114 protein-coding genes and 1 riboswitch (1 of these 115 running past the window's edge) are annotated in these 112,709 nt (G+C 63.8%); of the genes, 55 read left to right on the plus strand and 59 right to left on the minus strand.

Annotated features, from left to right (window positions below):
- The first annotated feature begins 249 nt into the window (after positions 1-249).
- Positions 250-1,833 (plus strand): S41 family peptidase, encoded by a 1,584-nt coding sequence (locus tag AWB82_RS04700; protein ID WP_086966000.1) that lies wholly within the window; start codon positions 250-252, stop codon positions 1,831-1,833.
- Positions 1,834-1,935: 102 nt separating this feature from the next.
- Entirely contained in the window at positions 1,936-2,685 is a 750-nt protein-coding gene (locus AWB82_RS04705) for a HesA/MoeB/ThiF family protein (protein WP_086966154.1), read from the plus strand.
- A gap of 1 nt (position 2,686) precedes the next feature.
- Here the strand turns inward: AWB82_RS04705 and ptsP are convergent, their stop codons facing one another.
- The 7 genes from ptsP to AWB82_RS04740 form a co-directional block, all read right to left on the minus strand.
- Positions 2,687-4,447, minus strand: coding sequence for a phosphoenolpyruvate--protein phosphotransferase (gene ptsP / locus AWB82_RS04710; protein ID WP_086966001.1), 1,761 nt, complete (start codon positions 4,445-4,447; stop codon positions 2,687-2,689).
- A 222-nt stretch (positions 4,448-4,669) separates the two neighbouring features.
- Positions 4,670-4,939 (minus strand): HPr family phosphocarrier protein, encoded by a 270-nt coding sequence (locus AWB82_RS04715; RefSeq protein WP_086966002.1) that lies wholly within the window; start codon positions 4,937-4,939, stop codon positions 4,670-4,672.
- A 36-nt stretch (positions 4,940-4,975) separates the two neighbouring features.
- The gene (locus tag AWB82_RS04720) at positions 4,976-5,464 is read right to left on the minus strand and encodes a PTS sugar transporter subunit IIA (RefSeq protein ID WP_086966003.1); all 489 of its coding nucleotides are present in this window, start codon (positions 5,462-5,464) and stop codon (positions 4,976-4,978) included.
- Positions 5,465-5,750: 286 nt separating this feature from the next.
- Complete coding sequence (gene gshB / locus AWB82_RS04725; RefSeq protein ID WP_086966004.1) at positions 5,751-6,707, minus strand: glutathione synthase; 957 nt, start codon at positions 6,705-6,707, stop codon at positions 5,751-5,753.
- A gap of 52 nt (positions 6,708-6,759) precedes the next feature.
- Positions 6,760-8,049 (minus strand): glutamate--cysteine ligase, encoded by a 1,290-nt coding sequence (gene gshA / locus AWB82_RS04730; protein WP_086966005.1) that lies wholly within the window; start codon positions 8,047-8,049, stop codon positions 6,760-6,762.
- A 326-nt stretch (positions 8,050-8,375) separates the two neighbouring features.
- Positions 8,376-9,848: an ammonium transporter gene (locus AWB82_RS04735; protein ID WP_086966006.1), complete on the minus strand. Its 1,473-nt coding sequence runs from the start codon at positions 9,846-9,848 to the stop codon at positions 8,376-8,378.
- A 31-nt stretch (positions 9,849-9,879) separates the two neighbouring features.
- Positions 9,880-10,218, minus strand: coding sequence for a P-II family nitrogen regulator (locus AWB82_RS04740; protein WP_014190273.1), 339 nt, complete (start codon positions 10,216-10,218; stop codon positions 9,880-9,882).
- Between the two features lie 392 nt (positions 10,219-10,610).
- On the opposite strand from AWB82_RS04740, the gene AWB82_RS04745 reads away from it, so the two are divergent.
- Positions 10,611-10,877, plus strand: coding sequence for an accessory factor UbiK family protein (locus AWB82_RS04745; protein ID WP_086966007.1), 267 nt, complete (start codon positions 10,611-10,613; stop codon positions 10,875-10,877).
- Positions 10,878-10,973: 96 nt separating this feature from the next.
- Positions 10,974-12,518, plus strand: a complete 1,545-nt coding sequence (locus tag AWB82_RS04750) for a YifB family Mg chelatase-like AAA ATPase (protein ID WP_086966008.1) — start codon at positions 10,974-10,976, stop codon at positions 12,516-12,518.
- A 380-nt stretch (positions 12,519-12,898) separates the two neighbouring features.
- Here AWB82_RS04750 and AWB82_RS04755 read toward each other — a convergent pair whose 3' ends face one another.
- On the minus strand, positions 12,899-13,483 hold the full coding sequence (locus AWB82_RS04755) for a hypothetical protein (RefSeq protein WP_235023182.1): 585 nt from the start codon (positions 13,481-13,483) through the stop codon (positions 12,899-12,901).
- A gap of 170 nt (positions 13,484-13,653) precedes the next feature.
- Between AWB82_RS04755 and AWB82_RS04760 the strand changes: the two genes are divergently transcribed.
- Positions 13,654-14,190: a peroxiredoxin family protein gene (locus AWB82_RS04760; RefSeq protein WP_086966009.1), complete on the plus strand. Its 537-nt coding sequence runs from the start codon at positions 13,654-13,656 to the stop codon at positions 14,188-14,190.
- A 72-nt stretch (positions 14,191-14,262) separates the two neighbouring features.
- On the opposite strand, the gene AWB82_RS04765 is transcribed toward AWB82_RS04760, so the two are convergent.
- The 6 genes from AWB82_RS04765 to AWB82_RS04795 form a co-directional block, all read right to left on the minus strand.
- On the minus strand, positions 14,263-15,603 hold the full coding sequence (locus AWB82_RS04765) for a sigma-54-dependent transcriptional regulator (protein WP_086966010.1): 1,341 nt from the start codon (positions 15,601-15,603) through the stop codon (positions 14,263-14,265).
- Between the two features lie 32 nt (positions 15,604-15,635).
- Positions 15,636-17,618, minus strand: coding sequence for a sensor histidine kinase (locus AWB82_RS04770; protein WP_407642976.1), 1,983 nt, complete (start codon positions 17,616-17,618; stop codon positions 15,636-15,638).
- Between the two features lie 33 nt (positions 17,619-17,651).
- Positions 17,652-18,941 (minus strand): dicarboxylate/amino acid:cation symporter, encoded by a 1,290-nt coding sequence (locus tag AWB82_RS04775; RefSeq protein WP_086966012.1) that lies wholly within the window; start codon positions 18,939-18,941, stop codon positions 17,652-17,654.
- Positions 18,942-19,368: 427 nt separating this feature from the next.
- Entirely contained in the window at positions 19,369-20,370 is a 1,002-nt protein-coding gene (lipA, locus tag AWB82_RS04785; protein WP_086966014.1) for a lipoyl synthase, read from the minus strand.
- A complete protein-coding gene (gene lipB, locus AWB82_RS04790) occupies positions 20,367-21,149 on the minus strand; it encodes a lipoyl(octanoyl) transferase LipB (protein WP_235023184.1) in 783 nt (260 codons plus the stop codon). Before lipB ends, lipA begins: the two co-directional genes overlap by 4 nt.
- Positions 21,150-21,233: 84 nt before the next feature.
- Positions 21,234-21,560 (minus strand): DUF2917 domain-containing protein, encoded by a 327-nt coding sequence (locus AWB82_RS04795; protein ID WP_086966157.1) that lies wholly within the window; start codon positions 21,558-21,560, stop codon positions 21,234-21,236.
- 123 nt (positions 21,561-21,683) lie between these two features.
- On the opposite strand from AWB82_RS04795, the gene AWB82_RS04800 reads away from it, so the two are divergent.
- Positions 21,684-22,637 carry a transcriptional regulator GcvA gene (locus AWB82_RS04800; protein ID WP_086966015.1) on the plus strand — a complete coding sequence of 318 codons (954 nt, stop codon included), beginning with the start codon at positions 21,684-21,686 and terminating at the stop codon, positions 22,635-22,637.
- Here the strand turns inward: AWB82_RS04800 and AWB82_RS04805 are convergent.
- From AWB82_RS04805 to AWB82_RS04815, 3 genes are read right to left on the minus strand one after another with little or no spacing between them, the layout of a single operon-like run.
- Entirely contained in the window at positions 22,621-22,932 is a 312-nt protein-coding gene (locus tag AWB82_RS04805) for a DUF493 family protein (RefSeq protein WP_086966016.1), read from the minus strand. The two genes, AWB82_RS04800 and AWB82_RS04805, sit on opposite strands and share 17 nt — an antisense overlap.
- Positions 22,933-22,943: 11 nt before the next feature.
- Positions 22,944-23,855, minus strand: a complete 912-nt coding sequence (locus AWB82_RS04810; RefSeq protein WP_086966017.1) for a D-amino acid aminotransferase — start codon at positions 23,853-23,855, stop codon at positions 22,944-22,946.
- Positions 23,856-23,881: 26 nt separating this feature from the next.
- On the minus strand, positions 23,882-25,078 hold the full coding sequence (locus tag AWB82_RS04815; RefSeq protein ID WP_086966158.1) for a D-alanyl-D-alanine carboxypeptidase family protein: 1,197 nt from the start codon (positions 25,076-25,078) through the stop codon (positions 23,882-23,884).
- Between the two features lie 70 nt (positions 25,079-25,148).
- Here AWB82_RS04815 and AWB82_RS36955 point away from each other — a divergent pair, with 70 nt between their 5' ends.
- The gene (locus AWB82_RS36955) at positions 25,149-25,394 is read left to right on the plus strand and encodes a hypothetical protein (protein WP_143756679.1); all 246 of its coding nucleotides are present in this window, start codon (positions 25,149-25,151) and stop codon (positions 25,392-25,394) included.
- A 70-nt stretch (positions 25,395-25,464) separates the two neighbouring features.
- Here AWB82_RS36955 and AWB82_RS04820 read toward each other — a convergent pair whose 3' ends face one another.
- The 7 genes from AWB82_RS04820 to AWB82_RS04850 all read right to left on the minus strand — a co-directional run bounded on the left by AWB82_RS04820 (position 25,465) and on the right by AWB82_RS04850 (position 31,377).
- The gene (locus AWB82_RS04820; RefSeq protein ID WP_086966018.1) at positions 25,465-26,100 is read right to left on the minus strand and encodes an alpha/beta hydrolase; all 636 of its coding nucleotides are present in this window, start codon (positions 26,098-26,100) and stop codon (positions 25,465-25,467) included.
- Positions 26,097-26,426 carry a (2Fe-2S) ferredoxin domain-containing protein gene (locus AWB82_RS04825; protein ID WP_086966019.1) on the minus strand — a complete coding sequence of 110 codons (330 nt, stop codon included), beginning with the start codon at positions 26,424-26,426 and terminating at the stop codon, positions 26,097-26,099. Before AWB82_RS04825 ends, AWB82_RS04820 begins: the two co-directional genes overlap by 4 nt.
- A gap of 81 nt (positions 26,427-26,507) precedes the next feature.
- Positions 26,508-27,680: a VanZ family protein gene (locus AWB82_RS04830; protein WP_086966020.1), complete on the minus strand. Its 1,173-nt coding sequence runs from the start codon at positions 27,678-27,680 to the stop codon at positions 26,508-26,510.
- Between the two features lie 49 nt (positions 27,681-27,729).
- Complete coding sequence (locus AWB82_RS04835) at positions 27,730-28,356, minus strand: ABC-type transport auxiliary lipoprotein family protein (protein WP_086966021.1); 627 nt, start codon at positions 28,354-28,356, stop codon at positions 27,730-27,732.
- Between the two features lie 13 nt (positions 28,357-28,369).
- A complete protein-coding gene (locus tag AWB82_RS04840; RefSeq protein ID WP_086966022.1) occupies positions 28,370-29,329 on the minus strand; it encodes an MlaD family protein in 960 nt (319 codons plus the stop codon).
- A gap of 36 nt (positions 29,330-29,365) precedes the next feature.
- On the minus strand, positions 29,366-30,244 hold the full coding sequence (locus tag AWB82_RS04845; RefSeq protein ID WP_086966023.1) for an ABC transporter ATP-binding protein: 879 nt from the start codon (positions 30,242-30,244) through the stop codon (positions 29,366-29,368).
- A gap of 5 nt (positions 30,245-30,249) precedes the next feature.
- Entirely contained in the window at positions 30,250-31,377 is a 1,128-nt protein-coding gene (locus tag AWB82_RS04850; protein WP_086966024.1) for an MlaE family ABC transporter permease, read from the minus strand.
- Between the two features lie 191 nt (positions 31,378-31,568).
- Here AWB82_RS04850 and AWB82_RS04855 point away from each other — a divergent pair, with 191 nt between their 5' ends.
- The 3 genes from AWB82_RS04855 to AWB82_RS04865 are packed head-to-tail and all read left to right on the plus strand — an operon-like array spanning position 31,569 to position 33,548.
- On the plus strand, positions 31,569-32,456 hold the full coding sequence (locus AWB82_RS04855; protein WP_086966025.1) for a biotin--[acetyl-CoA-carboxylase] ligase: 888 nt from the start codon (positions 31,569-31,571) through the stop codon (positions 32,454-32,456).
- Positions 32,453-33,274 (plus strand): type III pantothenate kinase, encoded by an 822-nt coding sequence (locus tag AWB82_RS04860; RefSeq protein ID WP_086966026.1) that lies wholly within the window; start codon positions 32,453-32,455, stop codon positions 33,272-33,274. The genes AWB82_RS04855 and AWB82_RS04860 overlap by 4 nt, the downstream gene beginning before the upstream one ends.
- 34 nt (positions 33,275-33,308) lie before the next feature.
- Complete coding sequence (locus AWB82_RS04865; protein ID WP_086966027.1) at positions 33,309-33,548, plus strand: hypothetical protein; 240 nt, start codon at positions 33,309-33,311, stop codon at positions 33,546-33,548.
- Between the two features lie 13 nt (positions 33,549-33,561).
- On the opposite strand, the gene rfaE2 is transcribed toward AWB82_RS04865, so the two are convergent.
- From rfaE2 to AWB82_RS04900, 7 genes are all read right to left on the minus strand, one after another.
- Positions 33,562-34,044, minus strand: coding sequence for a D-glycero-beta-D-manno-heptose 1-phosphate adenylyltransferase (gene rfaE2 / locus AWB82_RS04870; RefSeq protein WP_086966028.1), 483 nt, complete (start codon positions 34,042-34,044; stop codon positions 33,562-33,564).
- 122 nt (positions 34,045-34,166) lie between these two features.
- Positions 34,167-35,042, minus strand: a complete 876-nt coding sequence (locus AWB82_RS04875; protein ID WP_086966029.1) for a ferritin family protein — start codon at positions 35,040-35,042, stop codon at positions 34,167-34,169.
- Between the two features lie 392 nt (positions 35,043-35,434).
- Positions 35,435-36,436, minus strand: a complete 1,002-nt coding sequence (locus AWB82_RS04880; RefSeq protein WP_086966159.1) for a MerR family transcriptional regulator — start codon at positions 36,434-36,436, stop codon at positions 35,435-35,437.
- A gap of 271 nt (positions 36,437-36,707) precedes the next feature.
- Positions 36,708-37,478, minus strand: coding sequence for a PhaM family polyhydroxyalkanoate granule multifunctional regulatory protein (locus tag AWB82_RS04885; protein WP_086966030.1), 771 nt, complete (start codon positions 37,476-37,478; stop codon positions 36,708-36,710).
- A 36-nt stretch (positions 37,479-37,514) separates the two neighbouring features.
- Complete coding sequence (locus AWB82_RS04890) at positions 37,515-38,342, minus strand: enoyl-CoA hydratase/isomerase family protein (RefSeq protein WP_086966031.1); 828 nt, start codon at positions 38,340-38,342, stop codon at positions 37,515-37,517.
- 19 nt (positions 38,343-38,361) lie between these two features.
- The gene (locus tag AWB82_RS04895) at positions 38,362-39,531 is read right to left on the minus strand and encodes an ABC transporter substrate-binding protein (RefSeq protein WP_086966032.1); all 1,170 of its coding nucleotides are present in this window, start codon (positions 39,529-39,531) and stop codon (positions 38,362-38,364) included.
- A 111-nt stretch (positions 39,532-39,642) separates the two neighbouring features.
- Positions 39,643-40,629: a fumarylacetoacetate hydrolase family protein gene (locus AWB82_RS04900; protein ID WP_086966033.1), complete on the minus strand. Its 987-nt coding sequence runs from the start codon at positions 40,627-40,629 to the stop codon at positions 39,643-39,645.
- Between the two features lie 111 nt (positions 40,630-40,740).
- Between AWB82_RS04900 and AWB82_RS04905 the strand changes: the two genes are divergently transcribed.
- The 7 genes from AWB82_RS04905 to AWB82_RS04935 all read left to right on the plus strand — a co-directional run bounded on the left by AWB82_RS04905 (position 40,741) and on the right by AWB82_RS04935 (position 48,546).
- Entirely contained in the window at positions 40,741-41,562 is an 822-nt protein-coding gene (locus tag AWB82_RS04905) for an IclR family transcriptional regulator (RefSeq protein WP_086966034.1), read from the plus strand.
- A gap of 98 nt (positions 41,563-41,660) precedes the next feature.
- Entirely contained in the window at positions 41,661-42,872 is a 1,212-nt protein-coding gene (locus AWB82_RS04910; RefSeq protein ID WP_086966035.1) for a DUF3108 domain-containing protein, read from the plus strand.
- Between the two features lie 101 nt (positions 42,873-42,973).
- Positions 42,974-43,762: an alpha/beta fold hydrolase gene (locus tag AWB82_RS04915; RefSeq protein WP_086966036.1), complete on the plus strand. Its 789-nt coding sequence runs from the start codon at positions 42,974-42,976 to the stop codon at positions 43,760-43,762.
- A 137-nt stretch (positions 43,763-43,899) separates the two neighbouring features.
- The gene (locus AWB82_RS04920; protein WP_086966037.1) at positions 43,900-44,157 is read left to right on the plus strand and encodes a BTH_I0359 family protein; all 258 of its coding nucleotides are present in this window, start codon (positions 43,900-43,902) and stop codon (positions 44,155-44,157) included.
- 221 nt (positions 44,158-44,378) lie between these two features.
- Positions 44,379-45,440 carry a homocysteine S-methyltransferase family protein gene (locus tag AWB82_RS04925; protein WP_086966038.1) on the plus strand — a complete coding sequence of 354 codons (1,062 nt, stop codon included), beginning with the start codon at positions 44,379-44,381 and terminating at the stop codon, positions 45,438-45,440.
- A gap of 13 nt (positions 45,441-45,453) precedes the next feature.
- Positions 45,454-48,192 carry a methionine synthase gene (metH, locus tag AWB82_RS04930; RefSeq protein ID WP_268811018.1) on the plus strand — a complete coding sequence of 913 codons (2,739 nt, stop codon included), beginning with the start codon at positions 45,454-45,456 and terminating at the stop codon, positions 48,190-48,192.
- A 147-nt stretch (positions 48,193-48,339) separates the two neighbouring features.
- Positions 48,340-48,546 carry a hypothetical protein gene (locus tag AWB82_RS04935; protein ID WP_086966040.1) on the plus strand — a complete coding sequence of 69 codons (207 nt, stop codon included), beginning with the start codon at positions 48,340-48,342 and terminating at the stop codon, positions 48,544-48,546.
- Between the two features lie 116 nt (positions 48,547-48,662).
- On the opposite strand, the gene AWB82_RS04940 is transcribed toward AWB82_RS04935, so the two are convergent.
- Positions 48,663-48,989, minus strand: a complete 327-nt coding sequence (locus AWB82_RS04940) for a DUF1840 domain-containing protein (protein WP_086966041.1) — start codon at positions 48,987-48,989, stop codon at positions 48,663-48,665.
- Positions 48,990-49,255: 266 nt separating this feature from the next.
- On the opposite strand from AWB82_RS04940, the gene argS reads away from it, so the two are divergent.
- The 4 genes from argS to AWB82_RS04960 all read left to right on the plus strand — a co-directional run bounded on the left by argS (position 49,256) and on the right by AWB82_RS04960 (position 53,571).
- Entirely contained in the window at positions 49,256-51,040 is a 1,785-nt protein-coding gene (gene argS / locus AWB82_RS04945; protein ID WP_086966042.1) for an arginine--tRNA ligase, read from the plus strand.
- Positions 51,041-51,169: 129 nt separating this feature from the next.
- Positions 51,170-51,958 (plus strand): SPOR domain-containing protein, encoded by a 789-nt coding sequence (locus AWB82_RS04950; protein WP_086966043.1) that lies wholly within the window; start codon positions 51,170-51,172, stop codon positions 51,956-51,958.
- A gap of 174 nt (positions 51,959-52,132) precedes the next feature.
- Complete coding sequence (locus tag AWB82_RS04955; protein ID WP_086966044.1) at positions 52,133-52,780, plus strand: thiol:disulfide interchange protein DsbA/DsbL; 648 nt, start codon at positions 52,133-52,135, stop codon at positions 52,778-52,780.
- Positions 52,781-52,797: 17 nt separating this feature from the next.
- Positions 52,798-53,571 carry an SDR family oxidoreductase gene (locus tag AWB82_RS04960; RefSeq protein WP_086966045.1) on the plus strand — a complete coding sequence of 258 codons (774 nt, stop codon included), beginning with the start codon at positions 52,798-52,800 and terminating at the stop codon, positions 53,569-53,571.
- An 88-nt stretch (positions 53,572-53,659) separates the two neighbouring features.
- Here AWB82_RS04960 and AWB82_RS04965 read toward each other — a convergent pair whose 3' ends face one another.
- The 13 genes from AWB82_RS04965 to motA all read right to left on the minus strand — a co-directional run bounded on the left by AWB82_RS04965 (position 53,660) and on the right by motA (position 66,932).
- A complete protein-coding gene (locus AWB82_RS04965; protein WP_086966046.1) occupies positions 53,660-54,970 on the minus strand; it encodes a DUF3443 domain-containing protein in 1,311 nt (436 codons plus the stop codon).
- Positions 54,971-54,987: 17 nt separating this feature from the next.
- Positions 54,988-55,518 (minus strand): DUF2844 domain-containing protein, encoded by a 531-nt coding sequence (locus tag AWB82_RS04970; RefSeq protein ID WP_086966047.1) that lies wholly within the window; start codon positions 55,516-55,518, stop codon positions 54,988-54,990.
- Between the two features lie 250 nt (positions 55,519-55,768).
- Positions 55,769-56,488: a protein phosphatase CheZ gene (cheZ, locus tag AWB82_RS04975; protein WP_200818045.1), complete on the minus strand. Its 720-nt coding sequence runs from the start codon at positions 56,486-56,488 to the stop codon at positions 55,769-55,771.
- A 2-nt stretch (positions 56,489-56,490) separates the two neighbouring features.
- Positions 56,491-56,886 (minus strand): chemotaxis response regulator CheY, encoded by a 396-nt coding sequence (cheY, locus tag AWB82_RS04980; protein ID WP_086966048.1) that lies wholly within the window; start codon positions 56,884-56,886, stop codon positions 56,491-56,493.
- A gap of 50 nt (positions 56,887-56,936) precedes the next feature.
- On the minus strand, positions 56,937-58,025 hold the full coding sequence (locus tag AWB82_RS04985) for a protein-glutamate methylesterase/protein-glutamine glutaminase (protein WP_086966161.1): 1,089 nt from the start codon (positions 58,023-58,025) through the stop codon (positions 56,937-56,939).
- A gap of 14 nt (positions 58,026-58,039) precedes the next feature.
- Complete coding sequence (gene cheD / locus AWB82_RS04990; RefSeq protein WP_086966049.1) at positions 58,040-58,792, minus strand: chemoreceptor glutamine deamidase CheD; 753 nt, start codon at positions 58,790-58,792, stop codon at positions 58,040-58,042.
- Entirely contained in the window at positions 58,789-59,715 is a 927-nt protein-coding gene (locus AWB82_RS04995) for a CheR family methyltransferase (protein WP_096031417.1), read from the minus strand. Before AWB82_RS04995 ends, cheD begins: the two co-directional genes overlap by 4 nt.
- Before the next feature lie 158 nt (positions 59,716-59,873).
- The gene (locus AWB82_RS05000) at positions 59,874-61,697 is read right to left on the minus strand and encodes a methyl-accepting chemotaxis protein (protein WP_086966050.1); all 1,824 of its coding nucleotides are present in this window, start codon (positions 61,695-61,697) and stop codon (positions 59,874-59,876) included.
- Between the two features lie 22 nt (positions 61,698-61,719).
- Complete coding sequence (gene cheW / locus AWB82_RS05005; protein ID WP_086966051.1) at positions 61,720-62,238, minus strand: chemotaxis protein CheW; 519 nt, start codon at positions 62,236-62,238, stop codon at positions 61,720-61,722.
- Between the two features lie 17 nt (positions 62,239-62,255).
- A complete protein-coding gene (gene cheA, locus AWB82_RS05010; RefSeq protein ID WP_086966052.1) occupies positions 62,256-64,553 on the minus strand; it encodes a chemotaxis protein CheA in 2,298 nt (765 codons plus the stop codon).
- Between the two features lie 46 nt (positions 64,554-64,599).
- On the minus strand, positions 64,600-64,980 hold the full coding sequence (locus AWB82_RS05015; protein WP_086966053.1) for a response regulator: 381 nt from the start codon (positions 64,978-64,980) through the stop codon (positions 64,600-64,602).
- 67 nt (positions 64,981-65,047) lie between these two features.
- Complete coding sequence (motB, locus tag AWB82_RS05020) at positions 65,048-66,046, minus strand: flagellar motor protein MotB (protein WP_086966054.1); 999 nt, start codon at positions 66,044-66,046, stop codon at positions 65,048-65,050.
- Between the two features lie 25 nt (positions 66,047-66,071).
- Positions 66,072-66,932, minus strand: coding sequence for a flagellar motor stator protein MotA (motA, locus tag AWB82_RS05025; protein WP_086966055.1), 861 nt, complete (start codon positions 66,930-66,932; stop codon positions 66,072-66,074).
- A 299-nt stretch (positions 66,933-67,231) separates the two neighbouring features.
- On the opposite strand from motA, the gene AWB82_RS05030 reads away from it, so the two are divergent.
- Positions 67,232-67,654, plus strand: a complete 423-nt coding sequence (locus AWB82_RS05030) for a hypothetical protein (protein ID WP_086966056.1) — start codon at positions 67,232-67,234, stop codon at positions 67,652-67,654.
- A 26-nt stretch (positions 67,655-67,680) separates the two neighbouring features.
- Here the strand turns inward: AWB82_RS05030 and flhC are convergent, their stop codons facing one another.
- Both flhC and flhD read right to left on the minus strand, forming a co-directional pair.
- A complete protein-coding gene (gene flhC, locus AWB82_RS05035) occupies positions 67,681-68,250 on the minus strand; it encodes a flagellar transcriptional regulator FlhC (protein ID WP_086966057.1) in 570 nt (189 codons plus the stop codon).
- A gap of 17 nt (positions 68,251-68,267) precedes the next feature.
- Positions 68,268-68,585, minus strand: a complete 318-nt coding sequence (flhD, locus tag AWB82_RS05040; RefSeq protein ID WP_200818048.1) for a flagellar transcriptional regulator FlhD — start codon at positions 68,583-68,585, stop codon at positions 68,268-68,270.
- A 642-nt stretch (positions 68,586-69,227) separates the two neighbouring features.
- Here flhD and AWB82_RS05045 point away from each other — a divergent pair.
- The 3 genes from AWB82_RS05045 (at position 69,228) to AWB82_RS05055 (ending at position 71,890) form a co-directional block, all read left to right on the plus strand.
- A complete protein-coding gene (locus tag AWB82_RS05045; RefSeq protein ID WP_086966058.1) occupies positions 69,228-70,292 on the plus strand; it encodes a glycosyltransferase family 4 protein in 1,065 nt (354 codons plus the stop codon).
- Between the two features lie 275 nt (positions 70,293-70,567).
- Positions 70,568-71,266 carry an aquaporin Z gene (gene aqpZ, locus AWB82_RS05050; protein WP_086966059.1) on the plus strand — a complete coding sequence of 233 codons (699 nt, stop codon included), beginning with the start codon at positions 70,568-70,570 and terminating at the stop codon, positions 71,264-71,266.
- 339 nt (positions 71,267-71,605) lie between these two features.
- Positions 71,606-71,890, plus strand: coding sequence for a hypothetical protein (locus tag AWB82_RS05055; protein ID WP_086966060.1), 285 nt, complete (start codon positions 71,606-71,608; stop codon positions 71,888-71,890).
- Between the two features lie 48 nt (positions 71,891-71,938).
- Here the strand turns inward: AWB82_RS05055 and AWB82_RS05060 are convergent, their stop codons facing one another.
- On the minus strand, positions 71,939-72,775 hold the full coding sequence (locus tag AWB82_RS05060; protein ID WP_086966061.1) for a Cof-type HAD-IIB family hydrolase: 837 nt from the start codon (positions 72,773-72,775) through the stop codon (positions 71,939-71,941).
- Between the two features lie 33 nt (positions 72,776-72,808).
- Positions 72,809-73,726, minus strand: coding sequence for a BadF/BadG/BcrA/BcrD ATPase family protein (locus tag AWB82_RS05065; RefSeq protein WP_086966164.1), 918 nt, complete (start codon positions 73,724-73,726; stop codon positions 72,809-72,811).
- Positions 73,727-73,840: 114 nt separating this feature from the next.
- Between AWB82_RS05065 and AWB82_RS05070 the strand changes: the two genes are divergently transcribed.
- The 3 genes from AWB82_RS05070 to AWB82_RS05080 all read left to right on the plus strand — a co-directional run bounded on the left by AWB82_RS05070 (position 73,841) and on the right by AWB82_RS05080 (position 75,732).
- Positions 73,841-74,446, plus strand: a complete 606-nt coding sequence (locus AWB82_RS05070; RefSeq protein ID WP_086966062.1) for a DNA-3-methyladenine glycosylase I — start codon at positions 73,841-73,843, stop codon at positions 74,444-74,446.
- A 466-nt stretch (positions 74,447-74,912) separates the two neighbouring features.
- Positions 74,913-75,338 carry a hypothetical protein gene (locus AWB82_RS05075; protein ID WP_086966063.1) on the plus strand — a complete coding sequence of 142 codons (426 nt, stop codon included), beginning with the start codon at positions 74,913-74,915 and terminating at the stop codon, positions 75,336-75,338.
- A gap of 16 nt (positions 75,339-75,354) precedes the next feature.
- Entirely contained in the window at positions 75,355-75,732 is a 378-nt protein-coding gene (locus AWB82_RS05080) for a hypothetical protein (protein ID WP_235023185.1), read from the plus strand.
- A 111-nt stretch (positions 75,733-75,843) separates the two neighbouring features.
- Here AWB82_RS05080 and rpsU read toward each other — a convergent pair whose 3' ends face one another.
- A complete protein-coding gene (rpsU, locus tag AWB82_RS05085) occupies positions 75,844-76,056 on the minus strand; it encodes a 30S ribosomal protein S21 (RefSeq protein ID WP_086966065.1) in 213 nt (70 codons plus the stop codon).
- Positions 76,057-76,386: 330 nt separating this feature from the next.
- Complete coding sequence (locus AWB82_RS05090) at positions 76,387-77,355, minus strand: aldo/keto reductase (RefSeq protein ID WP_086966066.1); 969 nt, start codon at positions 77,353-77,355, stop codon at positions 76,387-76,389.
- Positions 77,356-77,600: 245 nt separating this feature from the next.
- Between AWB82_RS05090 and AWB82_RS05095 the strand changes: the two genes are divergently transcribed.
- From AWB82_RS05095 to AWB82_RS05105, 3 genes are all read left to right on the plus strand, one after another.
- Positions 77,601-79,109, plus strand: a complete 1,509-nt coding sequence (locus AWB82_RS05095; RefSeq protein ID WP_086966067.1) for a flagellin N-terminal helical domain-containing protein — start codon at positions 77,601-77,603, stop codon at positions 79,107-79,109.
- A gap of 185 nt (positions 79,110-79,294) precedes the next feature.
- Positions 79,295-80,821, plus strand: coding sequence for a flagellar filament capping protein FliD (gene fliD / locus AWB82_RS05100; RefSeq protein ID WP_086966068.1), 1,527 nt, complete (start codon positions 79,295-79,297; stop codon positions 80,819-80,821).
- Between the two features lie 15 nt (positions 80,822-80,836).
- Positions 80,837-81,136, plus strand: a complete 300-nt coding sequence (locus tag AWB82_RS05105) for a flagellar protein FliT (protein WP_086966069.1) — start codon at positions 80,837-80,839, stop codon at positions 81,134-81,136.
- Positions 81,137-81,267: 131 nt separating this feature from the next.
- On the opposite strand, the gene AWB82_RS05110 is transcribed toward AWB82_RS05105, so the two are convergent.
- On the minus strand, positions 81,268-82,278 hold the full coding sequence (locus tag AWB82_RS05110) for a sodium:calcium antiporter (protein WP_086966070.1): 1,011 nt from the start codon (positions 82,276-82,278) through the stop codon (positions 81,268-81,270).
- A 100-nt stretch (positions 82,279-82,378) separates the two neighbouring features.
- Positions 82,379-82,554, minus strand: a riboswitch (yybP-ykoY riboswitch).
- A 164-nt stretch (positions 82,555-82,718) separates the two neighbouring features.
- Between AWB82_RS05110 and AWB82_RS05115 the strand changes: the two genes are divergently transcribed.
- Positions 82,719-84,314, plus strand: a complete 1,596-nt coding sequence (locus AWB82_RS05115) for an ABC transporter substrate-binding protein (protein ID WP_086966165.1) — start codon at positions 82,719-82,721, stop codon at positions 84,312-84,314.
- A gap of 6 nt (positions 84,315-84,320) precedes the next feature.
- Here the strand turns inward: AWB82_RS05115 and AWB82_RS05120 are convergent, their stop codons facing one another.
- A complete protein-coding gene (locus tag AWB82_RS05120; protein ID WP_086966071.1) occupies positions 84,321-85,394 on the minus strand; it encodes an MBL fold metallo-hydrolase in 1,074 nt (357 codons plus the stop codon).
- Between the two features lie 105 nt (positions 85,395-85,499).
- On the opposite strand from AWB82_RS05120, the gene AWB82_RS05125 reads away from it, so the two are divergent.
- Genes AWB82_RS05125 through AWB82_RS05140 form a run of 4 tightly spaced genes read left to right on the plus strand, consistent with a single transcriptional unit; the run spans position 85,500 to position 89,755 of the window.
- Positions 85,500-85,922: a MerR family transcriptional regulator gene (locus tag AWB82_RS05125; RefSeq protein ID WP_086966072.1), complete on the plus strand. Its 423-nt coding sequence runs from the start codon at positions 85,500-85,502 to the stop codon at positions 85,920-85,922.
- 32 nt (positions 85,923-85,954) lie between these two features.
- Positions 85,955-87,757 (plus strand): bifunctional isocitrate dehydrogenase kinase/phosphatase, encoded by a 1,803-nt coding sequence (aceK, locus tag AWB82_RS05130; protein WP_086966073.1) that lies wholly within the window; start codon positions 85,955-85,957, stop codon positions 87,755-87,757.
- A gap of 29 nt (positions 87,758-87,786) precedes the next feature.
- Complete coding sequence (gene can / locus AWB82_RS05135; protein WP_086966074.1) at positions 87,787-88,569, plus strand: carbonate dehydratase; 783 nt, start codon at positions 87,787-87,789, stop codon at positions 88,567-88,569.
- Positions 88,562-89,755, plus strand: coding sequence for an acetyl-CoA C-acetyltransferase (locus tag AWB82_RS05140; protein WP_086966075.1), 1,194 nt, complete (start codon positions 88,562-88,564; stop codon positions 89,753-89,755). The genes can and AWB82_RS05140 overlap by 8 nt, the downstream gene beginning before the upstream one ends.
- 44 nt (positions 89,756-89,799) lie before the next feature.
- Here the strand turns inward: AWB82_RS05140 and AWB82_RS05145 are convergent, their stop codons facing one another.
- From AWB82_RS05145 to ubiM, 3 genes are all read right to left on the minus strand, one after another.
- Positions 89,800-90,216 (minus strand): type II toxin-antitoxin system VapC family toxin, encoded by a 417-nt coding sequence (locus AWB82_RS05145; protein ID WP_086966076.1) that lies wholly within the window; start codon positions 90,214-90,216, stop codon positions 89,800-89,802.
- The gene (locus AWB82_RS05150) at positions 90,203-90,445 is read right to left on the minus strand and encodes a hypothetical protein (RefSeq protein WP_086966077.1); all 243 of its coding nucleotides are present in this window, start codon (positions 90,443-90,445) and stop codon (positions 90,203-90,205) included. The genes AWB82_RS05145 and AWB82_RS05150 overlap by 14 nt, the downstream gene beginning before the upstream one ends.
- Before the next feature lie 103 nt (positions 90,446-90,548).
- Complete coding sequence (gene ubiM, locus AWB82_RS05155) at positions 90,549-91,748, minus strand: 5-demethoxyubiquinol-8 5-hydroxylase UbiM (RefSeq protein WP_086966166.1); 1,200 nt, start codon at positions 91,746-91,748, stop codon at positions 90,549-90,551.
- Positions 91,749-91,879: 131 nt separating this feature from the next.
- Between ubiM and AWB82_RS05160 the strand changes: the two genes are divergently transcribed.
- From AWB82_RS05160 to AWB82_RS05220, 13 genes are all read left to right on the plus strand, one after another.
- The gene (locus AWB82_RS05160; RefSeq protein ID WP_086966078.1) at positions 91,880-92,557 is read left to right on the plus strand and encodes an SDR family oxidoreductase; all 678 of its coding nucleotides are present in this window, start codon (positions 91,880-91,882) and stop codon (positions 92,555-92,557) included.
- Positions 92,558-92,570: 13 nt separating this feature from the next.
- The gene (locus tag AWB82_RS05165) at positions 92,571-93,179 is read left to right on the plus strand and encodes a glutathione S-transferase family protein (protein WP_086966079.1); all 609 of its coding nucleotides are present in this window, start codon (positions 92,571-92,573) and stop codon (positions 93,177-93,179) included.
- Positions 93,176-93,607: a YchJ family protein gene (locus AWB82_RS05170; protein ID WP_086966080.1), complete on the plus strand. Its 432-nt coding sequence runs from the start codon at positions 93,176-93,178 to the stop codon at positions 93,605-93,607. Before AWB82_RS05165 ends, AWB82_RS05170 begins: the two co-directional genes overlap by 4 nt.
- A gap of 315 nt (positions 93,608-93,922) precedes the next feature.
- Positions 93,923-95,179: a dienelactone hydrolase family protein gene (locus AWB82_RS05175; protein WP_086966081.1), complete on the plus strand. Its 1,257-nt coding sequence runs from the start codon at positions 93,923-93,925 to the stop codon at positions 95,177-95,179.
- A gap of 285 nt (positions 95,180-95,464) precedes the next feature.
- Positions 95,465-96,775, plus strand: a complete 1,311-nt coding sequence (locus AWB82_RS05180; protein ID WP_086966082.1) for an adenosylmethionine--8-amino-7-oxononanoate transaminase — start codon at positions 95,465-95,467, stop codon at positions 96,773-96,775.
- Positions 96,772-97,962 (plus strand): 8-amino-7-oxononanoate synthase, encoded by a 1,191-nt coding sequence (gene bioF / locus AWB82_RS05185; protein ID WP_086966083.1) that lies wholly within the window; start codon positions 96,772-96,774, stop codon positions 97,960-97,962. Before AWB82_RS05180 ends, bioF begins: the two co-directional genes overlap by 4 nt.
- Positions 97,959-98,660 (plus strand): dethiobiotin synthase, encoded by a 702-nt coding sequence (gene bioD, locus AWB82_RS05190; RefSeq protein ID WP_086966084.1) that lies wholly within the window; start codon positions 97,959-97,961, stop codon positions 98,658-98,660. Before bioF ends, bioD begins: the two co-directional genes overlap by 4 nt.
- Positions 98,661-98,664: 4 nt before the next feature.
- Positions 98,665-99,708, plus strand: coding sequence for a biotin synthase BioB (gene bioB / locus AWB82_RS05195; RefSeq protein WP_086966085.1), 1,044 nt, complete (start codon positions 98,665-98,667; stop codon positions 99,706-99,708).
- A gap of 12 nt (positions 99,709-99,720) precedes the next feature.
- Entirely contained in the window at positions 99,721-100,662 is a 942-nt protein-coding gene (locus AWB82_RS05200; RefSeq protein ID WP_086966086.1) for a 2-hydroxyacid dehydrogenase, read from the plus strand.
- Between the two features lie 32 nt (positions 100,663-100,694).
- Positions 100,695-101,618 (plus strand): hydroxymethylglutaryl-CoA lyase, encoded by a 924-nt coding sequence (locus AWB82_RS05205; RefSeq protein WP_086966087.1) that lies wholly within the window; start codon positions 100,695-100,697, stop codon positions 101,616-101,618.
- 15 nt (positions 101,619-101,633) lie between these two features.
- A complete protein-coding gene (locus AWB82_RS05210; RefSeq protein ID WP_086966088.1) occupies positions 101,634-102,131 on the plus strand; it encodes a YbaK/EbsC family protein in 498 nt (165 codons plus the stop codon).
- Positions 102,128-102,724 carry a DUF1289 domain-containing protein gene (locus AWB82_RS05215; protein WP_086966089.1) on the plus strand — a complete coding sequence of 199 codons (597 nt, stop codon included), beginning with the start codon at positions 102,128-102,130 and terminating at the stop codon, positions 102,722-102,724. The genes AWB82_RS05210 and AWB82_RS05215 overlap by 4 nt, the downstream gene beginning before the upstream one ends.
- The gene (locus AWB82_RS05220; RefSeq protein ID WP_086966090.1) at positions 102,721-103,632 is read left to right on the plus strand and encodes an MBL fold metallo-hydrolase; all 912 of its coding nucleotides are present in this window, start codon (positions 102,721-102,723) and stop codon (positions 103,630-103,632) included. The genes AWB82_RS05215 and AWB82_RS05220 overlap by 4 nt, the downstream gene beginning before the upstream one ends.
- Before the next feature lie 188 nt (positions 103,633-103,820).
- On the opposite strand, the gene AWB82_RS05225 is transcribed toward AWB82_RS05220, so the two are convergent.
- Positions 103,821-104,711: an alpha/beta fold hydrolase gene (locus AWB82_RS05225; RefSeq protein WP_086966091.1), complete on the minus strand. Its 891-nt coding sequence runs from the start codon at positions 104,709-104,711 to the stop codon at positions 103,821-103,823.
- 262 nt (positions 104,712-104,973) lie between these two features.
- On the opposite strand from AWB82_RS05225, the gene AWB82_RS05230 reads away from it, so the two are divergent.
- Positions 104,974-105,936, plus strand: coding sequence for an NAD(P)H-dependent flavin oxidoreductase (locus AWB82_RS05230; RefSeq protein ID WP_086966092.1), 963 nt, complete (start codon positions 104,974-104,976; stop codon positions 105,934-105,936).
- Positions 105,937-106,005: 69 nt separating this feature from the next.
- Here AWB82_RS05230 and AWB82_RS05235 read toward each other — a convergent pair whose 3' ends face one another.
- Both AWB82_RS05235 and AWB82_RS05240 read right to left on the minus strand, forming a co-directional pair.
- The gene (locus tag AWB82_RS05235; protein WP_086966093.1) at positions 106,006-107,112 is read right to left on the minus strand and encodes a porin; all 1,107 of its coding nucleotides are present in this window, start codon (positions 107,110-107,112) and stop codon (positions 106,006-106,008) included.
- 507 nt (positions 107,113-107,619) lie between these two features.
- Positions 107,620-107,988, minus strand: coding sequence for a hypothetical protein (locus tag AWB82_RS05240; protein WP_086966094.1), 369 nt, complete (start codon positions 107,986-107,988; stop codon positions 107,620-107,622).
- 513 nt (positions 107,989-108,501) lie between these two features.
- On the opposite strand from AWB82_RS05240, the gene AWB82_RS05245 reads away from it, so the two are divergent.
- The 5 genes from AWB82_RS05245 to AWB82_RS05265 all read left to right on the plus strand — a co-directional run.
- Entirely contained in the window at positions 108,502-109,521 is a 1,020-nt protein-coding gene (locus tag AWB82_RS05245) for a bile acid:sodium symporter family protein (RefSeq protein WP_086966095.1), read from the plus strand.
- Between the two features lie 319 nt (positions 109,522-109,840).
- Positions 109,841-110,878, plus strand: coding sequence for an acyl-CoA dehydrogenase (locus tag AWB82_RS05250; protein ID WP_086966096.1), 1,038 nt, complete (start codon positions 109,841-109,843; stop codon positions 110,876-110,878).
- Positions 110,866-111,657 carry a PIG-L deacetylase family protein gene (locus AWB82_RS05255; RefSeq protein WP_086966097.1) on the plus strand — a complete coding sequence of 264 codons (792 nt, stop codon included), beginning with the start codon at positions 110,866-110,868 and terminating at the stop codon, positions 111,655-111,657. The genes AWB82_RS05250 and AWB82_RS05255 overlap by 13 nt, the downstream gene beginning before the upstream one ends.
- Entirely contained in the window at positions 111,654-112,265 is a 612-nt protein-coding gene (locus tag AWB82_RS05260; RefSeq protein ID WP_086966098.1) for a class I SAM-dependent methyltransferase, read from the plus strand. The genes AWB82_RS05255 and AWB82_RS05260 overlap by 4 nt, the downstream gene beginning before the upstream one ends.
- Before the next feature lie 189 nt (positions 112,266-112,454).
- Positions 112,455-112,709: the 5' end (the start) of a LacI family DNA-binding transcriptional regulator gene (locus AWB82_RS05265; RefSeq protein ID WP_086966099.1), read on the plus strand. It continues 765 nt past the right edge of the window; 255 of the gene's 1,020 nt are visible here — the first part of the coding sequence; its start codon is at positions 112,455-112,457; the stop codon falls past the right edge of the window.

The following is a 112,709-nucleotide window of genomic DNA, read 5'->3' on the forward strand; positions in this document are numbered from 1 at the left end:
TTTCACAACCGGTCCGGCGGGCGTTTCCGCCTGACGAGGGCGCCGTGACAGGCGCCCTCGTCGTTCATGGCGCGCGGCTGACCAAGCGCGAGCGGCATCGACAGAATCCCGTCGAAACGTGCGCGAGCCTACGCTTCAAGGCGTGCGAGCTTCAGGCATTTAAGTTGCGTTTAACTCGTCGATCAAGGCGAGCGGGTATACTGGCCCGTCACACTTACGATGCAGCCCATCCGATTCCGACCGCACTCTATGCGAAAGAACCTGAAAAATTTCGGCCTGATAGCCGTCGGCGTTGCTGCCGGCGCACTCGCCACCTTGCAGATTTCCGCATCCGCAGAGCAAGCTGCTTCCTCGCCTCTGCCGCTCGAACAATTGCGGCTTTTCGCCGAAGTGTTCGGTCAGATCAAGCACGAATACGTCGAACCGGTCGACGATAAAAAGCTCCTCACCGCCGCCATCAAGGGCATGGTGTCGAGCCTCGACCCGCACTCGTCCTATCTCGACAAGACCGACTACGAAGAACTCCAGGAGCAGACCAAGGGCCGTTTCGCGGGCCTCGGCATCGAGATTTCTTCGGAAGACGGCCTGATCAAGGTCATTTCGCCGATCGAAGACACGCCCGCGTTCCGCGCCGGCATTCGTCCGGGCGACCTCATCACGCGCATCAACGACAAGCCGGTGCGCGGTATGACACTGGACAAGGCCGTGAAGCAGATGCGCGGCGAGCCGGGCACGAAGGTCACGCTCACGATCTTCCGCAAGAGCGACGACCGCACATTCCCGCTCACCGTGACGCGCGCCGTGATCCGCGTGCAGTCGGTGAAGATGAAAGTGCCCGAACCGGGCTACGGCTACATCCGCATCACGAGCTTCCAGGAGCGCACGGTGCCGGATCTCGCCGCGAAGCTGCAGGATCTCGCGCGCCAGCAACCGAATCTGAAGGGCCTCGTGCTCGATCTGCGCAACAACGGCGGCGGCTTGCTGCAAAGCGCGGTCGGCGTCGCGGGCGCGTTCCTGCCGGATAACGCGGTGGTCGTGTCGACCAATGGCCAGATCGCGGACGCGAAGCAAACCTTCCGCGACACCTACGACAACTATCGTCTGCCGTCCTTCGATTCCGATCCGTTGAAGAGCGTGCCGGAAATCTTCAAGAAGGTGCCGATGGTCGTGCTGACCAACGCTTACTCGGCATCGGCGTCAGAGATCGTCGCGGGCGCGCTGCAGGATCATCATCGCGCGCTGATCGTCGGCAAGACCACGTTCGGCAAGGGCTCGGTGCAAACCGTGCGTCCAATGACCGCCGACAGCGCCCTGCGCCTGACGACGGCCTACTACTACACGCCGAGCGGCAAGTCGATCCAGAACCAGGGCGTGCGCCCGGACGTGCCGGTCGATCAATACGCGGACGGCGATCCGGACGACGCGCTCGTCACGCGTGAAGTGGACTATTCGAACCACCTCGCGAACACGCAGGACCCGAACGAGAAGAAGGAGCAGGAACAGCGCGAGGCGGATCGCCTGGAGCAACTGCGCATTCTCGAAGAGCAGAACGACAAGAAGACGCCCGAGCAGCGCCGCAAGGATCGCGAACGCAAGCCGGTCGAATTCGGCAGCTCGGACGACTACATGCTCCAGCAAGCCTTGAACAAGCTCGAAGGCAAGCCGGTCGCCGAGTCGAAGTCGTACAGCGAACGCAAGCTCGCGCAGAACAAGCCGGCCCGTTCGGCTTCCGCGCCCGTTGTCGCGCCGCCCGCGCTGCCGGCCACGCCGGGTTCCGCGCCGGCGTCGGGCGCGCAACCGGCTTCGGCGCCGACCGCGCAGCAGTCGAAGTAATTTTCCCGTAGTCCTGCAAAGGCTTCGCAGCATGACGCTGCGAAGCCTTTTCTCTTTTGCGCGCTTAGAATGCTTCGTTCGAGCAAGCCGATTCTTTCCGCGATGAACGACGATCAACTCCTTCGCTATTCCCGCCATATCCTCGTCGATGAAATCGGCATCGAGGCGCAGCAGCGCTTTCTCGACGCGCACGCGATCATCATCGGCGCGGGCGGGCTCGGTGCGCCCGCCGCGATGTACCTTGCCGCCGCAGGTGTCGGCAAGATCACGCTGGTCGATGCCGATACCGTCGATCTCACGAATCTGCAGCGGCAGATCGTGCACATGACGCGCGCGGTCGGAACGCCCAAGGTGGAATCGGCGCGCGAGACTTTGAACGCGCTGAATCCGGGCGTCGAAGTCATCGCGGTGAACGCGCGCGCCGACGCCGCGTGGCTCGACATCAACGTGCCCGGCAAATCCGTGGTGCTCGATTGCAGCGACAATTTCTCGACGCGTCACGCGATCAACGCGGCTTGCGTCGCGCATCGCGTGCCGCTCGTGTCGGGCGCGGCGTTGCGTTTCGACGGGCAGATCAGCACTTTCGACTTTCGCTCGCCCGATTCGCCCTGCTACGCGTGCGTGTTCCCGCCGGATCAGCCGTTCGAGGAAGTCGCCTGTTCGACGATGGGCGTGTTCGCGCCGACGGTCGGCATCATCGGCGCGATGCAGGCGGCGGAGGCGCTGCGCGTGATCGGCGTCTTCGGCGAAACGCTCGCGGGCCGGCTAATGATGCTCGACTCGCTGCGCATGGAATGGAACACGATGAGGATCGCGCGGCAGCCGGATTGCCCGGTCTGCGGCGCGCGCTGAATCAGACCTTCTGCAACGCCGTGAGCGCCGCCTGCAACTCCGCGGGCTCGTAAGCGGCGAGCACATCCGCGACCGGCTTTTCGAGCGCCTTCAGATTCGAGCGCAGGATCTCCTGCTTCACGATCAGCAACTGGCTCGGATGCATCGAGAATTCGGTGAGTCCGAGCCCGAGCAGCAAGCGCGTAACGGAGGGATCGCCCGCCATTTCGCCGCACACCGAAACCGGCACGCCCGCGCGCTTCGCCTCGCGCAACGTGAACGCGATCAGATTCAGCACCGCCGGATGCAGCGGATCGTACAGATGCGCGACGGCGTTATCGGCGCGGTCGATCGCGAGCGTGTACTGAATCAGATCGTTCGTGCCGATCGAGAGAAAATCGAGCCGGCTCAGGAACAGCCGCACCGCGATGGCCGCGGCGGGAATTTCGATCATCGCGCCGACCTGAATCTGGTGATCGTATGCGACGCCTTCCTCGTCCAGTTGACGCTTCGCCTCACGAATCAGATCGAGCGTCTGGTCGATCTCCTGCGCGTGCGCGAGCATCGGGATGAGAATCTTGGTCGGGCCGAACGCCGATGCCCGCAAAATGGCGCGCAGTTGCGTGATGAACATCTGCGGCTCGGAGAGGCTCCAGCGGATCGCGCGCAGACCGAGCGCGGGATTCGGCGCGGTTTCGTAGCCATCGCCGCTACCCATCGAATCGAGCGGCTTGTCGGCGCCGACGTCGATCGTGCGAATCGTCACCGGCTTGCCGTTCATCAGCTCGACCGCGCGCTTGTACGCCTCGAACTGCTCCTCTTCCTCCGGCAACTGATCCTTGTGGTTCATGAAGAGGAATTCGGTGCGAAAAAGGCCGACGCCCATCGCGCCCGCTTCGACCGCCACTTGCGCGTCGTCCGGCAACTCGATGTTCGCGCACAACTCGATCTTCGTGCCGCAGACCGTTTGTGTCGGCGAGAACTTCAGGCGCTGGAGCTTGCGCTGCTCCAGCAATTTCTCGCTTTGGCGATACGAATACTCTTCGAGGACGATCGGCGCCGGATCGACGATCACGATGCCATGATCGCCGTCGACGATGATCAAATCGTTCTGGCGGATCAGCGCGCTCGCCTGTTGCACGCCGACGGACGCCGGAATGCCGAGGCTGCGCGCGACGATGGCCGTATGCGAGGTGCGGCCGCCGAGATCGGTCACGAAGCCCTTGAACGCCTGCGTCTTGAACTGGAGCATGTCCGCCGGCGCGATATCGTGCGCGACGACGATCATCTCGTTGTGCCCGTTGCTCGCGGCCGTGTGCACGACGAGCGACGCGGCCGTCGGCGCGCCCGCGAGCGCCTTCAGAAGACGCTCGACCACCTGCTCGACGTCCGCCTTGCGCTCGCGCAGATATTCGTCTTCGATCTCGTCGAAATAGCCGCCGAGAATTTCGAGTTGTTCGGTGAGCGCCCACTCGACGTTGTAGCGGCGTGTGCGAATCAGGTCGATGGTTTCCTGCACGAGCATGGCGTCGTTCAGGATCATGGTATGGACGTCGATGAACGCGCCCATTTCGCTGGGCGCGTCGGCGGAAAGATCGTCGCGCAGCGCTGCGAGCTCGCCGCAGACGCCCGCCTGCGCCACGTGAAATCGGGCGATTTCCGCGTCGATCTGATCGGGTTCGATCAGATAATGGTCTACGTCGAGCGCCGCCGGCGCGATCAGATACGCGCGCCCAATGGCGATGCCGCGCGATACGGGAATTCCATGCAGCGTGAAGGACACGCGCTCCTCCTCTCGTTTTTGATTGTCGCGGTCTGCCGGGAGCCCCCTCGACGGGCACAAACCGCGCGTCCATTATAAGTTCGAATGTGCCGACAAGTCCCTGAACACCCGGTCATGTCAGGGCCGGCACGGTTGCACGGCATTACGCGAACGCGTGATGCGGATACGAAAAAGCCGCGTCGATGCGCGGCTTTTCATTGAACGGGCACGGCGGCGAAGCGCTTACTGCCCTTCCCCGAATTTATCGGCGATCAGTGCGAGGATCGCCTGCATTGCTTCGGTTTCGTCGGCGCCTTCGGTTTCGATCGTCACCGTGCTGCCGATTCCCGCCGCCAGCATCATCACGCCCATGATGCTCTTCGCGTTGATCCGGCGCCCATTGCGGCTCATCCAGATCTCGCATTGGAAGTTGCCCGCCAGCTGTGTGAGCTTGGCCGAAGCGCGTGCGTGGAGCCCCAGCTTGTTCACGATTGTTGTTTCTTGTTGCAGCATGATGCTCCGAACGCTAGATGAATGAAATGAGCGGCGTCAGTGGCTCGCGGCTTTGGCGCTGATGAGATCGGCGCTCGCCGAGCATGCCGGATCGGGCGAGCCGGCGGCCTTCGTCGCGAGTGCGCAGGGATTGAGCGGCGTGGACGAATCCAGTTCCTGGATGCCCTTCGAGCCGCCCTGAAGAATTTTTTCGGCGAGCGTGTCGAGCGGCGTCGCGCGATAGCAGACGGCGCGCACGAGCATCGGCAGATTGCAGCCGGCAAGCACGCGCACGTCGGTATCGTGCAGACTCGCCGCGATGTTCGCGGGCGTCGCGCCGAATACGTCGGTGAGCACGATTGCGCCGTTGTCTTCCTTCAGACGATCGATTTCCGAGCGCGCGAACGCGCGGACCTCGACCGGATCGCAGTCGGGCATCACGTCGATGACGCCGATGCGCGCCGGCAGACCGCCGTAGATATGAGCCACACACTCGCGCAGCGCGGTGGCGAAAGGTGCGTGCGCGATGATCAGAATGCCAGCCATGTCAGGAAATTGCCTCAGCGACAGTTCAGCGACGAATAATCAGACGAATACGTCGGAGTTCGCTCGAAAGCGCGCGAGCGGCGCGGAACACAACGCTTAAATGGGCGCCGGTCTGGAGTAAATCAACCGCCTTCCAGCGCCATTACCCGTAGCCTGCGCCTCGATGCTTAATCGCACTTTGAGACGCGATTGCGCCCCAAAAAACAAGCGCCGGGACGACAATTCTAACAGTCCTGCCGAGCTGAGTTTGGCGCGATGTCCGCGCGCGTTCCGTGCGCGGGCGGACTCAGTGCACCGCGCGTTCGAGCGCATCGATGAACGTGCCCGCGACGTCGAAGCCGGTCTGATCCATGATCTCGCGGAAACACGTCGGGCTCGTAACGTTCACTTCGGTGAGATAGTCGCCGATCGCGTCCAGACCGGCGAGCAGCAGGCCGCGCGCCTGCAGCACCGGCCCGAGCGTTTCGGCGATTTCGCGATCGCGCGCCGACAGCGGCTGCGCGCGCCCGAGGCCGCCCGCCGCGAGATTGCCGCGCACTTCGCTGCCCTGCGGAATGCGTGCGAGCGAATACGGCACCGGCTGGCCGCCGATCACGAGAATGCGCTTGTCGCCGTCCGTGATTTCCGGGATGAACTTCTGCGCCATCACCGTGCGCGCGCCGTCCTCGGACAACATCTCGACGATCGAGCCGAGATTCATCCCGTCCGCCTTGACGCGGAACACGCCCATGCCGCCCATGCCGTCGAGCGGCTTCAGGATCACGTCGCCGTGTTCGGCATGGAAGGCGCGCAGGCGCGCGGCGTCGCGCGTGACGAGCGTCGGCGTGACGAACTGCGGCCATTCCGCGATGGCGAGCTTTTCGGAGTGATCGCGGATCGCCTGCGGCTTGTTGAAGATGCGGGCGCCGTTGCGCTCGGCAATCTCCAGCAGCCACGTGGCGTTCACGTACTCCAGGTCGAACGGCGGGTCTTTGCGCATCAGCACGGCATCGAAATGCGTAAGCGACAGATGCTCGGCCTGCTCGGCCGCATACCACGGCAAGCGGTCGCTGTTGGCCTCGTCGCCGACGATAGCGATGCGCCGCGCGCTCGCTTCGACCTTCGCGCCGTTCCACGCGAGATGCTGCGGCTCGCACGCGTAGAGCACGTGGCCGCGCCGCGCGGCTTCGGCCATCATCGCGTAGGTCGTGTCCTTGTAGATCTTGAAGCGATCGAGCGGGTCGGCGATAAAGAGGATGTTCATGTTAATTCGCTAGTACGGTGCGCGGCCTGCGAGCTTACCGCAAGCCGCTATTTCACACCTGAATCGCTTCCGGATCGGTCTTTTCGAGTTCGAGCGACGCCGCCAGCAGCCCGAGCCGCGCCACCACGCCGTACATGTAGAAACGGTTCGGCGGCGCCGCGCCCGGCTTGGCGTGCGTGTCGGGAAGAGCCGTGTGCTCGAAGCCGAGCGGCACGAAATGCATGCCCGGCGCGTTGAGGTTCTGATCGCGCTCGCGCGATTCGTGCACGCGATAGAAACCGCCGACGACATACCGGTCGATCATGTACACGACCGGCTCCGCGACCGCGTTTTCCACGCGCTCGAAGGTATGCACGCCTTCCTGCACGATCACGTCGTGGACTTGCAGGCCTTCCTTCGCGTCGTTCATCTTGCTGCGCTCGCGCTTGGTCAGCGCGGCGACTTCGCTCGCGTCGTGCACGGTCATCACGCCCTTGCCGTAGGTGCCGGCGTCCGCCTTGATGACGACATAGGGACGCTCGCTGATGCCGTACTCGCGATACTTCTTCGCGATCTTCTTGAGCACGCCGTCGATGGCCTCGGCGAGCGCTTGTTCGCCCGTGCGCGCTTCGTAATCGACGCCTTCCACGTGCGCGAAGTACGGATTCACCATCCACGGATCGATCTCGACGAGCTTTGAGAATTTCTTCGCGACATCGTCGTAGCAGGAGAAATGCGTCGACTTGCGGCGCACCGCCCAGCCGGCATGCAGCGGCGGCAGCAGATACTGCTCATGCAAATTTTCCAGCACGGGCGGAATGCCGGCCGAAAGATCGTTGTTGAGCAGGATCGAACAGGGATCGAAATTCTTCAGCCCGAGGCGGCGCGGCGTGCGTTCGAGCGGCTCCAGCACGATCTTCTGACCATCCGCGAGCGCGATGGTCACGGGACCGTGAATATTCTCGTCGAGCGTGCCGAAGCGGATATTGAGCCCGGCTTGCCGCATGATCAACGCGAGACGCGCAACGTTCTCCAGATAGAACGCGTTGCGCGTATGGCGCTCGGGAATGACGAGCAGATTCTTCGCGTCCGGGCAGATTTTTTCGATTGACGCCATCGCCGCCTGTACCGCGAGCGGCAACACTTCCTGCGGCAGATTGTTGAAACCGCCGGGAAAGAGATTCGTGTCGACGGGCGCGAGCTTGAACCCCGCGTTGCGCAGATCGACGGAACAGTAAAACGGCGGCGTGTGCTCCTGCCATTCGAGCCGGAACCAGCGCTCGATAGCAGGCATGGCCTCAAGGATCTTCCGTTCGAGATCGAGCAGCGGGCCACTTAACGCCGTAACAAGGTGCGGAACCATGTATTACTCGCGGTGCGTTGCATGAGACCGGAGCACGGCGCCAACGCGCCCACTCCGGTCGCACGAGGAGAAAAGATTGTAGAGCAATTGCTTTGCCTAACTGGGTATGAACCGCCAATTGACAAGGTTTCCCGGCCGTCTCCGTGCGGTTTCCGCGCTCGTTTGCGCCTGGCGATCCGATAGATTGCCCGCCTTCGTTCGACGAAACCCCGACACAAATCGCAGCCAAAAAAATGCCCGCCATGAAGGCGGGCGAAGTCGCTGCGCTCGTTCGTTGCCCGCAATCCGGCGCGCCCTCTCGCGGCGCGCCGGTTGCGGCGTAAAACTCACTCGACGTGCTCGCCGTGCAGCGTGACGTCGAGACCTTCGCGTTCCTGTTCTTCCGTGACGCGCAGGCCCATGGTCATGTCGATGACCTTCAGCAACACGAAACTGACGACGCCGCTGTAGAGGAGCGTGACGATCACGCCCTTCGCCTGCACGAGCACGCTGCCGTCGAAGCCGCCGATGTCCTTCACCGCGAAGACGCCGGTCAGCAATGCACCGATGATCCCGCCCACGCCGTGCACGCCGAACGCGTCGAGCGAGTCGTCGTAGTTGAACTTGTGCTTGAGCCACGTCGCCGACCAGAAGCAGACCACGCCCGCGACGATGCCGATCACGATCGCGCCCGTCACGCCGACGAAGCCCGAAGCCGGCGTCACTGCCACCAGACCCGCGACCGCGCCCGAGATGATGCCGAGCACCGACGGCTTGCCCTTCGTGATCCACTCCGCGAACATCCAGCCGAATGCGGCGAACGCGGTGGCGATCTGCGTCGTGAGCATCGCGAAGCCGGCACGGCCGTCAGCCGCGACCGCCGAACCCGCGTTGAAGCCGAACCAGCCCACCCACAGCATCGATGCGCCGATCAGCGAGAGCACGAGGTTGTGCGGCGCCATCACTTCGCGGCCGTAACCCACGCGCTTGCCGAGCACGAGACAGCACATCAGGCCCGCGATACCGGCGTTGATGTGAACCACCGTGCCGCCCGCGAAGTCGAGCACGCCCGATGCCGCCAGCCAGCCGGTCGGTTCCCAGACCATGTGCGCGACCGGCGAGTAGACGATCAGCGACCACAGCGTCATGAACACGAGCATCGCCGAGAACTTCATGCGGTCGGCGAACGCGCCGGTGATGAGCGCCGGCGTGATGATCGCGAAGGTCAACTGGAACGCGAAGTAGACCGACTCGGGGATCGTCGTGGCGAGGTGGCTCACGGTGAGCGTCGTCGCCTTGTCGCCCTTGATGTAGGCCATGCCGTGCAGGAACACGCGCGAGAAGCCGCCGATGAACGAGCCGCCCGGCGTGAACGCGATGCTATAGCCGACGACCGTCCACAGAATCGTCACGAGACAGCAGATCGCGAAGCTCTGCATGGCCGTGGCGAGCACGTTCTTCTTGCGGACCATACCCGCGTAGAACAGCGCGAGGCCCGGAACCGTCATGAACAGCACGAGCGCGGTGGAGGTCAGCATCCAGGCGGTGTCGCCCGAGCTGATCTTCGACGAATCGATCATGACCGGCTCGGTCGGCGCGGCCGGCGCGGCATCCGACGCGCCCGAAGCGGCGGCCGCAGCGGACGCGGCTTCAGCCGAAGACGCCATCGCCGTGTTGGCGCTGGCGGGTGCGCTTGCCGTGGCATCGGCCGCGGGCGCCGAGGCAGCGGCCGGAGCGGACGCATCCTGGGCGAGAGCGGTGCCGGCATTCGCGCCGATCAGCGCGCCCGCCACCAACAGGGACATCAAAAAGTTACGCATTCTTCTGGTTCCTCTTATCGCCAATTTCTTTTTAGAGCGCGTCGGCGCCGGTCTCGCCGGTGCGGATGCGGATGACCTGTTCGATCGCGGTGACGAAGATCTTTCCGTCGCCGATCTTTCCCGTGCGCGCGGCGCGTTCGACGGCTTCGATCGCCTGATCGACGATGTCGTCCGACACGGCCGCCTCGATCTTCACTTTCGGCAGAAAGTCGACGACGTACTCCGCGCCCCGATAAAGCTCGGTGTGACCCTTCTGTCGGCCGAAGCCTTTCACCTCGGTCACCGTGATGCCCGAGACGCCGATGGCCGACAGCGCTTCACGCGCTTCGTCCAGCTTGAACGGCTTGATGATTGCGGTAATGAGCTTCATGTATCCCTCGCTGTGGTGTGCTGATCCTTCGATGCCGTTCATTGAAGCGTGCAGAAAAGGTCGCGCCACTTATGCAACTCGTATGCCATGCGAGTATTCATGGGGCTTTGCGCGATTTCGCGAAACGATCGCGCGAGGGGTCGGCCGAACGGCTAACGCGCGCCGTGCGTGCTGGCGTCGGGGTGGGTTCGTTGCTAGAGTGGTCCCGAGGTCCCGCAAAAACGGGCATGGGCGGACAACGCGAGGGCGCGCAGCGCTAAAATCGCGGCGCCTAAAAGGTGCTTCGAGACGCGTCGGCTCACTCGGCGGCGCGCACCAATTTCGAACATTCGATAATTCGGGGCACTGACCTAACAACGGATGCACTTTTTTTGTGCAAGAAGGGAGAAACAATGAAGCAGCCCAACGACGTTTTCAACGATCTACAGCAGAAGATGAGCGACCTCTTCAAGAATTCGCCTGCGAAGGACGTCGAACGGAATATGAAGGCGATGCTTTCGCAAGGCTTTTCGAAGCTGGATCTCGTGACGCGCGAGGAATTCGACACGCAGACGCAGGTGCTCGTGCGCACCCGCGCGCGTCTCGAAGAACTCGAAAAGCGCGTCGCGCAACTGGAGCAACGTCTCGCCGGCGGCGGAAGCCCGGCCGCACAAGACTAAGGCGCCAGCACCGCGTCTATCGCATACCTCGGCTAGCGAGCCGTGAGTTTCTAGTTTTATTGCCGGCGCGGTCGTTGCGCCGTTTCAGGTGAAATCATGTCGCTTGCCGTGGTACGCAGCCGCGCGCCCGCTCCTGGGCGCGCGCCCGAAGTCGTCGTCGAAGTCCATCTCGCCAACGGGTTGCCGTCGTTTTCCATCGTCGGCCTGCCCGATCTCGAAGTTCGCGAAAGCCGCGAGCGCGTGCGCGCCGCGCTGCAGAATTGCGGCTTCGATTTCCCCGTCCGCAGAATCACCGTCAATCTCGCGCCCGCCGATCTGCCGAAGGAAACCGGCCGTTTCGATCTGCCGATCGCGCTCGGCATTCTGGCGGCGAGCGGTCAGATTCCGGCCGAATCGCTCGAACATCGCGAGTTCGCCGGAGAGCTTTCGCTGACGGGCGCGCTGCGTCCGATGCGCGGCGCGTTCGCGATGGTCTGCGGCGCGGCGCGCCACTACGCATCGATGGGCGACGCGTCCGCGCAAATTCCGGAAATCTACGTGCCGCTGGCGAGCGCGGCCGAAGCGGCGCTGGTTCCGGGCATCGAGGTCTTCGGCGCGGCGGACTTGCCCTCGCTCTGCGCCCATCTGAACAACGTCCCCGATGCGCGGCTGAGACCGGTGCAGGCCCCGCCGCTTTCCCCGACAGCCGCGCCCGCCGCCGATCTCGCCGACGTGATCGGCCATCCCGCCGCCCGCCGCGCGCTCGAAGTGGCGGCTGCGGGCGGACATCATCTGCTGATGGTCGGGCCGCCCGGCGCGGGCAAGTCGATGCTCGCCGCGCGCTTGCCCGGCCTGCTCCCGTCGATGAACGACGACGAAGCGCTCACCTCCGCCGCGATCCTCTCGGCGAGTTCGCTCGGCTTTACGCCCGGGCAATGGCGGCGACGGCCATTTCGCGCGCCGCATCATTCGTCGAGCGCGGCGGCGCTTGTCGGCGGGCGCAATCCGCCGCAACCGGGCGAGATCACACTCGCGCATCTCGGCGTCCTGTTTCTCGACGAGCTTCCCGAATTCGACCGAAAAGTGCTGGAAACCCTGCGCGAGCCGCTCGAAGCCGGACAGATCACCATTTCGCGCGCCGCGCAGCAGGCGGAATTTCCGGCGGCGTGCCAGCTCGTCGCCGCGATGAATCCGTGTCCGTGCGGCTGGCGCGGCGACCCGAGCGGGCGCTGCCGCTGCTCGCCCGATGTCGCCGCGCGCTATCTGCGCAAGTTGTCGGGTCCGCTGATGGACCGTATCGATATTCAGATCGAGTTGCCGGCGCTATCGCCCGCGGAACTGTCGGCGCGCGGCACGGAGCGCGGCGAGTCGAGCGCCATCGTGGCCGCGCGAGTCGCGGCGGCCCGCGACATACAGACGCAGCGCCAGGGCAAGATCAACCGCGATCTCGGCGGCCGCGAGGCCGATGCCGTGTGCCGCCCGGATTCCGCCGGCGAAGCATTGCTGCGCACCGCGAGCGAACGCTTCGGATGGTCCGCGCGGGCTTACTACCGCGTGCTCAAGGTCGTGCGGACGATCGCCGATCTCGCCGGCGCCGAGATGCCCGACACGTCCCATGTCGCCGAAGCCGTTCAGTACCGGCGAGCGCTGTCGATCGCGTGAAGCCAGTGTGGACGGGCACTGGCCCGCGCTCTGCTAAGCGGAAAATTGCTTGTCAAGACTTGACTTATTCACACTGAAGCGATCCGGGGCACTTTCTCGTCTGATCAAACCCTGGTTTTGAGCTAATTTCACAGACCATTGATTTTATTGAACTATTTAACTTGCCGCGAACGAAGGCAAACTAACGTAAACGGCTTGAAATGGGCTTTTGAGCGCTACCACACATTGTTTTCCACAAAGTTATCCACAGACATTGTGGATAGTGGAAAAAGTCCATATGAATCCGTGGATTAGCGCGTTAACTTATGAAGAACCTTCGGCTAATTCCGACTGACTAAAGCGCCTTTTAAATCAGCGCGTGCAGAATTCGAGGCCTTCCTCTAAAACAACTTGAAAGACGTAAAGAACTGTTCCGCTTGCTCCTTCGGCGGCGCCTTGTCTGACACGATCGCCAGTTGATAGACATGCGCGCCTCGCGCGACAAAGCGCGCCTGAATCGTCCGCGACTCGCGTTTTTCTCCGCCTTCCCCTTTCACTTCGATCTCGCTGCCGAGCACGCGCCCGCCCGCCGCGAGATCAATCTGCGTCGCGCGCGCTTGCGGCTTCGCGTTCACGTTGCGCGCCAGGCCTTGCTGAAGGAAATCGAGCGTCGCGCGCTGCAACTGCGGATCGGCGCTCGGCAGCACTACGGTGCCGACGGCGAACACGGCATCGCCGGCTTCGGCGGTCTGCATGCGCATCGTCATCGACTGGCCCGCGATGTTGATTTTCCGCTCGTCGGAATGTGGCTTCGCGGGCAAGGTGACTTCGTAGCCGTCGTCGTTATTCATCACGGTGCGCCAGTCGTATGAAGGCGTGCATGCGAGCAATGCGCCGCATGCGACAGATGCGCACACCAGTTCGCCGACCGAAAAAATGTTCGGAAGAAAGCGCTCAACCGCGCGATGCAAACGGGAAGGAAACACGGAGAAAACTCGTTTCATAGAGAACCACTGCGTGAAAACCATCATTATCGCGCTGCAATGCCGGGCTTATCGGCGCGTCACGAACTCATCCTGAAATTGGCGCTAAAATACGCAGCAGTCCCCATTGCGGCCGCGTCCGCCGTTCGCCGGAGAGCAATTCGAGGTTTCACATGTCCCAAGCCACGCAAGAAACATCCACGCGCGCCAAGAGTCCGCTGCGCTATATCGTGATGGCGCTCGTCGCGGGCGTGATCGCCTGCACAGGGTATTTCGCCTTCGGCGGCCAGCAGAAGGTGCCCGACGCGACCTTCACGCTGCTTTCGGGACAGAAGATTTCGACATCCGGCGACCTCAAGGGCAAGGTCTACCTCGTCAATTTCTGGGCGACGAGTTGCGAGACGTGCATGAAGGAAATGCCGCAGATGATCGACACGTACAACAAATTCAAGGGCCGCGGCCTGGAGTTCGTCGCGGTCGCGATGAATTACGACGCGCCGATGTACGTCAGCAACTACGCGCAGACGCGCAACCTGCCGTTCAAGGTCGCGATGGACGACGGCAGCGCCGCGAAGCAGTTCGGCAACGTGCAACTGACGCCGACGACCTTCGTTATCGACAAGAACGGGAAGATTTTGAAGCGCTATGTCGGCGAGCCGACGTTCGCGGAACTGGATCAACTGCTCGACAAGGCGCTCGGTTCGGCCTGATCGCGTTCGACACGAAAACCCAAAGCCCGCTGGCGAAAATCAGCGGGTTTTTTTTCGTCTATCGTTTATCGTTTATCGCTCGGACGACTCGCCTTTCACGGCGATTCCATACCGTTTGATCTTTTCGTACAGCGTCGCCTTGCCGAGTTGCAGCCGATCCGCCGCCACCGCGACCGCGCCGCCGCACTGCTCCAGCGCCTGCGCGATCACGGCCCGCTCGAACTGCTCGGTGCGTTCCTTGAGCGATTGCGTCGATGTGTCGAGCGAAGCCGCGCCGCCGTCATCGAGAATGCCGAGCACCATGCGATCCGCCGCGTTGCGCAGTTCGCGCACGTTGCCGGGCCAGTCGCGCTGCATCAGTTCGGCGCGCTGACGATCCGTGATGAGCGGCGCGGGCCGCTCGTAGCGCACGGCGGCGTCGAGCAGGAAATGCTCGAACAGCGGCACGATATCTTCGCGGCGCTCGTTGAGCGGCGGCAGCGTGATCGTCACCACGTTCAGGCGATACAGCAGGTCGCGGCGAAACGTGCCATCGGCGACGTGCTCGTTCATGTCGCCCTTCGCCGCCGCGACGACTCGCAGATTCGCGCGCACCGGCTGATTCGAGCCGAGCCGTTCCAGCACGCCGTCCTGCAGCACGCGCAGGAGCTTCACCTGCAAAGCCAGCGGCATGCTCTCGATTTCATCGAGAAAGAGCGTGCCGCCGGACGCATGCTCCAGCTTGCCGACGCGCCGCTTCTGCGCGCCCGTGAATGCGCCCGCCTCGTAGCCGAACATCTCGGATTCGAACATCTGCTCCGGCAGCGCGCCGCAATTCACCGCGATGAACGGCTTGTCGCGACGCGGCGACATATCGTGCAGGCTACGCGCGATGAGTTCCTTGCCCGCGCCCGTATCGCCGTTGATGAGCACGGAGGCGTCCGTCGGCGCGACGTTCGCGATCAGCCGGCGCACCTGTTCGATCGCGAGACTGCGCCCGATGATGCGGCTCTGCCCCGCGCCCGCCAGCTCGCGCCGCAACGCCTGATTCTCCAGCACGAGCTTGCGGCGCTCCAGAGCGCGCCGCACGGCTTCGATGAGTCGCTCGGACGCGAAGGGCTTTTCGATGAAGTCGTACGCGCCGTCGCGCATCGCCTGCACGGCCATCGAGATATCGCCGTGGCCGGTGACGAGAATCACCGGCACTTCGGGCGCGCGCTCGCGGCATTGCGCGAGCAGATCGAGACCGCTCGCGCCCGGCAAGCGAATATCGCTCACGATCACGCCCGGAAAACTCGCGTCGATCGCGCGCGCGGCGGCTTCGACGCTGCCGTGCCCGATCACGTCGAAGCCCGCGAGTTGCAGGCTCTGCACGCTCGCGCGACGCACGAGTTCGTCGTCCTCGATGAAGATCACCTGCAAACCGGCGGTCATGTCTTGCTCCAACTTTGTAATGCGCGCGATGGTCACGCGCGGCGCAGCGTCAGCACGAATTCCGCGCCGTGCGAGTGATCGGCGTCGGCCTGCGTGCCGCCTTCCGGACCGTCCGCGACGATCGGCGCCTCGCGATTGCGCGCGACGAGCGTGCCGCCGTAATCGCGCGCGATGGCCGATGAAATCGCGAGCCCGAGACCCAGGCCCTGCCCCATTTCCTTGGTCGTGAAGAACGGCTCGAAAAGACGCGGCAGCGCGTCGACGGGAACGCCCGGACCATTGTCGCGCACGATGAGTTCGATCGTGTCCGCGCGCGTCTCCAGTTCGATGACGATGCGCGGCTTGTCGCACGACGCGACCGCATCGAGCGCGTTGCCGATCAGGTTGATGAAGACCTGCTCCAGCCGCAAGTCCTCGCAGCGCACGAAGACGGGCGCGCTGCCCTCCGCGAGCGCCGGCGCGATATCGACGACGACGTTCTTCATGCGCGGACGCAGCATCGAGAAGACCTGGCGCAGCGCCCGCGCGATGTCCGCGCGCGCATTCTTCGGCCGCGCCTTCGTGACGAACAGCTTCAACTGGTTCGTGATGTTGCCCATGCGCTCGGTCAGCGACGCGATTGCTTCGAGATTCTCGCGCGCCGCCGCCTGATCGCCGCGATCGATCAGCACGCGCGTGTTGTCGGAGAAACTGCGCAACGCGGCAAGCGGCTGATTCAGTTCGTGCGTGATGCCCGCCGCCATCTGGCCGAGCGCGGCGAGCTTGCTCGCCTGGATGAGCTCGTCGTGCGCGGCGCGCAGATCCTGTTCGGCGCGCGTGCGCTCGTTCACTTCCTTCGTGAGTTGGGCGTTCGCCTCCGACAAGTCCGCCGTGCGCTCCGCGACGCGTTGATTCAATTCGGCATACGCCGTTTGCAGCATCTCGCGGCTGCGGATCATCTCGCGCACGCGCGCGCGGCGCATGCGCCAGTAGAACGCGAGCAGGCACAGCGAGACGAACACGAGCGCGGTGACGATGACCGCGTTCTGCGCGGCGCTCTCGACGGGATCGAGCGCGGCCATCGTGATCAGTTGCCAGTCGGGTTCGCCGATCGAACGATGCGTCGCGAGAAACGCCGGCGCATTGTGCCCGCCGCCGACGCGCACGATCTGCGCGCCGCCTTCGAGCGTCTTCACGATAGTCATCGGCAGCGGCGTGATCGCCTGCTGCGCGTACTGGCGCGTCGCGTAGACGGACGCCTCGATGTTCTGCGGCAGCGGCCGCACCGTGTGATATTTCCACGCCGGCACGGACGAAAGAAAAATCACGCCGTGATCGTCGGTGACGATGAGCGGCTCGGAGGCATCTGCGCCCTGGAGCCATTCGAGATTCAGCTTCACGACCGCCACGCCGATGATCTCTTTGGTGCCTTCGCGAAAGACAGGCTGAGAGATGTAGTAGCCGGGTTCGGTCGAAATCGTCCCGATGCCGAAGAACCGGCCGACGCCGCCTTTCATCGCGTCGATGAGATACGGCCGGAAGTTATAGTCCACGCCGACGAAACTGTCCGCCTCGTTCCAGTTGCTCGCGGCGACGCTGATGCCGTTCGCGCGAATCAGATACGTGACGGTGGCGTGCGCGCGCGCGTTGAGATCTTCGAGATAGCGGTTCGCGCGCTCGACGTTCGCCCGGTCCGGATGATCGAGCGCGTTCTGCACGACCGGATGCCGCGACAACAGATAAGGCAGATATTCGTAGCGGTCGAGCGTGCTCTTGAGCGTGTTGGTCGTGCGATCGACGCGGCTCGCGGCATTGAGCCGCAACTCGTCGATGCCGCTTCGCCACGCGATTTGCCACGTGAGCGCGCAGCACGCCACGAGCGCGGCGAAAAGCGCGAAAAACACGAGGATGCGGCGCGTCACGTGGGCAGAGTCCCGCGAAAGAGGATCTGCCATTGTGTCATAGGCCTCGCCCGGATCAGGCGCGGAAAACGGCCGCGGCGAAGCACTCGCTGACTGAGGCTTCGCCGCTTGCATGATCGCGTGTCCGGAAGTCGCCGCTGGACGCGCTTACACCGACTTCACTTCTTCGACGTCGGTCACATCGACTTCGCGCGACAACGCCGCCTTCAGCTTGCTGCGATCCAGCTCGTTCTCCCATGCCGACACGACGACCGTCGCCACGCCATTGCCCACGATATTCGTCAGCGCGCGGCATTCCGACATGAAGCGGTCGATGCCGAGAATCAGCACCATGCCGGCGAGCGGAATGGTCGGCACGACGGCCAGCGTCGCCGCCAGCGTGATGAAGCCCGCGCCGGTCACGCCGCTCGCGCCCTTCGACGTGAGCATGGTCACGGCGAGCAGCGTCAGTTGCTGGCCCCACGAGAGATCGGTGTTGGTCGCCTGCGCGATGAACAACACGGCCATCGTCATGTAGATGTTGGTGCCGTCGAGGTTGAACGAGTAGCCGGTCGGCACGACGAGACCCACGACCGAGCGCGAGCAGCCGAGCTTTTCGAGCTTGAGCATCAGTTGCGGGAGCGCCGCTTCCGACGACGACGTGCCGAGCACGATCAGCATCTCTTCCTTGATGTACGCGACGAACTTCAGGATGTTGAAGCCCACCATGCGCGCGATCGCGCCGAGCACCACGAGGACGAACACGATCGACGTGAGATAGAACGTGCCGACCAGCTTGAGCATCGGCAGCAGCGAGCCGATGCCGTATTTGCCGATGGTGAACGCCATCGCGCCGAACGCACCGATCGGCGCGAGCTTCGTGATGATGCCGACCATGCCGAACAGAATGCTCGACAGCCCTTCGATGAAGTTCGTGACGACCTTGCCGCGTTCGCCGATGTGCGCGAGCACCGAGCCGAACAGCAGGGCGATCAGCAGGATCTGCAGGATTTCACCCTGCGCGAAGGCCGAAACCAGCGTGTCCGGGATGAGGTGCATGAAGAAGTCGACCGTGCTCTGGCCGTGCGCCTTCGTCGCGAAGGAATCGACGGCCTTGTGGTCGAGCGTGGCCGGATCGACGTTGAAGCCGACGCCCGGCTTCAGAATGTGCGTCGCCGCGAGACCAAGGACCAGCGCGAACGTCGACACGACTTCGAAGTACAGCAGCGCCTTGCCGCCGACGCGACCCACTTTTTTCATGTCCTCCATGCCGGCGATACCGGTCACGACGGTACAGAAGATGATCGGCCCGATCACCATCTTGATGAGTTTGATGAACCCGTCACCGAGCGGCTTCATGTCGGTGGCGAGAGCGGGATAGAAGTGCCCGAGCGCGATGCCGATGATGATGGCCACGATCACCTGCACGTACAGGACTTTATGGATAGGTTTTTTCACGATGTTTCCAGGCAATTACAAGCTGTTGGCGGAGGTACGGCCAGCGGCGAGCGTTGACGCGCGGACGCTTTTTTCGGATGCGCGGGAGAATCTGTGGGATGCGCACGCCGAATCGCGTCGCGTAAGCGATAGCCGCTTCGTCGACGGATTCAGGGACGTTGGGATGCGAGAGGGGTCATCGGCTTGTCTCCTTGAATTTTATGGGCGGCTCATGGGCCGTGCCGCTTATATCGCAAGGGCGATGCCAGCTTTTAATTTAACCTAAGTCGATGATTTTGCGTGATTTTTTTGAAACGCTGGCAGCAACGAATCCGGCTTTCCGGAAATCCGGAATGCGTGTGTCCGGCGTTCTGGACGTCGCGCTGGTCCCGCAAAACAAAAAACCCACCGTCGCCAGTGGGTTTTTCTGTGCCGCGCGGGAAACGCGTTAAACCACGCCCGCCCCGTGCGCCTGCAAATCCGCGTGATAGCTCGAACGCACCATCGCGCCGACCGCCGCGTGCGTGAAGCCCATCTTGTACGCTTCCTCCTCGTACATCTTGAACGTATCCGGATGCACGTAAGCCCGCACCGGCAGATGATGCTCCGACGGTTGCAAATACTGTCCGATCGTCAGCATGTCGACGTCGTGTGCGCGCAAATCGCGCATCACCTGAAGAATTTCCTCTTCCGTCTCGCCGAGACCGACCATCAGACCCGATTTCGTCGCGACTTCCGGATGCAGCGCCTTGAAGTCCTTCAGCAGCTTCAGCGAATGGTGATAATCCGAACCCGGACGCGCTTCCTTGTAGAGACGCGGCACCGTTTCGAGATTGTGGTTCATCACATCGGGCGGAGCGGCGGTCAGGATGCCGATCGCGCGGTCCAGACGACCGCGGAAATCCGGCGTCAGAATCTCGATGCGCGTTTCCGGCGAATGCTCGCGCACGTTCCGGATGCACTCGACAAAGTGCGCCGCGCCGCCATCGCGCAGATCGTCGCGATCGACGGATGTGATCACCACGTATTTCAGCTTCAGCGCGCCGATGGTGCGCGCGAGATTCAGCGGTTCGTCCGCGTCGAGCGGATCGGGGCGGCCGTGCCCGACATCGCAGAACGGGCAACGGCGCGTGCACTTGTCGCCCATGATCATGAACGTCGCGGTGCCCTTGCCGAAACATTCGCCGATGTTCGGGCAGCTCGCCTCCTCGCACACCGTATGCAGGTTGTGCTCGCGCAGGATGTGCTTGATCTCGTTGAAGCGCGAGTTGCCCGTCGCGGTGCGCACGCGGATCCACTCCGGCTTCTTCAGTTTCTCGATCGGGATGACCTTGATCGGAATTCGCGACGTCTTCGCTTGCGCCTTCTGCTTGGCAGTGGCGTCGTAAGCGGTGGGCGACGAAGCAGCAGCGGCGGTATCGCCAGCCAGGTTTGCGGTTGCGTCAGTCATTCGGTCGATCCGGTTGTTCCAGCGGCAAGTGCGGGGAGGCCGCCGATTTGAAGCGCCAGCCGTTCGGCCAGCACGAGAGCTACGTCGCGCCAGTCGGCCGCGACGCCGAGCGTCGCCATGTCGACCGTTTCGAGTCCCGCGTAGCCGCACGGGTTGATTGCGAGGAACGGCTGCAAGTCCATGCGCACATTCAGGCTCACGCCGTGATAACTGCAGCCGTTGCGAATCTTGAGTCCGAGCGCGGCGATCTTCGCGCCCTCATGCTGTTCGTGCAGACGAACGTTCGCGTGATCTTCGGCCTGCCGCGCCGCCGGCCGCGCGACATAAATGCCGGGCGCGCCGGCCTTGCGGTCGGTCGCGAGATTATACGTCGCGAGGGTTTCGATCACGGCCTCTTCGATGCGCCGAACCAGCTCGCGCACCATCAGCTTGCGGCGGCGTAAATCGATCAGCAGATAAGCGACGATCTGTCCCGGCCCGTGATAGGTGATTTGCCCGCCGCGATCCACCTTGACGAGCGGGATGCCGCTTTCGGCGAGAAGCAGATGCGCGGGATCGCCCGCGAGACCGAGCGTGAAGACGGGCGGATGTTCGACGAGCCAGATTTCGTCCTGCGTCTCGGGCGTGCGGGCGTCGGTGAAGGCGCGCATCGCGTCGAAGCTCTGGCTGTATGGCTCGCGGCCGCGCCAGCGCAACGCGACCGGGAACTCACCGGAACTGAGCACGGTGACGGGCGCGTCGTGGTTTTCTTGTGGGATTGCGAGCGGTGTGGCGGACATGGTGCCGGTAGTTTACCGAAATAGCCCCATGCCCGCCGATGGTGAATTCGCATGCCTTCGATGGCAAATTCGAATAGTTGAGGGTCAGACGGTCCGCCATCCGGAGCGCAGCCGCTGCGCAAGACGCTCGATGCGTGTGGAGACCCAGTGCATCGCGCGCTCGTCGCAGCGCGGCAGAATCGTGAAGACGACATAAGCCGGACGGTCGCCCTCGACGGAAAGCCAGAGCCGCTCGCGTTCGCGCAGCTTGAGCTTGTCGCCCGGCGCGAGCCAGTAATCTTCGATATCGTTGCTGCGCGTCGCCCAGACGGGACTGCCCTGAACCATCAGGCGCGAGCCGCGCGCGATACGCATCGGCACGGTTTCGCCGGGCTTGATTTCGAAGGTGACGCTTGTTGATATTTCTCGCATGATCGACTCCGCCAAGGGAACGTTTCGATGACTACAATCCTAGGCGTGGCAAGGCATCAGGCAAAACGATCAATTTTCACTGCTATGTGAGCTGTATTGACAACGACACCGCCGACAATCCACATGGACCTCCGCCAGCTTCCCGCCCTGAACGCGCTGCGCGCCTTCGAGGCAGCCGCCCGTCACGAGAGCTTCTCCCGCGCCGCAGACGAGCTTTTCGTCACGCACGGCGCGGTCAGTCATCAGATTCGCGCGCTGGAGGCGGAACTCGGCGTGTCGCTGTTCGCGCGCGACGGCAAGCGTGTTCGTCTCACCGATCGCGGCAGGCAGTACGCGGCCGAAGTGCGCTCGGCGCTCGTCGCGCTGGCGGAATCGACCCGCCGCATCCGTTCCGGCGATCGCGACCGGCGGCTGATCGTGTCCACGATCCCGTCGTTTTCGGCGCGCTGGCTCACGCCGCGCGTCGGCAGATTCATCGAGCAGCATCCGGACGTCGATCTGGAACTGCTCACGACCAGCACGCTCATCGACTTCAATCGCGACGATGCGGACGTGGCGCTGCGCTTCGGCTATGGCAAATACGCGGGCCTGCACACGGAGGAATTGCTCGACGAAGTGTTTTTCCCGGCCTGCTCGCCGAATTTTCGCGGCGGCGCGCTGCCACGCGTGCCGGGCGATCTCGCGACGCTGCCGCTATTGCGCTCGGACGATGAACTCTGGCGCCCGTGGTTCGACGCCGCCGGACTCACCGATCTGCCCGAGCCGAAACGCGGCGTTTTGTATGAGGATTCATCGAACTTGCTGCAAGCGGCCATCGACGGTCAGGGCATTGCGCTCGTGCGTCGTTCGCTCGCGATGCAGGAGATCATCGCGGGACGGCTCGTGCGACTTTTCAACGTCGACGGCCCGAGTCCGTGGAAGTACTACTTCGTGTGCCCGGCGGCGCTTCTTCAGACGAAGCGCGTGCAGGCGTTCAGGGAATGGATTTTCGAGGAAGCGGAGCAGTTCAGGCTGCTCTACGAGCGCACGCCGGCCGTGTGCGACGCGCCCGCGCGCGCGATCAAAGCACTACCTTGACCATCGGATGACCGGTGAGCGCGCGATAGATATCGTCCAGATGCGCGCGATTCTGCGCACGCACGGTACACGTGAGGCCAGTGTAGTTGCCGCCGGAAGACGGACGCGCCTCGACCCGCGATGCGTCGAATTCCTGGTCGAATTCCTTGAGCACGCTAACGATCGTGTCGTGGAATTCCGGATGCGTCTTGCCCATCACCTTGATCGGGAAATCGCAGGGGAAATTGAACAGCTCGTCGGCGCTGTGCTTCGCGCTGTCGGTTGGATCGGTGGATTGCAGTTTCGAATCGGTCATGACTTTCTCCTTCACTTCGCGCGCTTGCGCTCTTCCTCGAACTCGCGCGCTTTGGCCCGCTGGTAGGCGTCGTACAGCGACGCATAGACCGGACCGGGACGGCCGTCGCCGACGCTCTCGCCGTCGAGCGTCGTGATCGGCATGACTTCCTTGGTCGCGGAGCTGATCATGATTTCGTCGGCCGAACGCAATTCGGCTTCGGTAATGTCGCGCTCCTCGAACGCAATGCCCGTCTCGCGCGCCAGTTCCTCGATCAGCCCGTAACGGATGCCTTCGAGAATGCGCGGTCCGCGCGGCGCGCCCAGCAGCGTGCCGCCCTTCACGATCCACACATTTGAGGACGATCCTTCGGTAAGCAAGCCGTCGCGCAACTGGATGGTTTCGAGCGCGTCGTTTTCGGCGGCGTGCTGCGCCATCAGCACGTTGCCTAGCAGCGAAACCGATTTGATGTCGCAATGCAGCCAGCGCTTGTCTTCGGCGGTGACGGCCACCGCGCCGCGGGCGCGATCCGCCGCGCTCGGGAACGCGAGCTGGCCGAGCATGACGAACACGGTCGGCGTGATGCCCGCCGGGAACGCATGTCCGCGCCGTTTCGCGACGCCGCGCGTCACCTGAATGTAGACGAGCGCATCGCCCGCGCCCGCGTTTTCGGCGATGACGCGATCGATCAGCGCGCACCAGCCTGCATCATCGAACGGATTGTCGATACGGATCTTGCCGAGACTGCGATTCAGCCGCGCGATATGCTGACTGAGCCGGAACGACAGGCGCGCGCCATCGGCCTGGGCGTAGAGCGGCACGACTTCATACACGCCGTCGCCGAAAATGAACCCGCGATCGAGAACGGGGATGCGCGCTTCGGACAGCGGCCCCCACTCGCCATTCAGATAAACCGTCGGATCGAATGCTTCGGCTTGGCTCATCGAGACCGCTCCCTTTCGACTTTCGATTACTTGCGTTTTTGCCACCAGAGCAGCGCCGTGTCCCACAGGCGCCCGAAGAGGCCCGCTTCCGGCACGTCCTGCAACGCGACGAGCGGGAACTGCGCGACTTCCTTGCCGTCCGCCATCATCTTGACGGTGCCGATCTGCTGGCCCTTTTTGATCGGCGCGACGAGCAGATTGTCGTGCGTGACGGTCGGCTTGACCTTCTCGCCCAGACCCTTCGGCACGGTGATGTACTGATCCGTCGCGACGCCCGCCTGCACGTTGTCGGCCGCGCCCTTGAACACGCGCGGCGAATCGATCACCTGATTCGCCTTGTACAGGCGCAGCGCGTCGTACGCGGTGTAGCCGTAGTTCAGCATCTTCAGGCTGTCCTGCACGCGGTTGTGCTCTTTCGGCTCGCCCATCATCACGGCCACGAGACGGCGGCTCGCGTCGGGCACGCCGACGAGCGAACGCTTGGCGGTCGCGATCAGGCAGTAACCGGCGGCCTTCGTGTGGCCGGTCTTGAGGCCATCGACGGTCGGATCGAGCCACAGCAGGCGGTTGCGGTTCGGCTGCTTGATCTTGTTGTACGTGAAATCCTTCACCGAGAAGATGCTGTAGTACTCGGGGAAGTCGCGAATCAGGCGCGTGGACAGCACGGCGAGGTCGCCGGCGGTCGTGTAGTGCTGCGGATCGGGCATGCCGTTCACATCGGCGAAATTCGTGTTCTTCATGCCGATGCGCTTCGCCGCCGCGTTCATCAACGTGACGAAGTTGCCTTCGCTGCCGCCGACGAGTTCCGCGAGCGCGATGGCCGCGTCGTTGCCCGACTGGATGATCATGCCGTACACGAGATCGTGCACCGTGACTGGCTTGTTCGCCTCGATGAACATGCGCGACTCGTCGGTGCGCACGCGGCGCACGGCCTCGCTCGGCATGACGGTCTGATCCATGTTGATTTTCTTCGACTTCAACGCGTCGAAGACGAGATACGCGGTCATCAGCTTGGTGAGCGACGCCGGTTCGACACGCTCATCGGGATTGCCCGCTGCGAGCACCTGATTGCTGGTGGCATCGACGAGCACCCACGAGCGAGCCGTCACGTCGGGCGGCGGAACCTGGGCGAAAGCACTCGCTGCCGCCAAGACGGCGGGCAGAACGAAAACAGCTTTTGCGGAAACGGAAGGAAGAGACAAGCCGGGAGGAACAAAGCGCATAGGATCGATCGGCGGAAAAAGCACGCTGCGACGATGACGATCGGGGATCGGACGATCGGCGGAGCACGGGTTGAACAGGCTGACCGTCGCTGTTGGTCGGGCTTTTCGCCAGGACAGCGGCACGCTCGGCGCCGCGGCGGAAAAGCGCTCGTTCGACAGACGGACGCAAAAACGGTTCTCAGAAGCGGCGTTTCAACGGCCGCAAAACGCTCGAAGCAATGTCGCGCAGCCGGAAACATCGAAAAAATTCTGCGCCATTATACGCGTGGGCCGCTTCCGATTTCCTTCGAGACTGCGCGTTTGTCGCCCGTTTTAACGTTTTTCAGGCTGCGCTTAGCCGGTTTTACCGATCGAAGACCGACGCGCGCGCAGCGCCGTTCGAAGGCTCAACGCCACGCCTCGACGATCACGCGCTTGAGGATATGCAGCTTGCGATGAAAGAAATGCTCGCCGCCCGGAATCACGACGATCGGCAGTTCCTGCGGGCGCGCCCAGTCGTAGACGGATTGAATCGGCACGGTCTCGTCCACTTCGCCGTGGATCACGAGCGTGGTGTCGGGCACGGGCGCAACTTCCCAGCGGCTCGCCGCCGTGCCGACGAACACCATGCGCTCGATGTCCTTGCCGGCTTCGCGCATGCGTTTCGCGACATGCGACAGCACGAAGGTGCCGAACGAAAAGCCCGCGAGCACGATCGGCACGTCGGCCTGGCCCGGTTGCGCGCGCATGTGGTCGATCAGCGCGAGCAAATCGTCCTGCTCGCCGATGCCGTTGTCGTGCTCGCCAGCCGTCTGCCCGACGCCGCGAAAATTCGAGCGATACGTCACGTAGCCGAGTTGAACCATGGTGCGCGCGAGCGTCTGCGCGACCTTGTTGTCCATCGTGCCGCCGAAGAGCGGATGCGGATGCGCGACGAGCGCGATGCCGCGCGCGGGCTTACCGTTGGCATCGGTTTTATCGAGCGCGCATTCGATCTTGCCGACCGGACCGTCGATCAGGAATTTTTCGGTTTGCGCGTTCATGCGGGTTGATCGATCAGAAGACGTTCGACAATTTTGCCGTTGACCAGATGCGAATCCACGATTTCGTCGATGTCGGATTCATCGATATACGTGTACCACGTGCCTTCCGGGTACACGACGAGGACCGGCCCGAGTTCGCAGCGGTCCAGGCATCCGGCCTTGTTGATGCGCACGTTGCCCTCACCCGCGAGGCCCAGTTTTTTCACGCGCTTTTTGGCGTGCTCCTGCATGCCCTGCGCGTTGCAGTTCGCGCAACTGGGGCGCGACGCGTCGGCCTCGCGCTGATTCAGGCAGAAGAACACGTGGTACTTGTAGAAGGAATCCATGAGCGTGGCGCGATGAGAGTGTCGGTCGATTATAGCCAGCGATGTTCGTGCCCGCCGGGTCACGACGGTGTCACGCGGGCGTCACGCCGGCCCGCCCGACTTGCGCGAGCGCCGCCGCGCGAGCCACGCGCGCTCCGCCGCCGACGCGAGCCAGCCGAGCGCCGCATACGGCCACACCCACGCGAGCCAGTGCGCAAGCCCGTTGAAATGCAGATAGCGTCCCTGCCGCCAGTCGGCGAGCACGATGTCGAAGTACGGATTCATCGGCAGCAAATTGATGAGCGCGAGCGAAACCACGAGCGCCGCGCCCGCGAACGCCGCCCGCAAGCCGCGCGGCAGCGACACCGACAGCACGCCCGCGACCGTCGCGATGGCGATGCCTTCCAGCGCGCCGTCGGTCGCCCAGTCGAAAGTCAGGCCCGCGCGCGATTGCAGAAAGCTCGCGCCCGCTTTCGCGAAGATCGTCATCGCGATCAGGCCGAGCATCAGCCGGAGGCGCGGCGCGCGCTTTCTCGTGAGCAGCGTCGCGAGCACGAGCGCCGCGAACAGACTCGTTGACGTGATCAGCGCTTCCCATGTGTCGTCGGGCAAGAGCGCGCCGAGGCGGTCCGGCCAGCTTTCGACGTCCCACGCGGCGGGCGTCCACGCGAGGATCGCGTCCTGCATCGCCGGGTCGAGCACGTCCCAGAGCACGCGCGGCAGATCGCCGCCGCCGAAGAGATACGGCGCGGGGAACATCGCCGCGAACGGCCAGAGCGCGGTCAGCCCGAGGACATACGCCGCGTCGCGCTCGAACCACGTGAAGCGGATGCGCCGCAACAGGCCGCGATCGAGCAGCGCGCTGGTCGCGGGCGCGATCAGCACGCCGCCGACGAGCGCGCCGAACGCATTGGCGGCGAGATCGAGGTTGGACGCGACGCGCGTCGGCAGATACGTCTGGATCGCTTCCATCGTGCCGGAGAGCAGCGCGCCGCCCGCGAGCGCCGCGCCGACCGCGAGCGTGCCGCGAAAGCGTGGATAAAGCGCGAGCACGATCAGCGCGCCGAGCGGCATGTAGCCGAGCACGTTGGTGACGACATCGAAAACGGTCAGATACCGCGGCAGCGGATCGGTGAGATACGCGAACGGACTCAGGCCGAGCGAGCGCCAGCCGGAAAACGGATAGAGCGAGCCATAGACGACGAGCGCCGCATACGCGGCGAGCGCCTGCCGGGAAAACGCCGACGGGCGGCGCTGCCACTGCTTGATCGTCATGAGCCGCCAGGACGCTGGCGTGCTGGACGGAGATTGAAACTGCCGAAGGTCATCGTGAAGCGGAAAGCGGCTGCGCGGCGAGCCACGCGGAGAGCTGCGCGATCACCTCGTCCGATGCGGCCGCGAGCGCCCGCGCGCCGCCGGGTGCGTCCGCGCTCGGCGCGTTCGCGCTCGCGGCGAAGCTGCGCTGGGCGACCACGCGGCCCTGTTGCGTGAGCGTCGCGCGCACCGACACGACGCCGTGGCTTTGCTCGGGCGCGTCGAAGACCTGTTCGAAGCTCGTCAGCTCGACTTCGAGCAGCGGCACGGCGCGCACGGGATCGGCGCCGGACAGGATCGGACCGCGCGCCGCGAGCGCCTCGCGCAGACGTTGCGTCAGCAGTTGCGCGGGCGGCATGGTCCAGTGGCTGTTCGAATAGTTGCCCGTGCGCTGGGCATCGACGTAACTCAGCCGATACGCGAACGAGTCGGTTTCGAGACTGCGCGGCGCGGCCACCGCGAGCACTTTCACCGGCGGCGTCGGCGCGGCGTTGGCCGTCGCGTTGGCGACAGGCGTCGCGCCGAGGTCGTAATGCGCGTTGGGCATCGCGCTCGGCGTCGATCCGCAACCCGCCAGCAAGGTGACGCAGCCCAGCGCGAGCGCCGCGATCGCGCCTTTCATGTCGATGTCTTTCATATCGTTTTCTCGATCAATGCGCCGGTTTCGCCGGCCACGCGAAGCCCGCCTCGCCCGGTCCCGGCTCCTTCTGCGGCGCGCCGAAGAGCACGCTGCGCGGATTGGTGCTGAACGCGTCGGCGGCGCGGTCGACGGAACGCGCCGCCGCGCTCACGTCGTCGCTGAACGAATAGAAGCGCGGCAACGCCTCGAAGCCGACGCGCGCCGTCACGAAACGCAGCGACTCGTTCATGTCGGCGAGCGCCGCGCTCGCGTCCTCCGCTGCCTTGCCCGCCTTGTTCAGATTGGTGACGAACGGGCCGTCCGGCCGATTCAGGTTCTGCACAAGCTGGTTGGTCGAGCCGAGCGTCGTGTTGATCTGCTTGAGCGTCTGCGGCAATTGCGCCGTCGCGGGCTGCACCTGGCTCGCGAGCGTCGCGATGCCGTCGGCGGCGGCCTGCACGCTCTTGGTCGTCGCCATGAGCTGATTGCGCACGTCGTCGGAGAGGAACTTGTCGGCGTCCTCGGAAAGACGCTCGAACTTCTTCAGGATGACGTCGCCGCGCTGCTGCAACTGCTCGAAGAGGCCGGGACGCATCGGCACCTCGGCGACGTGCTGCGGCGACGAAGCCAGCGCGGTCGTATCGGTGCCGGTGTCGTCGAGCTGCACGAACGCGATGCCCGTCACGCCCTGAAAGCCGAGCGTCGCGTAAGTGGAATGCGTCATCGGCGCGTTCTTGTCGACGACAATGCGGATGCGGATCTGCCCCGGATGCGACTTGTCGAAGCTGATCGACTGCACCTTGCCCACGCCCAGACCGCGATAGCGCACGGACGCGTCCGTAAAAAGACCGGTCACGTTGGTGCGCGCGATCAGGTCGTACGGCACGCGCACGGTGCGATCCACGTTGAAAAAGAACACGGCGAACGCGATGGTTAGCACGAGACCGATCGTGAAAAGCCCGGTCCAGAACGCGTGTGATTTGTTTTCCATCGGCAGTTTCCTCTAACGCGCTCGCTTTGCGCGCGCTTACTTGTTCACGGCGATCGGCGCGTCTTCGAGCGCGGCGGGCGGCAGCTTCGCGCGACGGTCAGGCGGCAGGGCTTGCAGCGCGCGGCGCCCGCGCCGCCCCAGAAAATACTCGCGGATGAACGGATGATCCACCGCGCACGCTTCCTCCACCGGCGCCGCGACGAGCACGCGACGATCCGCCAGCACGGCGACGCGCGTGGAAAGCGCGACCATCGTATCGAGATCGTGCGTGACCAGCACGACCGTCAGCCCGAGCGCGCGATGCAGCGTCGCGATCAGATCGACGAACTCGTCCGACGCCTTCGGATCGAGACCGGCGGTCGGTTCGTCGAGAAAGAGCAATTCGGGTTCGAGCGCGATCGCCCGCGCGATGCCCACGCGCTTCACCATTCCGCCGGACAACGCCGACGGCATCTTGCTCGCGTGCTTGCACGACAGGCCGACCATTTCGAGCTTCAGCATGACGAACTCGCGGATCAGGTCCTCGGGAATCTTGCCGAGTTCGCGAAACGGTTGCGCGATGTTGTCGTACACGGTCAGCGACGAAAACAACGCGCCTTGCTGAAACATCATCCCGGAGCGCGTGCGCAGCATCTTGGCGGTTTCCTCGTCCATGCGCGCCCATTCTTCGCCGAGCACGCGAATAGTGCCCGATGTCGGCGATTCCAACCCGAGCATCTGCCGCACGAGCGTGGTCTTGCCCGAGCCCGAGCCGCCCAGCAACGCGACGATCTCGCCGCGCCGCACATCCAGATTCAGATGCTCGTGAATCACCGTGCGCCCGTAGCGCTTGGTGAGATCGCGCACTTCGATCACCGGCTCCGCGATGACGGGCGGCGGCTGGTGGCGAACGGCGGTGGCGAGCGTGGTCGACATGGCGGTCAGAGTCCGACGTGCTGGAAGAGGATCGCGAAGACGGCGTCGGCGAGAATCACGATGGTGATCGACGTCACCACCGACGTAGTCGTGCCTTCGCCGAGACTCTGCGAATTGGCCTTGATGCGAAAGCCGAAGTGACACGCAGCGAGCGCGATCAGCATGCCGAACACGACGCCCTTGCCGAGGCCGATCCACAGATTGGCGATCGGCACGACCGACGGCAGCGAGCGAATGAAGAAGTTCATGTCGATGGACAGCACGAGCTTCGCCGCGAGGGCGCCGCCCGTCAACGCGACGATGTTGGTCCACATGACGAGCAGCGGCATCGCGATGCCGAGCGCGAGCACGCGCGGCAACACGAGACGCAGACCGTGCGGAATGCCCATGACCTGCATCGCGTCGAGTTCTTCCGTGACGCGCATCACGCCGATCTGCGCGGTGATCGCGGAACCCGAGCGGCCGGCGACGAGAATCGCCGAGAGCACCGGCCCAAGCTCGCGGATCACCGAGAGCCCGAGGATGTTCACGATGTACTGGTTCGCGCCGAACGCCTGCAACTGCTGCGCGGACAAATAACTCAGCACGATGCCGATCAGAAACGCGACGAGCGCGGTGATCGCGAGCGCCTGCGCGCCGGCGCTGTAGATGTTCGCGGAGATTTCCGTCCACGGAATGCGCTGCGGACGCCGAACGAGCCCGACGAGATCGAGCATGAACGCGCCGAACATCGCGAGGCCGTCGTACAGGTGATCGAAGAAATCGAAGATGAGCTGGCCGAGACGCGTGACCGGATCGACGCGATCGACGGGCTCGGGTTCCTCGCGTTCGGCATCGAGCAGCGCGACGCGCTCGAAGATCTCGCGCTGCGTGTCGGACAGCGCGATGGTCGCGGGCATCTTTCGGCCCCAGACGCGCCAGAGCGCCTGACCGCCGACGTGATCGAGCCGCTCGACGGAAAGCAGATCCCACTGGCCGATCGCCTCGCGCCCGATGGCGCGCAGACGCCGCGTGACGCCGCTCTTCGCGCGGTCGCGGGCGAGCGCGAGCGCGGTCCACTGGCCCGATAGCCGGACCACCTTGCCCTGCAGACCGGCTTCCACTCTTAGGCGCGGCGGCGTGTCGAAGTCCAAGGATTGATGGCGCGATGAGACGCGGTTAAAAGGGAGAGGACATTGTAGCGAAGAGTGTCGCGGCGGCGCGGATGGTGAATGCGGCAAGATTTCCGCTGTGCTTACGCCGGACGGCCGAATTTCGCCGACGCGTCGAAGCGGGGCGACGTTCGGGGGCGTCGCTCGCTCATCCCACGGCTACAATACCCGCCATGAACTCCTCCCCTTTCGCCCCCGACGCGCCCTGGCGCGTCGATTGCAGCCGGCTCGCGACGCTTGCCGAGCGGCCCGCTCGCGACTGGACCATCGACATCGTCGACGAAACGGGCTCGACCAACGCCGACCTGATGGAGCAGTTGCGCGCCTCGCGACGCGACGGCACGCCCTCGCCGATCGTGCGCGTCGCGTATTCGCAAACCGCCGGACGCGGACGGCGCGGCCGCGCGTGGCTCGCCGAACCCGGCAATGCGCTGCTGATGTCGGTCGGCTGCGTTCTGCGGCGGCCGATCGAAGGGCTGTCCGGCCTGAGTCTCGCCATCGGCACCGCGGTACTCGACGCGCTCGCGCATCTGCCGCTCACGCCTTCCGCGCGTCCGGCGCTGAAATGGCCGAACGACGTGCTGCTCGACGACGGCAAGCTCGCCGGGATTCTCATCGAAACCGCCTGGAACACGCCTGAGGCGACGGCGGTCGTGATCGGCATCGGCATGAACCTGCACGGCGCGGAACAACTCGCCGCGCAAGTCGACGACGCGAACCGGCTCGCCGCTCAGTCCACGCCCGCCGCCGCGCCGGCAACGCTCGCGCGCGCATGGCCCGACGCCAATCTGACGGACACTTTGGCCGCGCTCCTCAACGCGCTCGACTCGGCGCTGCCGCGATTCGAAGCCGACGGCTTCAGGCCGTTCCGCCAACGCTGGCTCGACGCGCACGCGTGGGCCGGACGCGAAGTCGCGCTGTTCGACCAGGGCATGGAAGTGACGCGCGGCATCGCATCGGGCGTCGACGAAGGCGGCCAGTTGCTGATCGACGCGCCCGAGGGCCCGCGCGCCGTCACGACCGGCGAACTCACACTGCGTCTCGCGAAGGAACGTCCGTGAACGCATCGGCAAGCGACGCGACGTATCTGCTCATCGACGCGGGCAATAGCCGCATCAAGTGGTCGCTCGTCGATGATGCCGGCGCGTCGCTCGTGAACGGCGCCTTCGAACACGCGCATCATTCAACCGTCGCCGACGACGCCGCACTCGGCGCATGGTCCGAATTGCCCGCACCGTCGAGCGCCTGGATTTCGAACGTCGCGGGCATGCCGGTGCAAAACCGCATCCAGCGCCTGCTCGACGCGCGCTGGCCGACGCTGCCGCGCACCGTCGTGCGCGCGCGCGCCGAACAGTGCGGCGTGATCAATACCTACGCCGATCCGGTGCGGCTCGGCAGCGACCGCTGGGCCGGCATGATCGCGGCGCGCGCGGCATATCCGGGCGAGCATCTGCTGGTCGCGACCTTCGGCACCGCGACGACGCTCGAAGCGTTGCGCGCCGACGGCGTGTTCACGGGCGGTCTGATCGCGCCCGGCTGGTCTCTGATGATGGAATCGCTCGGCAGCCATACGGCGCAATTGCCGACGCTCGACGCGGCAACCGCGCGCGAGGCGCTGAATCAGACGCGCAGTCTATTCGCCACCGACACCGCCGCCGCGCTCTCGGCCGGATGCCTGCTCGCGCAGGCGAGCCTGATCGAGCGCGCATGGCGTGACCTGAAAGCCGACTGGCACGCCGACGTGCGGCTCGTGCTCGGCGGCGGCGCGGCAAACGAAATCGCGGGCGCGCTCGACGTGCCCCACACGCGACACGATTCCCTCGTGCTGTCCGGCCTCGCGCTCATCGCGCGCGACGCGACGGCACGCCACTCATCCTGACCTTTCCGATTTGACCGACGGACGGAGCCCAAGAATGCTGCGCTGGCTGATCGCCCTTCTGATTCTCGCCAATTTGCTGATGTTCGCGGTCATGCGCGGCGTGTTCGGCCCGCTTCCCGCGGCCGGCGCGCGCGAGCCGCATCACTTGTTGCAGCAGGTTCATCCGGAGGCGCTCGCGACGCGCCCGCTGAGTCCCGACGAAGCGTTCGACCAGCCGCGCGTCGGCGGACCGGCGCCCGCGGCCAACGTACAAAGCGCGCCGCTCGGACAGTGATCGCGGGCGCGAATCAGCTTTGCGCGCGGACCTTCCTTAGCAGCGCAGTCGTCGATCGATCGTGCTCGAACGCGATGGCGAGCGCCTTGCCGCCCCAACCGCGCACGAGCGCCGATTCGGCCAGCTTGTCCATGTCGTAATCGCCGCCCTTCACGAGCACGTCCGGACGCACGGCCCCGATTAATTCCAGCGGCGTCGTTTCCCCGAACTTCACGACCCAATCGACGCTTTCCAGCGCCGCCAGCAGCGCCATGCGGTCATCTTCGCGGTTGATCGGGCGATCGTCGCCCTTGCCGAGCATGCGCACGGACGCATCGCTGTTCACGCCGACGATGAGCGTCGCGCCGAGCGCCTTGGCATCGGCGAGATAGGTCACGTGACCGCGATGGAGAATATCGAAGACACCGTTGGTGAAAACGACGGGACCGGCGAGCGCCGGACGGCGCGCGGCGAGCGCTTCGCGCGTGATGATCTTGCGTTCGAAAATGGCGGGCATGGCGGCGCTCGTTGCAATGTGCTGAAAGCGCGCATTGTGACACGGCGCTGCGCACGGGGAATCAAGCAAAACGGCCCGCCGGTGTTGACCGGCGGGCCGTCTGTTCATCGAAGCCCGAAAATTCAGGCCGGCTGCTCGGCAGCGCCGCCCGGCGCGGCTTGCAGGCGCAACGTCACTTCCTTGCGATAGCGATTCAACTCCTGCGCGGTCGCGAACGAACGCTCGAACAGAATCGACAGGTTGTGCAGAATGCGCTCGACGACCTTCTTCTCCCAGCTGTCGTCGAAGCGGATCTGGTCGTCCAGCCAGCGTTCGAGCCATTCGGGATCGGGCAGACGCGACTGCACGGTGTCGCGCGGGAAGAGCGCCTGATTCACATGCAGGTTGGTCGGATGCAGCGGCTTTTCGGTGCGGCGCGCGGACGCCATCAGCACGCCGATCTTCGCGAACGCCGCACGCGCGGTGTCGCCAGCGGTCGCGAGCGCCTTCTTCATGTAACGCAGATACGCGCCGCCGTGGCGGGCTTCGTCGCGCGAGATGGTTTCGTAGATGTGCTTGATGACCGGTTCCGTGTGCCATTCGGCCGCGCGGCGATACCAGTGATTCAGGCGGATTTCGCCGCAGAAATGCAGCATCAGCGTTTCGAGCGGCGGCGCCGGATCGAACTCGAAGCGCACCGCGTGCAGCTCCTCTTCGGTCGGCACCATGTCGGGCTTGAAGCGCCGCAGATACTCCATCAGCACGAGCGAATGCTTCTGTTCCTCGAAGAACCACACGCTCATGAAAGCGGAGAAGTCGCTGTCATGGTGGTTGTCACGCAGGAACATTTCGGTTGCGGGAAGAGCGGACCATTCAGTGATCGCGTTCATCTTGATGGTTTTGGCCTGCTCGTCGGTGAGCAGGGAAGCATCGAATTTGTCCCAGGGAATGTCCTTCTCCATATCCCAGCGGACGGATTCCAGCGACTTATACAATTCCGGATAAAGCATGGTGTTCATAGTCCACCCCTGATGCCACTTATGCGACGTTATATCTATATTGACTTTCGGCCGGGACGCGCAGAAATGCGTTGCGCGTAAGCAGCCAAGCTTTCAATTTTACGCGGGATTCGGTCGGCCGAAGACGAAAAGCGACAACGAAGCGCCACATTGACGCTGCGGCAACGCGCTGCGTCCCGCGAAAACATTGCACTTCCCGTGCAAATGTTGCTGTGGTGCGTCTTGTTCTACCGTGGGTGAGGAGCTAAACCTGTGCCTGAGGTATGTTCAAGTGGCGCCGTGCCTGCCGGAACCGCGCCGGCCGCGCAGTATGACCTGCGCGCATGACAATGTTGCGATGCGGGCGTCATGCAACTTTCCGCGCCAATGCTCGACGTTGCGAGCGTTTTCGATCATAGCACGGTGGATTGACGCCAATCCGCGACGGTTTCATCGATCGGGGTCAACCCTGCGATGTTGAGCACGCCGTCATCGAACTTGCGGCGCAGCGCCGGGCTGCTGCCGCCAACCCAGATGCGCACGTGCGGCGGCAGCAGGTTGCGCAGTTCAGTCAGCCCGTTCGCGATGGATTGCGCCGGCAGCACGGCCGTGAACGACAGCGCGACGATATCGATCTTGTGCGCCGACACCGCATCGACGATATCGTGCAGCGGCGTTTGCAACCCCAGTTGCATGCAATCGCACTCGGAGAGCGCGAACATCGCCTCGGCCATCAGAATGCCGAGGCCGTGGCCTTCGCCGGAAAGCGTCGTGAGCAGCACGCGCGGACGGCCAGCGCGACCGCGCACGGCGTCGGTGAGCGGGCGTAACAGCGTGCGCAGCGTCGACTGGATCGCCTCGCTGAACAGATGTTCGTGATAGACCTGCAATGTGCCCGCCGCCCACGCGTTGCCGACGCGCGCCGCCAGCGGCGCGGCGACATCCAGCACGAACCGCTCTAGTCCGTCGCGCGTCGCGCGCTTGAGCAGGCCGAAGCGAAAGTCGTCGTAGGCGCCCGCGCGCAACAGCGAGACGAGGTGATCCAGCTCGGCATCCGGCGCGTCCTGGCCGACGCCCGAACTCTCGGCCAGTTGCTGCAGCACGTCGATCGATTGCCCGAGCACCTTGCTCGGCCGATGCCCCGCGTCGAGCAGACGCTTCACGAGCCGCAACTTCGTCACCTGCTCCTGCGGATACAGCCGCTCGCCGCCCGACGTGCGCATCGGCTGCGGAAATCCGTAGCGGCGCTCCCAGACACGCAATGTGTCCTTCGTCAGACCAATCTCCTGAGCAATCGCGCCGATGCCGATTCCGGCGACGCCCGCAGCCCCAGGGCGCGACGGCGTGGGTTCTGCATGCCCGTCGTCGTCGGAGATCGGTTCCGGGCCGAAGTCTTGTTCTATTGAGTTTGTCATGGACAGATCGGTGTGAATGCGAATGCCGAGTCCGATGCAGATTACATACCCGACGCGTGCATTGGACAAATTTTCGCGCCGTCGAGTTTTCATCATAGACAAAATCGAAATGCGCGTCCGTGCTGAGATGCGTTTCGTCGGGACGAGTGAATGTGAATGACGCGCGGACACGGTCCGACGCAGCTTTGCGCATCGAACGAAGACAGACCCGGCGGCGCATTGCGCGCCGCTGGGCGTGGAGATCAGAACGAGAGCGCCGGGAAGCGCAAACTCAACCGGGCTTCTTGCGCGGCGCCGTCTTGCGCGCGGACGCTTTCTTCGCCGCGGCTGCTTCCGGCTTGTCGTCGGCGTGGTTCGCGGGTTGCGCCGCGGCGTTCTCGCTTGCGGCGTCCGGCTGCTCGCCCGCCGCGCCCATCGGGTTGAGCGGGCCGGTCATGCCGGGCTGAATCATCGCGAGATGCGCAAGCTGATTGAACTGCGATTGCAGCACGTTCCACCAGCCGGACGGATCGAAGCCGGGCGGCGGTTCGGAGGTATTGCCCGCCGCGTCCTCATCTTCGGCCGGGGTCTGGCTCGCGGATGCAACGCCCGCTTCCTGCTGCCTCGGGGCGTCCGGCTTCGTCGCGCCGCCCATCGGCCAGCCGGCGGTCGCGGTCTTCGTGTTCTCTGTCGCCGCGTTTTGCGCGTTTTCGACGGACGTCTGCGCGAACGCGCCGAACGCGCGCAGGGTCGCGAGCGTCGCGCGCTGCACTTCCAGCGCCTGAATCGCCGATTGCAGCATGTTGAGGTTGAGCTTGAGCCAGTGCTCGACAGCGCGCATGTCCTTCACGCGCTTGTCGAGTTCTTCGATGTTGGTGAGCGGAGCGAGCATGTCGGACATCATCGAGAGGGAGGGACTCATACCCTGCCCGCCGCCCGGCATCGCGGCGGCGAACGGATTCAGGCGCATCAGTTCCCACATCTTGCCCATCATGTCGGCCTGGCCGAATCCGGGAAAACCGGGAATCGTGTAGGGGGGCGTGCCGCCAGCGTTATCGGTCATTCGACTCTCCTTGTTTTCGTGTGAGGTTCGCGTCGTTCAGAACGGCGCGCCGCCCGGAAAATCCGGCGCGCGCCGCTCACGCAGCGAGCGCATGCCTTCGTGCACGTCCGGCCCCGCGAAGCCCATGAATTCGAGCGCGAGCGACGCATCGAAGGTCGGACCCGCCGAGCGCAGCCAGTTGTTGAGCGCGTACTTGGTCCAGCGGATCGCGGTCTGCGAACCTTGCGCCAGGCGGTTCGCGACTTCGATCGCCTTCGGCATCAGTTCGTTCTCTTCGACGGCGAGCGACACCAGCCCGATGCGCTCCGCTTCCTCGCCGCTCACCGGCTCGCATAGCAGCAGATAGTACTTGGCCTTTGCCATGCCGCACAGCAGCGGCCAGACAATCGCCGCGTGATCGCCCGCCGCGACGCCGAGCCGCGTATGCCCGTCGATGATGCGCGCCGACTTCGACGCGATCGAGATATCGGCCAGCAAGCCCGCAACCAGCCCCGCGCCGACCGCCGGGCCGTGCATCGCGGAGACAATCGGCTTGCCGCAGTTGATCACGTTATAGACGAGATCGCGTGCCTCGCGCCACACACGCGCGCGCACGGCGAAGTCGTTCGCCATCTCCTCGACGAGCCCGAGATCGCCACCCGCCGAAAAGCCCTTGCCTTCGCCGCGGATGAGCGCGACGCGCGTCTCCTGGTCGCGATCGATGTCGCGCCAGATGTCCGCGAGTTCGCGATGCATGTTGGCGTCGGCGGTGGAAAGGCCGCTCTTGTTCGCGCCCGCGCCAGGCATGACGACTTCGAGGACGCCGTGCGGATGGCGGCGCAGTTCGAGCGATTTATAGCCCGCGTACATGGAGAGGTCGCTCATGATGCTGTCGCATTGAGGGTTAGCGCGGCTGATAGAGCCACTTGCCGTCGCGGATCTCGACCATCACGCGCGCGCGTTGATCGAGGCCGATGTGATCGTTGGGCGTCATGTTGACCTGCCCGTTGGTGTCGGAAAAATTCTTTGTGCTTTCGAGCGCATCGCGCAGCGCGGCGCGAAACGCCGGCGTGCCGGGCGCGCCCGCTTTCATCGCAATGGGCACCGCGCGATTGAGCAGCATGCCCGCGTCCCACGCATACGAGCCGAACGCGGACACCGTGCCCGCGCCCTGCTTCGCCTCGTACAGTTTGATGTATTCGAGCGCGAGGCGCTTGGCCGGATGATCGTCGGGCAGTTGCGCGGCGACGAGCACCGGGCTCGCCGGCAGGAACGTGCCGTTGCAATCCGCGCCGCACACGCGCAGGAAGTCGCGGTTGCCCACGCCGTGATTGTGATAGATACGGCCTTTGAAGCCGCGCTGCGCGAGCGTCTTGGGCGGCAGCGCGGCGGGCGTGCCGGCCGCGCCGACGACCACCGCATCGGGCTTGGCCGCGAGAATCTTGAGGATCTGCCCGGTCACGCTCGGATCGGTGCGATTGAAGCGCTCGTTCGCGACCACTTCGATCTTGTGCAGTTGCGCGAACTTCGCGACTTCGGCGTAGAAGGTCTCGCCGAGCGCGTCCGCCTGACCGATATACGCAATGGTCTTCACACCGTGATTGCTCGCGTGCTCCGCAATCGCCGAGGCCATCATCGCGTCGGTTTGCGGCGTCTTGAAAACCCAGCGGCGCTTGTCGTCCACGGGCTCGATGATCTTCGCCGACGACGCCAGCGAGATCATCGGCGTTTGCCCTTGCGCCACGACATCGATCATTGCGAGCGAGTTCGGCGTGATCGACGAACCAATGATCGCATCGACCTGATCCTCGCTGATCAGCTTCTTCGTGCTTTGCACGGCCTGTGTAGTGTCGGAAGCGTCGTCGAGCACGACGTAATCGACCGGCTTGCCGCCCATTTCCTTCGGCAAGAGCGCGACGGTGTCCCGCGCGGGAATGCCGAGCGACGCGGCCGGCCCCGTGAGCGAGAGCACGAGACCGATCTTCACGTGCTGCGCCGTTTGCGCGAATGCCGCCGTCGTCGCGGCGAGCGTAAAGGCCGCGCCCGCCAGAAATTTCCACTTGCCTGCCGCCATCGATGTCTCCTTTTTTTTGTCGTTTTCTTGGCTGCGAAAGCAGCCCGGCAAAGTGTAAGGCGAGGCTGGCGCGCGTCGCATCGGGCGAAACCCGTTGCGACGCGCGCGGATTCAATGCTCGGGCTGGACGACCGCCTGATCGATCGCGCCGAAGATCGACTTGCCCTCTTCGTCGAACATCTCGATCTTCACGCTGTCGCCGAATTTCATGAATTCGGTCTGCGGCGCGCCCTGCTCGATCGTCTCCAGACAGCGCTTCTCGGCGATGCAGCAGTAACCGCGCTTCGTGTCCTTGTTCGAGATCGTGCCCGAGCCGACGATCGAGCCCGCGCGCAGATTGCGTGTCTTTGCCGCGTGCGCGATCAACTGGCCGAAGTGGAACACCATGTCCGTGCCGCAATCGGGCTGGCCGACTTTCTTGCTGTTCCAGTGCACGATCATCGGCCGATGCACGCGGCCTTCGCGCCACGCGTCGCCGAGTTCGTCGGGCGTGACGGCAACCGGCGAGAACGCGGTCGCGGGCTTGCTCTGGAAGAAGCCGAAGCCCTTGGCAAGCTCGGCGGGAATGAGATTGCGCAGCGACACGTCGTTGACGAGCATCAGAAGGCGCACGCTTCTCAGCGCTTCGTCGGGCATCGCGGCCATGTGCACGTCCGACGTGACGACGGCGAGTTCCGCCTCGAAGTCGATGCCATATGATTCCGTCGCGCACACGATATCGTCCGTCGGGCCGATGAAGTCGTCACTGCCGCCTTGGTACATGAGCGGGTCGGTCCAGAATTCGGGCGGCATTTCGGCGTTGCGCGCGCGGCGCACGAGTTCGACGTGGTTCACGTACGACGAGCCGTCGGCCCACTGAAATGCGCGCGGCAGCGGCGCCATGCAGGCTTTCGGATCGAACGAGAACGCGTTGCGCGCGCGCCCGGCGTTCAGCGCTTCGTAGACTTCCATGAGTTGCGGCGCGTAGAAGGCCCAATCGTCGAGCGCGCGTTGCAGCGTCGAAACGATTCCGTCGGCGATCGCGGCCGTGCGCAGATCGCGCGAGACGACGACGAGCTGGCCGTCGCGCGTGCCGTCCTTCAAAGTTGCGAGTTTCATGGAGCAGTGCCGGTGAGCGAGGTGACGTTAAGGGAAATGTATTTTACGATGGTGAATCGCTGCCGACGACCCGGCCGTTCGGCATAGGCCTTTTTACGGTTTTCCTCTTTCATGCAATCCACGCAAGTTACCGACGACGAAGACAACCTCGACGCCCACGATACGGCCGAAGAAAAAACCCGCTCCGGCATTCAATCGATCGAAGTCGGCTTCCGCCTGCTCGACGTGCTCACCAACGAGCCGCGCGCGATGATGCTGCGCGATCTCGCGCAACGCGCCGGCATGAGCCCGGCCAAGGCGCATCGCTATCTGGTGAGTTTTTTGCGGCTCGGCGTCGCGTCGCAGGATCCGGTCTCCGGGCGCTACGAGCTAGGCGGCTTCGCACTGCAGATGGGTCTCGCGCGGCTCGCACGCGTCGATGGCGTGCGGCTCGCGCGCATCGCGCTCGCGGAGTTGCGCGACCGGCTGGATCAGACGGTCGGTATCGCGGTGTGGGGCAATCAGGGGCCGACCGTCGTGCACTGGATGGAGTCGAGCCATCCGGCGAAGGCATCGCTCAAACTGGGCGACGTGATGCCGCTGCTTTCGTCCGCGACGGGGCTGCTTTTCGCCGCGTATCTGCCGCGCAGCAAGACGCAGCCGATGCTCGACCGCGAACTCGCCACGACCAAGCAGACGATCGCCGACGTCGAGCCGCTCCTCGCGGAGGTGCGCGAGCATGGCGCGGCGCGCGTCGAAGGCATGCTGCTGCCGACGATCCACGCGTTCTGCACGCCGGTTTTCGACTCGACGGGCGAGCTTGCGCTGGGTCTCATCGCGCTCGGACACGAGGGCATGTTCGACACGCGCTGGGGCGGTGAAATCGATTCGGCGTTGCGCGAGTGCGCACGCGGCCTGTCGTATGAACTGGGGCACACAACGGGCGAGCGCTGACAACGCCCGTCGATGGGACCAGGAACATCGTTTCCATCGCGCGTGTCTTATGCCTTTCGCCCGATCCTCCGCCCTACGCGATTTTCACGCCTTCCACGATGTCACTGTTTCAATTCCGCCGTACTCGCCCCGCATCGGGCGAGCCGCTCGACGCGGCCGTCGAATCCGCCACGCCGCGCCGCTGGGGACGCTGGGTGCTGGCCGTGCTGATCGTCGCGGGCTTGCATTTGAGCGCCGTGCGGTGGATCGAGCACAATCGGCAACCGGCGAACGCGCCGCCCGAAGCGCCGCCCGTGCAGGTGGAATTGCTGACGCCCAAGCCCATTGCGCCGCCCGCGCCCACGCCGCCCGCCGCGCCGAAACCTGCGCCGCCGAAACCCGCCGCGCCTGCGCCGAAACCAGCGGCCGCGCCCGCGCCCGCTCCGATTTTGACCGCCGCGACGCCGAAGCCGGACGCTGCGTCGCTTGCGACGGCTCCGGCCGCGAGCGCGTCCGCCGCTTCAGCGCCCGCGCAATCGGACCAGGCGCCAGCGTCTCAGCCTGCCGTCGCATCGGGCGACAAGTTCAGCGTTCCGCCCTCGGGCGAGTTACGTTACGACACGCTCGTGAACGGCGTGATAAATCAGACCGGCACGATCCACTGGAGCAACGACGGCCAGCATTACGAGATGGTCGTCTCGATCCCGGTGCCTTTCGTCGGTCCATTCGTATATTCGAGCAAGGGTCATATCCACGGATTCGGCATCGCGCCGGAGCAGTATTCCGAGCAACGCGGCCGCCGCGCCGCCGACATCGCGATCTTTAACCGCGACACGAAGCAGATCGTCTACACGAAAACGCCGCAAAGCCGCCCGCTCGCGGACGGCGCGCAGGACCGCTTTAGCGTCGTCATGCAACTGGCGAGCCTCGTGCGCGGCGCGCCGGACAAATACAAGCCGGGCGTCACGCGGCAGTTCAGCGTCGCGGACAACGACAGCAACGAAATCTGGCCGATCGAAACCGTCGGCGACGAAACCGTGCAGGCGCGCGGCGGCTTCACGACTGCGCGTCACTTCACGCGTCTGCCGCGCAAGGAAGGCGATCGCCGCAAGCTCGACATCTGGCTCGCGCCGTCGATCGGCTGGCTGCCCGTGCGAATTCTGCAAACCGAGCCGAACGGACTGCAAATCGAGCTGCTCTGGGCCGGAAAGCTCGCCACGCCGGCGCCGGAAGCACACGACGCCGCCTCGGGCACGCAAGCTGCGTCCGAGGAATCCGCGCCCGCCGCGCCCAGCATGCCTGCCATGGACAACCCCGCGGACAATCCGTAACGCGGCCGTCACACTCCGTCATGTCAGGCACGACGTAAGCGCGTCATCTCGCGCAGTCAATCGGAAACAGCATCGCAAACCGCATTCTTCACGGAGCCGATATGCAGTTGACGATCAATCGCATCGATACACGCTATGTTCTCGACAACGAAGGCGGCGGCCCCTGGCTCGTCTTCATCCATCAACTGGCTGGCGATCTTTCGGTTTGGGACCAGATGGCCGGCTACTTTCGCGACGACTTCACCGTGTTGCGCTACGACCTGCGCGGGCATGGCGAGACGAGCGTGTCGCCGGATTCGTTTACGATCGACGACCTCGCCGACGATCTCGCCCAACTGCTCGACAAGCTCGGCGCGCCTTCGGCGCATGTCGTGGGACTGTCGATCGGCGGCATGGTCGCGCAGAAGCTCGCGATCAACCACGCGGACAAAGTGGATTCTCTGACTGTCGTCGGCGCGCCGGCCTTCATCCCCGAGGATGCGCGTCCGGCCTTCGCGCAACGCGCAGCTTCCGTGCGTGAAAACGGGACAGCGAGTATCGTGGAAGCGACGCTGGAACGCTGGCTCACGCCTGAATTCCGCAAGGCGCATCCGGAAGTGGTCGAGCCAATCGCGGATACGATCGCACGCACGCCCGCCGAAGGTTTCGCGCGTGCGGCGGAGGCGGTAAGTCGTTTCGATGCGCGAGACGAACTGCCCTCTGTGAAGCAGCGCACGCTCGTCGTCGCGGGTGAACGGGACGTTGGCACGCCGCATGCTGCTTCAAGGCTTGTCGCAGACACGGTGCCGGGCGCCCGATTCGAATTACTTGACGCCGCGCACCTGACACCGGTGGAGGAATCGCAGCGCTTCTCCGCTTTACTGGGAAACTTCTTGCGCGATTCGAGCTGATTCTTCCTGTTTTTGTTGCAAAAGAAAGCCTCGATACAACCGGCATCACGTCGAGGCCACCCCTTGAATTCCAACCTAGTCGCTCCAACTACGCTTCAGGATTGCCACGGAGCAAACAAGGAATAAGGAGTGTCGCCATGCAAATGATCTACAACAGCCCCAATTATTGCGTCGTCGAATTTCCGCCGCAAGACAATCACCTCGCCATGAAGGCTGGCGGCTACGAGATCGTCGACAAGAACACGCAGCGGGAAATCTTCATCGAAGGCGCGCTCGCGGCGAAGTTTCGCGAGCACGTGCAAAAGTTGATCGCTGAAGAGCCGTCGCTTGAGGATGTCGATGAATTCCTCGGCCAGTTCGATGTCTTGATGAACCAACCCGTCGTGCTCCACTGATGCATGCACGCGCGCGAGCGGCACGACGCCGCTCGCGCCCGCCGCCGCCCGGACCGGCGGCTTCAGGCGACATTCGCTGTTCCCAAAGACCCCGCCCCGCAACCGGCGGGGTTCTTTTTTGCCGGCCGGTATCGCGCAAACGCCCGTCTGCCGGGAGCGACCGTTGCGCGCTGCGGCTACAATGTCAGGCTATTTCATATTCGGTGCAGGCCTCGTCCGTCATGACCCAGAACGCCATTCCTAAAGCCCCCGCGCGCGCCTACACGCGCGGCGCAGCGCTGCCCGCGCTGCTGCAAAAACGCATCCTGATTCTCGACGGCGCGATGGGCACGATGATCCAGCGCTACAAGCTCGACGAATCCGCGTATCGCGGCGAGCGCTTCAAGGACTACGGACGCGACATCAAGGGCAACAACGAACTGTTGTCGATCACGCAGCCGCAGGTCATCCGCGAAATTCACGAGCAGTATCTGGCGGCGGGCGCGGACATTCTGGAAACCAACACGTTCGGCGCCACGCGCGTCGCGCAGGCCGATTACGGCATGGAAGACCTCGCGGCGGAGATGAACACCGAGTCGGCGAAGCTCGCGCGCGAAGCCTGCGAAAAGTATTCGACGCCGGAGCGGCCGCGCTTCGTCGCGGGCGCGATCGGACCGACGCCGAAGACCGCGAGCATTTCGCCGGACGTGAACGATCCGGGCGCGCGCAACGTGAGCTTCGACGAACTGCGCGACGCGTACTACGAACAGGCGAAAGCGCTGCTCGACGCCGGCTGCGATCTGTTTCTCGTCGAAACGATCTTCGACACGCTCAACGCAAAGGCCGCGTTGTTCGCGCTCGATCAACTGTTCGAAGACACCGGCGAACTCCTGCCGATCATGATTTCCGGCACCGTCACCGATGCATCGGGCCGCATTTTGTCCGGGCAAACGGTCGAGGCGTTCTGGAACTCGCTGCGTCACGCGAAGCCGCTCACGTTCGGCCTGAACTGCGCGCTCGGCGCCGCGCTGATGCGCCCGTACATCGCCGAGCTGGCGAAGCTCTGCGATACCTACGTGTCCTGCTATCCGAACGCGGGCCTGCCGAATCCGATGAGCGACACCGGCTTCGACGAAACGCCTGACGTAACCTCCGGATTGCTGAAGGAATTCGCGAGCGCCGGCCTCGTGAATGTCGCGGGCGGTTGCTGCGGCACGACGCCAGAGCACATCGCGGAAATCGCGAAGGCGCTCGCCGAAGTAAAACCGCGCGCGTTCCCGTCGCAGTATCGCGAAGTTGCGTAAGCGGCAGCCTGACATCGATAAAGAGATACAAGACATGACCGATCACACGATGCGCCTCTCCGGCCTGGAGCCGTTCAACGTCACCGACGACTCGCTTTTCATCAATGTCGGCGAGCGCACGAACGTGACCGGCTCGAAGGCGTTCGCGCGCATGATCCTGAACGGCCAGTTCGACGAAGCGCTCGCCGTCGCGCGCCAGCAGGTCGAGAACGGCGCGCAGGTCATCGATATCAACATGGACGAAGCCATGCTCGATTCGAAAGCCGCGATGGTGCGCTTTCTGAATCTCATCGCGTCGGAGCCGGATATCGCGCGCGTGCCGATCATGATCGACTCGTCGAAGTGGGAGGTGATCGAAGCGGGCCTGAAGTGCGTGCAAGGCAAGGCTATTGTCAATTCGATCTCGCTGAAGGAAGGCAAGGAGCAGTTCGTTCACCACGCCAAACTGATTCGCCGATACGGCGCGGCATCGGTCGTGATGGCGTTCGACGAGCAAGGCCAGGCCGACACGTTCGAGCGCAAGACCCAAATCTGCAAGCGTTCGTATGACATTCTCGTGAGCGAAGCCGGCTTCGAGCCGGAAGACATCATCTTCGACCCGAACATCTTCGCGATCGCGACGGGCATCGAGGAGCACAACAACTACGCGGTCGATTTCATCAACGCGACGCGCTGGATCAAGCAGAACCTGCCGCATGCGAAAGTGAGCGGCGGCGTGTCGAACGTGTCGTTCTCGTTTCGCGGCAACGATCCCGTGCGCGAGGCGATTCACACCGTGTTCCTGTATCACGCGATTCAGGCGGGCATGGACATGGGCATCGTGAACGCGGGGCAGTTGGGCGTGTATGCCGATCTCGATCCCGAGTTGCGCGAGAAAGTCGAAGACGTCGTGCTGAACCGTCGAGAAGACGGCACGGATCGTCTGCTCGAAGTCGCCGACAAGTTTAAGACCGGCGCCGCGAAGAAGGAAGAAAACCTCGAATGGCGCAATCAGCCGGTCGAGGCGCGCCTGTCGCATGCGCTCGTGCATGGCATCACGAACTTCATCGTCGAAGATACGGAAGAAGTGCGCGCGAAGATCGACAAGGCCGGCGGCCGTCCGATCAACGTGATCGAAGGCCCGCTGATGGACGGCATGAACGTTGTCGGCGATCTCTTCGGGCAAGGCAAGATGTTCCTGCCGCAAGTCGTGAAATCGGCGCGCGTGATGAAGCAGGCCGTCGCGCATCTGATTCCGTTCATCGAAGAAGAAAAGAAGCGACTCGCCGATGCAGGCGCGGACGTGCGGCCGAAGGGCAAGATCGTCATCGCGACCGTGAAGGGCGATGTGCACGACATCGGCAAGAACATCGTGTCGGTCGTGCTCCAGTGCAACAACTTCGAAGTGGTCAACATGGGCGTGATGGTGCCCTGCGCCACGATTCTTCAGAAGGCGAAGGAAGAAGGCGCGGACATCATCGGGCTTTCGGGGCTCATCACGCCGAGCCTCGAAGAAATGGCTTACGTCGCGTCCGAAATGCAGCGCGACGAATATTTCCGCGGCAAGCAAACGCCGCTGCTCATCGGCGGCGCGACGACTTCGCGCGTGCACACCGCGGTCAAGATCGCGCCGCATTACGAAGGGCCGGTCGTGTACGTGCCGGACGCGTCGCGTTCGGTGTCGGTGGCGTCGAGCCTGTTGTCGGACGAAGGCGCGGCGAAGTATCTCGATGATCTGAAGAACGACTACGACCGCATCCGCACGCAGCACGCGAACCGCAAAGCGCAGCCAATGGTCAAGTACGACGAGGCGCGCGCCAACAAGACGAAGATCGACTGGAGCGCGTACACGCCAAAGAAGCCGAGCTTCATCGGGCGGCGCGTCTTCAAGAACTACGATCTTGCGGAACTGGCGAACTACATCGACTGGGGTCCGTTCTTTCAGACGTGGGATCTCGCCGGTCCGTATCCCGCGATTCTCAATGACGAGATCGTCGGCGAGTCGGCGCGGCGCGTATTCTCCGACGGCAAGTCGATGCTTTCGCGCCTCATTCAGGGCCGCTGGCTGACGGCGAACGGCGTCGTCACGCTCTTGCCCGCGAACACCGTGAACGACGACGACATCGAAATCTACACGGACGAATCGCGCTCGCAAGTCGCAATGACGTGGCGCAACCTGCGCCAGCAGAGCGTGCGTCCGGTCGTCGACGGCGTCATGCGCCCGAACCGCTCGCTCGCCGATTTCATCGCGCCGAAGGATTCGGGCGTGAAGGACTACATCGGCATGTTCGCGGTTACGGCGGGCTTGGGCGTCGATAAAAAGGAACAACAGTTCGAAGCCGATCACGACGATTACAGCGCGATCATGCTCAAGGCACTGGCCGACCGTTTCGCGGAAGCCTTCGCCGAAGCGCTGCATGCGCGCGTGCGCCGCGACCTCTGGGGCTACGCATCGAACGAGACGCTCGACAACGACGCGCTGATCGCCGAGAAATACGTCGGCATTCGTCCGGCGCCGGGTTATCCGGCGTGCCCGGATCACCTCGTGAAGCGCGACATGTTCGGAGTGCTTCAGGCAAACGAGATCGGCATGAGCGTGACCGAATCGCTCGCGATGCTGCCGGCCGCGAGCGTGTCGGGCTTCTATATCGCGCATCCGGACAGCACGTACTTTTCGGTCGGCAAAATCGGCGACGATCAACTCGCGAGCTACGCGCAGCGCATGGACTTGTCAACGGCCGATGCGGAACGCGCGCTTGCGCCGCAGCGCTGAAGTCACGCCAAAACAACATATCGCGCAACTGATAGCGGGAATATGCACGGAACCGGCGGGAAATTTTTGATTTCCGTAGACTTGTCAGCGCGATAAGGCTGTCGTCGCGACCGCCAACGCATTCCTTTCGTCAACGGAGAAAGTCGCATGAAGAAGATGACGTCCGCCGTAACCGTAGCGATCGCCGCGGCTTTGCTCGCCGCGTCGAGTTCCGCCGCGTTTGCGCAGGCGAGCAGCACCGAGGCCTCCTCGTACTCGCCGCCGCAGACCGAGCACAAGAAGAAACCCAAGAAGCCGAAAAAGCCGCACACGCCCGCGAAACCCGCAGGCCCGGAAAGCGGCCAGTCGCAGTAATACGCAGCAACGCAGCAGCGCGACCGAAGCCGTCAAACGTTTCTTCGGACGAAAAAAAACCCGCATCGGCAGCGATGCGGGTTTTTCTTATCGACGCTACGAACGACGCCGATCGATCAGACGCCCCAGAGAATGTCCGTGTTGTGCTTTTGCGCAAGACGCAACATGTCGAGGAACGGATAGGCGCGCTGAGCGAGTCCGATCGGAATCTCGTGCGGCTCGTGGCCCGCTTCGCCTTCGTGGAAATGGCCGTCGTGCTCGGCGCGCTCTTTCTTGTCGGTGACGACGGCCGCTTCGAGTTTCTGGATGGCCGCGGGCAGGTCTTCGTGCGTGATGACGCCTCGCGCCGTGAGCTGCTTGCCGATGATGCCGAGGAGATATTCCGCGAGGTTTTCGAGCATCATGACGTCCGGTGCGGACGGCGTTTTGAATGTGATCAGCATGGCATGGTCCTTTTGTTTATGTGGATCATAAGCGGTTTGCAAACGAAACGCGCAGACGAGCCGGTCTCCCTGACAACATGACGACACCCTGATTCGACATATTAGCACCTGCTAAAATCCCCACTTTATGTGGTAGTCGGCTCCGTTCTCCGTTCGGCCGCCGACACCTCATTCCTGGACCAACGCGTCGCGAAGTCGCCCTTCCGAGTCGGCACGCACGCCGGAACGCGCCCCGTCAGCCCTCGCTCCACTGGATCACATTCAGCATGCTGCCCGCACATAAACACACTCTCGAAACGCTCATCACCGACGCGGTCAAGCAGGTCGCGCAAGCCACGCACGGCGCCAGCGAAGCGGCCTTCGTCACGCCCGCGATCGTCCTCGAACGACCGAAGGTCGCGGCTCACGGCGACGTGGCGTCGAACGTCGCGATGCAGCTCGCCAAGCCGCTGCGCGCGAATCCGCGCCAGCTCGCGCAGCAGATTGTCGATGCGCTGCTCGGCCTGCCGGCCGCGAAGGGTCTCGTCGAGAGCGCCGAAGTGGCGGGTCCCGGCTTCATCAATCTGCGTCTTTCAGCGACGGCGAAGCAAGACGTGATCCCGGCCGTGCTCGCCGACGCCGCCGCGTTCGGCCGTTCGACGCGCGATGCCGGCCGGCACGTGCTTGTCGAGTTCGTGTCGGCGAATCCGACCGGCCCGCTTCACGTCGGCCACGGCCGCCAGGCGGCGCTCGGCGATGCGCTCTCGAATCTGCTCGAAACGCAGGGCTACGACGTGCACCGCGAGTTCTACTACAACGACGCGGGCGTGCAGATCAACAACCTCGCGATCTCGACGCAACTGCGCGCGCGCGGCCTCAAGCCGGGCGACGCCGAATGGCCGGAAGCCGCGTACAACGGCGAGTACATCGCCGATATCGCGCGCGACTACATGGCGGGCGAAACCGTCGCGGCGAAGGACGGCGAGCCGGTGAAGGGCAAAGGCGACGTGGAGAATCTCGAAGCCATTCGTCATTTCGCGGTGGCGTATCTGCGTCACGAGCAGGACATGGATCTGACCGCGTTCGGCGTGAAGTTCGACCAGTTCTATCTGGAGTCGGCGCTGTACAAGGAAGGCCGCGTCGAGAAGACGGTCGCGGCGCTCGTCGATGCGGGCAAGACCTATGAGCAGGACGGCGCGCTGTGGCTGCGCACCACCGACGACGGCGACGACAAAGACCGCGTGATGAAGAAATCCGACGGCACCTACACGTACTTCGTGCCGGACGTCGCGTATCACGTGACCAAGTGGGAGCGCGGCTACACGAAGGTCATCAACATTCAGGGCTCGGACCATCACGGCACGATCGCACGCGTGCGCGCCGGGCTGCAAGGACTCGGCGTCGGCATTCCGAAGGGCTATCCCGACTACGTGCTGCACAAGATGGTGACGGTCATGCGCGACGGCCAGGAAGTGAAAATCTCCAAGCGCGCGGGCAGTTACGTGACGGTGCGCGATCTGATCGAATGGTCGGGCGGCCTCGCGCCGGGCCACGAGACCGCGCCCGATCAGATCGACGAAGACACCATCCGCCGCGGCCGCGACGCCGTGCGCTTCTTCCTCATCTCGCGCAAGGCCGATACCGAATTCGTGTTCGACATCGACCTCGCGCTCAAGCAGAACGACGAGAATCCGGTCTACTACGTGCAATACGCGCACGCGCGCATCTGCACAATTCTCAACGACTGGAAGATGCGCTACGCGGGCGACATCGCAGAAGCGGCCAAGGCCGACCTCTCGCCGCTGTCGAGCGACCGCGCAATGGCGTTGCTCAACAAGCTCGCCGAATTCCCCGAAATGCTTGCGCACGCCGCCGACGAACTCGCGCCGCACGCGGTCGCGTTCTATCTGCGCGATCTCGCTGGCGAATTTCACTCGTTCTACAATGCGGAGCGCGTGCTCGTGGACGACGAAAAGGAACGCACAGCGCGCATCGCGCTGCTCGCCGCGACGCGTCAGGTTCTCGAAAACGGTCTCGCGACCATCGGCGTTTCCGCTCCTCAAAAGATGTGAGCCTCTGCCGCGCACGCCCGGAATTCAGAATTTTCGGCGTGCGCGAACAGATGCCTGGCGCGGGCTTGTCTTGAGCCGCCGCTATAATCGTCGCCCAACCAGAAGACTCTCTCGCAGGTGATTCATACGATGGCACAACCACGCCGCACATCGAAGCAGTCGAAGCAGTCGAAGCAAACGGGCGGAACGTTCATCGGCATCGTGCTGGGCCTGATCGTCGGCCTCGCGATCGCCGTTATCGTCGCGCTGTACATCACGCGTGCGCCTACGCCGTTCGTGGCGAAGGTCGCGCCGCCGCCGTCCGAGGCCAACTCCGCCCCCGCCGCCGCGCAACCGTACGATCCGAATCGTCCGCTGCAAGGCAAGACGCCGGGCCAGGCGGTGCCGCAAGCCGCGCAGCCCACGCCGCCCAACACCGCGCCGGGCCAGACCAACAATCAGACGCAGTCGTCGGGCATGCTCGACGAGCCGCAGATCGTCGAAGTGCCGCCGTCGGGCGCAACGGCGTCCGTGCCCAAGACCGCGAGCACGACGCCTGCGAAGAAGCCGGAACCCACGCCGAACGCGCCCGCGGTGCCAACCCCGCCCGCCGCGACGAGCAACGCGAACGCCACGCCGCCTAAGGCCGGCTCCGCGCCCACGACGGCGAAAACCACGCCGCCCGCGCCGGGCGAGCCGAACACGGGCTACTTCCTGCAGGTCGGCGCGTACAAGACGCAGGCGGATGCCGAACAGCAACGCGCGCGTCTCGGCTTTCAGGGTTTCGAATCGAAGGTCACGCAACGCGATGCGGGCGGCGTGACGTACTATCGCGTGCGCATCGGGCCGTTCGCGAAGTTCGAGGACATGAACACCGCGCGTCAGCGTCTGTCCGACGCGGGCGTCGATACCGCCGTGATCCGTTTCTCGAAGCAATAACGCAGCAAACGTAGTCGACGTGCCTGCGCGCCGCAAGACGGCGGCGCGCAGGCGACGGGCGCCGCGCGTTCAAGCGTGGCGCAAGAGTGGCTTAAGGGTGGTTTAAGCGTCTTATGTCCCACTTACGGACCTGCTTCCTGTTCCCTCGCGTTTCCATTGCGTACCTCTTCAATCATGAAAAAAATCTTTAGCGCGTTGGCTCTCTCCCTTGGCATCGCAGCCGCTTCCATGAGCGTCGCGAATTCGGCGGCGGCCGCGCCTACCGCCGGCAAGGAATACACCGTGCTGCAGGCGCCTCAGCCGATCGCCGCGCCTGCGGGCAAGGTCGAGGTCATCGAGTTCTTCTGGTACGGCTGCCCGCACTGCAACGAATTCGAGCCGTACCTGGAGGCATGGTCGAAGAAGCAAGGGCCGGACGTCGTGTTCAAGCGCGTGCCGGTGGCGTTCCGCGACGACTTCATTCCGCACTCGAAGATGTATCACGCGCTCGACGCGCTCGGCGTGGCGGAAAAGCTCGCGCCGGCCGTGTTCAACGAAATCCACGTGAAGAAGAACTATCTGCTGACGCCGCAGGCGCAGGCTGATTTCCTCAAGACGCAGGGCGTCGACCCGAAGAAGTACATGGACGCGTATAACTCGTTCTCGACGCAAAGCGCCGTGCAGCGCGACGCCAAGCTCATGCAGGATTACAAGATCGACGGCGTGCCGACGGTCGTCGTGCAGGGCAAGTACGAAACCGGCCCGGCAATGACCAATAGCCTGCCGGGCACGACGCAGGTCATGGACTTCCTCGTCCAGCAAGTCCGCGACAAGAAGCTCTGAAACCCGCTCGCGCCGGTATGGATGCAGTTCGCCTGAAGGTCTTCATCACTGGCGCGTCGAGCGGCATCGGCCTTGCGCTGGCCGAGGAATACGCGAAGCGCGGGGCCGTGCTCGGCCTCGTCGCCCGCCGCGCCGATTCTCTCGCCGCATTCGCGGCCCGTCATCCGCAAAACGCGATCTCCATTTATCCCGCCGACGTGCGCGACGCCGATGCGCTCGCCGATGCCGCGCGTCGCTTCATCGCGGAGCACGGCGCGGCGGATATCGTCATCGCGAACGCGGGCATGAGTCGCGGCGCGCTGACGGGCCACGGCGATCTCGACACCTTCCGCGCCGTGATGGACGTGAACTACTTCGGCATGGTCGCGACGTTCGAGCCGTTCGTCGCCTCGATGACGGCCGCGCGGCGCGGCACGCTAGTGGGCATTGCGAGCGTCGCGGGCGTGCGCGGGCTGCCGGGCGGCGGCGCGTACAGCGCGTCGAAATCGGCGGTGGCGAAGTATCTGGAAGCATTGCGCGTCGAGATGCGGCCGCTCGGCGTGGCCGTCGTCACGATCGCGCCGGGCTACGTGCGCTCGGAAATGACCGCGCACAATCCATATCGCATGCCCTTTCTCATGGACGCCGACCGCTTCGCCGCGAAAGCCGCCGGTGCGATCGAACGCAAGGTGCGCTACGCGACGTTTCCGTGGCAGATGCGCATCGCGGGCATGCTGATGCACGCGCTCCCGCGCTGGTTCTACGACGCGCTCGCCGAGCGCGCGCCGCGCAAGCCACGCGCGGACGGGTGAAAAAAACCGGCTGCGCGAAAACGCAGCCGGTTTTTTCATTGGACGGACCGCCTGACCGGAACCGCTCTCCGGTCAGGCCATCGGCACGTCAGAACGCCACGTAGGCCGGGTTGTTCGGCAACTCGTATCCGACGTAAACATGTCGGCCGAAGAAGAACGGCAGGCCGAAGTCGAAGTAGCTGGCCATCCCCAACTGACCACCGAGACTGTTGAAGGCAAACTTGTTCTTGCCTTGAGTCAGCGTGCTCGCGTTGGCGAGCAGGAACGGCACGACCGCGCTGTTGCCTTCGGTGCCCTTGATCGTCGTCGACAGCGACTGCGACGAGGTCGGGCAATAGAACGCCGTCGAACCCGAGCACAGCGGAAAGCTGTCCTGGAAGAAGTTGCCGTTCGATCCTGTGTCGAAGAAGGTCGTGTAGGACTTGCCCTTGTACGTGCCGTTCAGGTCGCCGTAGGGGTCCGTGCCGTACTTCGTCACATTAGCGACCGCGTTGTTGCTCTGCGTGCCGATGCCGAATATCAGCACGCCGGTCGCGCTGGCCGAGCCGCTATCGGAAACCGGCGGCAACTGCACGATCACGCCGTTGTTGTCGACCGGGAACTTCGCGACCGGATTCGTCACCTGCTGGGCGAGCGGCACCGCGACGCCCGTGCAATTCGCGCCGTTGGTGCACGAGAAGTACATCGCGTTGAGCGGCGTGCTCACGCATCCGTTGCCGCAGTCGTAGGTCTGCGTGCCGATGCCGAGAATGCCGTTCGCGCCGATGTCCGCGATCGAGTTTTCGTCGCTGCCGGATGGACACCCGTTATCGCCGGTCGGCGCCGCCGACGCGTCGAGATCGCCGATGATCTGAAGCGGCACGCCCGACGCCACTTCCGTGCCGATCTTCACGTCGGCCGTGCGCACGGTGCCCCACGTGTAGCCGTCGGCGAAGCCGGCGCATTCGGCGAGCTGCCCGCCGTTGGACGCGCGCGCGTTCGGCAGGCTGCCGAGCACGTTCTGCGCCGCCGATCCGAGAATGCGCAGGCCGAAGGACGCCGTATCGACCTGAATGTTGTCGATGGTCTGACACACCGACGAACCCGGCGCGCACACCGTTACCGAGACGTTCGGAATGTTGACGAAGCCCGCGACGCCGGAATTGACGTTGATCGGCACCGCGTTCGTGCCGTTGGGCGAACCAGGCTGCGCGTTCGCGCTGCTGGTGCTCGAACTGCCGCCCGAGCCGCCGCCAGAGCCGCCCGACGAACCGCCGTTGCTGGAGCTGGAGCTGGAGTCATCGCCGCCGCCGCCGCAGGCCGCGAGCATGACGGAGAGGCAAACAACGCCGAGCCAGCGGGCGAAGCCGCCGCGTCGGGAGGAAGAGAGTGCGGGATGGCTGAGTGTCGTTCCATGCATACTGAGTCTCCCGTCGCTTACTGGATGTCGCTGGCGGACACGCCGGCAGGCAACGATTGCGGCAAATACGCGCTGCCCGCGAACGAGCCCATGTGACCGCCCGAATCGACGACGAGCCCCGAGCCTTGCACGCTCACCGGCCCGCGTCCGCCGCGCGCGGCGCGCTGCGCCTTCAGGCCTTGCTGATATTGCGGGAAATAGCTGCCGAGCAGGCTGGCGAGATCCGGCACGCGCGGCCCGTGCCACGCGATGCCGAACACGACACCTTCCGTGGACAAATATTCGTTGATGACCGTTCCGCTCGCGAGCGTGGTCGAGCGAACGGTGTAGTTCGCGGCCGACGTCGTCGTTGCGCTCGACGCGCCGCTTGCGACGGCCGCACGCGCGACGGCCTTCGCGGACGTCGCCGTGGCGCCTTTCGGCGCGCTCATCGGCTCGCCGCCGAGCACTGCGTAGGCGGGCGCCGCCACGCTCACGCACAGCGCGCCGGCGACGAATGCCAACGCGCTTACAAGATGCCCATGACGGGATTGCTTCGGTGCCTTCACTGGGCCTCCTATCGGTTATCCGCCGGCCGTGCGACTGCGCTCATGGCCGGAGCTCGACGATTGAGTGACAGATGCGCCACCGCATTTCGCCCCTATTTTGTCCTAGTGCGAACACCGTCAGTATGCCAGCCGCAAGGAATAGTCCTAGTGTTCGCAAGCGCACACAATAAAAAACGCGAAGCACATTGGTATGCGCTTCGCGTGTCTGTACAACGCTGAGTATGTCGAAGTAACGGACGTTTACAAAGGCTCAGAAGCCCAGGCTTGCCAGCAAATCGTCCACTTGCGTTTGATCCTGCACGACGTCGCTGCGTCCTTCCGGATTGATCTGCGGCCCGTTGAGCAGGCCTTCCGGACTGCCGGTCGACGCCGCCGACGACATCAACGCCGCCGCCGATGCCGCGAACTGCTCACGCCGCTCCGGCGCGATGTTCTCAAGCAATACGCCCAGCAATTGCTGCTCGATCAGATACACGACGTCCGTAATCTTCTTGATCACCTGGCCGGTCAGATCCTGAAAATCCTGCGCAAGCATGATTTCCAGCAGTTGCGCGTTGGTCGCCTGCGTCCGTTCGGGCACGCTTTGCAGGAACGTGCGCGTATGCGCGAGCAGCTCGCCCGCCTCGGCCTGCGCGAGCGGCGCGCCGTACCATTTCGCCCAGCGCGCGTCGAGCGCTTGCGCCTCGAACTGCATCGACTCCTGTACCGGCTTGGCAAGTTCGATCGCGTTGAGCGCGCGCTCGGCGGCCTGCTCGGTCATCGTCGCGACATATTTCAACCGGTCGCGCGCGTCGGGCACGGCAAGCGCCGCGGCTTCGACCTGCTTGTCGAGGCCGAGCTCGCGCATCGAGTCGCGCAGCGTGCGGGTCAGTTGCCCGATGCGCGCGAGAATGCGGTCGCTCGACGGATCGCCTTCCGCATCGACGACGGCTGCGACCGCGGCCGCGAATTCAGTGGTCAGATCGTTCACGATCAGCTCCCCGCTTTGGCCATCTTTTCGAGAATCTTGGTGAGCTTCTCGTCGAGTGTGGCGGCCGTGAAGGGCTTGACCACGTAACCGCTCGCGCCCGCTTGCGCCGCCGCGATGATGTTTTCCTTCTTCGATTCCGCCGTCACCATCAGCACCGGCAGATGCGCGAGCATCGCGTCCGCGCGGATCTGCTGCAGCATCGACAGGCCGTCGAGGTTCGGCATGTTCCAGTCGGTGATCACGAAGTCGAAGCCGCCGCCGCGCAGACGCGCGAGGCCCGCCGCGCCGTCTTCGGCTTCGTCGACGTTGCCGTAGCCCAGTTCCTTGAGCAGGTTACGCACGATACGGCGCATCGTCGGAAAATCGTCGACGACGAGGATCTTCATGTTCTTGTCCATCACTACTCCCTTGTGTTCTCAATGCGGCGGCGCCGCTCAATCCAGAAAGTTCAGACGCGCTGTACGCGTTCGCCCATCGAGGCAAGCCGCGCCATGACGCGCCGGCTCATTTCAGAGAGCGGCGCGATTTCGCTCGCGCCGCCCATTGCAATCGCTTCGCGCGGCATGCCGAACACCACGCAACTCGCTTCGTCCTGCGCGAGCGTGTACGCGCCCGCCTGCTGCATGTCGAGAAGCCCGGCGGCGCCGTCGCGGCCCATGCCGGTCAGGATCACGCCGATCGCGTTCTTGCCCGCGTGCTGCGCCGCCGAGCGGAACAGCACGTCGACCGAAGGCCGATGCCGGTTCACCGGCGGCGCGTCCGACAGATGCGCGACATAGTTCGCGCCGCTTCTCGCGAGCACCAGATGCGCGTGGCCCGGCGCGATATACGCGTGGCCCGGCAGCACGCGCTCGCCGTGCTCGGCTTCCTTCACGGTAATGCGGCACAGCCCGTTCAGGCGCTGCGCGAACGACTTCGTGAAGCCCGGCGGCATGTGCTGCGCGATGAGCACGGCGGGCGCATCGGGCGGCAGCGGCACCAGCACTTCGCGGATCGCTTCCGTTCCGCCCGTCGATGCGCCGACGATCACGAGCTTTTCCGTCGACACGAGCGGGTTGTTGAAATGCGGCGCGAGCTTGTGCGTCGCCGAGTTCGCCGGCGCGCTCGCCACGTGCGTGGTTTGCTTCACCCGCGCGCGCGACGCCGCGCGCACCTTGTCGGCGAGCTTTTCGGCGTAGTCGAGCATGCCGTCGCGAATGCCGACCTTCGGCTTCGTGACGAAATCGACCGCGCCGAGTTCCAGCGCGCGCAGCGTGATTTCGTTGCCGCGCTCGGTCAGCGACGACACCATCACGACCGGCATCGGCCGCAGGCGCATCAGCTTTTCCAGGAAGTCGAGGCCGTCCATGCGCGGCATTTCGACGTCGAGCGTGAGCACGTCCGGGTTGTGCAGCTTGATCAGTTCGCGCGCGACGAGCGGATCGGGCGCGGTCGCGCACACGTGCATGTCGGGCTGCGAGTTGATGATCTCGGTCATCAGGCTGCGCACGAGCGCCGAGTCGTCGACGCACAGCACCTTGATCTTGTTCGTGTTCATCGCGTGGGCGAGTGTCATGCTTCCTCCACCGCTTTGACGCCGCGCGCATTACGCGCGGTGTTGCCGAATAGTTCGACGCGCGGCCTCGCGGCCAACTTCGCGGATGCCGTGAACAGTTCCGCGCGCGGCTTCGCGCCCGCCGCATTCGGCTGAAACAGCTCGACGCGCGCACGCGCCTTCGCGAGCCGCTCCGCGCGCTCTTCCGGCGTGCGCTGCATGAGCGCCTGCTCGCGTTCGACGACGACCGTATCCTGCTGCGTCTTCAGCTTCTTGACCATCACCTGACCCGAGCGCGGCATGAACGCGACCTTGCGCGGATGCGCGCCCTGCAAATCCTCGGCGACGATGCGAATCTTCTCCAGCGCGAGATAGCGCCGCACGAACTCCGAATTGCGATCGCCGATGTTGATGGTCGTCATGCCCGCGAGCACCGCGCCGCCGCCGAACACCTTCGCCTCGAAACGCTCGCGCCTTCCGCCGCGCTTGATGAGCTCGTTGATGAGCACTTCCATCGCGTATGCGCCGTAACGCATCGAATCGGACGCTGCATGCGATGCGTCGGAACCGTCGTCGGGCAACATGAAGTGATTCATTCCGCCGATACCCGCCGTGCGATCGTGGATGCACGCCGCCACGCACGAGCCGAGCACGGTGACGAGCACCATGTCTTCGCTCGTCATGTAGAACTCGTTCGGCAGGAGCTTCACGCCCGGCTTCTTGAAGTGATTGTCGAAATAGAGATTCGACGCCATCGGAAGGCCGCTCATGCCGTCTCTCCCGCAAGCGCGCGCGTCTTCGACGTGGCCGCCGGCTTCGCGTCGCGGCTCAGTTCGTACACGGTCTGGCCGCGCAGCCGGAACGCCTGCGACACATACGTGAAGTTTTCCGAATGACCCGCGAAGAGCAACGCGCCCGGCTTCATCAGCGGCTCGAAGCGCGAGAGCACTTGCCCTTGCGTCGGCTTGTCGAAGTAGATCATCACGTTGCGGCAGAAGATCGCGTCGAACGAGCCTTTCAGGTCGTAGCGCGCGTCGGTCAGGTTCACGCGGCCGAAATTCACCATCGCGCGCAGTTCGGGGCGCACCTTCACGAGTCCCGCGTGCGAGCCCGTGCCCTTCAGAAAGAAGCGCTTGAGACGCTCGACCGGCAACGCCTTCACCTGATCGAGCGAATACACGCCCGCTTCGGCCTTCGCGAGCACCTGACTGTCGATGTCGCTCGCGTACACCGTGCACTGGCGCGCCGCGTGCTCGCCCAACGCTTCGACGAGCGTCATCGCGATGGAATACGGTTCCTCGCCCGTCGACGCCGCCGAGCACCACACCGAGAACGGCTGCGGCCGGCGCTTCACGAAGTCCGCGAGAATCGGAAAGTGATGCGACTCGCGGAAGAACGCCGTGAGGTTCGTGGTCAGCGCGTTGACGAACGCTTCCCACTCGCCGTTGTCCTCGTTGGTTTCGAGGCGATCGAGATACTGCTTGAACGTATCCATGCCGCACGCGCGCAGACGGCGCGCGAGGCGGCTGTACGCCATGTCGCGTTTATGGTCCGACAGCGAGATGCCCGCGCGGCGATGAATCAGCTCGCGAATGCGGGCGAAATCCGCCGGGGTGAATTCGAAATCGCGCTCGACTTCCGGGCCGCGCACGTTGGCGGGCAAGTCGGCGCGCGCGTTGCGCGTTGCCATCATGATGTTTCGTGCTTCCTCGACGTCGTCTTTGACGCCCGATGTGGCGTGTTCGTCGCGCTCGACCATGCGGACTCGCGTCTGCCGTGCGCTTCGATGAAACGCCGGTTATCGATCGTGATGCGCGATGCCTGCATGGCCGTAATCGTTTCCGGATCGGGTTAGAAGGTTTCCCAGTCGCCGTCGTCGGCGGTCGTCGCCTTGACGCGCGGCGCGGGAGCGGACTTGACCGACGGCTTGCTCGCGGCCTTCGTCGCTTCCTTCGCTGGTTCCTTCGCTGTTTCCTTATTAACGGCCGCTTCCGGCGCAACTTTTGGCGTCTCGACAGACTTCGCTTTCGATGCGATCGCGGGCGTCCTGGGCTCGACACGCGCCGCCGGCGCAAGACGCGCCACCGCCGTCGATGCGCTCGTGCGCACCGGCGCTGCCGCGCTTTCCAGACGCCATTGCGCCACCACGCCCTTCAACTGACGCGTCTGCTCTTCGAGCGATGCGGCGGCCGCCGCCGCCTCTTCGACGAGCGCGGCGTTCTGCTGCGTCACGCTGTCCATCTGCGTGACCGCGCGGTTGACCTGCTCGATGCCGTCCGACTGCTCCTCCGACGCCGCGCTGATCTCGCCCATGATGTCGGTCACGCGGCGCACCGCCTGCACGATCTCGCCCATCGTCTGGCCGGCGCGCGCGACGAGTTCCGTGCCGCTGTCGACCTTCGCGGCCGAATCGCCGATGAGCGCCTTGATTTCCTTCGCCGCCGCCGCGCTGCGCTGCGCGAGCGAGCGCACTTCGCCCGCGACCACCGCGAAGCCGCGGCCTTCCTCGCCCGCGCGCGCCGCTTCGACGGCCGCGTTCAACGCGAGAATGTTGGTCTGGAACGCGATGCCCTCGATCACGCCGATGATGTCGACGACCTTGTTCGAACTCGACGAGATCGCATGCATCGTCTCGACGACCTGCTCGACGACTTCGCCGCCGCGCGAAGCGATATCCGACGCGTTCACCGCGAGCTGGCTCGCCTGGCGCGCGTTGTCGGCGTTCTGCTTCACCGTGCTCGTCAGCTCTTCCATGCTCGACGCCGTCTCCTGCAGCGACGCCGCCTGCTCTTCCGTGCGCTGCGACAGATCCGTGTTGCCGCTCGCGATTTCATGCGCGCCGACGTCGATCGATTCCGCGCCGCGATGCACCGCGCCGACCATCGTCGTCAGATTGCCGCGCATGCGTTCGATGCCCGCGAAAAGGCGCCCGATTTCGTTGCCGCTGTCGCTGTGCGCGCTCTGCGTGAGATCCCCGCGCGAGATGCGCTCGAAGTGATCGACCGCATCGTTGATCGGCTTCACGATCAGGCTGGAGAGCGCCATGCGCGTGCCGATCAGCATCAGCAAAGCGAGCACGAGCACCGCGCCGATCGTCATGTTGAGCGCCGCGATATGCGACGACGTGCCGGCGCGCGAACTCTCGGCGTGCGCCTGATGCGCCGCGACGGCAGTCGTCACGGCCTGATCGAACGCGACGAACATGGGACTGATCTTCGTGTCCGCGATCGCGTGATACGCGGCCATGTCGTTCGCGCGGATCGCCGCGAACTCCGGCTCCACGCCGGTCTTCACAAGCGCGTCGCGTTGAGTAACGAGCGCGTCGAGCGTTTCCTTCGGCAGCATCGGCTTCGGCGTATCGAGATAGAGCTTCCAGTTCTCGTTGCTCTTGTCGAGCAGATACTGGCCGCGATCGATCGCCTTCTTCGCTTCGTCCGTGCTGCCCGCTTCGGTGAGCGAGCGCACGCGGTCGAGCGTCACGCGCGAGCGCAGCAGATACGACGACGTTTCCGAAAGCGCGCGCATCGAGACCATGTCTTCCTGCGCGAGCGAGGCGAGCGACGCGCCGGCGGAGTTGAGCCCGGCGAGCGCAAGCGCACCGATCAGCGCCGCGCATCCAACGAACAACAGGCCGACGAGCGTGAGCGTCGTGCGGATCGACAACTTCTTCAGCATGGCTTCTTTCTCACTTCGCTCGTTATGCACCGACGGAGTCGATCAACTCCATTTCGCGGCTCGTCATGAGCTTTTCGATGTCCATCAAAATCAGCATGCGGCCATCGACCGTGCCGAGTCCCGTCAGATATTCCGTTGCGAGCGTGCCGCCGAATTCCGGCGCGGGCATCACTTGCTCCTGCGTCAGCGTGAGCACGTCCGACACGCCGTCCACCACCATGCCGACCACGCGATGCGCGACATTCAGGATGATCACGACCGTCTGGTTGTCGTACTCGACGCGGCCCAGATTGAACTTGATGCGCATGTCGACGATCGGCACGATGATGCCGCGCAGATTGATCACGCCCTTGATGAACCCGGGCGCGTTCGCGATACGTGTAACGTTGTCGTAGCCGCGAATCTCCTGCACCTTGAGGATGTCGATGCCGTATTCCTCGGCGCCGAGCGTGAACACGAGGAATTCCTGTCCCGCGGCTTCGGCGCTTTGCGTATCACGTCGCGAAGGCGCGGCGGTTAGGATCGATTGAATGTCTGCCATGAAAGACTCCTTCGGTATTAGTGAGCGTGCGCGCCGTGCTGTGCGCGCGATTCGCGGTTGAGCGCGGCCACGTCGACGATCAGCGCGACGCGGCCGTCGCCCAGAATGGTCGCCGCGGAAATGCCGTGCACCTTGCGGTAATTCGTTTCGAGGTTCTTGACGACCACTTGCTGCTGGCCGACGAGTTCGTCGATCAGCATCGCGAAGCGGCGTCCTTCCGTCTGCATGATCGTGACGATGCCCTGCGTCGGCTCGGTGCGCGCGCCTTCGACCTCGAACACGCGATGCAGCGCGACGAGCGGCAGATATTCGCCGCGCACGCGCACGACGCGCTCGCCGTTCGCGACCGTGTAGATGTCTTCGGCCACCGGCTGCAGCGACTCCATCACAAAGTTGAGCGGCAGAATGAAGATCTCGTTGCCGACCTTCACCGACATGCCGTCGAGAATCGCGAGCGTGAGTGGCAGCACGATCTTCGTCGTCGTGCCCGCGCCCTGACGCGACATGATTTCGACGTGGCCGCCCATCGACTGGATGTTGCGCTTCACCACGTCCATGCCGACGCCGCGCCCGGAAATGTCCGTCACTTGTTCGGCGGTCGAGAAGCCCGGCATGAAGATGAGTTGCCAGACTTCTTCATCGCTCATCGAGTCGGAAACCTGCATGCCCTGCTTCTGCGCCTTCGCGAGAATCTTGTCGCGGCGCAGGCCCGCGCCGTCGTCGCTCACTTCGATCACGATGTTGCCGCCGTGATGCGCCGCCGACAGCACCAACTGGCCGGTCGTCGATTTGCCCGCCGCGCGACGCGCTTCCACGGTCTCGATGCCGTGATCGAGCGAGTTGCGCACGAGGTGCGTGAGCGGATCGATGATGCGCTCGATCAGGCTCTTGTCCAGCTCGGTCGCCTGACCGAACGTGACGAGTTCCACTTCCTTGCCGAGCTTTCCGGCGATGTCGCGCACGAGGCGCGGGAAGCGGCTGAATACGTAATCCATCGGCATCATGCGGATGGACATGACGGCCTCTTGCAGGTCGCGCGCGTTGCGCTCCAGCTGCGCCATGCCGTTGAAAAGACGGTCGTGCAATGCGGGATCGAAAGTGCTCGTCGTTTCTGCGAGCATCGCCTGCGTGATGACGAGTTCGCCCACCAGATTGATAAGCTGATCGACCTTCTCCACGCCGACGCGAATCGAACTGCCTTCCGCCGATGCCGCGGCCTGCGGGCGTGCTTTCTTGTCGCCGTCGCTCGCGGCGGCTTTGGACGGCTGGGCGGCGGAAGGGTCTTTCGAACCCGCCGCCGCCGCCGTTTCTTCTTTTGCTGCTTCCTTGCCGACAGCGGATGCGGGCGCGGCGTGCGCCTGCGATTGCTTCGGTTCCTCGTATAGCGTGGGTTGCGCAACCTGCGTGGCCGGCGCGTCCGGGCGCGCCGGCTGTGCTTCTGCGGATTGCGCCGCTGCATCGCCGCGGCCGATCGTGATCTGCTTTTCATCGATCACGAAGCAGCACACAGCGACGATATCGTCGGCCGGGACGTCCGAGTCGAGCCATACCACGTGCTCGGCGTCTCCTTTCTTTTCTCCGACGATGCTTCCCAGGTTCCCCAGCTCCTCGATCAGAGTCGCCAGGTCCTTCTCGCCCACCTCCCGTAGCGTAATTTTCAGGTGGGGTCCAACTTCCGCCATCGCCGCGCCGGTGTGTCCCGGCGTCGCGGCGGCAGCGGTTCCTGCATGCGTGTTTTCATCGGTGAGTTCGAACGCGCCGTCCCAGTCGCCGTCGTCCTCGATCGCGTCCATCGCTTGCGCGAGAACATGCGCGGGCGGCGCATTCGGGCCTTCGTAGGCGGGCGCGACACTCGCGCTCGCCGCGCCGATGGCGTCGCCCGGCAGCGCGGGCGGCTCGATCTGGCTCGACGGCCCGCCTTCGGCTTGCTCGTTTTTCAGACGTTCGAGCTTCGCGCAGATCGCGGCGGCGGCGGCGGCATCCGGCTCGGCGCTCGCGCGATAAGCGGCGAGCTGATCCGAGAGCACGTCCTTCGTCGCGAGGAAGGTATCGATCATGTCGGGGCGCAAGACGAGCTCGTTGTTGCGCGCGCGGTCCAGCAGCGATTCGAGAATGTGCGTCGTCTCGGTGAGCGCGGTGAAGCCGAACGTCGCCGCGCCGCCCTTGATCGAGTGCGCCGCGCGGAAGATCGCCGCGAGGTCTTCCGGGTCCGGATTCGCGATGTCCAGAACGAGCAGCAGTTGCTCCATCTGCGCGAGCAGTTCGTCTGCTTCGTCGAAGAAGGTCTGGTAGAACTGGGTAATGTCGAGTGTCATGCTTGAGTCACCGCGGGGATGCCGTTCGATGCCGTTGATGTTCGGTTCAGTGCTGCTCGTGCGTTTCGGAGAGCGCCGCGACGAGTTCCGTCAGCAGGTCCGGATCGAGTGGCTTCTCGATCCAGCCTGTCGCGCCCGCCGAGCGCGCCGCGTCCTTGAACGGCTCGCCGTCTTCGGTCGTCAGCACGAGAATCGGCGTCGCTTTGTAGGCGGGATTGCCGCGCAGCGCCACGATCAGATCGAGCCCGCTTCTGCCCGGCATGTGCTGGTCGGTCAGAACGAGGTCGAAGCGCTCCGCGAGCGCCCACTCCAGGCCTTCGTCGCCGTCCGACGCGACGGTCACTTCGTAACCCGCCGTCGCCAGCGTCGCCGAGAGGATTTGCCGCATTGCGGCTGAATCGTCGATTGCCAGAATGTTTTTGATCATGTTTGTCTCTTGCCGGGATGACGGTCGAAACGCGTCGAGTCTTGAGCGTCTTTTTCGAGGAATTTGCTCACTTCGCCGCGGGCCGGGGCGCGACGCCCGGAATAAGCTGGCCGAGCGCCGTCGATGGATAGCCGTGGGCGTCGGTGCCGTTGTCGAGCGTCGCGCCGGCCGCGCCGTCATCGCGCTGCATCGACAGTTCCGTCTTGCGATTGAGCACGATCACGCTGATGCGCCGGTTCTCCGGATCGAGCGGGTCCTTCTTGTTCAGGTTCTGCGTCGACGCGAGTCCGAGCACGCGCATCACCTTCGCTTCGTCCATGCCGCCCGCGACGAGCTCGCGCCGCGACGCGTTCGCGCGGTCCGCCGAAAGCTCCCAGTTGCTGTAGCCCTTTTCGCCGCCCGCGTACTTCACGGCGTCGGTGTGTCCCTGCACGACGATGCGATTCGGCACGTCGTTCAGCGATCTGCCGATCTCGCGCAGGATGTCGCGCATGTACGGTTGCACGGCGTTGCTGGAGAGCGCGAACATCGGGCGCTTCTGGGTATCGACGATCTCGATGCGCAAGCCCTGCTGCGTCGATTCGATGCGGATCTGCTGCTTGAACTGACGCAGCGTCGGGTTGGCCTCGATCGCGGCCATGAGCTTCACCTGAAGGTCGTGCAGGCGCACCTGCTCGCGCCGCTCCAGTTCGCCTTGCGCGGCCTTGAGCAGTTCCTCGTCGGTGTCCGACGATGCGCGCTGCGCGAGCTGCGTGGTGCCGTCGATTCTGCGGGCCGCGCCCGCTTCCGTGCTGGAGATGTCGCGCCCGCCGCCCATGATGATGCTGTTGTCCATGCCGACGGTCTTGCCGCCGACCATCGCAGCCTTGAGCGGCATCTGAAAATATTCGGCGATGCCGCGCCGCTGCACCGGCGAGGTCGACGAAAGCAGCCACATCAGCAGGAAGAACGCCATCATCGCGGTCATGAAGTCCGCGTAGGCGAGCTTCCACGCGCCGCCGTGATGCCCTTTCTTGCCCGCGACGATGCGCTTGATGAAAATGGGGCGCTCGGAATCGTTGCTCATCGCTCGGTCTCGACTATGGCGGAAGTCACTTCGACTTGACCCGGCGCACGTGCTCTTCCAGTTCGGAGAACGACGGGCGCTCCGTCGAGAACAGCACCTTGCGGCCGAACTCCACCGCGATCGCGGGCGCGTAACCGTTCAGGCTCGCGAGGATCGTCACCTTGATGCACTGGAACATCTTCGTTTGCTCCGCGACGCGCTGTTCCGCGACGTTCGCGAGCGGCCCGATGAAACCGTAGGAAAGCAGAATGCCGAGGAAGGTGCCGACGAGCGCCTGCGCGATCATCTCGCCGAGAATCGCGGGCGGCTGATCGGCGGAGGCCATCGTGTGCACGACGCCCATCACCGCCGCGACGATACCGAACGCGGGCATCGCGTCGCCGACCTTGGTGAGCGCGTGCGCGGGCGCTTCGCCCTCGACGTGATGCGTCTCGATCTCCTCGTCCATGAGGCTTTCGATCTCGAACGCGTTCATGTTGCCGCTCACCATGAGGCGCAGATAATCCGTCAGAAATTCGACGATGTGATGGTCCGCGAGAATCTTGGGGTACTGGTTGAAGACCGGGCTCTTCGACGGATCTTCGATATCCGCTTCGAGCGCGAGCGTGCCTTCCTTGCGCGCCTTCGCGAGCAGCACGTAGAGCAGGGCCATCAGCTCCATGTACATGCTCTTGTCGTACTTCGCGCCTTTGAAGAGCGTCGGGAGAACCTGAATGGTCGCCTTGATGGTCTTGATGTTGTTGCCGAGGATGAACGCGCCGACGCCCGCGCCCCCGATCATCAGAATCTCGACCGGCTGCATGAGCGCGCCAAGGTGTCCGCCTTCGAGCGCGTAACCGCCGAAAACGGACAGCAATGTCACGAGCGATCCTACGAAAATCAGCACAGTCGAGTCCTCACGTTTGGTGCGGTAAGACCGCCGTTAAGTGGTTTACGGCACTCGACTGAAAAACTTGGGGGCGCGGTCGGACGGCTGCTTCCGGCGTTTGATTTCCTTCGGCGGATCGGTGTTGCTTCGCAGTAGTTGCGCCGAATTAGCTGCCTCGAAGCAACTTGCTCCTCCATAACGTCGATCTGGAGATATATTTTTTAATATATCGATAGAAATCCACATTTCTTGCCGATAATGCGAACACGCGTTCGGATTTGTCTTAGAAACGCGGAGTCGGGAAATCGGAGAGAAAGATGACGAGGGCAATCAAACAGGCCGGCGCGCTCGCGCTGACCTTGACCGCGAGTTCGCTCGCGCATGCGGGACTCGATTGCGGCGGCTCGCGCGGCGGCTGGCGAATGCAGACATCGGATAGCTGGACCGGCTCGGACAAGCTCGCTCACATGGCCGTGTCCGCGCCGTTCGGTGCGCTCGGCGGCTATCTGACGCGGGACTCGGAACATCCGATCGTCTACGGCACGTTGATCGGCACGGGGCCGGGACTCGTGAAGGAAATCGTCGACGGAACATGCCGCACGGATGGTTTCTCCTACAAGGATCTGGCCGCCGATGCGCTCGGCGCATGGATCGGCGCATCCGTGACGCACTGGGCGATCACGTATCAGCGCAGCCCGCACGGGATGACCGTCGGGCTTTCGTATCGCGATCGTTTCTAGAAAGACGCGGGCCTGGCGCTCCGCTCTCAGGCCGCGAGCCGGCCCGCTTCGCCGTGCGCGCTCGCGCTCGCCTTGCGCGTCTTGCCCGCGCGTGAAGGCGGCTGGCACAGGCCGCAGACATAGCCCGCGCGCAGGTCGTACGCATGCGCGACGAAACGTCCGCCGCAGCGCGTGCAGACGTTGGTCTGAAGCATCCCGGATTCGAAGTAGCGCACGAGCGTCCAGGCGCGCGTGAGCGACAGCACGGGCTCGTCGCCGTACAGCGCCGCGTGTTCGAGATAGAGGCGGTAGCTTTTCACGATCGCCTGAATCGTGCTCTGCGTGCCGCGCGCGCCGCCATGCTCGTCGATGAAACGATAAATCCCGTGAAACAGCGACGAATGGATGTTCGGCTGCCAGGTCATGAACCAGTCCGTCGAAAACGGCAGCATGCCCTTGGGCGGCGACACGCCCTTCAGTTCCTTATAGAGCTTGATGAGACGGTCGCGCGACAGGTTCGTTTCCGCTTCGAGCAGTTGCAGACGCGCGCCCAGTTCGACCAACTCGATCGCCAGGGTAATTTCGCGGACTTCCGCGACCACGCTCCTCGTTGCCATCGGGATTTCGCGCGCCTTTAGCCGATCTGTTCGACGGGACTGTCGGCCAGCAAAATTGCCGCGTGTGCGTGCGCGAGCGACGCGCTCCGGCCCTTGTCGGCGAGCGACGAAAGGATCGCGTGGTCATCGAAACGAAAGCGGCACAGCACATGGCTCGACGACGCCACTTTCACCGCCTGCGCGAGCGTCAGCGAGGTCAGCACGTGCGCGACCTGCTCGGAAAGGCCGAGGCGGTACATCGCCGAAACGCGGTCTTCCTGAAGGAGCCGCTGTGCGAGAAGCAAGTACGACAGATTCACCTCGCGGATTTCCGCGAGCGTACTCGTATTGCTGATCGTCATCTTTTCCCCGAATCGATACATGGCTGGTCAGGCCCGGCGGGTGAACGTTTGCTCGAACTCGCAAAGGAAAGCGAATGCGGCACCGCGCGCGTTGTTTGTTGTCGATTCGATTGTCGCCGATGCCCGCGGCCGCGCCTGTCGGACAAAGCATCCGACGCAGCGACGGAATTTCGCGAAGAATCGTGTCGGAAAATTTCTTACACGAGGCGCGTTTTTATTGCCGAACGGCAGACTTTAGTTATCGGCCGCTATTCGTCTGACTTTATGATCGGGCCGATTATTTTTCGGGCCGCATCCGCCGTCGCGCCTTTCGATACGCGGGTCCGAAACTTGCGCATGGTTGTCCCGCGGCGCCTTCAACGCTCCAAATTCCCGCACATCGCCTTCATCGATGCAATTTGTCACTTCGTAACAGCACATGTATCGCGCTGTAACAACGATAAGCGATTGAAAAATGAAGTGAAATGCCGCTCTCGATCCCGATAATGGATGGTAAGGGATAACCCGGTCGCGATGTTTTTTCATCTCCGGGCCTATCTCGGGCGGCGTCCACCACACGCGGCCCGCCCGAATGGCATGCGTTAGCGCTCGACCAGAGCGTGACTGCCATGCCTCACCTACTTGGAGAGTCACGTTATGCGAATCGCACAAATTGCACCGTTGCACGAAGCAGTTCCTCCGAAGTTTTACGGCGGCACTGAGCGCGTCGTGTCATATCTGACGGATGCGCTCGTCGACCTCGGCCACGATGTAACCTTGTTCGCAAGCGGCGATTCGCAAACCAAGGCGACGCTCGAAGCGGCGTGGCCGCGCGCGCTGCGTCTCGATCCGACCGTGCGCGACGCGCTTGCGCCGCACATGCTGCTGCTCGAAACCGTCCGCCAGCGCGCGCACGAGTTCGACGTGCTGCACTTCCACCTCGATTACATGCCGTTCCCGCTGTTCACGCAGATGGACACGCCCTTCGTGACGACGCTGCACGGCCGCCTCGATCTGCCCGAATTGCAGCCGATCTTCGACACTTTCACGAAAGCGAACGTCATTTCGATCTCGGACAATCAGCGTAGCCCGCTGCCGCAGGCGAACTGGCTGAACACCGTTTATCACGGTCTGCCGAGCGAATTGCTGACGCCGCAGCCGCACAAGAAGCCCGAATATCTGGCGTTTCTCGGCCGCATCTGCCCGGAAAAGCGCGCCGATCTCGCGATCAAAATCGCGGCTCAAAGCGGCCTGCCGCTGAAGATCGCCGCGAAGGTGGACAAGGTCGACCAGGAATACTTCAAGTCGACGATCGAACCGCTGCTCTCGGAAGCGCATGTCGAGTTCATCGGCGAGATTAACGAAGCGCAGAAGCCGGAATTCCTGTCGGGCGCGAAGGCGCTGCTCTTTCCGATCGACTGGAACGAGCCGTTCGGTCTCGTGATGATCGAGGCGATGGCCTGCGGCACGCCGGTGATCGCGTTCAATCGCGGTTCCGTGCCGGAAGTGATCGACCACGGCGTGACGGGCTTCATTTGCGAGGACGTGCAAGGCGCGGTCGGCGCGCTGCAACGTCTCGAAGAATTGTCGCGCACGGAAATCCGCGCGCAGTTCGAGCGCCGCTTCAGCGCGCAGACGATGGCGCGGAACTACGTCGAAAGCTACACGGCGATGCTCCAGGCCGCGAAGCGCCCGGTGTTGCGTCAGGTCGCCGTGGGCTGATCGCCTTCGCCTGATTCGAATCGCCTGAAATGCCGCCCGCTTGCCGGGCGGCATTTTTTTGCGCGCCGCCGACGCGTTTTGTCCCGCGCGCCGCGCTTCTTTGCACGTCGACATAAGGAATAATCCGAAGATTCGACTCCATGCCCGTAAATAGACCGCCGATCAACCATTTTTGACAGTTCGCAAAAGACGCCGCGCTTACACTGCGCTCCGCAAGCGCGTCGTGCGTTCTTGTTTTAAATCAACGGCTTTTCTATTTTTACGAAGGCAGAATCATGCATTTGTCGAAGCGCCTCGGTGCTGAAATTTTCGGTACTTTCTGGCTCGTGCTGGGCGGCTGCGGAAGCGCCGTGCTCGCCGCCGCCTTTCCTCACCTCGGCATCGGATTCGCCGGCGTTGCGCTGGCGTTCGGTCTCACCGTGCTGACAATGGCCTTCGCCATCGGTCACATCTCCGGCTGCCACCTGAACCCGGCTGTGAGCATCGGTCTCGCAACGGCTGGCCGCTTTCCGGTGCGCGATCTCGTGCCGTACATTGCCGCCCAGGTGATCGGCGCGACGCTCGGCGCATGTGTGATCTATCTGATCGCGACGGGCAATCCGAGCTTCGACTTCGCGACGAGCGGATTCGCCGCGAACGGCTTCGGCGAGCACTCGCCGGGTCATTTCTCGATGTCGGCGGCGCTCATCTGCGAAGTCGTGATGACGTTCTTCTTCGTCTTCGTGATCCTCGGCGCCACCGACGACCGCGCGCCGAAGGGCTTCGCACCGATCGCGATCGGTCTGTGCCTGACGCTCATCCACCTGATCTCGATTCCGGTCACGAACACGTCGGTGAATCCGGCGCGCTCGACGAGCCAGGCGTTCTTCGTCGGCGGCTGGGCGCTCGATCAGTTGTGGCTCTTCTGGATTGCGCCGATCGTCGGTGCGATCCTCGCGGGCGTGATTTATCCGTCGCTGACGCGTCAGAAGTAAGCTTCAGCAGCAGGAATCAGCAGTTAAGAACGGGCGCGAAATGCGCCCGTTTTTTTGTTTTTGCGCCACAACGCGCATGCGAAAGATTAAACGCGCGCGACAAATGTAAAGCGGAATTACGCAGCCTGCTTATGAATTGTTGCGACGTCAATTTGAAATGAAATCAGCGCGATGCGGGAGGCGCGCCCAATAAGGCTCTCGGCGATTTCAGCGACTTCGGCCAGCGCATTTCCACCCTTACGCCGCCCTTGCACACGGTAACAAGTCCTAAAAGCATGTAAGACGACCGCCGCTTAAATTGGACTCATGCGACACACGTCGCCCTAAAGGAGAGACACCATGAAGCGCACCGTCACCCAAATGCTCGTCGCGACCGGCCTTGCTATCGGCGCGATCGGAGCGGCTCAGGCTCACAGCGATCTGCACATCGGCGTTTCGCTCGGCGCGCCGGCTTATGTGGCGCCGGCCCCGGTGTATGTGCGTCCGGCGGTTCCGGCTTATCGCGCGCCGTACTATCGCCATGAAGCGCCGCGCTGGCACGGCGGCGACCGCGACTACGGCCGCTACAACCGCGCGGGCTGGAACCACGGCGGCTACGGCAACAACTGGGGCCATCGCGGATAAGTCAAACCGGGCCGCGGACGAACCTCGGCGGCCCGCCGCGACGGATGATCAGTCGGGCGTTTGTCCCGGCGACGCGAGTTCGTCGCGAATGCCGAACAGTTTGCGCAATTGATGCGCGACGCCCGCCTCGAAGTTGTTCCCGACGCGCGGCACGTTCGGCAGGCGCTTGATGAGATCGGGATTCGCGTTGTTCATCATGAACGGATGCCCGGCGGTTTCGAGCAAGTCGATATCGTTCATGTTGTCGCCGAACGCGACGCACTGCGCGGTATCGACATCGAGCCGCTCCAGCACGAAGCGCAGCGCGCGCCCTTTCGATACGTCCGATGTCATCACTTCCAGACAATCCGGCAGCGAGTAGGTGACGTAGAGCGAATCGCCGAACTCGCGTTCGAGGTTCGCGGCGGTCTCCTTCAAGTCCGCCGGATCGCCGATATACAGCACCTTCGCGATGTTCTCGCCATCGTGTTCGCGCAGATCCATCACCTCGTACTTGAAGCCGGAATCCTGGTGGAAGACCAGCAATTCGGGAGCGTGACGGTCGATGAGCCACGCGTCGTCGGCGAAGAGATTGACGATGACGCGCTCGCTGCCCGAAAGCTCCGGCTGCACCAGACGGCGCACGGCGGCGGGATCGAGGTCGCGCGAGTAAATGCGCTCGTCGCCGGGTGCGTGCACGCGCGCGCCGTTGGAGGTGATCAGATAGGCGTCGACGCCGAGCACATCGCGAATGCCGGCGACGTCGCAATAATGCCGCCCCGTCGCGATGACGATGGGCACGCCGCGCGCCGCAAGAGTGCGCACGGTTTCGGCGGTGAACGGGTCGAGCTGGTGGTCGCTGTTGAGAAGCGTACCGTCGAGATCAGTAGCGATAACCGAATACATGACTGCCTTTGCGATGCCGTGAAGGTCGGTATTTTATCGCGCCGGACGGCCAGCAGCCGCGAACGCCGATGCCGCACGCCGCGCCAGTTCGAGCGCGCCGGCGGCGGAATCGGCGCGAGGCGCGCGCAGGCGTTCGCGCAACATGGCCGGCACGAACGGCTCGTAAGGGGCGGCGAGCCCGCCGCACAAAGCGACCGGCAGCGCGCCGGCGGGATCGAGCGCCGCGACGAGCTTCGCGATTTCCTGCCCCGCTTCGTTCAGGATTCGTGCCGCGTCCGGATGATCGCGGAACTCGAACACCGTGGGCGCGAGTGTCGCGTAAGTGGTTTGATTCGCGGCGCAGAGCCACACGACGAGACTGTCGCGATCTGTCGCGCCCGTCTGGGCGAGCAGCGCGCGCGACCAGCCGTCTTCGGGCGCGCGGCCGTCGAACACGCGTTGAAGATGTGCCACTGCGCGCAGTCCGAGCCATGCGCCGCTGGCTTCGTCGCCGCTCGGGAAACCGTAGCCGCCCGCGATGCGGCAAACGCCCGCTTCGTCCAGCGACGCCGCAATGCTGCCCGTGCCGAGCGCGACGATCACGCCGGATTCGCCGCCGTGCGCGCCGAGCACGGTCGTATAGGCGTCGCTTTCGACGCGCAACGCGCGCACGTCCGGCGCACAGCCGAGAAACGCCGCGAGCCAGTCCGCGTTGTTCACGCCCGCCAGTCCGCAACCGAGCGCGCAGTTGCGCCACTCGAACGGCCGCGCGGCTGCGTCGAAGGCGCGTTGGCACGCGTCGCCTATCGATTGCCACGCGCGCTCGACGCCGAGCCCGAGGGCCGAGGGTCCGCCGCCCACGCGCGCCAGTTCGTTGCCATGCGTGTCCGCGAGGATCACGCGCGTGCCGCTTCCGCCGCCGTCGATGCCGAGCAGGAAGCCATCAAATGCCGAAGTCGAAGATGTAGTCATGGCCGCAAGCTTACCGGCGGCCGCGCCGCGCGCCAATTGGCCGAATGGCATAGATGGCGCGACACGGGCGATCCGCTATGCTGACGCGATCCAGAATAACGATGAGAAATTGCGATGGTACACACCGATCAAACCCGCTGCGCCTGGGCCACGACCGACGCGATGATCCAGTATCACGACGACGAATGGGGCGTGCCATCGCGCGACGACCGGCATCTGTTCGAGATGCTGGTGCTGGAAGGCGCGCAAGCCGGCCTTTCCTGGTCGACGATCCTCAACAAGCGCGAAGGCTATCGTGCGCTGTTCGCCAACTTCGACATCGACCGCGTGGCGCGCTTCACCGAAAAGGACATGGAGCGGATCGTGCAGGACGCGCGCATCGTGCGCAATCGGGCGAAGATCCAGTCGGCGGTGCTCAATGCGCGCGCCGTACAGCAGATCCAGCAGGAGCACGGTTCATTCGCGAACTTCGTCTGGTCGTTCGTCGACGGCAATACCATCGACACCCCGCGCGATGCCGGGAATCCCACGCCCGCGTCCACGCCAGAATCCGACGCGCTGAGCAAGGCGCTCAAAAAATACGGCTGCAAGTTCGTCGGCACGACCATTTGCTACGCCTTCATGCAGGCCACTGGCATGGTCAACGACCACGCCGCCGATTGCCTTTCGCGAGAGAAACCTAAGACAAAACGGAAATCTGCCGCCAAAACCGCACATTAAGAGCATTCGTATGGGGGAAATTATTGCTTTTTGGCAACATCATTGAGAGCAAAATGTGCGTCCTAGGGTAAGTCCTGTTAGATGACAGTTTTTTTGCAGTGAAGCACGCGCAATCGCCCGAACTGCAAGGCCTTTGGCTGGGTTTTCCGCACTGCACGAATGTACGAGCCGTGTAAAAATGGGTTCCTCGCGTGCGCTAGCGCACCTTTTTACCGGACTGAACCGTTATAACTGGCGGTGTACGGATCGTTCACTGAGTGTAGAAATCCGTCGCGAGCACACGGGCGCTGTGAGGCCGCACGCCCCAAGCCGGGAAAACCGCCGTGTTCAAAGCAGGGTCCGGGCGGCGAAGCGTTGATTCGTGTTGCGGCACATTCGCAACGACGCTGCCGCTTCCGGTAAAGCAGGCGCAGGTTCTCGAATACTAAACGCATGGCCGCTGCGCAGGGGCGCAGGGGAGAAGATCATGAAAAGCTTGAACTTCCTGACCCATCAGGAGATTTTCAACAGCGCGGTCCAGCATCTTTTCGGACAAGGTCAAGCGGCTTTGCTGCCGCAGGGTGGCGGCGCTTATCGCGGATACTGCGGCGGCTGTCCTGTCGGGCGCTTCATCAAGCCGCGCGACTATGTCAGCGCGATGGAAGGTGTGCCCATTCGCTTCATCGCGAAGCCGCCCGAGCAGGTGCCGGCGTACATGGACGTCGGCGTCGTGGCGCTGAAGCGCGCGCTGCTTCGTGCGCGCATTAATGTGTTTGATCCCAATACAGTCGAGTTGCTCTCGTGCCTGCAGAACGTGCATGACGTCTTCGGCAAATGGGAATGGCGCGAGCGGCTCACGTCGATCGCGCGGCAGTTCGGGCTGTCCGCCGAGCTTCTGAAAACGGCCGCTTGATACTGCAGGTGTTGTGATGTTGAGCCCTATTACGATGTTGAGCCCGAAGGACATTTACGAGCGCGTCAGCGAACACTTGCTGACGCAGCGCGCGGTGTCGGAAGACGACAACGGCTCGTGCCGGCTGCGTAGTCCCGAAGGGCACAAGTGCGCGATCGGGTCGCTCGTGCGCGACGATGTGTACGAGCCGCAACTGGAAGGCGTCGGCATTTCCTACTTTCGGCATGCGCGGGACGGCCGTCTCCTTCGGGCGCTCTACGCGTCGAACGTGAATGCGTACGATCCGAACATCATCGATCTGCTGATCGAGCTGGAGGAAGTTCACGACTATGCCGAGATCGAGGAGTGGCCCGAATTGCTCGCGGCGCTCGGCAAGCGTCACGCGTTCGTCTGAGCGCGTAAGCTAAAGCAGCGGTAAAAAACGAAACGGCGGTGCGCCCTCACGGGTCGCACCGCCGTTTTGCCGTTCAGCGAGAATTCGAGAATCCTCGCCCGAACAAGACGCTTAGTGCATCTTCTTCGGCAGCATCTGGCTGCGCAGACGCTTACGCAGACGCGAGACAGCGGCTGCCTTCTTGCGCTTGCGCTCGGTGGTCGGCTTTTCGTACGACTGGCGCTCGCGCAGTTCGGCGATGAGGCCAGTGCGCTCGACGGTGCGGCGGAAACGCCGAATCGCGACATCGAACGGCTCGTTTTCTTTGAGGACGATAGTGGTCATGTAAATCCTGGTTTGCTAAACGTATTTTCAAGTGCGCAACGATACGAGCTGCCGCGCCCCGGCACTCCGATCGTCCGCCGGACGCAAAACGGCGCGGCGGACACGAGCAAAGCGGCCACGGAGGCCGGAAAAGAGAGCGTTGAGATTCAGCCGCGCAAGCGGCAGGCGCCTTCGAAAGAACCACTCGAAGGCGCATTTCAGAGCCGTTCGCTGCTGCTTATTGACATTGTCATTCTCAGCGGCGAAGGCAGGAATTCGGGCACATTTCTCGATTCGGGCGCGATGTTACCAGAACACCGCGCCCTTGCCAACACCCTCGAAACATCCAACTCATTGATGCAACGGATTTATTTCTGCCCACGCGCTGGCGTCGTCGAGCAGATGGATGTCGTCGGCGGCGAGTTGCAGGCGCGTCGCGGCAGCGAGACTCACCAGTTGCGCGACTGACGTGGCGCTCGCGATCGGCGCCGTCACGCTCGGGCGCGCGATCATCCACGCGAGCGCGACCGTCGCGGGCGTCGTGTCGTTGCGTTTGGCAACTTCGTCGAGCGCGGCGAGAATCTTCAGGCCGCGCGGGTTCAGATATTTTTCGACGCGCGAGCCGCGCGCCTTGTGTTGCGTGTCTTCCTTCGAGCGATATTTGCCCGACAGAAAGCCGCTCGCGAGCGCGTAATACGGCACGACGGCAATCTCGTGCCGCCCCGCCACCGGTTCGAGATCGGTCTCGTAGCCTTCGCGGTCATAGAGGTTGTATTCGGGCTGCAGGATCTGATACGCCGGCAAGCCTGAATCCTTCGCAACCGCAAGCGCCGCTTCGAGCCGCTCGCCCGTGTAGTTCGACGCGCCGATCACCCTCACCTTCCCTGCCTCGATGAGCTTCCGATACGCGTCGAGCGTTTCATCGAACGGCGTGCTCTCGTCGTCGTAATGGGAGAAGTAGACGTCGATGTAATCGGTCTTGAGACGCCGCAGCGAATCGTCGACGGCCGCCGCGATGTTCGCCGCCGTCAGCCCGGCGCGCGTGGAGAGCTTGCCGACTTTCGTCGCGAGCACGACCTGATGGCGCTTGCCGCTTTCCCTGAACCACTTGCCGATGATCGTCTCCGATTCGCCGCCCCGATGCCCTTCGACCCAGGCGGAATAGACGTCCGCGGTGTCGATGAAGTTGAGGCCGTGATCGACGAACGCGTCGAGGATCGAGAACGACGTGCGTTCGTCGGCGGTCCAGCCGAACACGTTGCCGCCGAAGACGAGCGGCGCGACTTTCAGTTCCGAGTTGCCGATGCTGCGTGTCTGCATGTGTGCTCCGAATGCGCGAGATGGCGGACCGAAAAGCATACGCGCGAAATCGGCGCCTTGCCGGGCGCGGTTTCGCAGGCTTACGACAGCATTCGTTACACAAATCGTTTGCGCGGGCCTTAAGTTTTCGAGGGGCCCGATAACCACAAGTAGGCGGCCGGCTATCACCGAGCGCAGGACCGCCAGGCAACCACTCGGTGCTTAAGCCAAAGCCAAAGCAGACAAAGTCTCTCAGGAGAGCAAAAATGATCGGTATCAATAGCAATATCAATTCGCTGGTTGCACAGCAGAACCTCAACAGCACGCAAAGCGCGCTGTCATCGGCTATCACGCGTCTGTCGTCGGGCAAGCGCATCAACAGCGCTGCTGACGATGCTGCTGGCCAGGCAATCGCGTCGCGCATGACGTCGCAGATCAACGGTTTGAACCAGGGCGTGTCGAACGCGAACGACGGCGTGTCGATGACGCAAACCGCATCGAGCGGCTTGAATCAGATCACCGACAACCTGCAACGTATTCGTCAGCTCGCCGTGCAAGCGTCGAGCGGCTCGCTGTCCGCGAGCGACCAGGCGTCGCTGCAAAAGGAAGTGACGCAGCGTATCGCCGAAGTGAACCGTATCGCTTCGCAAACGACGTACAACGGCACGAACGTGCTCGACGGCTCGGCTGGTCAAGTCAGCTTCCAGGTCGGCGCGAACGTCGGTCAGACGATCAGCATCGACCTGAGCAAGGGCGTGTCGGCTGCCCAGCTCGGCGGCGGCGTGCCGCAAAAGGGCACGACGATCTCGACGATCAGCGGCATCAGCCTCGACAGCGCCGGCGCAGCATCCGCGGCAGGCACGACTCCGGCGATCACCTCGATCAACGTGCTGGCTGACGGCAACGGCGGCTTCTCGTTCACCGACCAGAACAACCAGGCGCTGTCGTCGAGCGTGACGAATTCGCTCTTCGGTTCGAGCACGGCCGGTTCGACGACGAATCCGAAGCCGCTGACGCTGTCAGGCTCGGGCGCATTCGCGAAGACGGTTCAAGCGACGGCTCAGGGCACCGCGGCAACGGCTCTCGGCACGATCAGCACGACCAACGGCGCAACCGGGGCCGGCACGTATGCCACGGCGAACCAGAACCTCGGCACGGTTTCCGGCGTCGCGCTGAATGCGGACGGTACGGCAGCAACCGGCGCCACCGCGGCCATCACGTCGATCAACGTTCTCGCGGACGGCAGCGGCGGCTTCAAGTTCACCGACCAGAGCGGCAACGCGCTCTCCAGCGGCGCTTCTTCGCTGTTCACGGTGACGGGGGGTGCCGCTGGCGCTGGCTCGACGCTCGGCTTCACCGCCGGCGGCGCACTCGGCACGGGCGCACCGACGGGCTTCGGCACGGCCAACGAACTGGCAAGCAAGGCAGCGATCGCAACGGCGAACGCGACCAACAACCCGGTCGCCGTGTCGAGCATCGACCTGACGACGGCGAATGGCGCGAACGTCGCGATCGAATCGATCGACAACGCGCTGAACACGGTCAACAGCATCCAGTCCGGTCTCGGCGCTGCGCAAAACCGCTTCTCGTCGATCGCATCGACGCAGACGCAACAGTCGACCAACCTGTCGTCCGCTCAGTCGCAAATCACCGACGCGAACTTCGCGCAGGAAACGGCGAATCTGTCGAAGGCTCAAGTGCTGCAACAAGCTGGTATCTCGGTGCTGGCTCAAGCGAACTCGATGCCGCAGCAGGTTCTGAAGCTCCTCGGCTAAGCATCGCCGGCGGCGCTGTAACCGGCGCGCATTATCAGTACAATGCGCGCCGGGTGTAACAAAGCATCGCAGCAGAAGTAAAAGCAGTCGGCGCAACGGGAGCTCGTCTCCCTTTGCGCGTTTTCGGGAGATGACGACTCCCGCCCAATTTCGAACGATCGCGAAACGTAACGACCGGAGCACACATGACCACCGTAGCCACGACCTCGGGTTCCACTGTCGATCCGACGAGCGCCGTCCAGCAGGCCGCGCAGTCGATCATCAGCGGTTCCACGAACTCGACGATGGACGTGAACTCGCTCGTCACCGCGATCGTCAACGCGAAGGTCGCGGGACAAACCGACGCGCTCAACAACAAGAAAACGGCCGACAACACGCAGCTCACCGCGATCGGCACGCTCAAATCCGTGCTCTCGCTGCTGCAAAGTTCGATCACGAACCTCGCCAACGGCAAGACGCTCGGCTCGTTCACGGCCACCGCCAACGGCAAGGGGCTCACGGGCAGCGCGGACACCACCGCGGTCGCGGGCAGCTATGCGGTGAACGTGACCAATGTCGCGTCGGCGCAATCGCTCACCTCCGGCGTGTTCTCGACGACCGACAAGCTCGGCACCGGCTCGATCACGCTGAAAGTCGGCAACAACACGAGCACCATCAAGCTCGACGACACCAACAACACGCTCTCGGGCATTGTGTCGGCGATCAATTCGGCATCCGACAATCCCGGCGTTTCGGCGACCATCGTCAACGGCTCGGACGGCGCGCACCTCGTGCTGCGCTCCACGTCGACGGGGCTCGGCAACGCCATCAACGTGGATGTCAACGCGGACGACAGCACGTCTGCGATCAACAAGCTCAAGGTCGGCTCGTCGACCACGACGACCGACCCCGACCCGACCGACAACACCAAAACCATCACCGTTCCCGAGCACACGACCATCGACGGCGCGAACGGCTGGACGCAATCCAGCGCGGGCGTGGACTCGCACCTGACGGTCGCGGGCACGCCGATCACGAGTTCGAGCAATACGATCAAGGAAGCGGTCACGGGCGTCTCGATGACGATTACGGCGGACTCGGTCGGCACGACGCAGACGCTCACGATCGGCCAGGATGTCGCCGGCCAGAAGACGGCCATCGACGCGTTCGTCACGGCGTACAACAACTTCGTCAGCACGGCGTCGTCGCTGACGTCGTTCGATTCGACGGCCAGCTCGCAAGGCGCGCTGCTCGGCGACTCGATGATGAACACGATCAAGAACACGCTCGCGAACACGATCAGCAAGGGCATCGGCGCGGGCGCGGGCAAGGTGAACCTCGCGTCGATCGGCATTACGCTGCAGCCGGACGGAACGCTCAGCACGGACGAAGATGCGCTCACCAGCGCGCTGACCAACAATTCGGGCACCGTTGCATCGCTCTTCAATTCCACCGACGGCGTCGCCGCGCAACTGAACACGAGCCTGACGGCGTTCCTGCAAACGGGCGGCATCATCGACACGCGCACGACGGCGCTCAACGACGACCTGACGAGCATCGCCGATCAGCAGACGCAGCTCACCACGTACACGCAGCAGTTGACGACCAACTACAACAATCAGTTCACCGCGCTCAACACTTTGATGTCCAGCATGTCGACGCAATCGAGCTATCTGACGGCGCTCTTCGGCGGCACGAATAGCGCGGGCGCAATGGCGACGAACGCGAAGTAAAGGCGGAGACGGAACATGAACCAGCAGGAAGTGATTCAAAACGCGTGGTCGCTGACCGAGGCGATCGAAGAAGCGGTGAGCAAGAGCGACTGGGCGCGCGCCGCCGAGCTCGACGAAGCGCGCGCTCCGTTCGTGATGGCGCTGCAGGCGCAACAACCGGCGCACGCACTTGCGATCATCCGCAAGATCCAGGCGAGCATCGAAAGCGTTGCCGTTCGCGCGCGCGATGCGCAGGCAACGTTGTCGGCTGGCTATCGCCGTTCGATGGACGGAGCGAAAGCGGCCAGCCGATATCATCAGGCCGCGCGCTTCTAAAGTTTTCCGCCCACGCGCCGATAACAAGTTCAAGAACAACAAGAACGACGCGCCGGTTTCAGCGGCGCGCTGCTTCGCGCTTCAATGCCCGCTTCGGCGGGCATTTTTATTTGCGATTCCGCAGAAGCGTCTCAGCGCCCGAGCGTCAACACGAGATAGGCCGCGTATAACACGCCGTTGCCAAGCAACGCCCAAAGCACGATCCCGTTCTTCTTCGCATTGAACCTCAGCCACGCGGCGGCCGCGAGCGTGATCAGCACGCCCGTCAGCACTTCAATGCGCGGCTCCCAGGGCGTCAGCATGATGCCGATCGCCGGCAGCAACGTGCCTTGAAACACCATCGCGCCGGTGATGTTGCCGAACGCGAGCGTGTCCTTCCCTCTGCGCGCCCACATGATGCTGTTCACCTTCTCCGGCAGCTCGGTGGCGATCGGAATGATGATGAGCGACAGCAGCAGCGCCGAAATTCCCAGCGCATGCGACACGCCCTCGACGCCGTGAATGAAGCCTTTCGCGCCGCCCACCAGCAACACGATGCCGACGAAAAACTGCAGCATGATCGTGCCCAGCGACGTCTTCAGGCCGAGCCGCGAAACAAACAAGGTCTCGGGTGCTTCCGTGCCGTGCCCGCCCTCGACGAGCTTCGCCGAAGCCCTGAACGTCGAGATCACATAGACGACATACAGCGCAACCAGCCCGGCCCCGAACAGCGCGCGCACCTGCCACGCATGATGCGGCACGAACATCGCGGCGCACGCAATCAGGAACGCGAACAAAAAGAAGTTGAGATCGCGCGTGAAACCGGTGTGCTCCGGCACGATCCGTCCGCGCAAGCCGCGCGACTTGATAATCGCGAATGCCATGAGACACGTGGAAAGCGTCGCGAGCATGAGCGGCGCGCCGAGAATCGCACCGACGCCGATTTCTTCGTTGACCGCACGGCTCGCCGTGCCGCCGAGCAACGCGATGATCGGCACCGTCGTTTCCGGCAACGCCGTGCCGACCGCCGCGAACAGCGATCCGGTCACGCCTTCGGAAATGCCGAGCCGTTCGCCGAGATGTTCGAGCGCATTCGTGAAAAGCTCCGCCGCGATCAGGATGATCGCGAGCATCAGCGCGAGTTCGATAAAGAGCATCGTCATGCGGCGCCTCGCACGAAAACATGCGGCGGGCGCGCAAGCGTGCGCGATAAACGGGGAGAAAAACGGGGATCTTGTAGTTGTGGGGACACGATGATTCCACGGCCGGACGTCGAGCGAACCACGATGCGCCACGCGCCGTCCGACCAAGAACGACATAGCGCATCGATGGTCTCGCCAAACCGTTCCGGTCGAACGCGCCACGGCAGCAGGGCCGAGGATGTTGACGCGTTCTCCTTCGCTCGCGAAGGAAGGCTACTCCCCAAAGACGGCGCAAGTTTAGCCCGATGCGCCCCGTTTCGGCAAGCCGCGAATAAGCGTATGCCGATCGAATCGTTGTCGGCGACGGATGCATTCGCTAATCTACCCGCGCTGGGCGCGTGGCTTGCTGCGCGTGCCCAAAGCTCATCCACGAACAAAAAATGAAGATCACGGGAGATCTCATGCGCCTGAAACTATTCGCCGCGGCCGCCGCGATGGCAATGCTCGCCGCGCCGACGCTCGCGATGTCCAAGCCGCTCACCGTCTGCACCGAATCGAGTCCGGACGGCTTCGATGTCGTGCAATTCAATTCGCTCGTGACGACCAACGCGTCCGCGGACGTCCTCTTCAATACGCTCGTCTCCTACGATGAAGCCGCGAAGAAGGTCGTGCCCTCGCTCGCGGACAAGTGGGACGTGAGCAGCGACGGCCTCACCTACACCTTCCATCTGCGTCCGAACGTCCAGTTCCAGACGACCGATTACTTCAAGCCGACGCGTCCGCTCGATGCCGGCGACGTCGTCTTCACGTTCACGCGCATGCTCTCGGACGACAATCCGTGGTACAAGGTTGCGGGCGCGAGCGGCTTTCCGCACGCGCAGTCGATGGGCCTCGTGAAGCTCATCAAGACCGTATCGAAAGTCGACGACCATACGGTGAAATTCGAGCTTAACGAGCCGAACGCGACCTTCGTGCCGATCCTCACGATGGGCTTCGCATCGATCTATTCATCGGAATATGCGGACAAGCTGCTGAAGGCGAACCAGCAGGTCGATCTGAACAACAAGCCGATCGGCACCGGCCCGTTCGTGTTGAAGAGCTACACGAAGGATTCGGTCATTCGCTACGACGTGAACCCGACCTACTGGGGGCCGAAGCCGAAGATCGACCGGCTGATCTATGCAATCACGCCCGACGCGTCCGTGCGCGCGCAGAAGATCAAGGCGGGCGAATGTCAGATCGCGCTGTCGCCGAAGCCGCAGGACGTCACCGACGCGAAGCGGGACAAGTCGCTGAAAGTGAGCGAAGCGCCGGCGTTCATGACGGCCTTCGTCGCGCTCAACACGCAGAAGAAGCCGCTCGACAATCCGAAAGTGCGACAGGCGATCAACATGGCGTTCGACCGCACGACGTACATGAAGACCGTGTTCGATAACACCGACACGCCCGCTGTGAATCCGTATCCGCCGAATACGTGGAGCTACGACAAGAGCATCGCGGCGTACAAGTATTCATCGGCCGATGCGAAGAAGCTGCTCGCCGACGCGGGCTTCCCGAACGGCTTCGACACGACGATCTGGGTGCGCCCGAACGGCAGCGTGCTGAATCCGAATCCGAAGGCGGGTGCGGAACTGCTGCAGGCCGATCTCGCGAGAATCGGCGTGAAGGCGCAGGTGAGAGTGATCGAATGGGGCGAATTGATCAAGCAGGCGAAGCAAGGTCAGCACGACATGCTGTTCATGGGCTGGGCCGGCGACAATGGCGACCCGGACAACTACATGTCGCCGCTTTTCAGCTGCAATGCGGTGAAGTCGGGCATCAACTTCGCGCGCTATTGCGACAGCCAGCTAGACAAGCTGATTGCCGATGGCAAATCGACCGCCGATGTCGCGAAACGCACGAAGGCGTATGTCGACGCGCAGAAGATCATCCACGATCAGGCGCTGTGGATTCCGCTCGTCTATCCGACGGCGGCCGCGCTCACGCGCGCGAACGTCAGCGGTTATAGCGTGAGTCCGTTCGGGCGCGTGAACTTCGGCGGCGTGTCCGTGCAGTAAGCGATGTCAAACCGGCGTGAAGCGGATCACGCCATCGTCGCCGGTCTGACGTGCGAGCGTGCCATCGAGCCAAAGCAAATTCAGATGCGCGAGCGCTTCGCCGAGCGCGAATGTCATCTGATGAATATCGAGCTTGCGCTTGAACATGATCGGCACGATATCGGCGGCGCTGCAGGGCTTCTGCGCGCACGCCTCGCGCACTTCCGCCAGCCGCGCGCGATGATGCTCGCGCAATTGCCCGATGCGCCTTCGCACGCCGCGAAACGGCTTGCCGTGCGAAGGCAGCGCGAACGTATCGTCGGGCATGGTTTCGTAGCGGCCGAGCGATTCCAGATACAGCGCCAGCGGATTGCCCTCTGGCTCGACCGCGAACACCGAGACATTCGTCGAAATGCGCGGCAACACCATGTCGCCGGAGACGAGCAATTTGTCGGCGGAGCTAAAGAGCGCGCTGTGCTCGGGCGAATGGCCATAACCCGTCACCACTTCCCAGTTTCGCGCGGCGATTCGAATGACATCGCCGTTGCGGATACGCCGATATTCAGCCGGAATCGAAGGCACGAGCGCCGGGTAATAGCTGTCGCGCTTGCGTAGCGCATCGAGCGAGGCTTCGTCCGTCAGACCGTGCGCCGCGAAATGCGCCGCCGCGCGCTCGCCCCCCGCGTTGGAGCCGTCGCCCGCGGCCATCACGCGGCCCATCGCGTATTCGCCGAGCGAAATCCAGAGGCGCACGTTCCAGCGTTGCCGGTCGCCGCCCGTGCAGATCCAGTCGGCCAGGCCCAGATGATCCGGATGACAATGCGTGACGATCACGCGCAGCACCGGCAAGCCGTCGAGCGCGGAATCGAACACGCGCTCCCAGTTCGCGCGAATCGTATCGCTCGAAATGCCGCAATCGACGACGGTCCAGCCTTTCACGCCGTCGATCTCGTCGCGCAGCAGCCAGAGGTTGATGTGATCGAGCGCGAACGGCAACGGCATGCGCAGCCAGAACACGCCCGGCGCCACTTCCTTGACGCCGCCCGATTCGGGCAGTTGATCCGCGAAAACATAGTCGAGCTGGTGTTCGAGTGCGTTCATTCGGTGCCTGTCTCCGGGTTTGCGCCGCGTTGCAATTTGGCCAGGTTGACGATAACGTAAACGTCCATTCTAACGTTGCGCGCGCATTTGCGCTGCCGGCCGGCAATGACTCAACCGACGCATTACACGATCACCGAACTGGCGCGCGAATTCGACATCACGCCGCGCGCCATTCGCTTCTACGAAGATCAGGGCCTGCTCGCGCCGAAGCGCGAAGGCTCGAACGGCCTGCGGCGCGTGTACTCGGCGCGCGATCGCACGCGCCTCAAGCTCACGTTGCGCGGCAAGCGGCTCGGCTTCACGCTGTCGGAAATCGGCACGCTGCTCGATCTTTATGACTCGCCCACCGGCACCGCCGCGCAACTCCAGGCATTCGTCGATACCATCGCCGCGCATCGCGAAGTGCTCAAGCGCCAACTCGAAGACCTGAACACGACGCTGGCCGAACTCTCGGCATACGAAGAGCAAGGCCGCGCGCTGCTCGCGGCGGGAATCGAAAAGCGCGCACGCAGATCCAAAGCGGCGTGACGTGACATCCAAACACGAAGCGCAGGGTCGATATGAATCATTTCCCCAAGCTGCTCTCGTCGCAAATCGGCTTCGATGTCGCCAAGACGATACTCGAAGGCTTCGAGCATCATTACCGCGTGTTCCGCGAAGCCGCGATCAATGCGAAGAGTCTGTTCGAGCGCGGCGAATGGCTCGCGCAGCAACAGTTGGCGCGCGAGCGCATTGCGTCGTATGACGATCGCGTTGCGGAATGCGTGACGGCGCTCGAAGACGAATACGACGCGGAAAATATCGACGACGACGTGTGGCAGCAGATCAAGCTGCATTACATCGGCTTGCTGACGACGCATCGTCAGCCGGAATGCGCGGAGACGTTCTTCAATTCCGTGTGCTGCAAGATCCTGCATCGCTCGTACTTCAATAACGATTTCATTTTCGTGCGGCCGGCCATTTCGACGGAATACATCGAGAACGACGAACCCGCCGCGAAGCCGACGTATCGCGCGTATTACCCCGGGAAAGACGGTCTCGCGGCGACGCTGGAGCGCATCGTCACGAACTTTCAGCTGGAGCCGCCGTTCCAGGACTTGCCGCGCGACGTGCAATGCGTGATGCAGACGCTGCGCGATGCCTTCGGCGATCTCACGCCCGCGCCGAACTTTCAGATTCACGTGCTTTCGTCGCTGTTCTTCCGCAACAAGGCGGCGTATGTCGTCGGGCGCATCATCAATGGCGATGCGCTGCTGCCCTTCGCCATCGCGATCCGGCACACGTCGCCCGGACTGCTCGCGCTCGACACGGTGCTGCTTTCGCGCGAGCAGGTGCTCATCATCTTCAGCTTCTCGCACTCGTACTTTCTGGTCGACATGGAAGTGCCGTCGGCGTACGTGCATTTTCTGAGCACGATCATGCCGCGCAAACCGAAGGCCGAAATCTATACGTCGGTCGGTTTGCAGAAGCAGGGCAAGAACGATTTCTATCGCGACTTGCTGCATCATCTGTCGCATTCGAGCGATAAGTTCATCGTCGCGCCCGGCATCAAGGGGCTCGTGATGATCGTCTTTACGCTGCCGTCCTTTCCGTACGTGTTCAAGCTCATCAAGGACGCGTTTCCGCCGCCGAAAGAAACCACGCGCCAGAAGATTCAGGACAAGTATCAGCTCGTGAAGCGTCACGATCGCCTCGGCCGCATGGCCGATACGCTCGAATATTCGAGCGTCGCGCTGCCCGTCGCGCGACTCGACGACGCGCTCATCCGCGAACTGGAAAAGGAAGCGCCTTCGATGATCGAGTACGAAGGCGACAATCTCGTCATCCGGCATGTTTATATCGAGCGCCGCATGGTGCCGCTCAATCTTTTCCTGCAGAACGGAAACGCCGACGAAATCGATCACGGCATCAAGGAATATGGCGACGCGATCAAACAGTTGATTCAGGCGAATATCTTTCCCGGCGACATGCTGTACAAGAATTTCGGCGTGACGCGGCACGGTCGCGTCGTGTTCTACGATTACGATGAAATCGAGTATCTGACCGATTGCAACGTGCGCCGCGTCCCGACGCCGCGCAACGAGGAAGACGAGTTGTCGGGCGAACCGTGGTATACCGTCGGTCCGCACGACATCTTTCCCGAAACGTACGGTACTTTTCTGCTCGGCGATCCGCGCGTGCGCGAGGCATTCATGCGCCATCACGCGGATTTTTTCGACCCCGCGCTGTGGCAGCGTCACAAGGAACAATTGCTGCGCGGCGAGCTCGCCGATTTTTTTCCCTATGACCGGGACGTCCGATTCTGCATCCGCTATCCGGAGCGCTTCGAGGAACCCGGCCGACCCGACGCGCGCGCCGCCTGAAGCGCGCCGCCCTGCCTTGACTTTCGAACATGAAACACACTGACCACCAATACGACGCCTCGGCTCCGCTTGCCCATCTCTTCGCGAACAATCAGGAATGGGTCCAGCGCAAGCTCGCCGAAGACGCCGAATTCTTCAAGCGTCTCGCGCATCAGCAGACGCCCGAGTATCTGTGGATCGGTTGTGCGGACTCGCGCGTGCCCGCCAACGAGATCATCGGCTTGCCGCCGGGCGAAGTCTTCGTGCACAGAAATATCGCGAACGTGGTCGTGCACTCCGACCTCAACTGTCTGTCGGTCATCCAGTTCGCCGTCGATCTGCTGAAGGTGAAGCACATCATGGTCGTCGGCCATTACGGCTGTTCGGGCGTGGGCGCGGCGCTCGTCGGGCAGCGCGTCGGTCTCGCCGATAACTGGCTGCGCCATGTCGAAGACGTGCGCGAGAAGCACGCCGCGCTGCTCGACGAATGGCCGATGGGCGACGCGCGCCATCGCCGTCTCGTGGAACTGAACACGATCGAGCAGACCATCAACGTGTGCCGCACGACCGTCGTCAACGACGCATGGGCGCGCGGACAGGAACTCACCGTGCACGGCTGGACCTACGGCGTGCACGACGGCCGCTTGCGCAACATGGGCATGATGATCAGCGCATCGGGCGAGATCGATCCGGTGTACCAGTCGTGCATCGCCGCGCTGACTCGCAGCGGCGCGCATTCCGCGGAGAACGACGTCCTCGCGTCCGATGTGGCGCGTCTGGGCGACGTTCCCGAAGTGATCAAAGGCGTCATCAAGGAGCTGAAACATGAGTGAGACACACAACGATCCGGTAGTCATCGTGTCCGCGGCGCGCACGCCGATGGCCGCGTTTCAGGGCGATTTCGCGTCGCTCACCGCCGCGCAACTCGGCGCGGCGGCCGTCAGGGCGGCGGTCGAACGCGCCGGCGTGAAACCCGAGTCGGTCGATGAGGCCATCATGGGCTGCGTGCTTCCGGCGGGGCAAGGCCAGGCGCCCGCGCGTCAGGCGGCGCTCGGCGCGGGCCTGCCGCTCGCGACCGGTTGCACGACGATCAACAAGATGTGCGGCTCCGGCATGCGCGCGGCAATGTTCGCGCACGACATGCTGCTGGCCGGATCGGCGGATGTGATCGTCGCGGGCGGCATGGAAAGCATGACGAATGCGCCGTATCTGCTGCCAAAAGCGCGTGGCGGCATGCGCATGGGTCACGGGCAGGTGCTCGATCACATGTTCCTCGACGGCCTCGAAGACGCTTACGAGAAGGGCCGCCTGATGGGCGCGTTCGCGGAACAGTGCGCATCGTCGTATGCGTTTTCGCGCGAGTCGCAGGATGCGTTCGCCGTCGAATCGCTGCGGCGCGCGCAGAGGGCGAACGACGATGGCTCGTTTAGTTGGGAGATCGCGCCGGTCACGGTGCAGGGCCGCAAGGGCGATACGGTCATCGGGCGCGACGAACAGCCGTTCAAGGCGAACATCGAGAAAATTCCATCGCTCAAGCCCGCGTTCGCCAAGGACGGCACGGTGACGGCGGCGAATTCGTCATCGATTTCTGATGGCGCGGCGGCGCTCGTGATGATGCGCGAATCGAAGGCGTTGCGGCTCGGCGCGACGCCGATCGCGCGTGTCGTCGGACATAGCACGTTCGCGCAGCAGCCGGCGCTGTTCACGACGGCGCCCGTCGGTGCGATCAGCAAGCTCTTCGAGAAGAACGGCTGGCGCGCGGGCGATGTCGATCTTTATGAAATCAACGAAGCATTCGCCGTCGTGACGATGGCCGCGATGCGCGATCACGATCTGCCGCACGACAAAGTCAACGTGAATGGCGGCGCGTGCGCGCTCGGGCATCCGATCGGCGCTTCGGGAGCGCGAATTCTGGTGACGTTGCTCGGTGCGCTGAAGACGCGCGGGCTGAAGCGTGGCGTCGCGAGCTTGTGTATTGGCGGTGGCGAAGCGACGGCTATGGGTATCGAGTTGCTTTGATGGCTTCGGCCGGTCCGGGTGCTGCGCGCCGGGCCGGTTTTGCCCTAGTCGAAGGGGTTGAACATTTTGACGCCCACGGTCTCGAAGTCTCTGACGTTGCGCGTGACCACGGTCAGGTCGTGAACGAGCGCTGTCGCGGCGATGAGCCTGTCTACCGCCGGCTCCGGGTGGCGCGCGCGTAGGCGTCCCCAGACTTCCCCCACGGCCCTGTTCACTGGAACGATCTTCTTGTCGTATCTGCGAAGAACATCCTTCAGCCACGCTTCGACATTTTCTGCCTGCCGCGCGTCACCCTTGTAGCGAAGCGAATCAACGCCGCGTCGAAGTTCACCGACGGTGATGACAGAAAGAAGGACCCTTTGATTTCTTAGATCAGCGCCTTCGAAAAACGCGCGGACACCTTCGTTCGCGCGCTCTTCTCTTCGGGTCTCGCTGATGACGTTCGTATCAGCCAGGAACATCCGACGCTCCATTGTCAGCGTGACGATCGAAGATGGAGTCGTCGCAGTCGATCTTCGGAAAACTCATGAGCGCTCTGATGAAGCCTGCGTTGTCGTCATCGTCCGACTCGCCCATCTGCTTTCGCACCTCGGCCTCGATCTCGCCGCGACGCGCGGAATACTCCTGAAGTTCCTTGAGCCAGTTCGGGTCGATATTCGACGGTAAGGTTCCTTGAATGATCTTTAGCATGGCCTTGCTCCTCGCCTGAGCGTTGTGAATAGCGAGACTCTACTCCAACTTGATCAGCATCCCTACTCATCCGAACGATATAGGAATTTCCGCAAACGACCGCTCATCTTCCCGCCAGCGACATCGCCACGGCCCGCTTGAACGGCGTCAACTTCTCCCCGATGCGCAACATCGCATCCCGTGCGATCCGCGCAGGCAACGAGTCGCGCGTATACACCTCGGTGATGAACCGCGTGATTAGATAAAGCGGCCGCGTCTCATGCCGATGCTTCTGCTCATAGCGCGCAAGCAGCGCATCGCCGGCGATATCGAGCCTCGCCGCGTGCGCGTCGCAAATCGAGCGCGACAGCATCTCGATGCCGACCAGCCCGAAATTGAACCCGTGCGCCGTGACCGGATGCATGCCGACCGCCGCGTCGCCGACCGTCGCGAAACGCTTCGCGACGAATCGCTTCGGATAAACCGACACCAGCGGATAAACATGCCGTGTCGTGCGCAGCGACATCGTGCCGAGCCTTCGCTCGAAGCGGCGTTCGATCTCGCGATTGAAGTCAACGTCATCGAGCTTGCTCAATCGCTCGATATCGCGCGCTTCGAGCGTCACCACGACCGACGACCGATACGCGCCGCTCTCCGGGTCCGGATTCATGGGCAAGAGCGCGAGCGTCTGCCCGTGGCCGAACCATTCCCACGCCGCGTGATCGTGCGGCATGTCGTGCGTCATGCAACAGACCAGCATCGACTTGCCGAAATCGTGCATGTCGGCGGCGATGCCCATCATGCGGCGCGTCGCCGAGAACCGGCTGTCCGCCGCGACGACGAGTTGCGCCGCGATCGTCGCGCCGCTTTCGAGCCGCACGCGCGCGCCGCTGGCGTCGGTATCGACATCGATCACGCGCTCGGACGCCATGACGCGAATCTCCGCGTTTGCTGCGCCAAGATGCTCGACCGCCTCGAACGCCGCGCGCCGGATCAGATGATTCGACACGAGCCACCCAAGCTCGTCGTGACCGGAAAGCGCGTGACCGATTTTGAGCGCGAACGGCGACGAGCCGTTGAAAATACGTGCGCCCGCGAGCTGCGATCTGGCGTGCGGTTCGATACGCTCCCACACGCCGAGCGTCTTCAGAAATGCGACGGATTTCTGCGTCATGGCGATCTCGCGTCCGTCGAACGCGGGCTCGCGCAGCGCAGCGTGACTTTGCTGCTCGACGAGCACGATCGACAAACCGGCACCGCTCAGAGCATTCGCGAGACACAGCCCCGCCGGCCCCGCGCCGACGATTACGACATCGGTTTGCATCATCTTTCCGGTCTAACTTGTTGAAAGCGCACAACGATAGCCGAAAGGCCGGCGGGCGATCCGCGACCGCGGGTCGCGCGCTATAGTCGCAAGGTCGCCCACACACGGCCCACATACGGAACAGATCGCTCATGAAAACGGTACTGATCGTCGGCGCGTCGCGCGGCCTCGGCCACGAATTCGCGCGTGAATATTGTCGCGACGGCTGGCGCGTGCTCGCCACGGCCCGCGACAAAGCCTCGCTCTCCGCGCTCGACGCGATGGGCGCGCAAACCTTCCCGCTCGACGTCACGCAGCCCGAGCAGATCGCCGCGCTCGCGTGGCAACTGGACGAGGAAAAGCTGGATGTGGCGATCGTCGTGTCGGGCGTGTACGGGCCGCGCACGGAAGGCGTCGAAACCATCGCCGCCGACGACTTCGATCAGGTCATGCACACCAACGTGCGCGGCCCGATGCAACTGATTCCCGTGCTCCTGCCGCTCACCGACGTCGCGAATGGCGTGCTCGCGGTCGTGTCGAGCAAGATGGGCAGCATTGGCGAAGCGAGCGGCACGACCGGCTGGCTGTATCGCGCGAGCAAGGCGGCGCTCAATTCGGCGCTGAAGGTGGCGTCGCTGGAATCTCGGCATTCGGCGTGCATCGCGCTGCATCCGGGCTGGGTGCGCACGGAAATGGGCGGACCGTCGGCGGCGATCGATGTCGCCCGCAGCGTCGCTGGCATGCGCGCGGTGATCGCCGAAGCGGGCGCGATGCACGAGGCGTTCAACGGAAGCTTCGTCCAGTACGACGGCACGAAGCTCGAATGGTAATAAAGGAGCGGATATGACCTATCAGGTGTACGGCGTTTCGGCATCGGGAAATTGTCACAAGGTTCGCCTCGCCCTCGAACAGCTCGGCCAGCCTTACGCGTGGCACGAGGTCGACATGATGAACGGCGCGACCCGCACCGACGAATTCAGAAAGCTGAACCCGAACGGCAAAGTACCGGTGCTTGTCATCGACGAGAACACGACGCTCTCGGAATCCGGCGCGATTCTCAGCTATCTCGCCGACGGCACGCCGCTCATGCCCGCCGACCGGCTCGAACGCGCGCAAGTGCTGCAATGGATGTTCTTCGAGCAGTACAGCCACGAGCCGTATGTCGCGGTGGCGCGCTTTATCCTGCAGTTTCAGCGGAACCCTGGCGACGTGCGTCTGCCCGAGAAAATCGCCGGCTCGTATCGCGCGCTCGACGTGATGGAGCAGCATCTCGCGACACGCACGTTTTTCGTCGGCGAGCGCTACACCATTGCCGACATCGCGCTGTACGCGTACACGCACGTCGCCGATGAAGCGAACCTCGATCTGGCGCGCTATCCCGCGATCCGCGCGTGGCTCGAACGCGTGCGCAGCCAGCCGCGTCACGTCGTCATGCCGGGCGTCGCTCGATGAGGCCGGTGGAATGCCCGTGTGGCGGCGCCGCGCCCGGGCAGCGCCCGAACGCACCCGCGCCGCGTTACGAAGCGTGTTGCGGACGATTCATCGAAGGCGGCGAAAAGCCCGCGAACGCGATGGAACTGATGCGCTCGCGCTACACCGCCTACGTGCTCGGCAACACGCGCTATCTTCGCGCGACCTGGGCCGAATCGACCTGTCCGCCCGATCTCGACGCCTCCGACACCGGCACGCGCTGGCTCGGCTTGCAGATCAAACGGCATACGCCGATCGACGCAAATCACGAGGAAGTCGAGTTCGTCGCGCGCTACAAGGCCGGCGGGCGCGCGCATCGTCTGCACGAAGCTAGCCGCTTCACGCGAGACAGCGCCGGAAACTGGATTTACGTCGATGGCCGGATTACAGAAAAGCAAATATTTCTTTAAGAAATATGCGGTGTCCCGCGGTATTAATTTCCTAAGAATTTCCTTTCAGATTAAACAGTTACGGGGTAGCACTTATTGTGCAGTGCAATTTTGAACGGTTAATCTCTGTTCACGTCAGGGCGCTGTCATTCCCGTGCCCGGACGTCCGCAGCGAAGCCCCGTTTTGAAGCCAATTGTCATGCCTTTTCCGGGCATGACTCCCGGAACCCGCAGCCAATACTGCTCCTGTCGAGCAGCGCGATAGGTTTGTGACTTCAAAAAGACGTCGGGGCACGCCGAATCAACGTCTTTTGGAAGCGCAGTCGGAGTTCACGGATGGCGATCAGAACCTGGTTGGTCGGATGCAGCATGATGTGCGCGCTCGCGGCGTCGCTCGTCACGTCCGCCGTGCGCGCCGAACCGATCGGCGGCGTGCGTCAGTCCGAAGGCCTCCAGGCGGCCGCGTTCGGCCAGACGCTTTCGCAGATTCCCGATTCGCTCGACGCCGGCCTGCCCGTCGTCGCGAACGGTCTGAACGAAAGCGTCATCCAGATTCCCGAAGCCGACATTTCGCTCGAAACAACGGTGTTCAAGCCGGACGGCGCCGGTCCGTTCCCGATGATCGTCTTCAATCACGGCAAGCTTCCCGGCGATTCGCACGCGCAACCGCGCAATCGTCCGGTCGCGCTCGCGCGTGAATTCGTGCGCCACGGTTACGTCGTCGTCGTGCCGAACCGCCGCGGCTTCGCGGGCTCGGGCGGCGATTACGGCGGCCACGGCTGCGATGTCGAGGCAAACGGCTTCGCGCAGGCGCAGGACGTCGCCGCGACCGTCGCCTACATGAGCGAGCAGCCGTATGTCGACAAGACCCATATGGTCGTCGCGGGCACGTCGCACGGCGGCCTGACGACCATCGCCTACGGCGCGCGCGATGCGGTCGCGGCGCCCGGCGTGCGCGGTCTCATCAATTTCTCGGGCGGCCTGCGTCAGGACGAATGCGCGGGCTGGCAGAAGAATCTCGTCAGCGCGTTCGGCGACTACGGCCAGAACGTGCGTCTGCCGTCGCTGTGGCTCTACGGCGACAACGATTCAGTCTGGAAAGGCGATCTGTCCGTGCAAATGTTCGCCGCGTTCACCGCGCACGGCGCGCGCGCGAACATGGTCGATTTCGGCACCTACAAGAACGACGCGCATCGGCTGGTCGGCGATCGTGACGGCGTGCAGGTCTGGTGGCCGCGCGTGAAGGCCTTCCTCACGCAGATCGGCATGCCGACCGCCGTGCAATACCGGGTTTCCGAGCCGAGCTTGCCGAGCGCCACGCATTTCGCGGATCTCGATTCGGTGCAGGCCGTGCCGTTCGTCGATGAAAACGGCCGCGCCGGCTATCGCAACTTCCTCTCGCAGTATTCGAGCCGCGCGTTCGCCGTGTCCGATTCGGGCGCGTGGTCGTGGGCCGAAGGCGGCGACGATCCGATGGCTGTCGCCATCGCGAGTTGCCAGAAGCAGAGCGCCGATCCGTGCAGGCTCTACGCGGTGGACAATCGCGTCGTCTGGAACGATCAGGCGGCCCAGACGCAGACGGCCTCGCGCTAAAACGCCTTTTCCGCTCACCGAGAACGCCGGCCTTTGCGCCGGCGTTTTTGCGTCGATCGCACGTTAAGGCATCGATTTGGGCGACGTTACGCGCGATAGCGCGTTTTCGCATTTCCATTGCGCGCGCACGCATGCTCAAAAAACCTTCCGGATACGGAAGGTTGGCCACGTTTTAGGGATAATTGACTCGCGCAGTTTGCCCCGCAGTTTTCCCGTAACGCAGGCGTCCCGGCGCCTGCCCGAAGTTTCCGGCCCGCACCGCGCGCGTGGGCCTCGGAGCCGTTTTTGAACACAGAAGCCAATCAGGACTGGGTTGCCCGCTCGCTAGCGGCCGTGTGGCATCCGTGCACCCAGATGAAACATCACGAGCGCGCGCCGCTCGTGCCGATCGCGCGCGGCAAGGGCGCGTGGCTCTACGACCACGAAGGCAATCGCTATCTCGACGCGATCAGCTCATGGTGGGTGAACCTCTTCGGCCACGCGAACGACGACATCAACCGCGCGCTCAAGGATCAGCTCGACACGCTCGAACACGCGATGCTCGCGGGCTGCACGCACGCGCCGGCGATCGAACTGGCCGAGCGCCTTTCCGCGCTCACCGGCCGCACGCTCGGTCATGCGTTTTTCGCGTCCGATGGCGCGTCGGCAGTCGAGATCGCGCTGAAGATGAGCTTTCACTTCTGGCGCAATCGCGGCCAGAGCGAAAAGCGCGAGTTCGTGTGTCTCGCGAACAGCTATCACGGCGAAACGATCGGCGCGCTCGGCGTCACCGACGTCGCCATTTTCAAGGACGCTTACGATCCGCTGATTCGTCACGCGCATGTCGCCGCTTCCCCGGCGGCGGTCGGCGTCGATGAAGCCATCGCCGCGATGCGCGCGCTCTTCGGGCAACGCGCGTCGACGCTCGCGGCGGTCATCGTCGAGCCGCTCGTGCAGTGCGCGGCCGGCATGGCGATGTACGACGCGTCGTATCTCACGCGATTGCGCGCGTTGTGCGACGAATTCGGCGTCCATCTGATCGCCGATGAAATCGCGGTCGGCTGCGGCCGCACCGGTACTTTTTTCGCGTGCGAGCAGGCGGGCGTGTGGCCGGATTTCGTTTGCTTGTCGAAAGGCATCAGCGGCGGTTACTTGCCGCTTTCGATCGTCCTGACGCGCGACGAAATCTACGCCGCCTTCTACGACGACGACGTGACGCGCGGCTTCCTGCATTCGCACTCGTACACGGGCAATCCGCTCGCGTGCCGCGCGGCGCTGGCGACGCTCGATCTGTTCGACAGCGCGAACGTGCTTGCTGAAAACAGGCGCAAATCGGCGCTGCTGGGCGAGACGTTGCGCGCGCACTTCGGCAAGCACGAACGCGTAAAGAACCTGCGCAATCGCGGCACGATCTTCGCGTTCGATGTCGATATCGACGACAAGACGTTCTCGCGCCGCTTCTTCGCGAACGCGTTGCAGCGCGAACTGCTGATGCGTCCGATCGGCACGACGGTCTACATGATGCCGCCGTACATTCTCTCCGACGACGAACTCGTGCTGCTCGCGCAACGCACGCGCGACACGCTCGACGCCACGCTCGCGGAGGACGCCGCATGAGCACGACAGCGAGAGCACTGTACGAAACGCTTGAGCAGGGCTTGAAAGATATCGACGCGCGCGGCCTGCGACGCCGCCGCAAGACGATCGATGGCGCGTGCTCCGCGCACATGACCGTCGATGGCCGCGCGATCGTCGGCTTCGCGAGCAACGATTACCTCGGCCTCGCCGCGCACGAAGCGATCCGCGCGGCGCTCGCGCAAGGCGCGTCGCTGTACGGCGCGGGCAGCGGCGGCTCGCACTTGCTCGGCGGACATTCGCGCGCGCACGCTCGACTCGAAGACGACCTCGCCGCGTTCTCGGGCGGCTTCGTCGATAATCCGCGCGCGCTCTATTTCAGCACCGGCTACATGGCGAATCTCGCGGTCGTGACCGCGCTCGCCGGACGCGGCACGCTCGTGTTCTCCGATGCGCTCAATCACGCGTCGCTGATCGACGGCGTGCGCTTGTCGCGCGCAGAAACGCAGATCTATCCGCACGCCGACATGGACGCGCTCGACGCGATGCTCGACGCATCCGGCGACGATGCGGCAACGAAACTCATCGTCACCGACACTGTATTCAGCATGGACGGCGATATCGCGCCGCTCGCGCGTCTCGTCGATCTGGCGGAAAAGTACGGCGCGTGGCTCGTCGTCGACGATGCGCACGGCTTCGGCGTGCTCGGACCGCAAGGACGCGGCGCATTGGCGCATTACGCGTTGCGCTCGCCGCATCTCGTCTATGTCGGCACGCTCGGCAAGGCGGCGGGCGTGTCGGGCGCGTTCGTCGCGGCGCATGAAACCGTCGTCGAATGGCTGATCCAGCGCGCGCGCCCGTATATCTTCACGACGGCGTCGGCGCCGGCGGTCGCGCATGCGGTGTCGAAGAGCATCGAAATCATCGCGGGCGATGAAGGCGACGAACGGCGCGCGCATCTCGCGTCGCTCATCGAAACCACGCGCGCGATGCTCAAGCGCACGCGCTGGATGCCCGTCGATTCGCATACCGCCGTGCAGCCGCTCGTGATCGGCGGCAACGACGAAACGCTCGAAATCGCCGCCGCGCTCGACAAGCACGGCCTCTGGGTGCCCGCGATTCGTCCGCCGACGGTGCCCGCGGGCACGTCGCGCCTGCGCATTTCACTTTCCGCCGCGCACAGCGAGGACGATCTCGCGCGCCTCGATCACGCCTTGAATACGCTATGACCGCTTTATCCCTGTTCGTCGCCGGAACCGATACGGAAATCGGCAAGACGCTCGTTTCATCCGCGTTGCTGCACGGCTTCGCGCGCACGGGCTTGCGCGCCGCCGCGATGAAGCCGATCGCGTCGGGCGCGGCCGTTCGCGACGGCGTGCTGCACAACGACGACGCCGACCGGCTCGATGCCGCCGCGAACGTCGCGCTGCCCGACGAGATCCGCACGCCGTTCATGATGCGCGAGCCGATCGCGCCGCATCTCGCGGCGGCGCGCGAGGGCATTGTTCTGGACATCGGGCGCATCGTCGAAGCGCATGCATTCGCGCTGACGCAAGCCGATATCGTCGTGGTGGAAGGCGTCGGCGGTTTTCGCGTGCCGCTCGACGACACGCACGACACCGCCGATCTCGCCGTCGAGCTGAATCTGCCGGTCGTGCTCGTCGTCGGCATGCGGCTCGGCTGCATCAGCCATGCGCTCCTGACCGTCGAGGCCATCGCGTCGCGCGGATTGACGCTCGCGGGCTGGGTCGCGAATCGCGTCGATCCGGACATGCTGTATCCCGACGAAAATATCGCAACACTCAAACAACGCATCGAAGCGCCGCTCATCGGCGTGATTGCGCACCTCGCGACACCCGATGCTTCGCGCGCCGCCGATCAACTCGACATCGGCCTTCTGACTCACCAGCTTCATCGAAAGGATTGAACCCATGACACAGCAAATCGCCGCCGAAAACATTTCCACGACCGCGCCGCAGCCGATGCAGCGCTGGCGCGTCGCCGATGTCGTCGCGCTGTACGCGTTGCCGTTCAACGATCTGCTCTATCGCGCGCAAACCGTGCATCGCGAAAACTTCGATCCGAACGCGGTGCAGCTTTCCACGCTGCTGTCGATCAAGACGGGCGGCTGCGAGGAAGATTGCGCGTACTGCCCGCAGTCGGTGCATCACGACACCGGCCTCAAAGCCGAAAAGCTGATGGACGTCGATGAAGTGCTGAAGGCGGCCGAAGTCGCGAAGTCGAACGGCGCGACGCGCTTTTGCATGGGCGCGGCGTGGCGCAATCCAAAAGATCGTCATCTGGAGCCGATCAAGGACATGATCCGCGGCGTGAAGGCAATGGGCCTCGAAACCTGCGTGACGCTCGGCATGCTCGAATCGCATCAGGCGCAGGGCTTGCGCGAAGCAGGCCTCGATTACTACAACCACAATCTCGACACATCGCCGGAGTTCTACGGCCAGATCATTTCGACGCGCACCTATCAGGATCGCCTGGACACGCTCGAACACGTGCGCGACGCGGGCATCAACGTGTGCTGCGGCGGGATCGTCGGCATGGGCGAATCGCGGCGCGAGCGCGCTGGGCTGATCTCGCAGCTTGCGAACATGGAGCCGTATCCGGAATCGGTGCCGATCAACAATCTCGTGCAGGTCGCGGGCACGCCGCTCACCGGCGTCGAGGCGCTCGATCCGTTCGAGTTCGTGAGGACGATCGCGGTCGCGCGCATCACGATGCCCAAGGCGATGGTGCGTCTTTCCGCCGGACGCGAGCAGATGGACGAAGCGTTGCAGGCGCTGTGCTTCGCGGCGGGCGCGAACTCGATCTTCTACGGCGACCAGCTTCTGACGACGAGCAATCCGCAAGCCGAAGCCGACCGCAAGCTGATCGAGCGTCTCGGCATGCGCGCGGAAGCCGCGCAAAACGTGGGCGCTCGGGAAGCCGAGCGCGGCTGCGGACACAACCACGCCAACTAAGCCGACGCGTTCATGAAAATCATCTTCTACGAGAAGGGCGCCGATCTCGACGCGTGGCTCGGCGGCTTGAAACGCGAGTTGCCGGATGCCGACCTGCGCGCGTGGGAACCGGGCGACAACGCGAGCGCCGATTACGCGATCGTCTGGCGCGCGCCGCGCGAGCTCTTCGCGAATCGCCCCGATCTTCAGGCCGTGTTCAACCTCGGCGCGGGCGTCGATGCGATTCTCGATGTCGAGCGCAACGAACCCGGCACGCTGCCGCCGAACGCGAAGCTCGTGCGTCTCGAAGACACGGGCATGGCGCAACAGATGGTCGAATACGCGACGTATTGCGTACTGCGCCATCTGCGCCGCTTCGACGAATACGACGCGCTGCAACGCGAAGGCCGCTGGGAAAAGCTGCCGCAACACGCGCGCGAGTCGTTCACTGTCGGCGTGCTCGGACTCGGTGTGCTGGGCGGCGAAGTCGCGAAGGGATTGCTGACGCTCGGCGTGCCCGTGCGCGGCTACAGCCGCTCGCCGAAGACGATCGAAGGCGTGCAGGTGTACGCGGGCGCGGACAGTTTCGACGCGTTCCTCGACGGCGTGAAGATGCTGATCAACCTCCTGCCGCACACGCCGGACACCGAAGGCATTCTGAACGCGCGCACGTTCGGCAAGCTCGCGCGCGGCGCGTATCTCGTGAACGTGGCGCGCGGCCCGCATCTCGTCGATGCCGATCTCCTCGCCGCGCTCGACAGCGGCCAGATCGCCGCCGCGACGCTCGACGTCTTCCACACCGAGCCGCTGCCGCGAGATCATCCGTTCTGGACGCATCCGCGCGTGTCGGTCACGCCGCACATCTCGGCGGAAACGCTGCGCGAGGAGAGCATCGTGCAGATCGCCGGCAAGATCAAGGCGCTCGCGCGCGGCGAGCCGATCAGCGGCATCGTCGATTTCAAGCGCGGATATTGAACGCATCGCATCACACGTAAAAGGAGACAGCCGTGATTCCCGCCAAAGTGAAAATCGTCGAAGTCGGGCCGCGCGACGGCCTGCAGAACGAGAAAGAGTTCGTGCCCACCGAAACCAAAATCGAGCTCGTGAACCGGCTCGCGCGGGCGGGCATCGTGAATGTGGAATCGACCTCGTTCGTGTCGCCGAAATGGGTGCCGCAAATGTCCGACGCCGCCGCCGTCATGGCCGGCATCGAGCGCCGCCCCGGCACGATCTACTCCGTGCTCACGCCGAACATGCGCGGCTTCGAGGGCGCGCTCGAATCGAAAGCCGATGAAATCGTGATCTTCGGCGCGGCGAGCGAGGCGTTCTCGCAGAAGAACATCAACTGCGGCATCGCGGAGAGCATCGCGCGTTTCGAGCCGGTCGCGAAGGCCGCGAAGGACGCCGGCATGCGGCTGCGCGGCAGCATTTCGTGCGCGCTCGGCTGCCCGTATCAGGGCGAGGTGAGCATCGAATCGGTCGTGGATGTCGTCGAGCGCATGAAGGCGCTCGGCTGCGATGAAATCGACATCGCCGACACAATCGGCGTCGGCACGCCGAAGCGCACGCGCGAAGTGCTCGCGGCCGCGCAGAAGGTGTTCCCGCGCGAGCGCCTGTCCGGGCATTTCCACGACACGTATGGGCAGGCCGTCGGCAACATCTATGCGGCGCTGCTCGAAGGCATCGAGATTTTCCACGCGTCGGTCGCGGGTCTCGGCGGCTGTCCGTATGCGAAGGGCGCGACCGGCAATGTCGCGACCGAAGACGTCGTCTATCTGATGAACGGGCTCGGCATCGAGACGGGCGTCGATCTCGATCAACTCGTGGATATCGGCGATTTCATTTCGCGCGCGATCGGCAAACCCAGTTCGTCGCGCGCCGGCCGCGCGATCTTCACGAAAAAGCGCGATGGCGCGAGCGCCTGCGTCTGACAACAAAGGAACACGATGATCGAACAGTTACCCGATTCCGCGCGCCGCGTCGCGCTTCTGCTGAAGGAGCGCGGCCATCCGCACGACGTCGTGATGCTGCCCGAGACTGGCAAGACCTCGGCGGAAGCGGCGGCCGGGCTGGGTTGCACGGTCGCGCAGATCGCGAAGTCGATTCTCTTTCGCCGCAAGGAAGACGACGCGCCCGTGCTCGTGATCGCGAGCGGCGCGAATCGCGTCGATGAAGCGAAGGTCGCGGCGCGCGTGGGCGCATTGGCACGCGCGGACGCGAAGTTCGTGCGCGAGAAAACCGGCTACGCGATCGGCGGCGTGTGTCCGATCGGCCACGCGGTCGAACCCGTCACGCTGATCGACGAAGATTTGCTCGCGCTCGAAAGCCTGTGGGCTGCGGCCGGCCATCCGCATGCCGTGTTCAATCTGTCGCCGCAAGAGCTGATCGAGCTGACGGGCGCGCCCGTGGTCGACGTCGCGCTGCGCGAGACGGCCGCGTCATGACCGGCGCGGCGTCGCCGTGCGTCGACGTGTGCCGCATGAATCCGGAGACCGGCTTCTGCGACGGCTGCTTTCGCACCATCGACGAAATCGCCGCGTGGTCGTCCTGCAACGAAGACGAGAAACGCGCGGTGCTCGCGCGCGTCGAGAGCCGTCGGCGGGGCGCGCGCGTCGTGACGATCGGCGAATCGTTCGAAGCGACGCTCGCGCTGCCGCCCGATTCGATCAAGCATTTCGCGACGCTCGTCAACGATCTCAACCCTTTGCATCACGACGACGCCTACGCGCGCGCGAGTCGTTTCGGCTCGCTGATCGCATCGGGCACGCAGCCGACCGCGCATCTGATGGCCATGCTCGCCACGCATTTCTCGCAATACGCGCAGCCGCTGGGACTCGAATTCGGCATCCGGCTGACGCGCGCGGTGAAGGCGCACGACGTGCTCTCGATGTCCTGGCGCGTGACCGAGGCGAAGTGGAAAGCGAGTCTGAACGGCGATCTCGTGAAGCTAGAAGGCGACGCGCGCAATCAGCGCGGCGACACGGTGATGAAGGCGACGGCGACCATCGTCGTGATGCCGCTGGAGAAACGCGCGTGAAGCCGCTTCCGGAGTCCATGACGGTGTTCGAGCGCGGCTGGCTCTCGTCGAACAACGTGCTTTTCAGCAGCGCCGAAGGCACGGCGCTCGTCGATACGGGCTACGCGTCGCACGCACCGCAAACGCTCGCGCTCGTGAAGCGGACACTCGGCGCGCGCAAGCTCGATCTGATCGTCAATACGCATCTGCATTCGGATCATTGCGGCGGCAACGCGCTGCTTCAGCACGCTTACGCCTGCGACACGCTGATTCCCGCGAGCGAAGCGCACGCCGTGCGCGCGTGGGACGAAGCCGCGCTCACGTTCCGCGCGACCGGTCAGCGCTGCGATCGCTTCGATTTCACGGGCACGCTCGAACACGGCACGACGCTCGCGCTCGGCGGCTTCGACTGGAACGTGCTCGGCGCGCCGGGTCACGATCCGCATTCGCTGATGCTTCATTGCCCCGAGTTGCGCGTGCTCATCAGCGCGGACGCGTTGTGGGAAAACGGCTTCGGCGTGATCTTTCCCGAACTGGAAGGCGACAGCGGTTTCGCGGAAGAACGCGCGGTGCTCGAACTGATATCCACGCTCGCCGTCGATGTCGTGATTCCGGGCCACGGCGCGCCCTTCAGCGATGTCGCGCGCGCGCTCGACGTCGCTTCGTCGCGACTCGATTATCTGCAGGCCGATCCCGCGCGCAACGCGAAGAACGCGCTCAAGGTGCTGATCGTCTTCAAGCTGATGGAAGTGCGCGCGATGTCCTTCGACGCGCTGCTCGCGATGACCGCGCAGGCTCGCTCGATGCGCGCCGCCGCCGATGCGCTCGCGCCATCGGGCGAACGCCGGGCGCTGGTCGAAAAAATCGTCGGGGAACTGGCGCGCGGCGGCTCGGTGAAGGTGAGCGGCGAGACCGTGTCGGCGGCTTGAATCACACGGGCGATCGCCCGGCGGACAAAAGAAAGCCGCTTGTCAGCTACGGCAAGCGGCAGAATCATAGGGACGTGATCAACGTCTAGCGTATCGTAGCGCGACACTATTTGACGTGCATCGGTGCTTTCCCTACAAATTTGTAACGCCCACCTGAACCGGCGTAAGACTCAATGCCGGCGCGGGTTTCAGGGCGCATCGGCCTCGAAGAACGCGAGCATTTCCGTAAGCAGAATGTCGGGCTGTTCCTCGGGAATGTAGTGCCCGCAAGGCAGCGCGCGGCCGCTCACGTCGCGCGCGACGCGGCGCCATTCATCGAGCGCATCGAAGCATCGTTCGATCACGCCTTCTTCGCCCCACAGCACGCGCAACGGACACGCGATCTTCTTCCCGCGTTCGAGATCGGCGCGATCGTGTTCGAGGTCGATACCCGCCGACGCGCGATAGTCCTCGCACATCGCGAAGATTGCCCCGGGCGCTGCGAGCGCGTCGCGGTACGCCTGCAACGCATGCGGCGCGAACGGCGCGAGCCCCGCATGACGATTGCCCATCACGCGGTCGATATACGCGTTCGGATTGCCGCCGATCAGCAACTCCGGCAGCGGACTCGGCTGAATCAGCATGAACCAGTGGAAGTACGCGGTGGCGAATTCGCGATCGGTGGCTTCATACATCGCGAGCGTCGGCGCGATATCGAGCAGCATCAGGCGATCGACGGCATCGGGAAAATCCATCGCCATGCGATGCGCGACGCGCGCGCCGCGATCGTGCGCGCAAACCAGAAAGCGCTCGAAGCCGAAGTGGCGCATGACCGCGACCTGATCGGCGGCCATTGCGCGTTTCGAGTAAGGCGTGTGACGCGCGTCGCTCTTCGGCTTGCCCGACGCGCCGTAGCCGCGCAAATCCGTGGCGATCACGGTGAAGTGTTTCGCGAGATCGCCGGCGCATTTGTGCCAGATCTCGTGCGTTTGCGGATGACCGTGCAGGAGCAGCAGCGGCGGCCCGTCGCCGCCTTTCATCCCGGCGATTTCGACGCCCCCCGCATCGACGCGAAACGACTCGTAGTCTCGGAAAGACATGGTGTTTTCTTGTTCGTGGCGTTGCGGATCATTGTAGGCGCGACCGCGCTATCGCCGATGCCCTCCGGGCTTCGCAAACCCGCAAACCGAGGACTTCCTCGGGAAATGGCGCATGCCTCGCCCATCTCGCCGCACCTATAATCGAACGATCGTTCGCTGGCCGGGCGCGCATGATCCGCGGAGAATGTCTTGCGTGCCGAATCGAGCGCCAGTTTCTAGAATGCCTTCAACGCTGCCCGGACATACTCAGGAGATTCGCGCCATGGCCCTGCCCGCCATCTTGCAGCACCTCACTTTGCCCGTCGTCGGCTCGCCGATGTTCATCGTCAGTTATCCGGAGCTCGTGCTTGCGCAATGCAAGGCGGGCATCGTCGGCTCGTTTCCGGCCCTGAACGCGCGTCCGCCCGGATTGCTCGACGAATGGCTCACGCAGATCCAGAGCGAACTCGCCGCGCACAAGGCCGCGAATCCCGATGCCGTCATCGGGCCGATCGCGGTCAATCAGATCGTTCATCAGTCGAATGCGCGGCTCGAACAGGACGTGCGCGTGTGCGTCGAACACGAGGTGCCGATCTTCATCACGAGCCTGCGCGCGCCGGTCAGGGAGATGATCGACGCCGTGCATTCGTATGGCGGCATCGTGCTGCACGACGTCATCAATCTGCGACACGCGCAAAAGGCGCTCGAAGCGGGCGTCGACGGCCTCATTCTCGTCGCCGCGGGCGCGGGCGGACACGCCGGAACGACCTCGCCGTTCGCGCTCGTCGGCGAAGTGCGGCGCATGTTCGACGGCCCGATCGTGCTGTCGGGCGCAATCGCCAATGGCGGCTCGATTCTCGCGGCGCAAGCAATGGGCGCGGACCTCGCCTACATGGGCACGCGCTTCATCGCGACGAAGGAAGCGCACGCGCCGGAGGACTACAAACGCGCGATCGTCGATGCGACCGCCGCCGACATCGTCTATACGAATCTCTTCACGGGCGTGCACGGCAATTACATTCGCGAGAGCATCGTCAATGCGGGGCTCGATCCGGACGCGCTTCCGATATCCGACAAAACCGCGATGAACTTCGCCGAAGGCACGAGCAAGGCGAAAGCGTGGAAGGACATCTGGGGCGCGGGCCAGGGCGTCGGGCTGATGGAAGACGTGCCGAGCGTCGCGGAACTGGTCGGGCGTCTGAAGCGCGAGTACGACGACGCGAAGGCGCGCCTCGCCATCGGCTGATCGTATTTCGATAGCTCAAAAAAACACCGCGCCGAAGCGCGGTGTTTTCGTTCTGGCATGACGCGCTGCTTAGAACTTCGCGCGGATGCCGACGCCGAACGTGTCGCCCGACGACAGGCTCGTGTACTTGTCGTTCAGGTACGCGGCATAGACGTCAGTGCGCTTCGACAGCGGATAGTCGTAGCCGAGCGCCCAGCTCTTGTGCGTCTGGTCGAGGCCGCCGTTGCTGCGCGAGTACGCGTAAGACGCCATCACCGTGCCCGGGCCGACCGGAATCGTCACGCCGCCTTGCCCGGTGTTGACGTGGAACGTGCCGGGGCCTTCGTAGTCGTTCTTCGTGTACATGTACTGCGCGAAGAACTTGACGTACTTCATGTCGTACGACGCGCCCAGTTGACCGACGCTCTGGCTCTTGTAGCCGGGCGTCGCGAAACCGTCGAGCGAAGTCAGATCGCCGGGCGTGTTGTTGAAGTTCACGTACTGATAGACGCCGGTCGCCGCGAACGGGCCGTGGAAGTACAGGAACTGCGCGCTGTACTTCTTCGAGCGGCCGTCGCCGGCGGTGTTGCCGAAGCTGTACATCACGCTGCCCGACAGACCATTGAAGTCAGGCGACGTGTACTGGACCGAGTTGTTCCAGCCCGAATCGCCGACCACGCCCTGATCCGTCCGATACGTCGGGAACGTGCCTGCGCCGAGGAACACGTGGTAGACCATCGGCGAGAAGACGTACGAATCGACGAACGGGTTGAAGAGAATCGTCGAGACGAAGAGCTGCGTCGTCAGCCGGCCGGCGGTGAACGTGCCGATCGGACCTTGAATGCCGACATACGAGTTGCGCGCGAAGAACGTGTCGCCCTGGAAGCGCCCGTACTGGCCGTTCTGCGCGCGGAAGAAGCTTTCCAACGTGAAGATGGCCTTGTAGCCGCCGCCCAGATCTTCGGCGCCCTTCAAGCCCCAGTACGACGTCGACATGCCGCCGCCGCTCACGTTCCATGCGCGATCGCTGCCGGGGAATTTCTGCGCGCCGACCCATTCGTCGACCTGTCCATACAGCGAAACGCTCGATTGCGCGTGTGCCGCGCCCGCGGCGAAGAGGCCGAGCATGGCCGCTGCGACCGCAGTGGCCTTGACCGTTGCTTTCACCGTAGTCGTCGCACGGTTGGTTGACTTCATGAACTCTCCTGTTCTTTGTCGAAAATTGAAATCTTTGGCGGGCGAGTTGCGTTGCGCTCGCCTCGTCTGACCGGCGTAACGGTTTAGTGGGCGAAGAGGCATCGCGTGTGGAGCGGCACCATCTTTACGGACCATTTTCCCGGTCAAAAATGTTTTTGGTTATTACGGGTATAGCGGTTCGGATACTTCGGGCCCGGGTCGACGGCTGGAAGACACGCTCGGTCTCGGGCGCGCGACGGCCGGTTCGAAAGCCGACTCGATGCGCAGCAAGTACGGGCGCGCCTCTTCAGGCGCCGAAAGGCGTTTGAAATAAGAAAACCGGACATTTCGCCGCACAGGGCGCATTGTCCTTGCGTGGAAAAAGGAGAGGAACGTCTGAAGGAAATTCGATGCGTAACTGTGGCGAGATTACGTCATCGTGGCGGCGAAACTAGACGCGCAGATAGTTTTTCGTTCCGGGCGACAGCGCGCGAAAAGTCGGCCAAGCTCAGGGAGACTGCGAGGAGGTCAGTTGCGGTAGTTCGCGTTCGCCGGCGCGCGGCCATCGTCCGCCGGACGGCCGGGCGGGCGAGGCAGGCTGCGCTCTTCGTTGTAGCGCGTGATGTCGGCGCGAATGGAGCCAGCGCCACGCAGCGGCACCGCTTGCTCGACGCGCGGGCCGGGGCGCACCTCGGCGCTCACGGGCGTCAAGCCGTCTTTCGCGGCGACCGGCGTGTAGTGCAGGGATTGCCTGCTGGCGCCGGAATCGCTGAACACCGCCGACGACAGCCACTCGGCGCGCGGCCCGGCAAGCGCGAGCGAACCCGCCACCGCGAGCGCGCCGAGCGCTGCGAATGCGAAAAGCCGGGTAGTCTTGCGAATGCCAATGAGCGCCATGTCGAAACAGCCTGCGTCCGACCGATATTCCTGCCCGTGCCTCGAAAGGGGATACCTTCGATTCAGGCGGACAACCGGTCGTAGTCGGAACATTCGAGCCTGGCATCGAGCGATGCGAAAACCCGCCAACCGGTGTATCCAACAATTTATTTCGCGGCGCGGCGGCAGTCGAGCCAAAAAGTGTTAGGCCTGGTCGATGGTTGTAACACCATGTTACGTCGGAGTTTTTCGGCCTCGCCGACCATTTCGGACGCCAAAACATATGATGAAAAAATGTGCTGGACAGACGATTTTGTCAACGGCGAAATCGACTGAGTCGCGGCCCGATTGTTGCTCGCGTGGGTATCCGGCCTTCCGTACGCATCGAGCCGTTTCATGCTGGTTAGTCATCAATCGATCCAGTAAATGAATTTGCCAATTTAATCGGGGGCGAGCGAAAATCATGGTTTTTCCTGACTTGACGCCAAAAACGCCGAGCACCACGCCCGGCGTGTCCAGGTACGAGATTCTTTGATGGCACGGCCCAAACTTCTTCCCGACAACTTCACGCTGGCGCTCGTCGGCACTGTCATCATCGCCAGCTTTCTGCCGTGCCGCGGCAGCGCGGCGGTAGCGTTCAACTGGATCACCAATGTCGCGATCGGATTGCTCTTCTTCCTGCACGGAGCAAAGCTTTCCCGTGAGGCGATCATTGCCGGCGCGACGCACTGGCGACTGCATCTCGTCGTGCTGCTCAGCACCTTCGCACTCTTTCCGCTGCTCGGGCTCGCGCTCAAGCCGGTGCTCTTGCCGCTCGTCACGCCAGCGCTCTACACCGGCATCTTGTTTCTCTGCACGCTGCCGTCCACCGTGCAGTCGTCGATCGCCTTCACGTCCATGGCGAAGGGCAACGTGCCGGCCGCCGTGTGCAGCGCCTCCGCGTCGAGCCTGCTCGGAATTTTCATCACGCCGGCGCTCGTCGGGCTCGTCGTGAGCAATCACGGCGCGACGACCGGCTCGCCGTGGCACACCGTGGGCAATATCACGCTGCAACTGCTCGTGCCGTTCATTGCCGGGCAATTGTTGCGGCCGGCCATCGGCAAATGGATCGACAAGCATCGCGCGCTGCTCAAGTTCGTCGATCAGGGCTCGATTCTGCTCGTCGTGTACGTCGCGTTCAGCGAAGCCGTGAACGAAGGCATCTGGCACTCGATTTCGCTGGCGACGCTCGCGGGGCTGCTGGCGGTCAATATCCTGTTGCTGGCGGCGGCGCTTTTCATCACGGCGTTCACGGCCAAGCGCCTCGGCTTTTCTCGCGCGGACCAGATCACGATCATCTTCTGCGGCTCGAAGAAGAGTCTCGCCTCCGGAATCCCGATGGCGAAGGTGATCTTCGCGTCGCATGCGGTCGGCGCGGTGGTGCTGCCGCTCATGCTTTTCCACCAGATTCAACTGATGGTGTGCGCGGTGCTCGCGCAGCGCTGGGGCGCACGTAAGACCGCGCCCGAAGCAGCGCGCGAGACCAAGAGTGTCGGTGCGCCCGCGCGCCGCTGATCCGCGCCTGTTCGCAAGCGGCGTCCGCTGCTTCATCGTGTTCGATCCTTTTCCAGAAGGCTGCCCGATGCGCCTTTTGCGTCATTTGAACCCAGCCGCGCGCCATGGTCCATTCGACCGGATGGCATAGGCCGAAAAAGCTGACTTCTCGCATCGAACCTCGAAAACGCCTGCCTCGCGTCCGGCATTTCGGCCTACGCCTTTCGGCTGAATGGTGTTCGGGCATGTCCCTTGCCACACTCTTGTCCAAGAACGGGCAGAAACGGACAGGACACGCCATGCGAACACAACCCATCAATCTTCGGCGACGGAAGGAACGATGAATTACGTCGAACATCACGAAACGGCATCCGCCTTGCACGACTTTCTCGGCGCGTTGCCATTTCATCGGGGCAGCGCCGAAGACGCGGGCCGCGCGCTGCGCGCCCTGATCGACGCCGGTCTGGACCGCCTGCCCTTGCCGGGCTCCGGCAACACGGCCCGGCGCTGGCGCGCGCTGGGCGCGGTCGCAGCCTTCGACCTTTCGCTCGTCAAGCTCTACGAAGGCCATACGGACGCGCTCGCGATCCTCTCCGAACTCGGCGGCACGCAACCCGACGACGGCAGCGCGTGGGCTGTCTGGGCTGCCGAACCGCCAAACGCGCGGCTCTCGGCACTCGGCGAGGTCGGCTCGCAGAACGTGCTCCTACAGGGCACGAAGGCATGGTGCTCCGGCGCCGCATCGGTCACGCATGCGCTCGTAAGCGCGTGGAATGAGCGTGATGAGCCGGTGCTCGCCGCCGTCGATCTGCGGCAGAACGGCGTGCAGATCACCGATGCCGGCTGGCAAGCGGTCGGCATGAAGGCGAGCGCGAGCGTCGAAGTGCGCTTCGAGCATGTGGCCGCGCGGCTCGTCGGTGCGCCGCGCCGGTATCTGGAGCGGCCCGGCTTCTGGCAAGGCGGCGCGGGCATTGCCGCGTGCTGGTTCGGCGCGGCGGCGGGCATCGCGGCATTCGTCGCGCGTGACGCGAAGCATCGGGCCGGGCCGCACAAGCTCGCGCATCTCGGCGCGATCGACACGGCCTTGTCCGCCACGGCCGCATTGCTGCGCGAGACGGCGGCGTTCATCGACCGAGAACCGCACGCCGACGCCATGACGCCGACGATGCGCGCGCGCCTGGCGGCGGAACATGCCGCGACGCTGGTGGTGGAGCGCGCCGGTCGCGCGCTTGGCGCCGCCCCGCTGTGCCGCGACGCGCACTTCGCGCAACTCATGGCCGATCTGCCAGTATTCATTCGACAAAGCCACGCCGAGCGCGACGAAGCATCGCTCGCCGAGCGCGTCATAGAGGAGGGACGGACTTCATGGCAAGTGTGACAACGCGAGCGCCAACCGACGAAACGGCCATCGATCGCGCCATACGCGGCGAAGGCACGCCCGAAGCAGCATGGCAGGGATGGGCGCGTCTGAACGCGCTGCCCGAAGTCGATCCGGCGGAACTCGTACCGCTCGGCCGGCGGGCTGTCGTCGTTGCGCCCCACCCCGACGATGAAGTCCTCGGCACTGGCGGCCTGCTTGCTCGTCTCTCCGAAATCAGCAGGCACATCCTCATCATCGCCGTGACGGACGGTACCGCGAGTCACCCGGACTCGTCCGAATGGCCTCCCGAGCGACTCGCACGCGTGCGTCCGCAAGAAACGAGGGCGGCGCTGCAACGGCTGCGTCTGCGTCAGGCCCAGGTGGTCCGGCTCGGCCTTCAGGATGGCGACGCCGACCGCATCGAAACTAACTTGTCAGGAGCCCTAGCGGAATATCTTCAACCAGACGATATAGTTTTCACCACATGGCGCTATGATGGTCATCCCGACCACGAGGCGGCCGGGCGCGCCGTTCATTCCGCGGCACAAGCGCTCGACCTGCCCTGCGTGGAGGTGCCGCTCTGGACCTGGCACTGGGCGTCGCCGGACGATACGCGCGTGCCATGGAGCCGTGCTCGCCGCATCGTCCTGGACGGCGCCACGCATGCCCGGAAGCTTCGGGCCGTGCAGGCATTTCGGAGCCAACTCGACCCCGATGCCACGACCGGACAGGCCCCAGTACTGCCCGCGCATGTACTGGCAAGGCTGACCCGGCCTTTCGAAGTCGTACTTATATGAACTACACCAACAACAATACTAAGCAGTACTTCGATAATCTGTATCGAGGCGACGACGATCCCTGGGCGATCAGGCATCGCTGGTATGAACGGCGCAAGCGCGCCCTTCTGCTCGCCGCGCTCCCGCATGAACGCTATACGCGCGCGTTCGAGCCGGGCTGCGGCAACGGCGAGCTGACCGCCCTGCTCGCGCCACGCTGCGACGAACTCATCGCAACTGACATCGCCGAGGACGCGGTCGCGCTCACGCGGCAGCGCGTCGCGCAATGCCAGAACGTGAAAGTCGAGCAGATGCTGCTGCCGGACTGCTGGCCAAGCGGCAAGCTGGATCTCGTCGTGATCAGCGAGATCGGTTATTACCTCGACGAGCCGCAGCTATGGCATATCGTCGAACACGTACATGAGACCTTGTCGCAGGACGGCGCTGTCGTCGCGTGTCACTGGCGTCGGCCGATCGAAGGCTGGAGCGAGAACGGCGATGAGGTGCACGCAATGCTGCGCGGCCGCATGAGTTTGCCGCTGCTGAGCCACTATTGGGACGACGATCTGATCATCGACGTCTGGACACGCGATAAACGCTCGATCCACGATCGCGAAAATTCAAAATAGTGTTTTCGTCTTTTTTACTAAACAAATAAATCGCCTGGAACTCCATATATAACAATGTTCTAGTGGTTTTCTCCAGTCTCCTTGACGCCACTTTTCATGGCTTTTTACTATACTATCGCCTCGAACAAGTGAACTGACCCGACGCGCTGAACACCGCGTCGGGAAGAAGCGGAGACAGAGAACACCACGATGGCCACCACCATTCGCGATGTCGCGCGCGCGGCAAGCGTCTCGATCGGGACAGTTTCGCGCGCGCTCAAGAATCAACCGGGCTTGTCCGAGGCGACGCGCGTACGCGTCGTCGAAATCGCGCAGCAGCTCGGCTACGACTCGGCGCAGTTGCGCACGCGCATTCGTCGCGTGACCTTTCTGCTGCATCGGCAGCACAACAATTTCTCCGTCAGCCCGTTTTTCTCGCACGTGCTGAACGGCTTCGAGGAAGCG

It is taken from the genome of Caballeronia glebae, assembly GCF_001545035.1.
GTDB classification, from domain to species: Bacteria; Pseudomonadota; Gammaproteobacteria; order Burkholderiales; family Burkholderiaceae; genus Caballeronia; species Caballeronia glebae.

Excerpts from the sequence above, each read along its gene's own strand:
- AWB82_RS04700 (WP_086966000.1), top strand. The coding sequence starts at position 250 with ATGCGAAAGAACCTGAAAAATTTCGGCCTGATAGCCGTCGGCGTTGCT.
- AWB82_RS04705 (WP_086966154.1), top strand. The coding sequence starts at position 1,936 with ATGAACGACGATCAACTCCTTCGCTATTCCCGCCATATCCTCGTCGAT.
- AWB82_RS04715 (WP_086966002.1), bottom strand. The coding sequence starts at position 4,939 with ATGCTGCAACAAGAAACAACAATCGTGAACAAGCTGGGGCTCCACGCA.
- AWB82_RS04720 (WP_086966003.1), bottom strand. The coding sequence starts at position 5,464 with ATGGCTGGCATTCTGATCATCGCGCACGCACCTTTCGCCACCGCGCTG.
- gshB (WP_086966004.1), bottom strand. The coding sequence starts at position 6,707 with ATGAACATCCTCTTTATCGCCGACCCGCTCGATCGCTTCAAGATCTAC.
- gshA (WP_086966005.1), bottom strand. The coding sequence starts at position 8,049 with ATGGTTCCGCACCTTGTTACGGCGTTAAGTGGCCCGCTGCTCGATCTC.
- AWB82_RS04735 (WP_086966006.1), bottom strand. The coding sequence starts at position 9,848 with ATGCGTAACTTTTTGATGTCCCTGTTGGTGGCGGGCGCGCTGATCGGC.
- AWB82_RS04740 (WP_014190273.1), bottom strand. The coding sequence starts at position 10,218 with ATGAAGCTCATTACCGCAATCATCAAGCCGTTCAAGCTGGACGAAGCG.
- AWB82_RS04745 (WP_086966007.1), top strand. The coding sequence starts at position 10,611 with ATGAAGCAGCCCAACGACGTTTTCAACGATCTACAGCAGAAGATGAGC.
- AWB82_RS04750 (WP_086966008.1), top strand. The coding sequence starts at position 10,974 with ATGTCGCTTGCCGTGGTACGCAGCCGCGCGCCCGCTCCTGGGCGCGCG.
- AWB82_RS04760 (WP_086966009.1), top strand. The coding sequence starts at position 13,654 with ATGTCCCAAGCCACGCAAGAAACATCCACGCGCGCCAAGAGTCCGCTG.
- AWB82_RS04765 (WP_086966010.1), bottom strand. The coding sequence starts at position 15,603 with ATGACCGCCGGTTTGCAGGTGATCTTCATCGAGGACGACGAACTCGTG.
- AWB82_RS04770 (WP_407642976.1), bottom strand. The coding sequence starts at position 17,618 with ATGCAAGCGGCGAAGCCTCAGTCAGCGAGTGCTTCGCCGCGGCCGTTT.
- lipA (WP_086966014.1), bottom strand. The coding sequence starts at position 20,370 with ATGACTGACGCAACCGCAAACCTGGCTGGCGATACCGCCGCTGCTGCT.
- lipB (WP_235023184.1), bottom strand. The coding sequence starts at position 21,149 with ATGTCCGCCACACCGCTCGCAATCCCACAAGAAAACCACGACGCGCCC.
- AWB82_RS04795 (WP_086966157.1), bottom strand. The coding sequence starts at position 21,560 with ATGCGAGAAATATCAACAAGCGTCACCTTCGAAATCAAGCCCGGCGAA.
- AWB82_RS04800 (WP_086966015.1), top strand. The coding sequence starts at position 21,684 with ATGGACCTCCGCCAGCTTCCCGCCCTGAACGCGCTGCGCGCCTTCGAG.
- AWB82_RS04805 (WP_086966016.1), bottom strand. The coding sequence starts at position 22,932 with ATGACCGATTCGAAACTGCAATCCACCGATCCAACCGACAGCGCGAAG.
- AWB82_RS04810 (WP_086966017.1), bottom strand. The coding sequence starts at position 23,855 with ATGAGCCAAGCCGAAGCATTCGATCCGACGGTTTATCTGAATGGCGAG.
- AWB82_RS04815 (WP_086966158.1), bottom strand. The coding sequence starts at position 25,078 with ATGCGCTTTGTTCCTCCCGGCTTGTCTCTTCCTTCCGTTTCCGCAAAA.
- AWB82_RS04820 (WP_086966018.1), bottom strand. The coding sequence starts at position 26,100 with ATGAACGCGCAAACCGAAAAATTCCTGATCGACGGTCCGGTCGGCAAG.
- AWB82_RS04825 (WP_086966019.1), bottom strand. The coding sequence starts at position 26,426 with ATGGATTCCTTCTACAAGTACCACGTGTTCTTCTGCCTGAATCAGCGC.
- AWB82_RS04830 (WP_086966020.1), bottom strand. The coding sequence starts at position 27,680 with ATGACGATCAAGCAGTGGCAGCGCCGCCCGTCGGCGTTTTCCCGGCAG.
- AWB82_RS04835 (WP_086966021.1), bottom strand. The coding sequence starts at position 28,356 with ATGAAAGACATCGACATGAAAGGCGCGATCGCGGCGCTCGCGCTGGGC.
- AWB82_RS04840 (WP_086966022.1), bottom strand. The coding sequence starts at position 29,329 with ATGGAAAACAAATCACACGCGTTCTGGACCGGGCTTTTCACGATCGGT.
- AWB82_RS04845 (WP_086966023.1), bottom strand. The coding sequence starts at position 30,244 with ATGTCGACCACGCTCGCCACCGCCGTTCGCCACCAGCCGCCGCCCGTC.
- AWB82_RS04855 (WP_086966025.1), top strand. The coding sequence starts at position 31,569 with ATGAACTCCTCCCCTTTCGCCCCCGACGCGCCCTGGCGCGTCGATTGC.
- AWB82_RS04865 (WP_086966027.1), top strand. The coding sequence starts at position 33,309 with ATGCTGCGCTGGCTGATCGCCCTTCTGATTCTCGCCAATTTGCTGATG.
- rfaE2 (WP_086966028.1), bottom strand. The coding sequence starts at position 34,044 with ATGCCCGCCATTTTCGAACGCAAGATCATCACGCGCGAAGCGCTCGCC.
- AWB82_RS04875 (WP_086966029.1), bottom strand. The coding sequence starts at position 35,042 with ATGAACACCATGCTTTATCCGGAATTGTATAAGTCGCTGGAATCCGTC.
- AWB82_RS04880 (WP_086966159.1), bottom strand. The coding sequence starts at position 36,436 with ATGACAAACTCAATAGAACAAGACTTCGGCCCGGAACCGATCTCCGAC.
- AWB82_RS04885 (WP_086966030.1), bottom strand. The coding sequence starts at position 37,478 with ATGACCGATAACGCTGGCGGCACGCCCCCCTACACGATTCCCGGTTTT.
- AWB82_RS04890 (WP_086966031.1), bottom strand. The coding sequence starts at position 38,342 with ATGAGCGACCTCTCCATGTACGCGGGCTATAAATCGCTCGAACTGCGC.
- AWB82_RS04895 (WP_086966032.1), bottom strand. The coding sequence starts at position 39,531 with ATGGCGGCAGGCAAGTGGAAATTTCTGGCGGGCGCGGCCTTTACGCTC.
- AWB82_RS04900 (WP_086966033.1), bottom strand. The coding sequence starts at position 40,629 with ATGAAACTCGCAACTTTGAAGGACGGCACGCGCGACGGCCAGCTCGTC.
- AWB82_RS04905 (WP_086966034.1), top strand. The coding sequence starts at position 40,741 with ATGCAATCCACGCAAGTTACCGACGACGAAGACAACCTCGACGCCCAC.
- AWB82_RS04910 (WP_086966035.1), top strand. The coding sequence starts at position 41,661 with ATGTCACTGTTTCAATTCCGCCGTACTCGCCCCGCATCGGGCGAGCCG.
- AWB82_RS04915 (WP_086966036.1), top strand. The coding sequence starts at position 42,974 with ATGCAGTTGACGATCAATCGCATCGATACACGCTATGTTCTCGACAAC.
- AWB82_RS04920 (WP_086966037.1), top strand. The coding sequence starts at position 43,900 with ATGCAAATGATCTACAACAGCCCCAATTATTGCGTCGTCGAATTTCCG.
- AWB82_RS04925 (WP_086966038.1), top strand. The coding sequence starts at position 44,379 with ATGACCCAGAACGCCATTCCTAAAGCCCCCGCGCGCGCCTACACGCGC.
- AWB82_RS04935 (WP_086966040.1), top strand. The coding sequence starts at position 48,340 with ATGAAGAAGATGACGTCCGCCGTAACCGTAGCGATCGCCGCGGCTTTG.
- AWB82_RS04940 (WP_086966041.1), bottom strand. The coding sequence starts at position 48,989 with ATGCTGATCACATTCAAAACGCCGTCCGCACCGGACGTCATGATGCTC.
- argS (WP_086966042.1), top strand. The coding sequence starts at position 49,256 with ATGCTGCCCGCACATAAACACACTCTCGAAACGCTCATCACCGACGCG.
- AWB82_RS04950 (WP_086966043.1), top strand. The coding sequence starts at position 51,170 with ATGGCACAACCACGCCGCACATCGAAGCAGTCGAAGCAGTCGAAGCAA.
- AWB82_RS04955 (WP_086966044.1), top strand. The coding sequence starts at position 52,133 with ATGAAAAAAATCTTTAGCGCGTTGGCTCTCTCCCTTGGCATCGCAGCC.
- AWB82_RS04960 (WP_086966045.1), top strand. The coding sequence starts at position 52,798 with ATGGATGCAGTTCGCCTGAAGGTCTTCATCACTGGCGCGTCGAGCGGC.
- AWB82_RS04965 (WP_086966046.1), bottom strand. The coding sequence starts at position 54,970 with ATGCATGGAACGACACTCAGCCATCCCGCACTCTCTTCCTCCCGACGC.
- cheY (WP_086966048.1), bottom strand. The coding sequence starts at position 56,886 with ATGGACAAGAACATGAAGATCCTCGTCGTCGACGATTTTCCGACGATG.
- AWB82_RS04985 (WP_086966161.1), bottom strand. The coding sequence starts at position 58,025 with ATGAACACGAACAAGATCAAGGTGCTGTGCGTCGACGACTCGGCGCTC.
- cheD (WP_086966049.1), bottom strand. The coding sequence starts at position 58,792 with ATGAGCGGCCTTCCGATGGCGTCGAATCTCTATTTCGACAATCACTTC.
- AWB82_RS04995 (WP_096031417.1), bottom strand. The coding sequence starts at position 59,715 with ATGATGGCAACGCGCAACGCGCGCGCCGACTTGCCCGCCAACGTGCGC.
- AWB82_RS05000 (WP_086966050.1), bottom strand. The coding sequence starts at position 61,697 with ATGCTGAAGAAGTTGTCGATCCGCACGACGCTCACGCTCGTCGGCCTG.
- cheW (WP_086966051.1), bottom strand. The coding sequence starts at position 62,238 with ATGGCAGACATTCAATCGATCCTAACCGCCGCGCCTTCGCGACGTGAT.
- cheA (WP_086966052.1), bottom strand. The coding sequence starts at position 64,553 with ATGACACTCGACATTACCCAGTTCTACCAGACCTTCTTCGACGAAGCA.
- AWB82_RS05015 (WP_086966053.1), bottom strand. The coding sequence starts at position 64,980 with ATGATCAAAAACATTCTGGCAATCGACGATTCAGCCGCAATGCGGCAA.
- motB (WP_086966054.1), bottom strand. The coding sequence starts at position 66,046 with ATGAGCAACGATTCCGAGCGCCCCATTTTCATCAAGCGCATCGTCGCG.
- AWB82_RS05030 (WP_086966056.1), top strand. The coding sequence starts at position 67,232 with ATGACGAGGGCAATCAAACAGGCCGGCGCGCTCGCGCTGACCTTGACC.
- flhC (WP_086966057.1), bottom strand. The coding sequence starts at position 68,250 with ATGGCAACGAGGAGCGTGGTCGCGGAAGTCCGCGAAATTACCCTGGCG.
- AWB82_RS05045 (WP_086966058.1), top strand. The coding sequence starts at position 69,228 with ATGCGAATCGCACAAATTGCACCGTTGCACGAAGCAGTTCCTCCGAAG.
- aqpZ (WP_086966059.1), top strand. The coding sequence starts at position 70,568 with ATGCATTTGTCGAAGCGCCTCGGTGCTGAAATTTTCGGTACTTTCTGG.
- AWB82_RS05055 (WP_086966060.1), top strand. The coding sequence starts at position 71,606 with ATGAAGCGCACCGTCACCCAAATGCTCGTCGCGACCGGCCTTGCTATC.
- AWB82_RS05060 (WP_086966061.1), bottom strand. The coding sequence starts at position 72,775 with ATGTATTCGGTTATCGCTACTGATCTCGACGGTACGCTTCTCAACAGC.
- AWB82_RS05065 (WP_086966164.1), bottom strand. The coding sequence starts at position 73,726 with ATGACTACATCTTCGACTTCGGCATTTGATGGCTTCCTGCTCGGCATC.
- AWB82_RS05070 (WP_086966062.1), top strand. The coding sequence starts at position 73,841 with ATGGTACACACCGATCAAACCCGCTGCGCCTGGGCCACGACCGACGCG.
- AWB82_RS05075 (WP_086966063.1), top strand. The coding sequence starts at position 74,913 with ATGAAAAGCTTGAACTTCCTGACCCATCAGGAGATTTTCAACAGCGCG.
- AWB82_RS05080 (WP_235023185.1), top strand. The coding sequence starts at position 75,355 with ATGTTGAGCCCTATTACGATGTTGAGCCCGAAGGACATTTACGAGCGC.
- rpsU (WP_086966065.1), bottom strand. The coding sequence starts at position 76,056 with ATGACCACTATCGTCCTCAAAGAAAACGAGCCGTTCGATGTCGCGATT.
- AWB82_RS05090 (WP_086966066.1), bottom strand. The coding sequence starts at position 77,355 with ATGCAGACACGCAGCATCGGCAACTCGGAACTGAAAGTCGCGCCGCTC.
- AWB82_RS05095 (WP_086966067.1), top strand. The coding sequence starts at position 77,601 with ATGATCGGTATCAATAGCAATATCAATTCGCTGGTTGCACAGCAGAAC.
- fliD (WP_086966068.1), top strand. The coding sequence starts at position 79,295 with ATGACCACCGTAGCCACGACCTCGGGTTCCACTGTCGATCCGACGAGC.
- AWB82_RS05105 (WP_086966069.1), top strand. The coding sequence starts at position 80,837 with ATGAACCAGCAGGAAGTGATTCAAAACGCGTGGTCGCTGACCGAGGCG.
- AWB82_RS05110 (WP_086966070.1), bottom strand. The coding sequence starts at position 82,278 with ATGACGATGCTCTTTATCGAACTCGCGCTGATGCTCGCGATCATCCTG.
- AWB82_RS05115 (WP_086966165.1), top strand. The coding sequence starts at position 82,719 with ATGCGCCTGAAACTATTCGCCGCGGCCGCCGCGATGGCAATGCTCGCC.
- AWB82_RS05120 (WP_086966071.1), bottom strand. The coding sequence starts at position 85,394 with ATGAACGCACTCGAACACCAGCTCGACTATGTTTTCGCGGATCAACTG.
- AWB82_RS05125 (WP_086966072.1), top strand. The coding sequence starts at position 85,500 with ATGACTCAACCGACGCATTACACGATCACCGAACTGGCGCGCGAATTC.
- aceK (WP_086966073.1), top strand. The coding sequence starts at position 85,955 with ATGAATCATTTCCCCAAGCTGCTCTCGTCGCAAATCGGCTTCGATGTC.
- can (WP_086966074.1), top strand. The coding sequence starts at position 87,787 with ATGAAACACACTGACCACCAATACGACGCCTCGGCTCCGCTTGCCCAT.
- AWB82_RS05140 (WP_086966075.1), top strand. The coding sequence starts at position 88,562 with ATGAGTGAGACACACAACGATCCGGTAGTCATCGTGTCCGCGGCGCGC.
- AWB82_RS05145 (WP_086966076.1), bottom strand. The coding sequence starts at position 90,216 with ATGTTCCTGGCTGATACGAACGTCATCAGCGAGACCCGAAGAGAAGAG.
- AWB82_RS05150 (WP_086966077.1), bottom strand. The coding sequence starts at position 90,445 with ATGCTAAAGATCATTCAAGGAACCTTACCGTCGAATATCGACCCGAAC.
- ubiM (WP_086966166.1), bottom strand. The coding sequence starts at position 91,748 with ATGCAAACCGATGTCGTAATCGTCGGCGCGGGGCCGGCGGGGCTGTGT.
- AWB82_RS05160 (WP_086966078.1), top strand. The coding sequence starts at position 91,880 with ATGAAAACGGTACTGATCGTCGGCGCGTCGCGCGGCCTCGGCCACGAA.
- AWB82_RS05165 (WP_086966079.1), top strand. The coding sequence starts at position 92,571 with ATGACCTATCAGGTGTACGGCGTTTCGGCATCGGGAAATTGTCACAAG.
- AWB82_RS05170 (WP_086966080.1), top strand. The coding sequence starts at position 93,176 with ATGAGGCCGGTGGAATGCCCGTGTGGCGGCGCCGCGCCCGGGCAGCGC.
- AWB82_RS05175 (WP_086966081.1), top strand. The coding sequence starts at position 93,923 with ATGGCGATCAGAACCTGGTTGGTCGGATGCAGCATGATGTGCGCGCTC.
- bioF (WP_086966083.1), top strand. The coding sequence starts at position 96,772 with ATGAGCACGACAGCGAGAGCACTGTACGAAACGCTTGAGCAGGGCTTG.
- bioD (WP_086966084.1), top strand. The coding sequence starts at position 97,959 with ATGACCGCTTTATCCCTGTTCGTCGCCGGAACCGATACGGAAATCGGC.
- bioB (WP_086966085.1), top strand. The coding sequence starts at position 98,665 with ATGACACAGCAAATCGCCGCCGAAAACATTTCCACGACCGCGCCGCAG.
- AWB82_RS05200 (WP_086966086.1), top strand. The coding sequence starts at position 99,721 with ATGAAAATCATCTTCTACGAGAAGGGCGCCGATCTCGACGCGTGGCTC.
- AWB82_RS05210 (WP_086966088.1), top strand. The coding sequence starts at position 101,634 with ATGATCGAACAGTTACCCGATTCCGCGCGCCGCGTCGCGCTTCTGCTG.
- AWB82_RS05215 (WP_086966089.1), top strand. The coding sequence starts at position 102,128 with ATGACCGGCGCGGCGTCGCCGTGCGTCGACGTGTGCCGCATGAATCCG.
- AWB82_RS05225 (WP_086966091.1), bottom strand. The coding sequence starts at position 104,711 with ATGTCTTTCCGAGACTACGAGTCGTTTCGCGTCGATGCGGGGGGCGTC.
- AWB82_RS05230 (WP_086966092.1), top strand. The coding sequence starts at position 104,974 with ATGGCCCTGCCCGCCATCTTGCAGCACCTCACTTTGCCCGTCGTCGGC.
- AWB82_RS05235 (WP_086966093.1), bottom strand. The coding sequence starts at position 107,112 with ATGAAGTCAACCAACCGTGCGACGACTACGGTGAAAGCAACGGTCAAG.
- AWB82_RS05240 (WP_086966094.1), bottom strand. The coding sequence starts at position 107,988 with ATGGCGCTCATTGGCATTCGCAAGACTACCCGGCTTTTCGCATTCGCA.
- AWB82_RS05245 (WP_086966095.1), top strand. The coding sequence starts at position 108,502 with ATGGCACGGCCCAAACTTCTTCCCGACAACTTCACGCTGGCGCTCGTC.
- AWB82_RS05250 (WP_086966096.1), top strand. The coding sequence starts at position 109,841 with ATGAATTACGTCGAACATCACGAAACGGCATCCGCCTTGCACGACTTT.
- AWB82_RS05255 (WP_086966097.1), top strand. The coding sequence starts at position 110,866 with ATGGCAAGTGTGACAACGCGAGCGCCAACCGACGAAACGGCCATCGAT.
- AWB82_RS05260 (WP_086966098.1), top strand. The coding sequence starts at position 111,654 with ATGAACTACACCAACAACAATACTAAGCAGTACTTCGATAATCTGTAT.